Annotated in this window: 108 protein-coding genes (2 of these 108 only partly in view); 42 read left to right on the top strand and 66 right to left on the bottom strand. The window is 66.8% G+C overall.

Going from position 1 to position 112,541, the window contains the following annotated elements; translation table 11 throughout:
- The 3 genes in view from CDN99_RS15835 to CDN99_RS15830 are tightly spaced (at most 10 nt apart) and all read right to left on the bottom strand, a layout consistent with a single transcriptional unit that may run on beyond the window.
- On the bottom strand, positions 1-341 hold the 5' portion of the coding sequence (locus CDN99_RS15835; RefSeq protein ID WP_141100819.1) for a CFI-box extended C-terminal domain-containing protein. 91 nt of this gene lie to the left of the window's left edge; 341 of the gene's 432 nt are visible here — the first part of the coding sequence; the start codon lies at positions 339-341; the stop codon falls past the left edge of the window.
- Between the two features lie 10 nt (positions 342-351).
- Positions 352-684, bottom strand: a complete 333-nt coding sequence (locus CDN99_RS28265) for a hypothetical protein (RefSeq protein WP_141100818.1) — start codon at positions 682-684, stop codon at positions 352-354.
- Positions 681-1,739: a PRTRC system protein D gene (locus CDN99_RS15830; RefSeq protein WP_088385821.1), complete on the bottom strand. Its 1,059-nt coding sequence runs from the start codon at positions 1,737-1,739 to the stop codon at positions 681-683. The genes CDN99_RS28265 and CDN99_RS15830 overlap by 4 nt, the downstream gene beginning before the upstream one ends.
- Positions 1,740-2,749: 1,010 nt before the next feature.
- Between CDN99_RS15830 and CDN99_RS15825 the strand changes: the two genes are divergently transcribed.
- The 4 genes from CDN99_RS15825 to CDN99_RS15810 all read left to right on the top strand — a co-directional run bounded on the left by CDN99_RS15825 (position 2,750) and on the right by CDN99_RS15810 (position 5,184).
- On the top strand, positions 2,750-4,018 hold the full coding sequence (locus tag CDN99_RS15825) for a tyrosine-type recombinase/integrase (protein ID WP_158218857.1): 1,269 nt from the start codon (positions 2,750-2,752) through the stop codon (positions 4,016-4,018).
- A 12-nt stretch (positions 4,019-4,030) separates the two neighbouring features.
- Positions 4,031-4,291, top strand: coding sequence for a hypothetical protein (locus CDN99_RS15820; RefSeq protein WP_088385819.1), 261 nt, complete (start codon positions 4,031-4,033; stop codon positions 4,289-4,291).
- Positions 4,292-4,420: 129 nt separating this feature from the next.
- Positions 4,421-4,798 (top strand): hypothetical protein, encoded by a 378-nt coding sequence (locus tag CDN99_RS15815; protein WP_088385818.1) that lies wholly within the window; start codon positions 4,421-4,423, stop codon positions 4,796-4,798.
- Positions 4,799-4,845: 47 nt separating this feature from the next.
- The gene (locus tag CDN99_RS15810; protein ID WP_088385817.1) at positions 4,846-5,184 is read left to right on the top strand and encodes a cupin domain-containing protein; all 339 of its coding nucleotides are present in this window, start codon (positions 4,846-4,848) and stop codon (positions 5,182-5,184) included.
- On the opposite strand, the gene CDN99_RS15805 is transcribed toward CDN99_RS15810, so the two are convergent.
- The 4 genes from CDN99_RS15805 to CDN99_RS15790 form a co-directional block, all read right to left on the bottom strand.
- Positions 5,125-5,400, bottom strand: a complete 276-nt coding sequence (locus CDN99_RS15805) for a DUF3079 domain-containing protein (protein ID WP_088385816.1) — start codon at positions 5,398-5,400, stop codon at positions 5,125-5,127. The two genes, CDN99_RS15810 and CDN99_RS15805, sit on opposite strands and share 60 nt — an antisense overlap.
- A 19-nt stretch (positions 5,401-5,419) precedes the next feature.
- On the bottom strand, positions 5,420-6,067 hold the full coding sequence (locus CDN99_RS15800) for a hypothetical protein (protein ID WP_088385815.1): 648 nt from the start codon (positions 6,065-6,067) through the stop codon (positions 5,420-5,422).
- A gap of 4 nt (positions 6,068-6,071) precedes the next feature.
- Complete coding sequence (gene hemN, locus CDN99_RS15795) at positions 6,072-7,481, bottom strand: oxygen-independent coproporphyrinogen III oxidase (RefSeq protein ID WP_088385814.1); 1,410 nt, start codon at positions 7,479-7,481, stop codon at positions 6,072-6,074.
- Between the two features lie 167 nt (positions 7,482-7,648).
- Entirely contained in the window at positions 7,649-9,970 is a 2,322-nt protein-coding gene (locus CDN99_RS15790) for a hybrid sensor histidine kinase/response regulator (RefSeq protein ID WP_088385813.1), read from the bottom strand.
- Positions 9,971-10,269: 299 nt separating this feature from the next.
- Here CDN99_RS15790 and CDN99_RS15785 point away from each other — a divergent pair, with 299 nt between their 5' ends.
- Positions 10,270-10,710, top strand: a complete 441-nt coding sequence (locus CDN99_RS15785; protein WP_141100817.1) for a helix-turn-helix domain-containing protein — start codon at positions 10,270-10,272, stop codon at positions 10,708-10,710.
- Between the two features lie 83 nt (positions 10,711-10,793).
- Here the strand turns inward: CDN99_RS15785 and CDN99_RS15780 are convergent, their stop codons facing one another.
- Positions 10,794-13,358, bottom strand: a complete 2,565-nt coding sequence (locus CDN99_RS15780; protein ID WP_088385811.1) for a sensor domain-containing protein — start codon at positions 13,356-13,358, stop codon at positions 10,794-10,796.
- Positions 13,300-13,839, bottom strand: coding sequence for a CHASE3 domain-containing protein (locus CDN99_RS15775; RefSeq protein WP_088385810.1), 540 nt, complete (start codon positions 13,837-13,839; stop codon positions 13,300-13,302). Before CDN99_RS15775 ends, CDN99_RS15780 begins: the two co-directional genes overlap by 59 nt.
- Positions 13,840-14,166: 327 nt before the next feature.
- Here CDN99_RS15775 and CDN99_RS15770 point away from each other — a divergent pair, with 327 nt between their 5' ends.
- Positions 14,167-14,715, top strand: a complete 549-nt coding sequence (locus tag CDN99_RS15770; protein WP_088385809.1) for a hypothetical protein — start codon at positions 14,167-14,169, stop codon at positions 14,713-14,715.
- 26 nt (positions 14,716-14,741) lie between these two features.
- On the opposite strand, the gene CDN99_RS15765 is transcribed toward CDN99_RS15770, so the two are convergent.
- Positions 14,742-16,763 carry a methyl-accepting chemotaxis protein gene (locus CDN99_RS15765; RefSeq protein WP_238139546.1) on the bottom strand — a complete coding sequence of 674 codons (2,022 nt, stop codon included), beginning with the start codon at positions 16,761-16,763 and terminating at the stop codon, positions 14,742-14,744.
- Between the two features lie 496 nt (positions 16,764-17,259).
- Here CDN99_RS15765 and CDN99_RS15760 point away from each other — a divergent pair, with 496 nt between their 5' ends.
- Both CDN99_RS15760 and CDN99_RS15755 read left to right on the top strand, forming a co-directional pair.
- Positions 17,260-17,589, top strand: coding sequence for a hypothetical protein (locus CDN99_RS15760; RefSeq protein WP_141100815.1), 330 nt, complete (start codon positions 17,260-17,262; stop codon positions 17,587-17,589).
- Positions 17,590-17,682: 93 nt separating this feature from the next.
- On the top strand, positions 17,683-17,919 hold the full coding sequence (locus CDN99_RS15755) for a hypothetical protein (RefSeq protein ID WP_088385806.1): 237 nt from the start codon (positions 17,683-17,685) through the stop codon (positions 17,917-17,919).
- Between the two features lie 69 nt (positions 17,920-17,988).
- Here CDN99_RS15755 and CDN99_RS15750 read toward each other — a convergent pair whose 3' ends face one another.
- A complete protein-coding gene (locus CDN99_RS15750) occupies positions 17,989-18,561 on the bottom strand; it encodes an RES family NAD+ phosphorylase (protein ID WP_238139545.1) in 573 nt (190 codons plus the stop codon).
- A 148-nt stretch (positions 18,562-18,709) separates the two neighbouring features.
- The gene (locus CDN99_RS15745; protein ID WP_088385804.1) at positions 18,710-19,378 is read right to left on the bottom strand and encodes a hypothetical protein; all 669 of its coding nucleotides are present in this window, start codon (positions 19,376-19,378) and stop codon (positions 18,710-18,712) included.
- A gap of 96 nt (positions 19,379-19,474) precedes the next feature.
- On the opposite strand from CDN99_RS15745, the gene CDN99_RS15740 reads away from it, so the two are divergent.
- Positions 19,475-20,245, top strand: a complete 771-nt coding sequence (locus CDN99_RS15740; RefSeq protein ID WP_088385803.1) for a YoaK family protein — start codon at positions 19,475-19,477, stop codon at positions 20,243-20,245.
- Positions 20,246-20,421: 176 nt separating this feature from the next.
- Positions 20,422-20,625 carry a hypothetical protein gene (locus tag CDN99_RS15735; protein WP_141100814.1) on the top strand — a complete coding sequence of 68 codons (204 nt, stop codon included), beginning with the start codon at positions 20,422-20,424 and terminating at the stop codon, positions 20,623-20,625.
- A gap of 111 nt (positions 20,626-20,736) precedes the next feature.
- Here CDN99_RS15735 and CDN99_RS15730 read toward each other — a convergent pair whose 3' ends face one another.
- Positions 20,737-21,300, bottom strand: a complete 564-nt coding sequence (locus CDN99_RS15730; protein WP_141100813.1) for a hypothetical protein — start codon at positions 21,298-21,300, stop codon at positions 20,737-20,739.
- Positions 21,301-21,501: 201 nt separating this feature from the next.
- On the bottom strand, positions 21,502-22,479 hold the full coding sequence (locus tag CDN99_RS15725) for a deazapurine DNA modification protein DpdA family protein (protein WP_238139544.1): 978 nt from the start codon (positions 22,477-22,479) through the stop codon (positions 21,502-21,504).
- A gap of 203 nt (positions 22,480-22,682) precedes the next feature.
- On the opposite strand from CDN99_RS15725, the gene CDN99_RS15720 reads away from it, so the two are divergent.
- The gene (locus tag CDN99_RS15720; protein ID WP_088385800.1) at positions 22,683-23,945 is read left to right on the top strand and encodes a cation:proton antiporter; all 1,263 of its coding nucleotides are present in this window, start codon (positions 22,683-22,685) and stop codon (positions 23,943-23,945) included.
- Between the two features lie 102 nt (positions 23,946-24,047).
- On the opposite strand, the gene CDN99_RS15715 is transcribed toward CDN99_RS15720, so the two are convergent.
- The 12 genes from CDN99_RS15715 to CDN99_RS15660 all read right to left on the bottom strand — a co-directional run bounded on the left by CDN99_RS15715 (position 24,048) and on the right by CDN99_RS15660 (position 38,387).
- Positions 24,048-24,656: a spermine/spermidine synthase domain-containing protein gene (locus tag CDN99_RS15715; protein WP_375134446.1), complete on the bottom strand. Its 609-nt coding sequence runs from the start codon at positions 24,654-24,656 to the stop codon at positions 24,048-24,050.
- A 181-nt stretch (positions 24,657-24,837) separates the two neighbouring features.
- Entirely contained in the window at positions 24,838-25,182 is a 345-nt protein-coding gene (locus CDN99_RS15710; protein ID WP_088385799.1) for a zinc ribbon domain-containing protein YjdM, read from the bottom strand.
- A 145-nt stretch (positions 25,183-25,327) separates the two neighbouring features.
- Positions 25,328-25,759, bottom strand: coding sequence for a hypothetical protein (locus tag CDN99_RS15705; protein ID WP_088385798.1), 432 nt, complete (start codon positions 25,757-25,759; stop codon positions 25,328-25,330).
- A gap of 130 nt (positions 25,760-25,889) precedes the next feature.
- Positions 25,890-26,348 carry a tRNA lysidine(34) synthetase gene (locus tag CDN99_RS15700; protein ID WP_088385797.1) on the bottom strand — a complete coding sequence of 153 codons (459 nt, stop codon included), beginning with the start codon at positions 26,346-26,348 and terminating at the stop codon, positions 25,890-25,892.
- A 97-nt stretch (positions 26,349-26,445) separates the two neighbouring features.
- Entirely contained in the window at positions 26,446-26,712 is a 267-nt protein-coding gene (locus CDN99_RS15695) for a hypothetical protein (RefSeq protein WP_141100812.1), read from the bottom strand.
- Positions 26,713-26,814: 102 nt separating this feature from the next.
- Positions 26,815-27,615: a Mom family adenine methylcarbamoylation protein gene (locus CDN99_RS15690; protein WP_193531724.1), complete on the bottom strand. Its 801-nt coding sequence runs from the start codon at positions 27,613-27,615 to the stop codon at positions 26,815-26,817.
- Positions 27,612-28,040 carry a hypothetical protein gene (locus CDN99_RS29325; RefSeq protein WP_238139542.1) on the bottom strand — a complete coding sequence of 143 codons (429 nt, stop codon included), beginning with the start codon at positions 28,038-28,040 and terminating at the stop codon, positions 27,612-27,614. The genes CDN99_RS15690 and CDN99_RS29325 overlap by 4 nt, the downstream gene beginning before the upstream one ends.
- A gap of 801 nt (positions 28,041-28,841) precedes the next feature.
- A complete protein-coding gene (locus tag CDN99_RS15680; protein WP_088385795.1) occupies positions 28,842-29,069 on the bottom strand; it encodes a hypothetical protein in 228 nt (75 codons plus the stop codon).
- A gap of 383 nt (positions 29,070-29,452) precedes the next feature.
- The gene (locus CDN99_RS15675) at positions 29,453-29,815 is read right to left on the bottom strand and encodes a hypothetical protein (RefSeq protein ID WP_088385794.1); all 363 of its coding nucleotides are present in this window, start codon (positions 29,813-29,815) and stop codon (positions 29,453-29,455) included.
- A gap of 372 nt (positions 29,816-30,187) precedes the next feature.
- A complete protein-coding gene (locus tag CDN99_RS15670; protein WP_141100811.1) occupies positions 30,188-33,496 on the bottom strand; it encodes a hypothetical protein in 3,309 nt (1,102 codons plus the stop codon).
- A 46-nt stretch (positions 33,497-33,542) separates the two neighbouring features.
- A complete protein-coding gene (locus CDN99_RS15665; protein WP_088385792.1) occupies positions 33,543-34,730 on the bottom strand; it encodes an AAA family ATPase in 1,188 nt (395 codons plus the stop codon).
- 477 nt (positions 34,731-35,207) lie between these two features.
- Positions 35,208-38,387 (bottom strand): ATP-binding protein, encoded by a 3,180-nt coding sequence (locus tag CDN99_RS15660; RefSeq protein ID WP_158218856.1) that lies wholly within the window; start codon positions 38,385-38,387, stop codon positions 35,208-35,210.
- Positions 38,388-39,299: 912 nt separating this feature from the next.
- Here CDN99_RS15660 and CDN99_RS28690 point away from each other — a divergent pair.
- The 3 genes from CDN99_RS28690 to CDN99_RS15650 all read left to right on the top strand — a co-directional run bounded on the left by CDN99_RS28690 (position 39,300) and on the right by CDN99_RS15650 (position 40,432).
- On the top strand, positions 39,300-39,464 hold the full coding sequence (locus tag CDN99_RS28690; RefSeq protein WP_158218855.1) for a hypothetical protein: 165 nt from the start codon (positions 39,300-39,302) through the stop codon (positions 39,462-39,464).
- 5 nt (positions 39,465-39,469) lie between these two features.
- Positions 39,470-39,679: a hypothetical protein gene (locus CDN99_RS15655; RefSeq protein ID WP_088385790.1), complete on the top strand. Its 210-nt coding sequence runs from the start codon at positions 39,470-39,472 to the stop codon at positions 39,677-39,679.
- Positions 39,680-39,922: 243 nt separating this feature from the next.
- Positions 39,923-40,432, top strand: coding sequence for a hypothetical protein (locus CDN99_RS15650; protein WP_088385789.1), 510 nt, complete (start codon positions 39,923-39,925; stop codon positions 40,430-40,432).
- On the opposite strand, the gene CDN99_RS15645 is transcribed toward CDN99_RS15650, so the two are convergent.
- Positions 40,409-40,624 carry a hypothetical protein gene (locus CDN99_RS15645; RefSeq protein WP_088385788.1) on the bottom strand — a complete coding sequence of 72 codons (216 nt, stop codon included), beginning with the start codon at positions 40,622-40,624 and terminating at the stop codon, positions 40,409-40,411. The genes CDN99_RS15650 and CDN99_RS15645 overlap by 24 nt on opposite strands.
- Before the next feature lie 103 nt (positions 40,625-40,727).
- On the opposite strand from CDN99_RS15645, the gene CDN99_RS15640 reads away from it, so the two are divergent.
- From CDN99_RS15640 to CDN99_RS15625, 4 genes are all read left to right on the top strand, one after another.
- Positions 40,728-40,991 (top strand): hypothetical protein, encoded by a 264-nt coding sequence (locus tag CDN99_RS15640; RefSeq protein WP_141100810.1) that lies wholly within the window; start codon positions 40,728-40,730, stop codon positions 40,989-40,991.
- Between the two features lie 115 nt (positions 40,992-41,106).
- The gene (locus tag CDN99_RS15635; protein ID WP_088385786.1) at positions 41,107-41,430 is read left to right on the top strand and encodes a hypothetical protein; all 324 of its coding nucleotides are present in this window, start codon (positions 41,107-41,109) and stop codon (positions 41,428-41,430) included.
- Positions 41,381-41,599, top strand: a complete 219-nt coding sequence (locus tag CDN99_RS15630) for a hypothetical protein (RefSeq protein WP_141100809.1) — start codon at positions 41,381-41,383, stop codon at positions 41,597-41,599. Before CDN99_RS15635 ends, CDN99_RS15630 begins: the two co-directional genes overlap by 50 nt.
- A 62-nt stretch (positions 41,600-41,661) precedes the next feature.
- On the top strand, positions 41,662-42,018 hold the full coding sequence (locus CDN99_RS15625; RefSeq protein WP_088385784.1) for a hypothetical protein: 357 nt from the start codon (positions 41,662-41,664) through the stop codon (positions 42,016-42,018).
- Positions 42,019-42,135: 117 nt separating this feature from the next.
- On the opposite strand, the gene CDN99_RS15620 is transcribed toward CDN99_RS15625, so the two are convergent.
- From CDN99_RS15620 to CDN99_RS15565, 12 genes are all read right to left on the bottom strand, one after another.
- Positions 42,136-42,909, bottom strand: a complete 774-nt coding sequence (locus CDN99_RS15620; protein ID WP_088385783.1) for a hypothetical protein — start codon at positions 42,907-42,909, stop codon at positions 42,136-42,138.
- A gap of 22 nt (positions 42,910-42,931) precedes the next feature.
- Positions 42,932-43,528 carry a hypothetical protein gene (locus tag CDN99_RS15615; RefSeq protein ID WP_088385782.1) on the bottom strand — a complete coding sequence of 199 codons (597 nt, stop codon included), beginning with the start codon at positions 43,526-43,528 and terminating at the stop codon, positions 42,932-42,934.
- Positions 43,529-43,575: 47 nt separating this feature from the next.
- Positions 43,576-44,031 carry a hypothetical protein gene (locus tag CDN99_RS15610; protein WP_141100808.1) on the bottom strand — a complete coding sequence of 152 codons (456 nt, stop codon included), beginning with the start codon at positions 44,029-44,031 and terminating at the stop codon, positions 43,576-43,578.
- Positions 44,032-44,094: 63 nt separating this feature from the next.
- Complete coding sequence (locus CDN99_RS15605) at positions 44,095-45,543, bottom strand: UvrD-helicase domain-containing protein (RefSeq protein ID WP_088385780.1); 1,449 nt, start codon at positions 45,541-45,543, stop codon at positions 44,095-44,097.
- 252 nt (positions 45,544-45,795) lie between these two features.
- Entirely contained in the window at positions 45,796-46,635 is an 840-nt protein-coding gene (locus CDN99_RS15600) for a PRTRC system ThiF family protein (RefSeq protein ID WP_088385779.1), read from the bottom strand.
- On the bottom strand, positions 46,623-47,330 hold the full coding sequence (locus CDN99_RS15595) for a PRTRC system protein A (RefSeq protein WP_088385778.1): 708 nt from the start codon (positions 47,328-47,330) through the stop codon (positions 46,623-46,625). The genes CDN99_RS15600 and CDN99_RS15595 overlap by 13 nt, the downstream gene beginning before the upstream one ends.
- Complete coding sequence (locus CDN99_RS15590) at positions 47,327-48,049, bottom strand: PRTRC system protein B (protein ID WP_238139541.1); 723 nt, start codon at positions 48,047-48,049, stop codon at positions 47,327-47,329. Before CDN99_RS15590 ends, CDN99_RS15595 begins: the two co-directional genes overlap by 4 nt.
- An 8-nt stretch (positions 48,050-48,057) precedes the next feature.
- Positions 48,058-49,080 carry a PRTRC system protein F gene (locus CDN99_RS15585; RefSeq protein ID WP_088385776.1) on the bottom strand — a complete coding sequence of 341 codons (1,023 nt, stop codon included), beginning with the start codon at positions 49,078-49,080 and terminating at the stop codon, positions 48,058-48,060.
- Between the two features lie 232 nt (positions 49,081-49,312).
- The gene (locus CDN99_RS15580) at positions 49,313-49,519 is read right to left on the bottom strand and encodes a PRTRC system protein C (RefSeq protein WP_088385775.1); all 207 of its coding nucleotides are present in this window, start codon (positions 49,517-49,519) and stop codon (positions 49,313-49,315) included.
- A 12-nt stretch (positions 49,520-49,531) separates the two neighbouring features.
- A complete protein-coding gene (locus tag CDN99_RS15575; protein WP_088385774.1) occupies positions 49,532-50,035 on the bottom strand; it encodes a PRTRC system protein E in 504 nt (167 codons plus the stop codon).
- Between the two features lie 68 nt (positions 50,036-50,103).
- Positions 50,104-51,906, bottom strand: a complete 1,803-nt coding sequence (locus CDN99_RS15570; protein WP_088385773.1) for a PRTRC system ParB family protein — start codon at positions 51,904-51,906, stop codon at positions 50,104-50,106.
- A 101-nt stretch (positions 51,907-52,007) separates the two neighbouring features.
- Positions 52,008-53,150 (bottom strand): adenine nucleotide alpha hydrolase family protein, encoded by a 1,143-nt coding sequence (locus CDN99_RS15565; RefSeq protein WP_193531723.1) that lies wholly within the window; start codon positions 53,148-53,150, stop codon positions 52,008-52,010.
- A 375-nt stretch (positions 53,151-53,525) separates the two neighbouring features.
- Between CDN99_RS15565 and CDN99_RS15560 the strand changes: the two genes are divergently transcribed.
- The 5 genes from CDN99_RS15560 (at position 53,526) to CDN99_RS15540 (ending at position 56,723) form a co-directional block, all read left to right on the top strand.
- Complete coding sequence (locus CDN99_RS15560) at positions 53,526-53,984, top strand: antirestriction protein (protein WP_088385772.1); 459 nt, start codon at positions 53,526-53,528, stop codon at positions 53,982-53,984.
- An 8-nt stretch (positions 53,985-53,992) separates the two neighbouring features.
- The gene (locus tag CDN99_RS15555) at positions 53,993-54,211 is read left to right on the top strand and encodes a hypothetical protein (protein WP_141100807.1); all 219 of its coding nucleotides are present in this window, start codon (positions 53,993-53,995) and stop codon (positions 54,209-54,211) included.
- A gap of 90 nt (positions 54,212-54,301) precedes the next feature.
- Positions 54,302-54,886, top strand: a complete 585-nt coding sequence (locus CDN99_RS15550; protein WP_088385770.1) for a JAB domain-containing protein — start codon at positions 54,302-54,304, stop codon at positions 54,884-54,886.
- Positions 54,887-54,938: 52 nt separating this feature from the next.
- Complete coding sequence (locus tag CDN99_RS15545; protein WP_088385769.1) at positions 54,939-55,409, top strand: hypothetical protein; 471 nt, start codon at positions 54,939-54,941, stop codon at positions 55,407-55,409.
- A 240-nt stretch (positions 55,410-55,649) separates the two neighbouring features.
- Positions 55,650-56,723: an NAD(P)-dependent alcohol dehydrogenase gene (locus CDN99_RS15540; protein WP_088385768.1), complete on the top strand. Its 1,074-nt coding sequence runs from the start codon at positions 55,650-55,652 to the stop codon at positions 56,721-56,723.
- 426 nt (positions 56,724-57,149) lie between these two features.
- Here CDN99_RS15540 and CDN99_RS15535 read toward each other — a convergent pair whose 3' ends face one another.
- Together CDN99_RS15535 and CDN99_RS15530 are read right to left on the bottom strand one after the other, a co-directional pair.
- Entirely contained in the window at positions 57,150-58,715 is a 1,566-nt protein-coding gene (locus CDN99_RS15535) for a methyl-accepting chemotaxis protein (RefSeq protein WP_088385767.1), read from the bottom strand.
- A 469-nt stretch (positions 58,716-59,184) separates the two neighbouring features.
- Entirely contained in the window at positions 59,185-59,808 is a 624-nt protein-coding gene (locus CDN99_RS15530; RefSeq protein WP_088385766.1) for a TetR/AcrR family transcriptional regulator, read from the bottom strand.
- 245 nt (positions 59,809-60,053) lie between these two features.
- Between CDN99_RS15530 and CDN99_RS15525 the strand changes: the two genes are divergently transcribed.
- Together CDN99_RS15525 and CDN99_RS15520 are read left to right on the top strand one after the other, a co-directional pair.
- Positions 60,054-60,806, top strand: a complete 753-nt coding sequence (locus tag CDN99_RS15525) for an SDR family NAD(P)-dependent oxidoreductase (protein WP_088385765.1) — start codon at positions 60,054-60,056, stop codon at positions 60,804-60,806.
- A gap of 89 nt (positions 60,807-60,895) precedes the next feature.
- The gene (locus CDN99_RS15520) at positions 60,896-61,888 is read left to right on the top strand and encodes an MBL fold metallo-hydrolase (protein WP_202820283.1); all 993 of its coding nucleotides are present in this window, start codon (positions 60,896-60,898) and stop codon (positions 61,886-61,888) included.
- 351 nt (positions 61,889-62,239) lie between these two features.
- Here the strand turns inward: CDN99_RS15520 and CDN99_RS15515 are convergent, their stop codons facing one another.
- Positions 62,240-64,510: a coiled-coil domain-containing protein gene (locus CDN99_RS15515; protein WP_088385763.1), complete on the bottom strand. Its 2,271-nt coding sequence runs from the start codon at positions 64,508-64,510 to the stop codon at positions 62,240-62,242.
- Positions 64,511-64,734: 224 nt separating this feature from the next.
- On the opposite strand from CDN99_RS15515, the gene CDN99_RS15510 reads away from it, so the two are divergent.
- The 6 genes from CDN99_RS15510 (at position 64,735) to CDN99_RS15485 (ending at position 70,553) form a co-directional block, all read left to right on the top strand.
- A complete protein-coding gene (locus tag CDN99_RS15510) occupies positions 64,735-64,986 on the top strand; it encodes a hypothetical protein (protein WP_162296490.1) in 252 nt (83 codons plus the stop codon).
- A gap of 6 nt (positions 64,987-64,992) precedes the next feature.
- Positions 64,993-66,183 carry a tyrosine-type recombinase/integrase gene (locus CDN99_RS15505; RefSeq protein WP_088385761.1) on the top strand — a complete coding sequence of 397 codons (1,191 nt, stop codon included), beginning with the start codon at positions 64,993-64,995 and terminating at the stop codon, positions 66,181-66,183.
- Positions 66,180-67,913: a site-specific integrase gene (locus CDN99_RS15500; protein ID WP_141100806.1), complete on the top strand. Its 1,734-nt coding sequence runs from the start codon at positions 66,180-66,182 to the stop codon at positions 67,911-67,913. Before CDN99_RS15505 ends, CDN99_RS15500 begins: the two co-directional genes overlap by 4 nt.
- A 9-nt stretch (positions 67,914-67,922) precedes the next feature.
- Positions 67,923-69,818, top strand: coding sequence for a site-specific integrase (locus CDN99_RS15495; protein WP_088385759.1), 1,896 nt, complete (start codon positions 67,923-67,925; stop codon positions 69,816-69,818).
- A complete protein-coding gene (locus CDN99_RS15490; protein WP_088385758.1) occupies positions 69,811-70,233 on the top strand; it encodes a hypothetical protein in 423 nt (140 codons plus the stop codon). The genes CDN99_RS15495 and CDN99_RS15490 overlap by 8 nt, the downstream gene beginning before the upstream one ends.
- Positions 70,234-70,319: 86 nt before the next feature.
- Positions 70,320-70,553, top strand: a complete 234-nt coding sequence (locus tag CDN99_RS15485) for a hypothetical protein (RefSeq protein ID WP_088385757.1) — start codon at positions 70,320-70,322, stop codon at positions 70,551-70,553.
- Between the two features lie 38 nt (positions 70,554-70,591).
- Here the strand turns inward: CDN99_RS15485 and CDN99_RS15480 are convergent, their stop codons facing one another.
- The 5 genes from CDN99_RS15480 to merT all read right to left on the bottom strand — a co-directional run bounded on the left by CDN99_RS15480 (position 70,592) and on the right by merT (position 76,006).
- Entirely contained in the window at positions 70,592-73,072 is a 2,481-nt protein-coding gene (locus CDN99_RS15480) for an AAA family ATPase (protein WP_088385756.1), read from the bottom strand.
- A 138-nt stretch (positions 73,073-73,210) separates the two neighbouring features.
- Positions 73,211-74,893, bottom strand: coding sequence for a mercury(II) reductase (merA, locus tag CDN99_RS15475; protein ID WP_088385755.1), 1,683 nt, complete (start codon positions 74,891-74,893; stop codon positions 73,211-73,213).
- Between the two features lie 37 nt (positions 74,894-74,930).
- Positions 74,931-75,338 carry an organomercurial transporter MerC gene (merC, locus tag CDN99_RS15470; protein WP_088385754.1) on the bottom strand — a complete coding sequence of 136 codons (408 nt, stop codon included), beginning with the start codon at positions 75,336-75,338 and terminating at the stop codon, positions 74,931-74,933.
- 25 nt (positions 75,339-75,363) lie between these two features.
- Positions 75,364-75,642 carry a mercury resistance system periplasmic binding protein MerP gene (merP, locus tag CDN99_RS15465; RefSeq protein ID WP_088385753.1) on the bottom strand — a complete coding sequence of 93 codons (279 nt, stop codon included), beginning with the start codon at positions 75,640-75,642 and terminating at the stop codon, positions 75,364-75,366.
- 13 nt (positions 75,643-75,655) lie between these two features.
- On the bottom strand, positions 75,656-76,006 hold the full coding sequence (gene merT, locus CDN99_RS15460) for a mercuric ion transporter MerT (protein WP_088385752.1): 351 nt from the start codon (positions 76,004-76,006) through the stop codon (positions 75,656-75,658).
- 68 nt (positions 76,007-76,074) lie between these two features.
- On the opposite strand from merT, the gene merR reads away from it, so the two are divergent.
- Positions 76,075-76,482 (top strand): mercury resistance transcriptional regulator MerR, encoded by a 408-nt coding sequence (merR, locus tag CDN99_RS15455; RefSeq protein WP_054018393.1) that lies wholly within the window; start codon positions 76,075-76,077, stop codon positions 76,480-76,482.
- Between the two features lie 36 nt (positions 76,483-76,518).
- Here the strand turns inward: merR and CDN99_RS15450 are convergent, their stop codons facing one another.
- Complete coding sequence (locus CDN99_RS15450) at positions 76,519-76,746, bottom strand: hypothetical protein (protein ID WP_141100804.1); 228 nt, start codon at positions 76,744-76,746, stop codon at positions 76,519-76,521.
- A 690-nt stretch (positions 76,747-77,436) separates the two neighbouring features.
- Between CDN99_RS15450 and CDN99_RS29640 the strand changes: the two genes are divergently transcribed.
- Positions 77,437-79,026: a methyl-accepting chemotaxis protein gene (locus tag CDN99_RS29640; protein ID WP_088385750.1), complete on the top strand. Its 1,590-nt coding sequence runs from the start codon at positions 77,437-77,439 to the stop codon at positions 79,024-79,026.
- Positions 79,027-79,054: 28 nt separating this feature from the next.
- Here the strand turns inward: CDN99_RS29640 and CDN99_RS15440 are convergent, their stop codons facing one another.
- The 6 genes from CDN99_RS15440 to CDN99_RS15415 form a co-directional block, all read right to left on the bottom strand.
- Complete coding sequence (locus tag CDN99_RS15440) at positions 79,055-80,341, bottom strand: metallophosphoesterase family protein (RefSeq protein WP_238139540.1); 1,287 nt, start codon at positions 80,339-80,341, stop codon at positions 79,055-79,057.
- A gap of 77 nt (positions 80,342-80,418) precedes the next feature.
- Complete coding sequence (locus CDN99_RS15435; RefSeq protein ID WP_141100803.1) at positions 80,419-81,876, bottom strand: recombination directionality factor; 1,458 nt, start codon at positions 81,874-81,876, stop codon at positions 80,419-80,421.
- 50 nt (positions 81,877-81,926) lie between these two features.
- Positions 81,927-84,053: an ATP-dependent DNA helicase DinG gene (gene dinG, locus CDN99_RS15430; protein WP_088385748.1), complete on the bottom strand. Its 2,127-nt coding sequence runs from the start codon at positions 84,051-84,053 to the stop codon at positions 81,927-81,929.
- 62 nt (positions 84,054-84,115) lie between these two features.
- Complete coding sequence (locus CDN99_RS15425) at positions 84,116-85,561, bottom strand: AbiJ-related protein (RefSeq protein WP_088385747.1); 1,446 nt, start codon at positions 85,559-85,561, stop codon at positions 84,116-84,118.
- A gap of 13 nt (positions 85,562-85,574) precedes the next feature.
- A complete protein-coding gene (locus tag CDN99_RS15420; RefSeq protein WP_088385746.1) occupies positions 85,575-87,047 on the bottom strand; it encodes a caspase family protein in 1,473 nt (490 codons plus the stop codon).
- Positions 87,044-87,463 carry a MerR family transcriptional regulator gene (locus CDN99_RS15415; RefSeq protein ID WP_088385745.1) on the bottom strand — a complete coding sequence of 140 codons (420 nt, stop codon included), beginning with the start codon at positions 87,461-87,463 and terminating at the stop codon, positions 87,044-87,046. The genes CDN99_RS15420 and CDN99_RS15415 overlap by 4 nt, the downstream gene beginning before the upstream one ends.
- An 82-nt stretch (positions 87,464-87,545) precedes the next feature.
- Between CDN99_RS15415 and CDN99_RS15410 the strand changes: the two genes are divergently transcribed.
- The 3 genes from CDN99_RS15410 to CDN99_RS15400 are packed head-to-tail and all read left to right on the top strand — an operon-like array spanning position 87,546 to position 90,192.
- Positions 87,546-88,535, top strand: coding sequence for an acetoacetate decarboxylase (ADC) (locus CDN99_RS15410; RefSeq protein WP_202820282.1), 990 nt, complete (start codon positions 87,546-87,548; stop codon positions 88,533-88,535).
- 44 nt (positions 88,536-88,579) lie between these two features.
- Positions 88,580-89,512, top strand: coding sequence for an NAD-dependent epimerase/dehydratase family protein (locus tag CDN99_RS15405; protein ID WP_088385744.1), 933 nt, complete (start codon positions 88,580-88,582; stop codon positions 89,510-89,512).
- Positions 89,509-90,192 carry a type 1 glutamine amidotransferase domain-containing protein gene (locus tag CDN99_RS15400; protein WP_088385743.1) on the top strand — a complete coding sequence of 228 codons (684 nt, stop codon included), beginning with the start codon at positions 89,509-89,511 and terminating at the stop codon, positions 90,190-90,192. Before CDN99_RS15405 ends, CDN99_RS15400 begins: the two co-directional genes overlap by 4 nt.
- 52 nt (positions 90,193-90,244) lie before the next feature.
- On the opposite strand, the gene CDN99_RS15395 is transcribed toward CDN99_RS15400, so the two are convergent.
- The 5 genes from CDN99_RS15395 to CDN99_RS15375 form a co-directional block, all read right to left on the bottom strand.
- Complete coding sequence (locus CDN99_RS15395; RefSeq protein WP_158218854.1) at positions 90,245-92,353, bottom strand: DEAD/DEAH box helicase; 2,109 nt, start codon at positions 92,351-92,353, stop codon at positions 90,245-90,247.
- Between the two features lie 243 nt (positions 92,354-92,596).
- Positions 92,597-93,376 (bottom strand): hypothetical protein, encoded by a 780-nt coding sequence (locus CDN99_RS15390; RefSeq protein WP_088385741.1) that lies wholly within the window; start codon positions 93,374-93,376, stop codon positions 92,597-92,599.
- A gap of 547 nt (positions 93,377-93,923) precedes the next feature.
- On the bottom strand, positions 93,924-94,394 hold the full coding sequence (locus CDN99_RS15385) for a GntR family transcriptional regulator (RefSeq protein WP_088385740.1): 471 nt from the start codon (positions 94,392-94,394) through the stop codon (positions 93,924-93,926).
- The gene (locus CDN99_RS15380; RefSeq protein ID WP_088385739.1) at positions 94,391-95,641 is read right to left on the bottom strand and encodes a DUF1173 family protein; all 1,251 of its coding nucleotides are present in this window, start codon (positions 95,639-95,641) and stop codon (positions 94,391-94,393) included. The genes CDN99_RS15385 and CDN99_RS15380 overlap by 4 nt, the downstream gene beginning before the upstream one ends.
- A 20-nt stretch (positions 95,642-95,661) precedes the next feature.
- Positions 95,662-96,570 (bottom strand): tyrosine-type recombinase/integrase, encoded by a 909-nt coding sequence (locus CDN99_RS15375; RefSeq protein ID WP_088385738.1) that lies wholly within the window; start codon positions 96,568-96,570, stop codon positions 95,662-95,664.
- Between the two features lie 126 nt (positions 96,571-96,696).
- On the opposite strand from CDN99_RS15375, the gene CDN99_RS15370 reads away from it, so the two are divergent.
- Positions 96,697-97,047, top strand: coding sequence for a CZB domain-containing protein (locus CDN99_RS15370; protein WP_238139539.1), 351 nt, complete (start codon positions 96,697-96,699; stop codon positions 97,045-97,047).
- Positions 97,048-97,084: 37 nt separating this feature from the next.
- Here the strand turns inward: CDN99_RS15370 and CDN99_RS15365 are convergent, their stop codons facing one another.
- The 5 genes from CDN99_RS15365 to CDN99_RS15345 are packed head-to-tail and all read right to left on the bottom strand — an operon-like array spanning position 97,085 to position 103,256.
- Positions 97,085-98,530 carry a sensor histidine kinase gene (locus CDN99_RS15365; protein ID WP_238139552.1) on the bottom strand — a complete coding sequence of 482 codons (1,446 nt, stop codon included), beginning with the start codon at positions 98,528-98,530 and terminating at the stop codon, positions 97,085-97,087.
- Between the two features lie 46 nt (positions 98,531-98,576).
- Positions 98,577-99,512, bottom strand: a complete 936-nt coding sequence (locus CDN99_RS15360) for a type 1 periplasmic-binding domain-containing protein (protein ID WP_141100802.1) — start codon at positions 99,510-99,512, stop codon at positions 98,577-98,579.
- Positions 99,513-99,560: 48 nt separating this feature from the next.
- Positions 99,561-101,690: a TonB-dependent receptor plug domain-containing protein gene (locus CDN99_RS15355; protein ID WP_141100801.1), complete on the bottom strand. Its 2,130-nt coding sequence runs from the start codon at positions 101,688-101,690 to the stop codon at positions 99,561-99,563.
- A 2-nt stretch (positions 101,691-101,692) separates the two neighbouring features.
- The gene (locus tag CDN99_RS15350; RefSeq protein ID WP_088385733.1) at positions 101,693-102,580 is read right to left on the bottom strand and encodes a CPBP family intramembrane glutamic endopeptidase; all 888 of its coding nucleotides are present in this window, start codon (positions 102,578-102,580) and stop codon (positions 101,693-101,695) included.
- Positions 102,581-102,608: 28 nt separating this feature from the next.
- A complete protein-coding gene (locus tag CDN99_RS15345; protein WP_158218852.1) occupies positions 102,609-103,256 on the bottom strand; it encodes a response regulator in 648 nt (215 codons plus the stop codon).
- A 259-nt stretch (positions 103,257-103,515) separates the two neighbouring features.
- Between CDN99_RS15345 and CDN99_RS15340 the strand changes: the two genes are divergently transcribed.
- The 4 genes from CDN99_RS15340 to CDN99_RS15325 all read left to right on the top strand — a co-directional run bounded on the left by CDN99_RS15340 (position 103,516) and on the right by CDN99_RS15325 (position 106,605).
- Positions 103,516-104,055, top strand: coding sequence for a response regulator (locus CDN99_RS15340; protein WP_088385731.1), 540 nt, complete (start codon positions 103,516-103,518; stop codon positions 104,053-104,055).
- A 1-nt stretch (position 104,056) separates the two neighbouring features.
- Complete coding sequence (locus CDN99_RS15335) at positions 104,057-105,157, top strand: sensor histidine kinase (protein ID WP_158218851.1); 1,101 nt, start codon at positions 104,057-104,059, stop codon at positions 105,155-105,157.
- Positions 105,158-105,352: 195 nt separating this feature from the next.
- Positions 105,353-106,297, top strand: a complete 945-nt coding sequence (locus CDN99_RS15330) for a DnaJ C-terminal domain-containing protein (RefSeq protein ID WP_088385729.1) — start codon at positions 105,353-105,355, stop codon at positions 106,295-106,297.
- Positions 106,294-106,605 (top strand): chaperone modulator CbpM, encoded by a 312-nt coding sequence (locus CDN99_RS15325; RefSeq protein WP_088385728.1) that lies wholly within the window; start codon positions 106,294-106,296, stop codon positions 106,603-106,605. Before CDN99_RS15330 ends, CDN99_RS15325 begins: the two co-directional genes overlap by 4 nt.
- 35 nt (positions 106,606-106,640) lie before the next feature.
- Here CDN99_RS15325 and CDN99_RS29310 read toward each other — a convergent pair whose 3' ends face one another.
- The gene (locus CDN99_RS29310) at positions 106,641-106,949 is read right to left on the bottom strand and encodes a mechanosensitive ion channel domain-containing protein (protein ID WP_238139538.1); all 309 of its coding nucleotides are present in this window, start codon (positions 106,947-106,949) and stop codon (positions 106,641-106,643) included.
- A 239-nt stretch (positions 106,950-107,188) separates the two neighbouring features.
- Positions 107,189-107,818: an FABP family protein gene (locus CDN99_RS15315; protein ID WP_088385726.1), complete on the bottom strand. Its 630-nt coding sequence runs from the start codon at positions 107,816-107,818 to the stop codon at positions 107,189-107,191.
- Between the two features lie 794 nt (positions 107,819-108,612).
- Between CDN99_RS15315 and CDN99_RS15310 the strand changes: the two genes are divergently transcribed.
- Positions 108,613-112,541: the 5' portion of a helicase-like domain-containing protein gene (locus CDN99_RS15310; RefSeq protein ID WP_088385725.1), read on the top strand. 1,060 nt of this gene lie beyond the right edge of the window; the window shows 3,929 of its 4,989 coding nt (coding positions 1-3,929); it begins with the start codon at positions 108,613-108,615; its stop codon lies off the right edge, out of view.

The raw sequence follows: 112,541 nt of genomic DNA, 5'->3' as shown, positions 1-112,541 counted from the left end.
CGCGGCCTCAGGCGCATCCAATCGCACAGCGACGGGGACAGTCGGTAGTAGGCGTAGATGAAGCAGCGACCCGCCGCCGTGCGCCTCAGGTAGAGATCCCGAAAGGCACGCAGTGCGCGCGTCTCGTCGCATTCGCCGAGCGCTAGCGTCGCGACGAAGCAATATCCCTTGCGCGCGCTGTTCCGGGCGATGCGCTGGCTCTCGCGGTAGAACTCGTCGTGCGCCCGCGTTCCGCGCGCTTGGGCAGCGCGCCGCTCAGGCGTGGGCTGCTGTCCAAACGCAGCGTCGAACGCCACTTGACGTTCGCAGTAGGCCATCTGCGCCAACTCGCTGGCGCTCACGAAAGCATCGTCACGCCTTCCTCGCATCTGCGTCTCCTTCAGGTTGCTCCCAGGCTGCTACGAGACTGCCGCCTGTCACCCCCGGCGGCAGGTGCCGCGTCAGAGCGTCATCGTGTCCTGCAGCGTGCTCGGCTTGCGGGCCGCTGATCGGCGCAGGTGGCGCACTCGCCAGGGCCAGCGAGCCGGAGCGCTCGAGCAACAGACCTTTGGCGGCAAGGTCCTTCAGGCGTCCGGTCCGACGCTTCGCGTCCTTGACCGCCGACAGCGCATGAAAGAGATCCGGTGTTTCATCCGCCGCGAGGCTCAGCTTCATCTGCAGCTTGGCGCCGGCTGCGGCAGTCATGGCCGCGCCTCCGTCGCAGTTGTCGCAGCTGTCGCAGATCCTGCCAGTTCGTGGGCGAGGTCAGGCTTCTCGCGGGCGTAGAGCTCGCCGAGAAGCTGAAAGCCTCGCACGTTGGCATAGATCGGCTCGTTCACTTCGTGGATCTCGTGGCGCGGGAAATGCTTCTTGACCGCCTTGCGGAACAGCTGCGCCCCGCCACCAACGAGGACGATGTTTTCGATCTGGTCCTTGCCGTCGAGGCTCTGCACCATCGCGACCACCGCCTGGTCAGCCACCTTCTGCACGATGGTGTCGTAGCGCTTCAGGTCGTACTCGCGCTGATAGGCCCTCAACTTCTTGCCGCTGCGCAATGCCAGATCGATGGCTTCGAGGTTTCGGTAGTCCTCCTTCAGTTCGCGGCCGATCTCCCTCGCGATGGCCAGGAGCACGTCGGACACGCCGCGCGTGACTGAGTCGCTCATCTTCGTCACCACCTTCATGCCATGGGTCACCAGCCAGTCGAAGGTCCGCGATCCCACATCCACCACCAGGCTGCGACCCTGGGCTACGGAACTCGGCGCGCCCAGCTGCGTCGCGTACGCGAAGAGTGCGCCTTGCGGCTGCGCGACTGCGATCACACGTCCGAGACTGACCTTGCGCTTGCGCCCGACGTCCAACGTCAGGCCCGACAACTTCTCCAGCGCTGCCTTCTTGGCAACGTACTGCGCCACCGGCAGGCCCAGCACCAGCAAGTCAACCCTGTCGACCTTCATGAAGTGCAGCGCGCCGGCGAGCAATGCGCGGTACTCGGGCGTCTCAGAAAATCCGTCATGCAGATTTCGCCCACGAAATCGGTCCGAAGCAAGCTCCACGTCCGGTCCCACTTCGTAGTACAGCCCGTCGACATGCGGGGCGACCGTTTTTCGCTTCGTGCCCATCGCGTCCTGTGCTGCATCGCCGAACATGAAGTAGGCGATCGAGGGGAACTGGGCACAGTCGATCTTGCCAGGCGTCGAGGCCACGACGTACTTGGTGTTGCCGAAGCCGACGTCGATGGCACGGATGATGGGAGCCATGGATAGAGCCTTTCACTGGAGTCTTGGGCGCCGAGCATGTCCGGCGCGATCAACGCGCGCATATCGGAAATCCGGGCCTCCAGCCATCGAGAAGCGAGTCCCAGGGCCCTTGTCGGGTCCCGTGGCGGGCCTGCACGAGGACCGTCGCCACTTTCGCCACGTCGCCGAAGCCGCGGCGCGTCCCCGCTCGGGTCCCGCAAGAGCCCCATCGGCAGCGCGTCCAAGCCTGCGGCAGAGGCGCGCCGCAGGTTCCGGAAACCGGAAGCCAAACCAGAGGTCGGCCGGATTGCTTGTCAACCCGAGGAGAGCATCGCCCTCAAGCTGGGAGTTAGCATCTAGACGCCGTGTGTCAACACATTTGAATTCCTCGGCATCGCGCTTGACAGCAGCGGAGTGGGTGGTGTCAACTTGGCGTCGAGCTTTGTGTGCCTGCCACGAAATCGCAGGTCGGACGCTGTGTTCCGGTGGCCTTTCTCTCACGCCACGAAGAGGCAGTCGTTTGCGGTCGTGACCCGCCCTCGCATCTCGCTCCGCTGGAGCCCGCCGCGCCTGACGCGGTGACCCCCTTCCTCCTTGCGATCCGCCCTTGAGGCGATCCCCTGACCTGCCCGCGTGCCTATGAGCATGCTGGCCCCCGTCCGCGTAGCCGCAGAGCCGCGCAGAACCCCCGAGCCTTCGTCAACCGCCCCTGTGAGGGCGCCCGGCTGCCGTCGCCCCCATGAGGCGCGACCGCCGGTGCCATGACGCGGCCCCGATCTCGCCGTTGGTAGGGCGAGCGTCCGTCCGTCGGGAAGCACCGGGAACCACGATCACCTATGAGCCCAGGCCCTGAGCCTGGGATGGCGAGCGCCGTCCACAGAGACGTCGCCGCCCGCACCGCAAGGTGCACCGGAGTCCCCGCGCGGAAACGCGCGCGGTCTGCCATGCGTAGTTTTTTTTACGCCCCTACCAGTGGCCAGCCTGGCCGCAAACCCGGACGCATCGACGTGGCCTTGAGGTCGCCCACGCCGATGGCTTTGCTCGACCTCGAAACAACCGCGCACGTCGGGACGTCGACGCGCGGTTGCGCTGTGCCCTCCACGTCCCACCCCGTTCAACGGCCGCCCTGGCTCAAGCGGCCTCTGTTCTGGAGTTGCAACATGACTGTGAAGCAAGTGCCGCGAGCCGGCACCGTTCCCGGCCCCGACGGCGGAGGCCATGCCCGGCGCCACGCCGCCGGCTCGGCCCGCGATCCCGACGCCATCCTGGCCCGCCTGCCCATGGGCACGCGTGACTACGTGCGCGTGCTAGGCGCCATCCTGCTCAAGCACAACCATGAGCACAGCGCGAAGCACAAGGGCGTGTCGTTCAAGACCATGCGCGATCGCGAGCGCTTTCTCGTGAGTTTCTTTCGCGAACTGCGGCGCACGACGCAGTACCGCCGCGTGGACCCGCGACAACTTGCCAACCGTCACATCGAGGCAATGCTGGAGCGCTGGCTCGCACGCAAGCTGGCTACCGCGACCATCCACAACTACCTGAGCTTCCTGCGTACCTTCGCCGGCTGGATCGGCAAGCCGGGCATGGTGCGCGAGCCGCAGCATTACGTCGGCAGCGAGTCGCAGCATGCGCACCGCAGCCAAGTTGCGACTCGTGACCACAGCTGGAGCGCGCACGAAGTTGACATCGCGTCCAAGATCGCCGAGATCGCGGCGCTCGACAGCTGGGTCGGCCTGCAGGTCGAGCTCTGCGCCGCCTTCGGCATGCGTGGCAAGGAAGCACGCCACTTCCGGCTGCACGGCGCCGTGATCGCGCGCGAGGCAGCCAATCCCCGTGATGCGACGGCTTTCCCTGAGTGCAACGCCTTCTTGCGCATCGTGCACGGCACAAAGGGCGGCCGACCGCGCGACGTGCCGATACGCACAGACGCGCAACGCGAGTTGCTGGAGCGTGTGGCTGCGTCCGTGGCGCCCGGCATGTACGTCGGCCGGCCAGGGATGACCGCCCAGCAGTCCCAGTCCCGCTTCTACTACGTGATCCGCAAGTGCGGGATCTCCAAGAAGCAGCTCGGCGTCGTGGCCCACGGTTTGCGCCATCAACACGTCAACGACGCTTTCGAGGCCGACGCGGGCGCGCCCTCACCGGTGCGCGGCGCGACGTCACGAGCGGCCGGCGACGAAGCCGCGCGTCAGCGCGCCGCCCGTCTGCTCGGACACAACCGCCTGCAGGTGACCTCGTGCTACCTGGGCAGCCCGTCAACTACACGGTGCCCCGCCGAAGCCGCCAACGATCCAACCTGATGGAGAGCCAACATGCTGAACCTCGACCAACTCATCGCGATCGAAGACCAAGCGGCACGGGCTTGCGCGGGCTGGCTGCGCCGGCAGGCCGCAGAGATCCGCGCCGACCTGCCCTCGCTTGAGGGCGAACTCCTTGCCCATGCGCAGGCGCTGCTCGTCAAACTTGAGCATCTGGAGCGCAGCGACCGCCCGGCATCGATACCGAACGGGGAGCCAGACTACCTCTGCCCCGCACTGACGCTGCCGGGAATGCCGTTCTCCGCGGTGGCTTGACCGCCACCGACTCCGGACCGCGCGTCACGCCCGTGCCACGGTCCGGCCTGCACACTTCACGCGCGAGGTCGCCGTCAACGCTGCAGCGGTGCCCGGGGCCGATGGGACAATGGCGCCTCACTCCTACCCATGATGACCGATGCCCCCGCCGAAAGGCCTTCCGTCCTGCTCCCCGAGGACATCGCCGCCAAGCTGAACGACCTGGACGAAATGGTCGTGCTCCTTCGCAAGGCCGTGCCCGCCGACAAGACCTGGGGCCGGCAACTGACCGCGCAACTGCGGAACGCGGATGGTTGCGTGGAGGTGCTACGGCTGACCCTGCTGCTGCACAAGCCGGTGCCAGAAGTGGCAGCGGCGTCCAGCCAAGTCCGCATGGTGATTGCCGCGATCGACGCGTCCGCGGCGGGAGGTCGAGCCGACCTGACGACGCGGTTGGCGCTGGTGCACATGCACCGGCTGGCAAAGACAGTAGATCGCCACTTTCAGTCCTTGGCCGAACGCGGCTGAGCGGCGGCGCCCCCGTAGCACCAGGTAGTGCAGCACAGGAGATCATCATGGCACTTCAGCACGTCACCCCCGGCGAGCCGTGGGATATCAAACCCTTGGGGGCGTCACTGTCAGGCGCCAAGACCGCTGCGCTGTTCAAGGCTGAGCACCTGGAGGTCATCCGACTGGTGCTGGCCGCCGGCAGCGTGCTGCCGCCGCACCGGGTTCCCGGCGACATCACGCTGCAATGCCTGGAAGGGGAACTGCGCGTCGAAGCGCAAGGCAAGGATCGACGCCTCGCCGCGGGCCAGTTGCTGTTCCTGCCGGGCGATGCGCTGCACAAGGTTTCAGCGGTCCAGGATTCCAGCGCCCTGCTCACGATCGCCTTGCTCCGCTCCGGCGGGTAGGCGCGCAACCTGAGGCTGCGCGACCCTGTCGCCACTGCCCGTCGCTGGCTGTGCATCGAGCCCCCAGGCCATCCAGTCGTCGCCGAACAGCTCTGACGGATGCGGCGTGGCGATGCTGCCGTTGCCGCACTGCAGCGAGTCGGCCGGGCAGTATCGGTCGCAACCCCAGCAGATCCGCTCGGGGTTGGCGGGCTTGATGGGGAAGCGCTTGGCCATGCGGCCTTCCTGTTCGGAGTCAGGCGGCCTGCAGGTCGCCAGGCCTGTGCCCCGGGTGATCGACCGGGCAGACCATGAACACGGCACGGTCTCGCCCGAACTCCAATAGCAACGAGCGTACCCGGTCGCGCCAGATCGAGCCCAGCCGAAGCTCCTCCTCGGCCGTCGCTCGGCCGGCGGCGACTCGCTTCATCAAGCCGTCGATCTCGGGAACGTCGGGCATGACGGACAGATCCGCCCCGACGTCGACGGCCTCCCGCGTGTCCAAGCGGGTGAAACGAAGCGGCATCAGCAGCTCGGGTTTGCTGCGGATCAGGCCGGCCCGGCTGAACCGGCCGCCGAGGCCCTTGAAGCCCGAGCCCCCGGCAGCGCCGGTCAGCATTTGGACCACCGTCGCGATGACGCCGCTGCTGCCGGAGCGCGCATCGTCGCGGAACTCGACCTTGATGCCGCCACGCTGTGGCAGTGCGTCCGGGTAGAGGCGCTCCAGGGCGAGGAAAGTGAGCCAGTAGGCCGATGCCACTGTCGGGCATCCGTGCCCCGCAATGCGCACCGCGTCCGCAAAGCTGTACTCCAGCACGCCATCCTCGGCACAGCCGAAGACGCGCGCCAGCGGATCCTGGACCCGCAGGCGGGGAATCTCGTCGAAGAAGTCAGGCAGTTTCATCGGGCTAGACGATCTTGGAGAAGCGCCGGCGGTCTTGCGCCGCCTGCAGATGCCGGTCGAACACCATGGCCACCGCGCGCACGAGGAACCAGCCGACGACGGTCACCTGCACGGCCCGCGCTTCAAGTTCGACCAGGCCGGCATCTGCCATCGCGCGCAGCGCGGCCAGTTCCTTCGCGAAGTAGGCGTCGACCACCACGCTGAACTGGCGCTCCACCTCGTCGAACTCCAGGCGTCCCTGGCACATCAGCGCCATGATGACGCTGCGCCGCAATTCGTCGTCCGGGTTCAGCGCGTAGCCCCGGACTACGGGCAGTTGACCTCGCTGAATGCTCTCGTAGTACTCGGGCAGGGTCTTCGCGTTCTGGTAGTACGCCGAGCCGACCCGGCCGATGGCTGATACGCCCAGCGCGACCAGATCGCAGTCGTGCTGCGTGCTGTAACCCTGGAAGTTGCGATGCAGCCGCCCTTCCCGTTTGGCGATGGCCAGCGAGTCCTGCGGCAGCGCGAAGTGGTCCATGCCGATGTAGTCGTATCCGCGGGCAAGGAACCCTTCGACTGCGCCTCCCAGCATCGCGATGCGGTGTGCCGGCACGGGCAGGTCCGCCTCGTGGATGCGCCGCTGCGGCTTGAACCGTTCGGGCAGGTGCGCATAGGCGTACAGCGCGATGCGGTCGGGGCGCAGTTCGCTGATCTGCTCGATAGTCCGGGCGAAGCTCTCGGGCGTTTGCCTGGGCAGTCCGTAGATGAGGTCCGCGTTGATCGACTCGTAGCCCAGTTCCCGGGCGCTGAGCATGAGCCCGCGGACCATGTCGAAGGACTGCTCTCGATGGACGGCCTTCTGCACTTCCGGGTCAAAGTCCTGGACGCCGAAGCTCAGCCGGTTGAAGCCCAGGCTGCGGAAGTGCGCCAGCCGCTGCGGCGTGACGGTTCGCGGGTCGACCTCGATCGAGATCTCCGAGGTCGGTGTCAGCCGGAAGGCGGCCCCCAGCGCGGCCATCACGCGCGCGAGCTCGTCGTCGGAAAGAAAAGTCGGGGAACCGCCGCCAAAATGCAGTTGGGACACCGGCCGACCCACGCCGAGGGACCGGACCACCAGCGCCAGTTCGGCCTCGAGCATGTCGAGGTACTGAACCGCGCGCTCGTGGTGCTTCGTGATGATCTTGTTGCAGCCGCAGTAGTAGCAGAGCTGCTCGCAGAACGGAATATGGATGTAAAGAGACAGCGGCGCGCTGGGACTGCGAGCGCGTAGATCCGACAGCACCTGGAGGGTATCGCCGGGGCCGAAGGTTTCGCCGAAGCGATCCGCCGTCGGGTAGGACGTGTAGCGGGGGCCGGGGGTGTCGAACTTGCGCAGGAACTCCTCGGTCAGGAGCGCCCGTATGTCGGAAGCAGGGATGAGCGCGGTGGGCATGTCGTGGGCTGGCGGCACGTCGCGCCACGGGCCGCTCACTTGGGCAGCAGCACCCGCAACAAGAACATGCATTTGCAATGCACCTATTGTCGATACAGGCTGCCCGGAGGGCTTGATCCTGATCAACTCACGGGCGCATCTGCGCCGCAACTTGGGCCGCCCTGCCCTCAGGAACTGGCGCTGCGTCCAGGGCGAGGCGCATCGTCGAGGCTAGCGAAACCAGAGTCCGAACTAGCTCGGGCGGTATCCATGGCCGACGCCAGGCGGCGCGCGACGCGGTCGATCTCGTAGGGCTTGGGCACGAAGACGACGTCGGGCGCCTCCTCGATGCGGATGGGATGGCCGCTCGCCAGGATCACGGGCAGCGCCGGCCGTAAGACGGCGAGGGTGCGGGCCAGGTCGACGCCGCTGCGCGTGCCCGGCATCACGATGTCGGAGAGCAGCACGTCGACATCGACGCCCGTCTGCAGCAGCGCCAGGGCCTCGTCCGCCGTCGTGGCCGTGGTCACCGAGAAGCCGTGCTCGGCCAGTGCCTGGGCCGTCACCTCGCGCACCAGGTCATCGTCCTCGACCAGCAGCACGCTCCCACTGAACTGGATGCAGGGTGCGGTCCCGCCAGCGGGACTCGCCGGCGCCGCGTCCGCGCTGCTCGACGACTGCGGCAGCCAGATCGTCACCCGCGCGCCCTCCCCCGGTTCGCTCTGCAGCGTCACCGTCCCGCCGGACTGGGTAGCGAAGGCGTAGACCTGCGCCAGCCCCAGGCCCGTGCCCTTGCCGACCTCCTTGGTCGTGAAGAAGGGCTCGAACGCCCGCGACGCCTGCTCGGCGCTCATACCCTCGCCGTCGTCAACCACCGCCAGCCGGACGAAAGGCTGATCGACAAGGCCTTCGGGCAGCTCGCCCGGCCCGTGGACACTGGCCTCAATGGTGATGTGACCCTTGCCCGACATGGCGTCGCGCGCGTTGAGTACCAGGTTCAGCACGGCGAGCTCGAGGTGGACCGGGTCGGTCTTCACCGTGCCCAGCGGCTTGGCAATCTCGAAGGCGAGCTCGATGGAGCTGCCCGCGGCGCCGCGCAGCAGCGGCACCAGGTCGTCCACCTCGGTCTCCACATCCACCACCGCCTGGTGGCCGCCCTTGCGCCGCCCCAGAGACAACAGTTGCCGGGTCAGTTGCGCCGCGCGCTCCGTGGCGCGCTGGCAGGCCTCCAATGCCTTGCTGCCGCGCGGATCCTGGCTGAGCCGCCGCGCCAGCAGCAGACCGGTGGTCATGGTCTGCAGCAGGTTGTTGAAGTCGTGGGCGATGCCACCCGTGAGGCGCCCCAGCGCCTCCAGCTTCTGGCTCCTCACGGCCCCTTCCTGCACCGCCTTCGAGGCGCTTACGGCGGCCTCGACCTCGCTGCGCAGCCGCTGGTCGGCCTCCTGCCGCTCGCGGCTGGCGCGGGCCAGCGCGGACTGCACGGGATCGATTTCCGGGATGCCGGTGGAGCACTCCGGCACGCTGTGGCCCTCGCCCAGCAGCGTCGCCTGCTTCGACAGCTCCCGCAGCGGCGACAGGACGGAATGCGTGATGCGACGGGCCACGCTCAGCGTCAGGAACGCGAAGCCGAGTGACATAGCCAGCGTGACGCCGAAGGCGAGCCACGCCCCCTGGGCTAGGCGCGACCGGCTCAGCGACACGATCACGAGCCAGTCCGAGCCCGCCGCCTTGCTGAACACGCCGAACACGGGTTCACCGTCGAGGTTGTTGGTCTTCACGACGCCTTGGCGTGCCGTGGCCACCGCGGTCCGGGTGTACTCGCTGATGCGCTGGCCGATGCGTCGCTGCGCGTCGACCGTGCGGGCCACGACATAGCCCCGGCTGTCCATGACCGTCCCGAGCCAGCCGTCCGGCAGCGGCTGCTCCTTGAAGAGGCTCTGCAGCTGAGAGACGTTGCTGTAGAGCCCTAGGTACATCGGCTGTCCGTTGACCTCCACCGGCACCCTCACCCCGAACGCCGCGCCCTGGCGCTCGGCGGCCGGCAGCAGGTCCGAGACGTTCTTGTTGGCGCCGCCGGCAGCGGCAAAGCGGGTCGGGCCCAGTTGCTGTTCGTTCGGCGGTGAGGCGGTACTGAGCCGGTCCTTGCCGTCCGCATCCGTGAGCACGATGACGTCGACCGGATCACGCTCGACCAGCTTGGCCTCGTCCCAGAACACCGAGAGCTCGCCGCGGCGCAGCGATGGTGAGGCGGCCAGCCCGGTCAGCAGTGCGGACCGCACGGCCAACTCCCGCTCCACGACGGATGCCAGGGCCTGCGCCGTCTGGCCCGCCGCATGCACCGTCGACTCCTTCTCGGCCTTGAAGACCGCGTAGCCGGCAAAGCCGCTCAGCAACAGCGAGGACAAGGCCATCAGCGCCACGAGCCCGCGCAGTTTCGCGCTGATACTGGCGAAGAATTTGCGGCGTGGCGGGCTGACCGCCGAAGTCGATGCGAAAGCGTGATCGGCCATCGAATCATTCTAGGTTTGCCCCCCGCGCACTCCCCGGGACACTCCCGATGCGCTCGCCGCACGGCGAAGCACCTTCGGGGGACGCTCTGCTCGGCAGTCGGCCAGGCGGCGTGGGCCACGGGTTGTATGCGCGCCGCCGCACCGCGAGGGCTTCGGTGCAGCGACGGCGCGGGCGTCCACGCGTGTAGGTAAATTGCCTACGCTGGTTGCAGCGAATTCACCACCAACACCGGCGCGGTCCGCCCGCAGACCCATGGTAGTGCGCTTCGGAGAATGTCTCCCCGAAGACCCGATCCGCCATGAAAATCTTGCTTGCCGATGCCTCCGACGCCTTTAGAGAGGAATTGCAGGAGCGCTTGAGCGACGTGCCCAGCGCCATCGTCGTGGGCACGACCGTCAGCGAAGAACAGACCGTCCTGGTCACTGCGCTGAGCCGGCCCGACGTGCTGCTCATCGCTCCTCAACTGGCCGACGGCACGGGCTGCTCGGCGCTGGAGCGCCTGCGCAGTGCCGGGTTCCAGGGCACCGCCTACGCGATGGTCGCGGGCGGCAACGGCGCCTGCGGTGCCGACTGCGCCGGCTCGGGCGTCGACGCCTTCTACGACAAGGGGCAGGACCTGGACCGGCTGGTCGACACGATCAGCCTGCTGGCGCAGGATCCCTACTCTGTGATAGCCGGCACCATCGAGCTGCCGCGCACGCGCCAAGCCCGCTGCAGTTGCCCGCAACGCTGCGAGTAGTCCCGGCACCGAAGGCCGTCGGGAACCAACTGCCGTCGACCGTTACGAACACCTCGCCGGCTAGCCCCGGCCGGGCGTCGCGGTCAGGCGCGCCGGTCGCGGCCTGCCCCCTTGGCACGATAGGCCGCCGCATCCGCGTCGTCCACCAGGCCCTGCCAGCCTTTGCCGGGATCGAGGCCGTGCGCCACGCCCACACTGGCGCTCACCTTGACTTGCACGTCGCCGATCGTGAACGGCAGCCGTGCGATCTCGACGATCTTGTCGGCTACGGCATCTGCATGAGTCTGCGTGCGCACGTCGTTGAGCACCACGGCGAACTCGTCGCCGCCCATGCGCGCCACGGCATCACCGGGCCGCACGATGCTTCGCACCCGCTCCGCGAACTGGCGCAGCAGCTCGTCCCCGACCGCGTGGCCGTAGGTGTCGTTAACGGGCTTGAAGTGGTCCAAGTCGATGAACAGCAGCGCGGTCGTCGCGCCTGAAGCGCCGTCGCCCCGCGCAGCCAGATGGTGGTTGAAGCCGACCCGGTTGAGCACGCCGGTCAGCGAGTCGCGCTCGGCCAGCATCAGCAGCCGCTTCTCCTCGTTGCGTTGCAGCGTGATGTCCTGGGCCACCGCCACCATGCCGGCCACGCTGCCGTCCTCCATGCGCAGCGGCGCGTAGTTGACGCTGAGGTGCTGGTTCAGCACCGCCTCGGGATAGTCTTTCTCGTAGCTCACGGTTTCGCCGGCCAGCGCGCGCTGCGCCCACGGCAGGCTGCGCTCGTACTCGTGCTGCCCGAACAGCTCGGCGATGCCGCGCCCAATCACCTCGTCGCGGCGCCTGCCGCGCCAGCGCTCGAAGGCCCGGTTGACCACCATGTAGCGGAGGTCCACGTCAAAAACGGCGACCATGGCGGGCACCGATTCGACGATGGCGCCCAGCGTGGCGGTCTGCTGCCGAAGCGCCTTGCGCGCCGCGACCCGCTCCGAGATGTCGCGCATGACTGAGGAGTAGCGAGTGATCTGACCCTCGCCGCCGCCGCGGTGGGCAATCACCATGTGATTCACGGGCGTGATCTGGCCGCCGGGCAGCAGCACCGTCGTCTCGCCGATCCAGACGCCCTGCTCTCGCACCGCCGGCGTGATCTCCTGGCTGTAGCGCTCGCGGACGTCGTCCGTGATGAACTCCAGGTACGAGCGGCCATGGGCGAGATCGTCGGTCGCCAGCCCCAGGGCGCGGCAGGCCGCCGGGTTGAGGTAGTTGATGCGCCCCTCCCAATCCGTCTGGATGACCAGATCGGTGCTCTGCTCCAGGATCTCATTGAGCTCGCGCAGCCGACGCTCGGCCGCTTGCTGCGCGGTGACGTCGATGCTGATCGCGTAGACGCCGATCACGTTGCCGTCCGGCGCGACGTCGGGGATCCATTGGCTCTGCGTCGTCTTGATCTCGTCACCGATGTGCTCCTCGTAGGTCTGGTGCTCCGCGCGGCCCGCGAAGGCCGCCTCGTACCAGCCCATGACCACCTCTTCCTGCGGTCCGCGGATGAGGTCGGCGCGCTTGCGGCCGAGGATCTCCTCCAGCGCGAGCCCGATGCGCCGCTGCTGCGCCGCGTTGGCGAAGCGGAAGCGCCGCTCGCGGTCCAGATAGGCCAGGCGCACCGGCAGGCTGTCGGTGATCTGGCGCAGGAAGCGTTCGCTCTCGGCAAGCTGCTCTTCAAGCAGCTTGCGTTCGGTGATGTCCTGCAGCGCACCGACAATCCTCACCGGCGCGCCATTCGCGTCGCGCTCGACCTCGCCCGCGCTGCGCACCCAGATGCGATTGCCACGCGCGGTGATCATGGGGAGTTCAAGGTCGAAGGGCACGCCCTCTTCCAGCCCGGCCCGCGAGGCCTCGGCAATGCGGGTGCGCGCGGCCCCTTCATAGAAGCTCACCGCGTTCTCCCTCGTCGGGATGAAATCGTCCGCGGCCTCGTGGATGCGGCGGACCTGCTCCGACCAGTGCACGCGGTTGGTCCGCAGGTCAACCTCCCAGCCGCCGATGCCCGCCACCCGTCCGGTGCGGTCGAGAAACTCCTTGCTGGCGCGCAGCTCGTCCTCGGCCTTGCGGCGATCAGTGATGTCGCGGCCGACCGAATGGATGACCGCCTCCCCGTTGGCGCTGCGTTGCAGTGCGTTGGACCAGGCGATCCAGCGATCCCGGCCGTCCGTTGCCCTGATGCGGTTCTCGCCGAGCCCCGGCTGGCCAGTCCTGACCACGCCCTCGATCAGCTGCCGCACTGCGGGGACGTCGGTCTGCTCTACGAAGTCGAAGAGGTTGCGCCCCACCAGGGCTTGCTGCTCGGCACTGAACGCCCTGGCGAAGGCAGGATTGACGTAGATCAGATGGCCATCCGGTTGCGCCAGCAGCACGAGTTCCTGTTGGTCCTCCACGATCGCCCTGTGCCGCGCCTCGCTCTGGGCCAGTTCTCTTGCCCAGCGGCGTTGAGATGCGAAGAGCAGCGAGGTCTGCAGGCCGGTCAGCAGCGTGCACACGACCAGGGCGACCACCGCCCAGCTGGTAAACCGGCGCGTGAACAGCATGCCCGACACCATGTTGGCCACGACCGCATCACGGTCCGCACGGAGGGTGTCCAGGGCGCGGTCCAGTTCGCTGCGGGCCTGCGACATGTAGTTCAAGCCGGCGTGTGTTCAAGAGGTCCAGGGCCGCCGTGAGTTGACCCGTCTCGCGCAGCCTGATCGCCTCGGCCATCTCGGCGAGCTTCAGATCGGCGAGCTTGCGGATGCCACCGACGCGGCCGGCGATGTCCGGCGTGTCCACGGGGTGGGGCCGAAGCGCCTCAAGCAGCCGGGGCAGTTCGTCGCGGGCCTTCAGGTAAGGCTGCAGGTAGACCGGTTTGCCGGTCAGCAGGTATCCGCGCTGGGCGGTCTCGGCGTCCGCCAAGGCGCTGAGCACCATCTGCAATTGCCGGATGCGAGCGTTCAACTCGAGCTGCCGGTTCATTTCGCGGCTGGCTTGGTCCCCCTGCGCCGAGTAGTGCAGCGTGCCGGCCACGAGCACGAGCAGCGCAAAACTCATCGCGGTCACCGTAGCCCACAGCCAGATGCGCAGCCGGCGTCTTTCTTGCCCGTTTCCCCAACCCAACTCCATCTCCTTGACCTATTTCTTATTTCTTGGCCGGCTGTAACAGTTTAGGGAGCGAACTTCTTGTTGTTAATAGCGGCAAGCTCGCAAGCTGTGGCTGGAAAACGTCCCTAATCTGCATGATTTGCGCAAAATCAATGGCCAGATCACTGGTATTGGGCGCTTTTCGCACAATGGGGTCCAGCCCCTCGTAGGGGCGGCCGGCAGGGGCGCCTCGACGGCCAGCTTGCGCCCACCGCGACTTCGAGCAACCCCCATCATCAGATTTCAGGTGGACACCGGCCTGACAGCCGCAGGACGATTCGCCCTCCGGTGACTTGTGAGGGGCATGCCGTGGGCAGACTTCTGGATCGCATCAAGCAGCAGTTGCACAACCTGGCGCGCCGCGCGCACGCGCAGGAGCCCGAGCCAGCCGCCGCCGCCCCCGGCAAGACCGAGGGCGCCCGGGCGCCCGGCCTCCGTTCTGAGCTGGATCCCGCCGGCCCCTCGGAACTGGAGCGCCAGTTGCTGCTGCGCCAGCAACGCACCGCGCCGCCTGGGCCGGAGCGGCAGCGCAGGGCTCAGCTGTCCAAGCCCAAGCGCGCCGGGCTTGTGCCAGGCCACTCGGTGCTGTGGGGTGGGCCCGCGGCGACCGCTGCCGGAACGCTCGGCCAGGATGAGTGGCCCAACACGACGCCCTCGGCGCTTCTCCAAGGCGCCCGACTGGCCGGCGGGGACGCCTCAGGCGACCCGGGGCGGCCGATGCCGATCCCGTCCAGGCCCTGGCTCGAAGGTGCGTCGCTCCTGTCGGGTCAGGCACCTGAACTCCCCGAAGGCACTTCCTTGTTCGGTCCCGCCCCGAACTTCGGCGACCCGGCGGACCCGCCGCCGCGCCTGTTCTAGGGCCCTCGCCTGCCGCTGCGCAAGGCTCAGCCAGGCAACTTGAACTTCGCGACCCGCCCGGCGAGTCCGACGGCTTGCTCTCGCAGGGCCGTGGCGGCGGCGGCGGTCTGTTCCACCAGGGCGGCGTTTTGCTGCGTCTGCTGGTCAAGGTTCTGCAGCGATTCGCTGACCAGCTTGATGCCCGCCGTCTGCTCCGAGGTGCCGTTCAGCACCTCGTCCATCAAGCCCTTCATGCGCTCGGCGGTACGCAGCAGCTGGCCCATCTGATCGCCGGCCTGGCCGACGACGCGGCCGCCCGCGTCCACGCGCTCGCCGCTGTCGGTGATGAGCTGCTTGATCTCCTTGGCCGCCTGCGCGCTGCGCTGCGCCAGCGTCCGGACCTCGCCGGCCACGACCGCGAAGCCGCGGCCCTGCTCGCCAGCACGGGCGGCCTCCACGGCAGCGTTGAGCGCCAGGATGTTGGTCTGGAAGGCGATGCCGTCGATGACGCCAATGATGTCGGCGATCCTGTAGGACGAGGCCTGCACGCCCTGCATCATCTCCACGACCTGCGTGATGGTGCGACCGCCGGCTTCGGCCGACGTCGAGTTGTCGCCTGCCAGCTGGGCGGCGGCGGTGGTCGACTCGGCAGTGTTGCGCACGGTGGTGGCGATCTGCTCCATCGCGGCCGCCGACTCCTCCAGATTCGCGGCCGCCTGTTCACTGCGTTGACTCAGGTCGGCAGAAGCCGTGGCGATCTCGCCGCCCGCGTTCACCAGGCCGTCCGAGGCGCTACGCACCTCGGACACGATGCCGCGCAACGCCTGCTGCATCTCGGCCAGCGTGAGCATCAGCCGGGCCGCTTCATCACGACCCCATGGGCGCGGCGAGGTCGTGAGGTCGCCATCGGTCATCTGCTTGAGATGGCGCTCGACCTCGCTGAGGCCGCCGCTCATCACGCGGTAGAAGCTGTAGAAGAGGTACAGCACGAGCGTCAGCGACAGCGCGACCACCAGCAGCGTCAGGTTGCGCACGCGCGTGGTGCCGTCGATGCGCTGCTTCAGCAACTCGTCGAGCACGCGCATGCCGTCGGCCGAGAATTTGCGGAGCACGTCCACGGCACGCTGACCGCTGTCCTGCAACCCCTGCACCTGCGCGTCGAAGCTGCCCTCGAACCAGGCCTTCTCGCTGGCCGTGTAGAAGGCGCCGGTGGCGTCGACCGCCTCGGTGGCGGACAAGCGCCCCTTGAGGCTGGGCTCCGCCTGGGCAGCCCGCTCGAGCTGGTCGGCGATGCCGTGGAGCTTGCCGTAGCCATCCGCCCACACGGCGTAGAGCTCCTGCAGGCTGCGCACCGAGGCGCCCTCTCGCGCGGCGTAGCCCGACAGGCCCCGCGTGCGCGACACCGACTCGATCACGTCGGACGCGACGGTCGTCGACACCGCCATGACGTAGTAGGTCGCCTGCTCGGGATCCAGCGACAGGTTGGACACGTCCAGCACCGTCTGGCGCATCGACTGCAGTGCGGCCACGTAGGCCTGGATCGGTGCGGCTGCGCGCCGGGCGTCATTGCCTTGCGCGAGGGCCGCGACCAGAGCTTCGTGCGCCTTGAGGGCGGTGGCCAGCGCCGGGCCCGCATCCAGGCCGGCATGATGCTGCGCCACGAGTTCCTTCACGGGCTTGGCCGCCGCGTCGATCGCTGCGACGTCCACGCTCGGCGCAACGCCGGACAGCACCAGCCGGCGCTGCTTCTGCACCTCGATGAGCCAGGGGTCGGCCACCTGCAGCAACTCGATGCCCGCGCGCTCCTCCTCCGCGAACACCAGCGTGTGGTGCACGTTCTTGAGGTACGCCGCGAGAAGCACCAGCAGCGGCACCAGGAACACGGCCGAAACGATGCTGGCCTTCGAAGCGAAGTTGATGCGGCGGAACAGCCGCACGCCGGGCGCCCAGACGCCATGGAAGCGGAAGAAGTCGGCGCCGCCGCCATCCATGGCAGTGGGCGGGTTGAGCGGTCTTGAGTCGTAGGGTGCGGCAGAAAGGGTTGGCGCGGTGGCAGAGGTCATCAACATTCCAGTTCTTGTTCGGGGTCAGAGGGCGCGACGGGCGGGGCAACTTGCCCCTCACCCGCTACCGCGCATGGCCTCACGAGCCGCACAAGCAGGACGGTGATGGCGGGCCAACCGACAGACTGGTCGTTTGGGCCGGGGTCCGATTTGATGTAGATCAAGGCAACCGAGCCGGCGCCCGCGCCGCTTCGCTCTTGCGTGACGCAGTTCCCACGTGCGCGCCGCCGATTTCGCCTGATAACGACAGGGATCGGTGGACCGGTACGAGCGGCGGACGCTGTGGACGAGGGCGCGGATCAACTCGGATTTGCCTTGGTTCGGCCTGGCGACGGAAGTGCCAGAGACCGACGGCAGATTCGGTCGGGTCGCCCGGGAACTGAAGCCCTGATGGCGTCGCGGTCTTTCGTTCGGGTGGCAGGCGAGAACTCTTCACGGTTTGAGGTCGCGTGCAATTGCTCCACGCCTAAAGGAGTGGGCAAGGGAGCGGTGCAGCCACAGCATGGCCCCTCAGGAGGCACTTCATCCCGGCAATCAGGCCTCGGATACTGCGCGGGTCAAGACAACAAACCAGGGGACGACGATGCCAACGCTGGCCGAATACCGCGAGTACTGGACGACGCTGCACGATCATTACGTCGAAGCGAACGAAATGGCACGGGAAGCACGTGGCCTGGTATCTGCGGCCTACGTCGCAGCGCTGGCGGGCAACGGCCAGGGGCCAACTGCAGAGGCGATAGAGCACGCGGAGAAACTCGAGCGTCTGGCCGACAAGTTTGCGCGGGAGACCCGCAGCATTGCTGAAAAGGCATTGAGTCAGGCAGCAGACTGAACGCGCGCCGGCGACTCGCCTGATCAAGCCCTGCAACTGATACAACGGACCGTCCCTGGATACTCTGGTTGCGAGGAAACCAAGAGGGAGAACATGCCGACACTGGACGAGTACCGGGAGAACTGGATGTCACTGCACGACTCGTGTGTCGAAGCCAGCGAGCTGGCGCGGCAGGCCCATGGGGTCGTCGTCGCCGCCTACATCGCAGCGCAAACGGGCAGCGGACGGGGACCGTCCATAGAGGCGATTCAGCACGCGGAGAACCTGGAGCGCCTGGCCGACAACCTGGCGCGAGAAGCGCGCGACGTCGCCGAAAAAGCACTGCATTGAGCAGCGCACCCAGCTGAACTCGCCGCAGCGGCCCGGCGCGCGTTCGACCGGTCAGCGCCTGCCTGGTTCCTACGAGCCCTTGCCCTGCACGACGTGCACGCCGATCACCTCGGCCAGCGCCAGCAGGTCCGCGTAGGTCTGTTCGTCGCCGACCAGGCTGAGCGAGTCGCCAGCATGCTGCAGGGCACCGTCAGGCACCCGGTCGCCGAACAGCATCACGGCCTGGGCGGAGTCGTCCTGGCGCGAGGTCCAGGCCAGCCCCTGCACATCAGGACGCTGGGCGTGGATCGCCTCCGCCCACCGCCGCGTGCGCGGGTACTCATCCTTCTCGGTGTCGATGAGATCCCGTCGCGGGATGCCGAGCTTGCGCAGCGCCTTGCTGCTCAGATCCGCCAGCACCAAGTCCTGCGTCACCTGCACTTTCGAATGCACCTGTCCCTGCAGCTTGCGCTTGTCGTACTGCTTGAACCCGGGCGCGTGCGGGACGTCGTGGAAAACCGATTCCATCGCGGCAGCCTCGAAGGTCGTGGCCGCATAGATCGTCGGCACCGGCGCGCCGCTGGCATCCTTGATCGGACTGAAGCGCGCGTTGCCCTTCAGCCCGGGATTGAACTGGTCGGCCGCGTAGGAGTCGGAATGCACACGGTGCAGCCGCGTGCCGGCCTTCAGCGTTCGCGACGTGACGTGCAGTTCCGCGGGCGGCTCGATGCCCGCGGAAGCGGTTGGCAGGGCAGCGGCGACTGCCGGAGCGGCTGCGGGCGCCGTTCCGGTTGCCGGGGTCGCCTTGCGCCTAGGCATGTTCGACGGCGCTCATCTCGTCCTGCGCGGCGGCCACCACGGCAGACGGATCGGTAAGCAGCACATCCTGGGGCCGGCGCCCGCCCAGGAAGCTGTTGGCCCCCAGGAACCAGTAGGCCAGCCCCCAGCCGTCCTTGTCGTCCCCGAACACCTTCAGCACCTGCGTCAGCGACTTGCGTGGCCGATAGCCCGTCTCAGGATCCAGGCCGTAGCCGGGAAAGTAGTCCACGCCGTTGAGGTCGATGGCGAAGATCTGCTTGAGCCGCTTCCACTTGTTCGGCTGCGTGCTGGGGTTGCTCGCGCTCAGGCCCGCTACCTCGGCCAGTTGCGCCGCCGTCAGCCAGTCCGCCCCCTGCAGCACGGCCTTGCGGGCATTCGCCGTCATCGCCGCTTCCTTGATCAGGTTGGGCGACGGCGGGGCCTTGGGGACCACGGCATTGACCACCGTGCGCAGCAACTGCTCGTCGTGGGCCTCCCACGCCGCGCCGATCAGCGCGATCACGCTGCTCAGCGTCTGGGCCATCTGGCCAGCGCGTCCTGCGTCCTCGTCGGCCACGGGAAGGACGATCACCCGCCGCGCCTTGGACCTGCCAAGACGCGTGCGGACTTCCTCGGGCGACCCGACGAGAGGAAGCAGCGGCGATTCAGCAACAGCAGGCATGCTCGGCCTCCGGAAGATTATGAAGAATATCTGAATCTACTATATTCTAGATCATCCATCTTGTCACCCGCCGGCTCCGCGCCGGGACCGTTTCCCATGCCGCTGCACTATGCCCGCCGACTCACCGGCCGCCACCGCTCTGGCCAGGCGAACCGCCACATCGGCGTGGTGCTGACGTTCGTGGCCGGCGCTACCAATGCCGGCGCCTTCCTGGCTGTGCACCAGTACACCTCCCACATGACGGGCATGGTGTCATCGATGGCCGATCACCTGGTGTTGGGCGCCTGGGACATCGTGGCCGCCGGTGCCGGCGCCCTGCTCGCCTTCGTCGCCGGCGCGGCCTGCTCAGCCATGCTGGTGAACTTCGGCCGACGTCGCCAGCTGCACAGCGAGTACGCCGGTCCACTGCTGCTGGAGGCCGCCCTGCTGCTGGTGTTCGGCCTGCTGGGCAGCCGCCTGGCCGAGCTGCACGCCTACTACGTCCCGATCACGGTGATGCTGCTGTGCTTCACGATGGGCCTGCAGAACGCGCTGATCACGAAGCTGTCCCAGGCCGAGATCCGCACGACCCACGTCACGGGCATCGTGACCGACATCGGCATCGAGCTCGGCAAGCTCGCCTACTGGAATCGCACCGGCGGAGAGCCGTCGCTCAGGGTGGTCGCTGACCGCGGCCGGCTCGCGCTGTTGGCCACCCTGCTGCTGGGATTCTTCTGCGGCGGTCTGGCCGGCGCCTGGGGCTTCAACCGCGTGGGCTATGTGGCGACGGTGCCGCTGGCCGTCCTGCTGGCCATCGTGGCCTTCCTGCCGGCCTGGGACGACGTCAACCATTGGTGGCAACAACGCCGGTTCGGTTCCCGTGCTTGAGAGCGTCGAGAGCCAAGCTCACACAGGCGCGGCAGAGTTGGCGGGAACGACCGACTCGTGCAAGCTCGCCGGCTCTGTCTGAGACTTGGCCACCCTATCATGTGATCGGGTCTGACTCGGACGAAGCCCTCGTGCCGAGGGACAGGCCGCCTCGCCTCCCTCGCCCGGTGAAGTCCATGTTCCTCAAGTGTCGACTGATGTCCAGCGCGCAGTGGCGGCTGTACTTCGCGCTTGAGCTGCTGGACCACGTGCAGATGATGCCGTCCTGGGAAGCCGTGGCCTGGGCCAACTTCGTCGCTCGCACGGCCGCCAGCGAGGAGCAGCCGGAAATCGCAGCGCGCCTGTGCGCCGCGCTCTACGTTGGACCACTGACCACCTGAAGCACCGGATCAGTTGTCCTGCAGCGCGGCAAGCCGCGCCACCATCGATCAGCAGCGACTTAGCCGGCGACCGCGCCACGCGCACCGCAAAGGCCCCATCGAGGCTCAAGATCAGAAGATGTTGATCCGTGCCCGACCGGCCTGATACGCGAGGATCAGGAAGAGGACGAGGAACGCGAGCAGGCCGCACGCGTCGGCCATCAGCTGGGATTCGAGAACGCCGAAATAGGTCTTGGAGCACGCACCGAACTGCTGGATCGTCGAAGCGGGAATGCAGTGATCGGCCAGGTATTGCCCGTAGTTGGACTTCTTCCCCAGCGTCAGTTGCATGGCCTCGTGTCCGAACTCGCCGATGCAGTAACCGAGCATTCCGACAGACGCGCAGAAGAATATGACGAGCCAGTCAGCCAGCGGCTGATTCGCACGGCGCCGCTTTGGAGGTCGGCTCGCCGCATGGAAACCGGCAGCAGCCGCAAGGGAAGGCACGCCCAGCGCCGCAGCGAAATGCTCCAGCCAGACGGACCATTCCTGCTCTGCCAAGTACTCGATGAAGACCGGGAAGTGCAGATCGGGGTCGCGGGCAAACCGGGTTGCCCAGCAGAGCAGGCACACGCCGAATACCACTGAGAGTGCCACTGCCTTCGAACGGTATGCGCGGTTGAGATCCTCTGACATTGGCACCTGAGTTGAGTGGAGAGAACGGAGCCCGAGCTGGGGAAGGTTGTGCCGGCGGGGCCGAGGCCCAACGCAGTGTCGACGGCCCCGACGCGCGGGACCTGGATGCACCGCGCAACTCGCAAGCCCGCGTGAGAAACGTCGCATCGCGTCGCGCATCGGTGGGGGAGCGCGCATCTCACAAGCGCCCTGGGCGCCCCGTCAGGCGAAGCGCAGCAGGAACTGGTCACCCTTTGCAGGCAGGAGTCGGTCGGACGCGGAACGCACCCAGCGGCTCATTGCGCGGCTGCGGTGGTCCACCGTGTTGGAGTGCCCCTGAGCCCAAGCCTGGCGCCGGGCACCGTCGTCGTAGGCCATCGAGTCCGCCGAGGCGATCCACTCGCGCATCTTCAGATGCTCGAGGCTGGCGCCCTTGACGCCGAAGAGGTGCAGTCGAGAGCCGGAGGGCAGTGCGCCTTCGAGCCGGCCCAGCACGGCGAGCAGCCCGTGATTGGGATGGTGCAGGTGGCGCCGGCACACCGAGCCCACACCGATCAATGCGGGGGCCGCGAGCCACGGCTTCCAGCGATGCCAGACCTGCAGCAACAGGTCGAGGCTGCGCAGGTAGTGGTCGGCCGTCCACCCTTGGATCACCGGCACCGGCGGAGGCGCGAGGTTGGCGACGACGCCTGGAGTGCTGGTCTTCGCGAGTTCGTTCTGCCACGCGTAGACGATCCGAAGCACGCCTTCGAGCAGCGTGGCCGTTGCGCGGATGCGGTAGTCGACTTCGTCTTCGCTGCCCGCGATCTCGGGCTCGCAGCAAAGGTCCGGCTGCGCCCACCAGCTCGCGCCTACCGAGCACGCGAGCTCCACGTACTGCGCGTAGGTCCACGGGAACACGCCGGCCATCCCGGGCTGCTTTCCCTTGGACTTCCACAGCCGCATCGCCGTGAACCCGGCGCTGTCCAGCGCGAAATCCACCTCGTATAGGTTTGTTGCGCGGGGGATGCAGAACGCCCCGGACCTGGCGGACCAGAAGGCGCTCGCACTGACCATCGCGGGGTACTCCTCGTTGAAGGCATGAAAGGCAAGGCTGCCCCCTCGATGAGGAATGCCCACCCGCATGACGAAGCGATCGGTGGGCTCGAAAGGGGCGTTGATCAGGCCCAGCGGCATACCGGGTTTGCGCTGCTTCAGCATGGATGCTTTCCTTTGCTGAAGCCAGGCTACGAACGGTTTGGGCAGCATCAAGAGAGTGCACCGCGCGCCGTCGCCGTGGCGGCGGGGCCCTAAGCTGCCCGCCCAAAGGTTGGAACCGGCTTTCAGGCGGCTCGCGTGCGAGGTGCGAGCAGTCGAGCCACGGGCGACACGGTCACCGAATGGGCCTCGCTTAGGATGCCCAGATGCCTACCGTCTTCCAAGGAACAGGCGTCCTGCTCGCCATCGTGGCCGTGTTCGGCGTCATCAATCTCAAGTACCTCAAGAAGCTCAACCTCCCCGACACGCTGGGCATCACCCTGACCGGGCTGATCATCTGCCTCGTGGTCTCTCTGGTGGGCATGGCTCATCCCGAGATGGGCGCCTATGCGCGCCAGCTGATCACGCATATCAACTTCAGTGAGGTCGTGTTTCACGGCCTGCTGAGCTTCCTGTTGTTCGCCAGCGCGCTGCACATCGACTTCTCGCGCCTGCGCGAGCACAAAGTCGCCGTTGTCTCGCTGGCCACGCTGGGCGTGCTGATCTCCACCGCAATCGTCGGCGCAGGCATGTACACCGTCACGCTGGCGTTGGGCCACCCGGTGCCATTGCCGTGGTGTCTGGTGTTCGGCGCGCTGATCTCGCCCACCGATCCGATCGCCGTGCTGGCGGTGCTCAAGCGCGTCGGCGCGCCGCCGTCGCTTGAGGCCAAAATCTCCAGCGAGGCGCTCCTCAACGATGGCACGGCCATGGTGGCCTTCCTGACCCTGGTCGGCCTGGCCACCGGCGCATCAGAATTCTCCATAACCAGCATCACCACGCTGCTGCTGCGCGAGGTCGCGGGCGCCCTGGTCTTCGGAGTTCTGGTAGGACGCGCCGCCTCTTGGTTGCTGAGCGGCATCGACAGCAGCCCCGTGGAGATTCTCATCACACTGGCGTTGGCCACCGGCGGCTACAGCCTGGCCGAGTCCCTGCATGTGTCCGCCCCGCTGGCGATAGTCACCATTGGGCTGGTGGTAGGCAACCACGGCGCCACCCGCCACATGTCCGCCAGGACCCGCGAACACCTGTTTGGTTTCTGGGGTGTGCTGGACGAGCTGCTCAACCTCGTCCTGTTCGGGCTCATCGGCGTCGAGGTCATCGCGCTGTCGTTCAAGTTCTCCGACATCTGGATCGGCGTCGCGGCCTTTGCGGTGGTGCTGATCGCGCGGGCCGTGAGCGTGGCGATCCCGATGGCTGCCCTGCGCCGCTTCCGGCGCGTCAGCCCGCACGCGGTCAAAATCATGACCTGGGGCGGCCTGCGCGGCGGCATCTCGATCGCCCTGGCGTTGACCCTCCCCGAATTCCAGGGCCGTGACATGGTCGTCGGCGTGACCTACCTGATCGTGGTGTTCAGCTTGCTGGTCCAGGCCACAACGCTGGGACGCGTCGTGCGCCGCTATTCCCCGCCCAGCGGCGATGGCGCCTGACGAGGGTCGGGCGGTGTGGCAGAGCACGCCTCCGGCCCCGTGCCATGCAATGGTTGCGCACGAGGGTGAACCAACGCGCCGCGACAAGCGTCCGGCGGGCGTTCAACGGGCCTCTACATGCTGCTTCCACGCCGTGGCGACTCTTTCGAACGTCGGCATCAAATCGGCCCAGGCCCGCGCATCGAAGCGCGCGGGTGCGCGCAACGACGCATGCTTGAAGTGACGCAGGAGCGGTCCCTTGCAGGCGAACACGATCGTGTTGCTGCAATCGTGGTCGCCAACAACAAGGACATCCTCGCCGAAGCTGCGTCGGATGCGCGCGAGGAACGTGGCGTAGTCAGGATGGCCGGCATGGAGGTTGACGACCATCAGGCCGTTGGCCTGCAGCGCGTCAAGACAGTCGTCGTAGAAGCGCTGTGAGCACAGGGCGGCCGGCTGCCCGCCGCTGTCGAAGCCATCCACCATCAACACGTCCACCGGGTACGGCGGAAGGCGAACGAAATCCGCGCCGTCGCCGTGCCGGATCTTGAAGCGCCCATCGTCGGGCGGCACGCGAAACTCGTCACGCAGCGAAATCACATGCGGATTGATCTCCACGACCTTGATGCGGGTGTCGGAGAGGTACCGATAGCAAAACTTCGCGAGGGAGCCGCCGCCGAGGCCAATCATCGCCAGGGTCTTGGGACGGCTGTTGAACAGCAGCACGGCCATCATCGTGCGCGTGTATTAGAGGTCCAACGCATCCGGTTGCTGCAATTGCATGCGGCTCTGGATCTCTGCGATCGAGAAATGCAGTGCCTTGGTGGTCGGGGTCTCGTAGACGAAAGGTTTGATGTGGTCGGACATGGTGCTGCTGGCGTTGAGCGGTCGAGATCTGGGATGAGGGGCCGGGTCACGCCTTCTTCACGAACTCCGACTTCAAGCCCATCGCGCCGATGCCGTCGATCTTGCAGTCGATGTCGTGGTCACCGTCGGCCAGGCGGATGTTCTTGACCTTGGTTCCGACTTTCACCACGAGGGAGGAGCCCTTGATCTTCAGGTCCTTGATCACTGTCACCGTGTCGCCGTCCTGCAAGACATTGCCCACCGCGTCGCGAACAACCCTCTCTTCCTCCGCGCCTGCGGGCTCCGCTGCCTGGGCCGACCATTCGTGCCCGCACTCGGGACAGGTCAGTTGGGAGCCATCGTTGTACGCGTAGCCGGACTGGCACTTGGGACAGGGAGGAAGGACGCTCATGTCGAGAACTGGTCTTTCAAGTCGAAGCACTCGGGAAACAACGCGAGCAGATGGCGGCAGCCGCGCATGAGGTGCGGCGCCTGGTGACCTGCTTCGCTCGCCAGGAGCGCGGGAAACAGACGCCCCGAGCGCGCCTGCGCATCGTCTAGCTGTTCGAGGGCCGCCACGTCGAGCCAGGCGCATCGCCATAGAAACCATGCGCTGACGCAACGCAGACGCCGGGCAGCCTACTCATTATCGAGCCAAGGACGGGTGCCCTCGCCGCGGATCGGGTCGGGCCATCGAGCAGGTCGGATGCAACATCTCCGAGCCAGCGGTTGCTCTGGAATGGGAACGTCGATCGGATCTCCAGCTCCACGAGCTCGCGGTAGATCGCGGCGTTGTCCGCGCAGCTTGCCGCCGCCTGCAGGTCGGCCTGCGAGGACAGCACGCAGAAGGCGCAGGACACGCGACTGCTGCCGAAGATGCGGTAAGCGGCGTGCAGGACGTCTCCGCGCGAACGCACATAGTCGAGCACGTCGGCGCGCGTCCAGTGGATCAACGGGTTCCAGGTCAGCCCGATGCCGCGCGCACGCATCAGTCGTTCGTCCCGCTTCGCGGCCGGGCCTTTGCGCGCGCTGTGCTTTCCTCACGCCGGATGCCAACGGCCGAGATCACCATGCCGGTCGGATGCCTTGCGCGGATCGCGCGCGCGATGACGGCCGACTTCAACTCGTGCAGAAGCGTTGCGCCGCCGAACTCCACGGCATGATCAGCCGAACGCAGGACAGCGCCGCATAGCGTTCGACATTGGCATCCCAACGGGACAGCCAGCGATCCATCATGTCGCCGGCGGCCCGTCGCACGACGATCAGCTCCCAGCCCAGTCGCTGCGCGAGTCGCTCGCATACGGTGATCGAATCACGCCATTCGATCCGGCCGAGGTCGCTGTGGATGAGGGCCCGAGGGCCGATGTGTCCGTTGGCGTCGAGATGCGCCTGCAGGCGATACGCTAGGGCCTGGCTGTCCTTGCCGCCGCTGACCCCGGCGAACACGGGCGCTTGCCCCGACAAGGCCACGTCGACCTGCGAATCGAGAGCCACGTCGAAGCGCTCGGCCATGCCGCCGACGGTGGGCACCAGGGGCACCGTGGCGGGCGCGACCCAAGGCAGTTCGATCTGTTGCATCGGGAACCTCATACCAGTCAGGGTACGGAGGCATCCTCGAAATCAAGGGCCGCGGAGCAGGCGGCGGCCGCGCCCTCGTGGTCGATGTAGTGCGTCGTCAGTCCTGCGTGGCGAATGCGGGATTGAGCAAGTCGATCCCGGCACCCTTGCACTTGATCCAGGGGCCGCTCGGGTGGTCAACGCCGTCCCAAGTCGACAGAGCCGAAGCAGCGTCGGTCTCGTGCTCGTAGCAGTACCTTCGCTCGTAGCCTTCGAAACTCAGGCCCACCACGAGGCCCATCGTGAAGTTGAAGCCGCGCAGCCCGCAGACGGTGCGGCCGACCAGGCGCAGTTCCCTGTAGCCCTGGTCAGCGAGAAAGGTCATCAGCACCTTGGCGGCGCGAGGTGTCATGGGCTTGGAGAGTCGAGTGGGTGGCAACGAGCGGCGGCGATCTTCAGGTGCCATCATGCCGGCTCGGATCGGACGTCATCGGCCATCCAGCCGCCAGGTGAAGGTCAGGTTGCCGGGGTGGCGGACCTTGCGGAACCCGCCCTCGTTGAGGGCGCGGGCGACGTAGGCCCTGCCCTCCTCACCTGCGCGCCGCGCAGGCGCACCGAGCGCCTTCAGTTGCCGCATGGCGTAGCCGCAACCCTGTTCATCGCGCCGGATCTTGGACAACGTCCGCTCGTTGACGCACTGGCCGCCGGGCCCGAGCACGATGGTGCGCGACGCCGAGCGGCCCATGTAGCGCCCGTTGAAGGCGCGGTACACGGTGCCGATGTGGCCCCGCTTGACGATGGCGCCGACCGCATTGCGGCGTTCCACCGGGTCGCAGTAGGACAGCACGCCCCTCACTTCGGGCAGGAGCTGGCGCAAGAGCCGGAACGCGCGGCCCAGGAACCACGACTCGCCGTTGCCCGGAACCTGATCGAGAAGCACCAGCCGACCGATCTCGATGCCCAGGCGCGGCGGCAGCTCAAGCCAGGCGGGCACGGCCTGTTCCTGCACCGGGACCGAGAACACCAGCACGCCGGCCAAGTTGTCGCGCTGGAAGGCAGACGCCTTGTGCATCAGCCCCACCTGCAGGCGCGCGGCGGGCATGCTGCCGCTGTAGTGGGTCTGCTCGACGAACTGGCGAGCTGCCTTGAACTCGATCGGCTCGACCGCGTAGCGCTGGGCCACGAACGGCTCGCCGGCCGGGCGGTAGCTGTCGCGGCCAGCCCGCCACCGCTGGCAGCCACCGAAGAGCGGCAACTGGGCATCCGCCGGCGGCCCCGAGCGGCTCACGCCGGCACCTCGGCTGCAGACGGGCACTCGACGCTGGCGAGCCGCAGCTGTTGTGCCCAGCCCTCGGGCGTCGACACCTGCGGACGCGCTTGCAATGGCAACACGCTGGATGCGGCCTCGACCAGGAGCGCCACCTGGCGGCGCGCGACGGCTAGGTCCCGGGTCAGGCGCTGAACCTCCGCGTCGACGCCAGGCACGGTCCCCGGCTGCCGGAGCACATGCGCCAGATGCCTGGCATAGGTCGCCACGGCGCGCCAATAGCAGGCCATCGGTCCCTTGCGTCGGGACCAGGCCCGCTCTGCTTCGTCGTTGGCCTGGCTGCGCAACTCCAGCAACAGCGTGCGCAGCGCCATGCGCTCCTTCGCGCCCAGCGCCAGCAACGCGCGGGCGGCCGGGAGGCGTAGCAACGGATTGAGGTAGCCCATGGCCACTTACCCCCGAACGATCGACGCCGCTGCGGTGACACCCGTCCAGCGGTGGCAATCCGGCATCAGTTCGGCATCAGATTCGCAGCCACGCGCGTGCGCAGGCAGGGCCGCCCATCGAGGCGACTCCGCCACCTCCGCGTCGCGCCGGAGGCCGTCCGATCCAGGAGAAACAGGCGTTTTCATGCGGGCAGTCTCGACCGCTGCCGACCTGCATCAAGGGGACCGCCGCACTCCGATCAAGAACGCCCCTCGGGAAAGCCCGTGACCGGGCAGCCACACTCCCTGTCGACGTGCAGGTACGTCGCGTTACAATACACTCTGGGCGGCCTCCCTGCCCCCTGCTTTTCCTCCCTGAGCAGGAGTCTTGCCGTGATGACAGCGACAAGACTTTTGCGCCCCAGCGCCATAGCGGCCTGGGGCGATTTTTCTTGGGCGCGCAGGTGCTCGGTCGCGGCGACCTCCTCCCGTCCCACGCTCACCAAGGCTGCGGCGAGCGCGCCGACCGACCGCGCCGGTCAGCGGGCGTGGTTGGCTGGTTTCGGGCGCCAGTCACGCGCGAAGCAAGGCGACGAAGAGCGCTTCAAGCGACGCATGGTCTCGCGGGCCGCAAGGTATGCCTGCATCTGGGACGCAAGCAGAGGCTCTGCCCGGCTTGAGGCGTGGGTTGAACGTTCGCTGCTGCTCAGGGGTTCGGAGTGCGCCATGACACTGATCCTCATTCCACGATGTTGTTCAAAAGGCGGCGCGCTCGCCGCGGGCTTCGTGCGAGCGCGCCTGAACGGATAGCGCCGACGGCGGCTAGTCCAGGACCAGCCGGAAGCCCATGGGCGCCCAGTTGGCGTCGCCAGCGATGCGGGCCTTGACGGCGCGGCAGTGCAGCGCCGGCTCACCGAGCAGTTGCCCCCGGTCGAGGGCACGCTCCAATAGGTGCCGAGCCTCGCCGGGCCTCAGCGCGGTCGTGCCGGCCAGCCAGCGCTGCAACGTGCAGAGGTCCTCGGCAGGGAGCGGGGCCGCCTGCAACAGCACGGGAACCTTCGCGTGACGAAGAGACCCGTAAGCTCTCGCGGGGCGACCCCAACGGCCCGCCGCCAGCGCGGACCGATCGGGACGCGTGGTTGTGGGCCGGTCCATGTCAAAACTCCGTTTCGGCAGAGACGGGCGTCTGACGCAACGGGTCGATGCGCTTGACAATGATCCGGTCGTGGAGGGGACGGATTGGCATCTTGGGTCTCCTTTCAGATAGCAGATGATTGACAAAGAGGTTGGTCGAATTGGGGCGCGGAAAGCGGTGCCACCGCGTCCAAATCCGACCGATCAGCGAGCTAGAGTCGGTGCAATAGTTTTCAAGACCCTCGGCGCGCAAGTTGTTCGCTCGCGAAGACCAAGACGGTCAGAGCAGCACGATGCGGTTAGGCCTGATGACAGGCCATGGCCTCGCTGTCGGAGACGCCGACGGTCTCGCAGCCGCGATGCTCTTCCCGCACCAGATTCCAGGCGCCCAACTGCCAGGCGGCGTCAAGCATCTGCTGGTCGAGTTGCTCCAGGCGCGTCCACGCCTGGTTGAACTGCAGCCCCGAAGTGGGGACGGCCACGCGCCGCGGCCGGTCGGCGGTATCGGCTGGCGGAGCGCGCTGTCGCTCGTCGACCGCGAAGCCGTGCCAATGGAGCAACAGCAGCATTGGAGAGGATCTGCGCGGGAGCGTGCTGAGCACGACGGCGGCCAAAGGCCTGCGCAAGATCTCCACCTGCTGCCGGATGATGTAGAGGATCATGATCGGCAGATGGAAACTCGTACAGACGGGTGAAATTTTTAAGCAGGTTAGAGGCGGAAATCAAGAGGGCGGCTGTGCGAACGACTTGCAGCCGGAGCGTAGGTAGCCGCAACGTCATCAACAAAGCGTTGAGAGGGAACAGTACCGCCTACTCGGGCGACAGCTTGGCGCGGCCGCGCCACCGCCAACAAGAAGCCTCGCCGGCCAGGCCGGCGAGGCGAACGGCGTTCCGCTGTCATCACGGAACGCCGCCTGCTTAGGGAGGAAAGCAGGGCTGGCCGAAGCCAGCAACGCAATACTACTCAGGGCTGAGCCGCGACAACCCTGCGAAAACCGCAGGATCGATCGCTGCGTTCGCTGCCCGCAACGCGTTCATGCCCAGGCGTTCGCTTGGGCCTCCGACGCGGAAGCCGCGGGCGGGATCTCGGGAATGGTCTCGCTGGGGCGCCAGATCACGTACAGGGCGTCCACGCCCTCGCTGCCCTGCTCATACGCATAGAACTTCGCGGCGACGCGCTCGGGTGCGTGGCGAAGGGCATTGCGCCCCACACCCTCCGCACGCGGCTGAACCGGCGCGCGCGCGACGTAGCGCTTCTTCAAGTCCTTCTCGACGGCGTCGCGGTTGGACATGATGTGCGCGCCCGATGGGGCCGGAAACGCCACGCAGGCGAGATTGTTGTCCTGGGCGACCAGGACGGCCGCGTCGAAAAAGCTCTCAACAATCGAACGCGTGTCGTGCGAAGCCAGCATCTCTTCGGTCGGATTGATGCCGCGGATCACCAGGCTGAGTCGGTGGCTATCCAGCTCGGGGATCTGCTGGACGTAGAGCATCGCCATCCCCACCATGCGCTGCATCTGCGGATCGAAGACCACCAGGTGGCAATGGCGCTCCTCCTCCCACATCCGCAGATTGCCGGCCGTGCACAGCCCGGCTGCCTGCTTGGCGAAGTAGGCAGCCGGGTGCTTGGACACGACGCCGGACATGAGCTGAGCGCGACGGCTGGCGTCCTCCTCCTGCTCGTACAGCTTGAACTGGCGCCGGGCCCATGCGAGATGAAGAGGCAAGAGCTTGGCGCGCGTGCGCGACACCACGGCGCGCAGCAGCGCCCTGCCCTCCAGCTCCGGCACGGACGGTCCGAGCCGGGATGCCCAGTGCGCCGCGTCGTTCTCAGGCAGCCGTTCGATGAAGGCGTCGGCATGTGCGTCCAGCGCATCAGGCAGCACCACGGCGAACAGGTCGACCAGTTCCCCGACACGCTGGAATGCGCCCAGGCTGCCCTGCTCCATGGCGGTGAGCTCGTCAAAGCCCTCGCGGATCCAGCGGGACACGGTGCCGTCCTCTCGCGCCAGCGCCAGCAGGCTGCCGAGGTGCAGCGCCAGCGTGTCCAGGCTGGCGCCCAGCGCGTTCTGCCGCAGCTGCTTCGGGCTCAAGCGCTGGCAGGCCGTGAACATGTTGGGATAGTCCCTGAAGTTCTCGCTGAACTGCGCGGCCCTGCGCAGCGCATGGAAGCCGACGCTGTCCAGGTCGCGCCGCAGTCGCCGGCGGGCGTGACGCCAGGCCATTTCGTAGCTCTGCCGCAGCACGAGACCTTGCAGATGGCTCTCGTGGCCCCGCACTTCGTGCCACTTCGTTCGGATGAACTCCTGGGGCGAGCGGTACACGACGGCGATGGCATCAAGCTGCATGGCGGTCAGCGTGGTGCCGCTCGGACCGCCTCCGGCCACGAGTTCCGCGAGCAATGGCGTCAGGCAGGTGAGCTTGCGCTCGAGGTCCAGCGGCTGGTCACCTTCGTCCTCGAACAAGCTCTCCAAGATCACGCCGCCTGTGCTCTTCAGGATCTTTGCCAGCGCCGGAAGCAGTTCCGTCCGCATCTGCGCGCCGAGCAAGCGGCTGGCCTCGCGGTAGGCCTCCTTTTCCACCTCCTCGGCCTGCCACGGCCACGTGCCCAGTGAACGCTGGATTCGGGTATGGACGATCCCGTGCACGGCGCGTTGGTTGGAAGCGAGAAGGCCGAAGTGATTGCGGTCGAACGCGTCGTCGAACAGCAGCTTGTCGGCGGCGTCGTAGCTGCTGTCGCCCCTGTAGCCCACGATGCCAACGGCATCGCGGTACCAATCGCGGACGGCCTTCAAGCTGTCGAGGCGCCGGTCTTCGATCAGGCAACGCAGGAAGGCGATGCCCAGGGACCCGAGTGGCAGGATCTGCTGCAGCGGCATCAGCCCCTGCAGCCGAAAGGTCTCGATCAGGTAGTCGTAGACGTGGAAGTAGCCGCTCTTGCCGGCCTGCAGCACCCAGTCGACACGCTGGGGCAGCGGTTCCTCGACGGCTACGGCCTCCAGTGTTTTCAGCGCCCGGTCCAACCCGGCCGCGGTGAGTTGGCGGAAGCAGCGCTGGAACTCAGTGACGGATGCGGCGTCGCCCAGCCCGTGGTCCTGCAGGACCTGCAGGAATGGCGGCAGGGAGTCGCCTCCTTTGAGATAGGCCTCCGAGCGCGCCAACTGGTTCGCATTCAACGAATGCGGCGCGCGGGTCAGGCGCCGCACATGGGCGACGAAGCTTGCCGCGTCGTCCCGCTGCGGATCCAGCCCGGCTAGAAGTCGCTGGCAACCGGCAAGTTCATCGAGCCCGGCGCAGTGCAGCTTCAGCTCCTGAGCCAGATCGACCGACAGGTCGTGGTGGCAATCGAGCAGAGCACGGAACTTCGCGAGATCTTGCGGGGTTCGAGCGTCCAGCACGTCGACGATGAATCGCCAGGTCGGCGTCGGCGTCCGCCACAGCCGGTCACCCACCTGCGCCAGCACGGCGGCCACCTCGAACGTGCCAGCAGCTTCGAGCACGCCGATGTTGGCCTCCAGCGCATCGGGCGCCATGGACGACAGCGGGAAGCGCAGGATTGCGGCGACCTGCTCGCGGGCAACGCCGTGGGCAAGCAGACAGCGCACGATGCCTCGCAGGCGCTGAATCTCGTCGGCGTCGACGGGCGCATACGAATAGCCCAGCGTGTCGCGCTCCTTCCCCGCCCAGGCCAGTTCCGCCACATTGCGGACCACGCCCTCGGCGACCAGCAGTTGCACGAGCTCGCGCCGCTGCAGCGGCGCCCCTCGGCTGAAGAATGCCTCGCGAACCTGGGCGAAGTTGCGAAGGCCCAACGCGTGTGCCGTCCGCATGACCTCCATGCCGGTGTGCTCAACCTGTTCGTAGACGCGCCATGTCTCTACTGGTTCGAACCACCGCAGCGCGAAGTCGACGGCTTCGTCGTAGCGCAGCTCGAACAGTGCGAGGGTGCGCTGCACATAGCGGTCAAAGATCAGGGCCCGGCCCTCGAACGTGCCCGCCAGGCGGAGCAGCCGGCTCGCACGACGCGTGGCCAGGCCAAATGGCAGGAACACGAAGAGCCATTTTTCCGCAGTCGCCAGGGTCCCGGGCTCAAGCGCCAGCGTCGGAGGAAGGCGCAGTGCACGTCTCACCCAGGCGTCGTGCGCGGTCGACATGGCGGCCCAATGCGTCGCTCGCCCGGCGACTTCGGCACGGAACGCGCTGATTGCCGAACGTCCTGCGGCGAACGGCGAGTCGGTGCCTCGGGAACCTCGCAGACGTCCGCGGTCTTGCGCCAACTGGCCGTCGCCGAGATGCTCAAGAACCTGTCGGCGGAAGGTCCTGTAGCTGCCGTGGTCGGCCATCTTGTTCTCCGTCCCCTGAGCGCCGGCCGCCGCTGGCCGGCCATGATCACTTCGCGGCTGCCGCCTGCCCTCCCTGGCCGGCCACCGGCGGCACCATCGCGAGCATGCCATCCGCAGCCATCAGTTCGCTCAGCGAGCCCTCTTCCAGCGCGTACACACCGCGCGCGGCTCGCCACACCAGAGACTTCTCCTGTAGCGCCAGCAGGGCCTGCTGCACGCCCGGCACGTCGGCCTTCGCGTCGGCGGGTTGTCCCGTCGCCTGCAGCACCGCCTGATAGGCGGCGATAGTCCCGGCTTCGAACGGCGCATAGTCGTTGCCGCGCGCGGCCAGCACCCGCAGCACGGCGGACTGCAGCGGCGTCAGGCTGTGCACGACACGCAGCAGTTCACTGTTGCTGGCCTCGATCTGTGCCTCGACGGCCTGGGCGAACTCGGTCTGCACGTCGTCGGCCTTCAGTTCGAAGGCGAAGCGCAGCGCGTCGGCCGCCGCGCCCAGCAGTTCGGGTCGGAAGAAGGCGCGTCGGAACAACTCCTGCACCTGAGCAGGATCGAGTTTGCCGGGCAGGTCGGCGCGTTCGCAGAACCACTGCACATAGTCGGCCCCCAGCGGCGGGAAGTTCACCAGCGGCGCACCGAAGAAGGCCTGGTCGCGGCTGTTGCGCAACATCGCCAACTTGTCGCGGTTGGACCCCGTCGCCACGATGCGCAGGCCGTGGCGGCGGCTGCTGTTGAGCTCGTCTCGGGCCGCCTTGAGAGCGTAGAGGGCATCGTTGCCCTTCTCGCTCGTGATCGCGTGCTGCGCTTCGTCGATGATCAGCACGATGGGCCGCTTGCATTCGTCCGACAGTGCCGCGAGCGCGGCCGACAGCGAGACGCCGTCCCCCAGCCCCACCCGGTCGAGCGAGAAGGACATGCCGCCCACGGCCACCTTCTCCATGCCGGCGGCCTTGGCCAGGCGCTTCACGACGCCCTCGTGCTGGGCCAGCTCGGAGCGGACGGCATGCACGATCACGTCGCCCGGATCTGCCTTGCGGTCCTCCCACAGGTCGGCGTAGACGACCAGCCCGCCCTTCTCTTCGAGCTGCGGGCGGAGATCCTCGCGCAGGAAGGTGGACTTGCCGGTGCGCCGGGGCGCCGCAAGGAACAGGCCGGAACTCGATGCCGACGTGGGCGACACGAACAGGATCTTCCCCGCCATGTCGGCGGCGAGCGCGGTGCGATGGAAGATTTCCATGGGAGAGCTCCTTGGTTTATGCTCAATTATAGAACTCTATAGAAATCTAGAAAATTCTATTGTCAATGAGCGCCAGGTACCACTGCCCCCTTGCCGCCAGCGCGCGGCTGGTGCCACCATCGTCCCAAGCCGGCACAAGAGGCACCCAATGAACCATGAATTTGAACGCGGAATATGAAGATGCCATGGAGCACGCGCGACGGTGGATGCAGGCTTGGGGCGCCGCGTGTGCGAAGGCCATGCAGCATCGCGATTCCCAGGACCGGGCAGCGTTGGCTCGCGCCATGCGCGCGGTGACGCGGATGGGCATCGCGTCCGACCGGCGCAACGCGCTGTGGCTTGCTCAGCGAAATGCCGGTCTAGGGCCGTGGGCCTGCCTGGCGCGACCAGGCGCCTCTTCGGGCGCTGAGCCTTCCGGGCCTTTGCAGCGTCGATAGAAGTGAGACGGTTCAAGGCCGCAGCGAGATGACCCGAGCCTCACTTCGGACTGCGCTCCACCTCCGCAGAAGATGCCGCGGCCCGACCGAAGCCGATCGCTGCCAGGGTGTCGAGCAGCACGCTCATCATCACCGGCTTGGTGAGGAAGGCGTCGAAAGCGAGCGGCCCCACGTCCTCCACCTGGGCGTCGCCCGAGCAGACCACGATCCGCGGGCGAGCCACGCCGGGCTGCTGCAGGTCCGCAATGGCCTGCACCAGTTCACTGCCGTCCATGCCCGCCATGCGCAGGTCCGTCACCAACAGGCCGATGCCACCCCGGCGCAGGCGTTCCAGCGCCTCATGGCCATCCCGCGCCTCCTCGACGTCGAAGCCGTGCGCGGCCAGCATCTGGCTCATCAGCAGCCGCGACACGTCGTCGTCGTCGCACACCAGCACGCCCTTGGCCAGCGGCTCTTCCGCGCCAGCCGCCACCAGACGCAAGGGCAGTTCGAATTCGGCGGCCGTGCCCTGGCCGAGCTCGCTGCGCAGTGACACTTCTCCCTGCATCAGCGCGGCCAGGTGGCGGCAGATGCTGAGGCCCAGGCCCGAACTTCCCTCCGGCACGACGCCCTGGGGATCTGCGCCGGCGAACGGCGTGAACACCTTTTCGAGCTGTTCGGGCGCGATGCCCCGCCCTGAATCGACGATGGTCAGCACCAGCGCGCGTTCGCCCGTCCTGCCCGCACGTGTCGAAGCTTCCAGCCGGATCGAGCCGCGATCCGTGTACTTCACCGCATTGCTCAGCAGGTTCATCGCCACCTGCCGCATCCGCAGCGGATCCATCATCACGAGGTGTGGAAGGCCGGGTTCAACGACCAGCTCGAAGCCCAGGCGCTTGCGCTCGGCCCACTGCCGCGCGGCGTCGGCCAGCTGCTGCAGCCAGGGCTGCAGCGCAAAGACCTGAGGCTTGATCCTCAGCTCCCCGTGGTGCATCTGCGCCGCGTCCAGCACGTCGCCCAACAGCTGGGTCAGCGTGTGCATCGCGTCCTGCGCCACGGCCAGCGCGCGCGAGCGTGCCTCCGGCGTACGCTCGGTCTGCAGGGACTGCAACGCCAGCGATGCGGTGTGGGCAGGCGCCCGCAGCTCGTGGCTGGCAGAGGCGAGCATGAGGTTGCGCCTCTGGGCTTCTTCCGTCAGCCGGACCTGCAGATTGCGCTCCGCAGTGACATCGACCACGTAGCCCGTCCAGTGCGCACGGCCGCCCGCAATGGCAGTCCGGACCGCTTGGCAGCACAACCATCGCGCCTCGCGTCCGGGCACCTGGTACGCGGCGGCGAAGCTGAAGGGTTGGCCGCTACGCACCGCGTGGCGCCCGGCTGCCGCCGCGGCCTTGGCATCCTCAGCGCTCATGTAGGGCGCAAGGTTCTGCAGGACCGTCTTCCCCTCCTCCAGCGACACGCCGAGGAACGCCTGCGATCCCGCCGAGAAATAGGTGCTCAGCAACTTGCCGTGTTCGTCGATGACGTACTGGAAGGCCACGCAGGGGATGTTGCTGCCGATGGCCTGCAGTTGCGCTTCCGAAGCACGGCGCTGATCGACCTCGCGCGACAGGCGGCGCATCCACCACAGCGTGAGCGCCAAGACGCTGAGCAGCGCGACCACCGCGACGGAGATCACCGGGAGATGGCGCCGCCAAGGGAACGGCGGGTCGAGGTCCACGGCGATCCACCGCCGGAGCATGCGCTCGTGATCCGTCGGCGGTATCTCGGCGAGCACCCGGTCGATGATCGGAATCATCGCCTCGGATCGCGGCGAGGCGGCGAAGTGGAACTGTGCCGGCAACGCGTTCACCGCGGCGACAGCGCGCAGTCGGTTGCCGCTGTCCGAGTTGATGCGCAGGTTTGCGAACAGCTTCACTTCGACCGCAGCATCGGCCTCACCCCGCGCCACCGCATCCATCGCGGCCGCACCGTCCGGCATGTCGACGATGCGGATGTCCGGATAGCTGCGCGCCAGCACCTCCCGCAGCGGGTGCTGCTCCGCCAGCGCCAGCCGGTGCCCACGCAGGCTGTTCAGGTCCCAGTAGTACGGCCCATCGGTTGCGGACACCAGCAGGTAGGGCATCTCGACATAGGGCCTGGAGAAAGCGAACTCCTTCTCCCGGGCAGGCGTGCGCGTGAGAAACGGCACCAGATCGATTTCGCCCCGGCGCAGCCCGTCGAGCATCGACGCGACGCTGTCGTAGGGGATCACCTGCAGGCCCACGCCGAGACGTCGGGCGACCTGCTCCGCATACTCCGCCGCAATGCCGGTGTGGATGCCCCGGGCGTTGATGTCGTTCAGCAGCGAGAGCCCGCGCACGGCCCCCATGCGCCAGGTCGGGTGCCCGACCAGCAGCGCCTGCTCGCTGGCGGAGAGCTGCAGCGGCGGCGCCAGTGCGACCTTCGCCGGCAAGGCCGGCGCCGAGGCCTGCCACTGAGGCAGCGGTGCCTCGCGCAGGGCCGAGATGCCTTTGTTCAGGATCAGCGCCAGTCGCGCCCAATCCTTGCGCACGCCGAAGTGGTAGTAGCCCGTGCCGTAGTTCAGCATCTGCCGCACTTCGACACCCTGTACGCCCGGACGGGACCACCAGTCCATGGCCTCGAAGAGCGCGCCCAGGTAGTAGTCCGCACGGCCCGCAGCCACTGCGGCCAAGGCCTCGCCCGTGTTCTCCACGGTCTGGATCGACGCTTCGGGATATTGCCGCCGGACGAAGTCGATGGCCATGTAGTCGCGCTCGATCGCGAAGCGCGCATGCTCCAGTGGCAAGGGTGCTGCCGCCGTTCGCGCGAACAGCGCCCCCGGCCAGGGCGTCACGCCCAGCGTGAACTCCAGGTAGGACATGCGCTCGTTGGTCACGCCGACCGTCATGATCAGATCCGCGTCCCGTCGGCGCACGGCATTCAGCGCATCGCCCCAGTTGGGCACTACGACGGGCCGCACCTTCAGCCCGAACGCGCGCGTCAGGTACATCAGCATTTCGCTGTGGATGCCGCCGATTTCGCCATCGGAAGACACCGTCTGGTAGGGGCTGGGCGGTGGCACGCCAACGGCCACGCGGATCTCGGGCAAGGCGGCGAGGTAGGCCTGCTCATCGGCACTGAGCACCTGGGGCCCCAGCGCGATCGGCGCCCCCGATGAGGGCTGACGGAAGTGGTAGGACGCGGGTTGGACCTGAGCGGATGCCGCCCCCGCCAGCATCGACAGGACCAGGCAGCCCAGGCTCACGACGGCTGTCCATCCATTCAGAGGCGCCGTGCGCCACGCCGGGCGTGGCCAGATACCGAAGGCCTTCTTGTGGTTGTCGTTCATGGAGCCTGGAAATGCAACAGATGGTGACGGACCCGTTTACATTCTGCGCCCGCTGGGCGCGATCTCTTTCTCGGGTAATTCGCCACTCCGCGCCTTGACGGACATCAAGACACGCAGCGGCACAGATGTGTATCGGACGCTTGGGCCGCGGCCTATCGCACGGCGGCCGGCGGTGGCAGACTGTCGGAGCTTCTTGCCGGCGTTCGTGCTGGTACAGCCTTCATGGCGAGCCGTCTTCGGCTTTGACGTGGAGTCCACGGCACTTCGGTGCCTTGGCGTTTGCGGTCGTGACCCGCCCTAGGATCGGCCACTCGCTGGCCTTGTCGCGCAAGCGACGAATCTCGCAAGAGACGGATGGTGCTCTTGGGCGCTGTCTGGAACCTCGACCGCAGCATGCTGCGGATCGAAGGGTCTGGGCAGCGGTGACGCAAGTCGCTCCGCCGCCTGGACCTCGCCCGTGAACGCGCTTGCGGGCGCCAGTCGCTTCGGCGTCCCTGGCCCTGAAGCATGTCGGCTCGGACATGGACCCGTGAGGGTCTCCGCAGCCCGTCGCATCTCTTCGGCACCACGTCGCTGTCCTTCCGGGACATGACGCCCGCCGTCGGATCAGGCCGTTCCCGACGGCCTGTGCATCCCTGGGAAGGCCACACCTTCCTGATCGTGCGAAAGACCCAAGCCCTCGGCCTGGGTCTTCTCGCCTTCCTTGGGCCCGCGACCGCGGCGCCTGCAACCCGGACTGGGGAACATCGTTTCTCCAACCCGGAGGCTGTGTTCCCCCTTGCTCACGCAAAGGAGAACGACATGTCGACCAACACGCCTCAAACCGTGTGCCGCCTGCTTGGCGGTTCCGGCCGCGCCCCGCTCGTCGTGGTGCCGACCGTGAAGATTCCCGCCCTGCTCGCGCCGACCCGTCCCAAGGTCGCCGAGGAGTTCCCCGAGCGTGTCGAGCTGCCCCTGGCCGCCTGACCGCGATGGACAAGGACGAATGGAAGCAGTTTCTTCGCTGGCTCGACGAAGCCAATGAGGAAGAACTGGCTCAGGTGAAACAGCGACTGCGCGCAACGCAGTCCGCTGTCACCGAGCCGGGCGTTCGCTCCGACCTGCGTCGGATGCTGCGCCTGATCGACGAGGAGGTTCTGATCCGTCAGAACCTGGCAACACGCTCGAAAGAGCATCGTTAGCCGCAGGCGTCAGCTGCCTCAGGAGGGATGTGTAGCCGGGCCGGTTCAAAGCCGCCGCCCACAGCAACTCCCTCTCGAGCGCAGCGCGTCCGCCCTCGATCATCTGAAGAGAAGTGCCGGAACGAGACATCGTGAAGGCTTTCGTGTGGGGTCCGCGTGAGCGGCATTCCATGCTACCCCAGCGGGGACCGGCTGTCCCCTGCTAGGGCGAGTCCGTCTCCCTGCTCATCACAGGAGAGACCCATGTCCGAAGCCCACAGCATGGAGCAGCAACTGCCTGCGCAGCGGTCCAACCCGCCTGGTCACCAACGACGCTACGTCGAAGAAGACCGGGCCTGGGCTCAGCTGTACACGGCGATTGGCCAACCCTCCACTGCCGAAGAAGTGGTCAAGCATCTCGATGCCGACCCCCAGTCCAAGCGCACGCACCTGGCGCTGTACATCCGGGCGAAGACGACGCTGCGCGAGCAGAAGGCCGTTGACGCTCGGAACCAGCGCATCGGCTCGTTCGTGCGCACGGCCCTGGCCCTCGTGGTCCTGGGCCCGTTCCGCTGGCTGCGCTCCTTCCGGTCCTTTGCCGCTGGAGTCGCCGTCGAAACCCTGCCGCCCGTGCGCAGGGAGCCTGCACGCAGTCGCGCCAACAGCCTGCGCGGTGATCCCGATTTCGCTCCGGCGAAGGACAGGTTCACCGCCGCTGGTGAAGGCGCGGCGGCAGGCGAAGTCGGGGATTCACGCGGCGCCAAGGCAGCGTGAACGTTCCTCGTCCAGAAGGAAGTGCAGGAAGCGCGTGTCCTCGGACACACCCCAGAAATGGGCCTTGCACTCCCGGATGTACTCGTCGAGATCGGCGAGCGTCTTCACGCCCACCGGCGCCATGCCGGTGATCTTCGTGAAGCGCTCGACCTCTCGACGGGTGAGCCGGATGCTGTTTCCAAGGCGAATCATCTCGATGTCCTGTGGCACTCAGGGTTGCGGCAGCAATGCTGCGCGTTCCCGTCAAGAGTGTCTCGCGTCGAGATCCGATGAATCTCCCATGAGGATCGAAGTCATGTCCCTGACGACGGAAGCCCTGACGATGATCGAGCTCGACGCCGCGATCGCGCCGACACCCATGCTGCGCCACTACATCGAAGTGGTGCGCCAAGGCGTGTCGGATGCACCCGCGGAGGCCGCCGAGCACGCTCACGCACTCTTGCTCAAGCTCGAACACCTGCTGCACCAGCAGCAGGCCGAGCCGGCAACCGCCGAGGCCAGCCAGGACTACCTGGCCCCTTGGCTCACGCTCGCAGAACCGGCGCGAGCTGCGGCCTGAACACGGCCGCGAATCACGCAGACGCTCACCCGTCTGCATACCCAGAACCCGAGCGGGGCACCCATCCCCGGTCGGGTGGAGGCGTCCCTCTCGACAAACCGAAAGGACGACTCAAATGGCAACTCGCAAAGAACGCGCCCGGCCCAAGGTCGAGCAGCGCCGCCGTCTCACCCTCTTCTTCAACAAAGAGGCCCGCATCAGCGCGGCCGACGCGCTGAAGAAGGCGTCGTGGGCTCTGGCGGCAGCGAACGCATACCTTGGCTTCGCCAAGGGTTCGCTGGCCTACATGGCCATCGTGGTGGTCGGCTGGTTGGTCGCACAGACCCTGGCCGTCGTTCTCCTCAGCATCGAGGAGAAGAAGGGCTCGCAAGAGCCTGAGGAGCAGCAACATGCAAGCACTTCTGGACTCCGTGGAAAGCGCACTCAACTCGGATCCTGATCTGGCAGGCCTGGCCATCGCCTGGCTTGCCTTGACGATCTGGGGAGCGTTCACCGTGGTCCTGGCGTATTGCAGTCGACTGCGCGAGCGCGCCGACATGGCGAACCCGCCGCAGCACCCGCTCTTCCTCGACCTCAAGGGCCGACACGAAGCCCAATCCAAGAACTGACCCCGGCTTGCCGGGGTTTTTTTTCGTGCTGACGGCGCTGCCGTCAGCCGGAAAGGAATCACATGGAATCCACCGCGCAATGCCTGATGGGCGATCGCCGTCTCCTGGCGGAGTACGAGAGCGACCGGCATGTGCCATACCCGCTGCCGCGGCCGCTACGGCCTGACGAGCTGGCGCCCTTCATCGAACGAGACATCCTCGTGACCTTCACCGCCAAGGTCCCCTTGGCCCTGGTCGCGCGGGCGGAAAACGGAGACCTGTCCGCATTCATCGAGCGCACCTGGCTCGGCGACGACACGATCATGATCAGCCCCGAATACCGCGCCGTCGGCGCGACCTTCGACGACTTCGCTCAGCAGTTCGCAGGACAGGTGCACCTGCAGGTCACCTGCCAGCTGTCGAAACCAGAGCGCCCCTGAACCTCTGCCTCACGAGCCCTGGTCAACGACCAGGGCTTCCTCCTGTGCACGATAGCCAGGCCGCGCCCACGTCAGGTAAGCGAACACGCTGCTCGATGCTCCCGAAGAAGTGCAGGCTCATGGCGATGTCTTGGCGCCGTCCGACCCGAGCGGCGCCGCTTCGCCACCCAGTTGCCGAAGCACCTCGCCCCAATTGGCAGCCACCAACTCGTCGATCCTGAACGGCGGCTCATCGCCCTGGGCCCAGTGCCTGACGGAGAAAGTGGCTACGACGGCCCCGTTCTTGAGCACCCTGAGCTTGGTGTTCACTTCCTGTTCACCGCGCTGGTAACGCTCGCGTCCCGCGACCAGCAGGCGTGTCGGCGCCGCCCCAGAGCCGAAGAGCGCGGGAGCCGCGCCGCCAGCGATCATGTAGCTGCCGAACGACGGGGAGATCCAGCCTCGGACGATGCCGAGCGCGCCCGCGGCAATGCGCAGCGCGTCCACCGGCTGAGACTGCGCGGCCGCTACGTTGTCGGCGGGCCCTGCCATCTGCGCTTCGGTGTACTCGGCCAGTCGCACCAGCCGCGCGTTGAAGCGGTTCGTGTAGACGTAGAAGGTCGAGTCCACCTCCACCGCGAAGGCCGGCGCCCCCTCGGCGGCAACCGCCAGCCCTCGGGACCGGCCCAAGTCGGCCAGCGCGGCGTCCAGCCGGCGATAGGCGGCCTCGGAAGCCCCCTTCCCCGCATAGCGTCTGACCGACAGGCCGATCGGTTGCGATCGGAGTTCCGCCAGCGCTTGCGAGGCCTCGGCCGTGAGCGTGAGCTGCTGTTCGATGGGCGCGACGGCCTCGCCAGCGCAAGCCCATCCGATGCACGCCGACACCAACAGGGCGATCCAGAACTTGTTCATGGCATTCTGCTCCCTTCGGGCGTTAGTGGTTCACCGATCCTGACACGACAGGCCCGTGGAGCGCTCCATGCCCTTGCGGATCGCCTGCCGCGGCCTGGACCTCCTGAGCACAGTCCTGCAGAGCCCGGGCCACCCTGCAGGCCTCGGGTGCGTCCAGATGCCGCAGCGCTCCACTGATCCGCGCCAACGCGCCCGCGACCTCGTAGTCGAAGGCCTCCTGATCGGCCGAGTCGCGTCCTTCGTACTGGTCCCGCTCCAGGCAGCCACGCATGCATTGGCCGGCGACGTCGAGGAAGAAGCGCCGGTTCGGCGCGGCGACTCGGTAGAGCAGCTGCGTGGCGACGTACACGCAGGCATCCCCCGCTGGCCCGGTGATCACCACCGTCTCGGCGTCGATGCGCTCGTCAACTTCGCCGAGCTGCCAGCCCAGGTCCCCGGCGCGCCAAACCTGGGTGAACATCACCACCGAGCAGTCCCCGACGCGGGGACGGATCGTGATCGGCCCGGCCTCCACGCGCAGCAGATCGTTGACGATGGGAGAGTCGACGCCGGCCAAGTCCTGCTCCACGGCCCGCGTCAGCGCCCAGCTCAGGCTCCAGACGGGATGTCTCATGTCCATGATGGTCTCCTTGCTTGGCCTTCAGGATCCCTCCGCCGCACGCCCAATCAACCCTCCACGCCCGGCCAGGCGCCGTCGCGCATGGCATCGACCGTCTTGAGCATCGAGTGGCCCGTTTCTCCAGCCCAACGCAGGAAAGCCTCGCGCGAGCGCGGGGCGCAGCCGCCAGGACCATGCGTCAACGGCTGATGGCGCTGGCCGCCTGAGTCCTTGAGGTCGCTGACCAGATCGAAGTGGCCACTGCCGTCGAGTTCGACGACATGCGTCTCCCCGAGCGGCACGCCGAAACCGCCGATCAGCAGGCGATGCGCTGCCGGCACCAGCATCTGCAACGCGTTGGTCACGCTCGCACCGTCATTGCGTCCCCAGGCGCCCATGTCCGCCAGCAGCAGCCGGGCCAGGCCGGCTCGCTCGTTCACCGCCGCCACGGCGAGCACGCCATCACGGTAGACCTCCGGCCTGGCGTCGGGCGTGCGGCAATGCAGGCGAAGAAATCGAATCACGGACTTCACAATGGGCTTCCTCCAATGGGCTGCATCGTCGCTTGAGCGGCCGGCCCTTCAAGGTCAGGTCGGCATCAGCTGCCGATGGAGCAGCCATTCCTCGAAGCTCGCACACAGCCGGATGGCTGCTCGGGCGCGGGTGAATGCAACGTAGAGGATGTTGATTTCCTCCTGCTCGACCTCGTCCGGCTCGAGCTCGCGGCCGTCCTCGAAGAAGCGCATGTAATCGTCGGCCAGCCAGACCTGCTCGAACTCCAGTCCCTTTGCCTTGTGCGCCGTGCACAGAAAGATGCCGTCGAACTGCGGCCACGACGCCTTGTCCAGCTCGCCATGGCGCGACTTGATTTCCTCCACCAGACCTGGCACGCGAAGCCCATAGTCCTGCACGACGCGCACGAGGTGCTTCAGCTCGGGGTCGTCCGAGTCCTCCGCCAGTTCGCAGAGGTCGTCGAAGCTGCCGAAGGAACGCAGGTACGGTTCCCGCACCTGGCTCCGCTCGCCGACCCACAGCAGATAGGCGTCGAGGATCTTCTCCAGCTTGTAGCCCTCGGTGCCGCCGACGAAGTGATAGCGCCGGTTCAGCGGCAGGAAGGCGACCGCTTCCTCGAACACGGCCGCATTGGTTCGCGCGATCACCGCGAAGGTCCGGCGCGTATCGATGGACAGCCGCGTCTCCTGCGGCTCTCCTGCACCGACCAGGGGCGCGCTGAAGTCGTCCTTGAAGTTGGACAGCAGCGCATTGGCCAGGCTGGCGATGCCGCGGCCGAACCGGAAGCTGCGCGTCAAGGGCAGCCGCTCCTGTGCATCGAACAGCGCCAGCGCGTTGGTGGCACCGCGGAACGAGTAGATGGCCTGAGCCGAGTCGCCCACCATGACGATGGGCATTGACTGGCCGCGCACGATATCGAAGGTGCAAGGGTTCAGGTCCTGGGCCTCGTCCACGGCGATCAGGTCGTGCCCACGCAGCACCGGCCGCTCCATCTGGAACAGTTTGAGGTACCCGTCGTGGGGCAGCCGGATATCGCGTTCCCTGGCATCGGTCATCCGTTGCCAGACCTCGCGTGCGACGCGCACCACGACACTGGGGTCGGCCAGCCGCATCGCAACGTCAGGGGGCACATGCTGCATGTCGATCCGCTCGTCGAGCGAGCCGCACCAGCGCTGAATGACCTGCAACGCGGCGGAGGCCACCAGCGCCCCGCAGCCCAAGGCCCTCGCGACTGTGGACGGATAGGTCGCGCCGACGCGCTCGGCGGCGCGCTCGCCGAAGAGCCGGCATGCCTGCCGCCAGGCCAGCGAGTGCGTCGTGCGGCAGGTCACGTTGGCCGGCATGCGGCTGGCCGCCTCCAGCTGGATGGCCTTGTTGAAGGCCAGGTACAGCACGCGCACGCCGTGCCGCGCTTCGGCATACGCACCGACGGTGGTCGTCTTGGCCGCTCCGGCGCCAGCCTGCACCGCCAGCCGCCGCGCGCGTGAGCGCACCACGCGAACTTGCTCCTCCGTCAGTCGCATGACGGCACGCCACGCGGCGTCGCGACACGCGCGAGCTGCGACCGTCCAAGATTGCCAACGTGAAGCATGCAGGGCCTCCTGTCCTTCGTGAACATGCCGATGCTGTGGCGCGTGCCAGGGGTGGGCCAAGCGGAAATCCAGGCGTCTGCAGGCCGTATGGAGCCGTGCCTGCCCCCGCCTCTTATGCGCGGGCGCCGGGCGCCGCTCGCCGTCCTGGCGGCGACACGTCCCGTGCCGCCGGGCGGCAACTGCTCAGGCCGTCGCCTGAGCGCGGCTGGCGTTCGTGCGACTGCGCTTGCCCTTTGCTGGGACCGCTACCGCTCCACCGAAGCCGTAGCGCGACCACACCTCGGGGTTGACATCGATCGGGCCGGTGCGCTTGCTGATGAGGTTGATCACTACGCCATGCTGGGCGAGACGGCCCCGCGAGAAAAGCTCGTAGAGCAACTGCGCGGCGAAGCGGACTACCGTGTCGTTGACGAAGAGGCCTTGCGATGCCAAAGAAGTCCGTACCGAGCACGAGGGCGCGTTGTCCTCCCCCACCTGTTCGTCCAGCAACTCGGGGAACAGGTCGGTGACGCAAGGCAGACGCAGTGCATCCTGAGCGCGCTGGCGGCCGCCCGGCTCGCCCAGCACCGCCTGCGCCGTGGCTTCCGTGTTGCCCAGGTCCAGCCAGTACAGCGCGCCGCAGCCGGGTTGATCGAGCGTGCGATGCAGCAGACGGCGGGCCGCACGACTGTCCACGCAGGACACGAGGATGTCCGGACCGGGCTCGTTGCGCTCGCGCTGCTCGTAGCGCCAGGGCCGCGCCAGCCAGTCCAGCCCGTAGAACAGATTCAGGCGGTTGACGGTCAGCAGCGCCTTGTTCTGCCCCACGTCGGAGGGGCTGTACAGCTGCCGGCCGACGTTGGCGGGGCTCACGTCGTCGCCGTCGAAGGCGGTGACGTGCAGGCCGGCCGGATGGCCCAGCGCGCGCATCGCGATGTCCAGGCGCGCCAGGCAGGCGGCCATCTGCGCGCCGTTGCCGCCGACACCTACCAGATGGACGCGCACCCGGCGCGACAGCAGTTCGGGTCTAATCAGGTGTTCCATGGTCGTTCGATCTCCTCGAATCCGATGGAAGCCAGTGTGGGACAGCGGGTCGCCAGCTCAAGCGCGTCAGCCTCCTCCTCGGGCGCCTCGTCCTGCCACGGATGCGCCAGCGGCCGGAACGCGCCATTGATGGCCAGCCGGAAAGCCGCCGAGGGGCGCGGTCGATGCAGCGACCCGAAGACGCCGCACACCTTGACGCCCTGGTCGTCGGCGTTGTCCGTGCTGGACCAGAACGCCGGCAGCCGGCCGTGCGTGTGCAGATCGACCGCCAGGCTCTCGTCGGCGGCCAGCTCCGGCATGCGGTAGCGCACGCCGCCCGGCCCGGCCTCGACCGCCTCGTGGACCTGCAGGCGCAGGCGCTGCGTCGATGCGTCGTAGATCAGTGCGCCCGCCACCTCGTTCGGCAGGCCGGCACGCCCCTGGTCCACGAACGCCTCCAGTAACGCCACCGGGATCACGCCGAAGGCGAACTCGATGCGCTCGCGCAGCACGCCATAGGGCAGCGGCGGCGTCGGCGGCAGGTCGGCCAGCCGGGTCACACAGCGCAGCCAGGACCGCCGCACGTCCAGGAACAGGCCGTTGCGGGCGACCAGCACGCGCTGGCCGAGGTCCAGGTCCGGCAGCGCGCCGAAGCGCGGCACCGGCACGCACGGGCAGGTGGCTTGCAGGGCAAGGTCGCGCGGATCGGGCGTCATGCCGAGCTCTCCCGGTGGGCCAGCACGTCGGCGAGCGTCCGGCCGGTCGAGACCAGCACGCGCTCGGGGAACTCGGCATGGCGGCCGTCCAGCATGTCGCGCCAGAACTTCATGGCCCCGCCCCGATAGGTGACGAGCTTCCCCTGCACGTTGGGATGGGTGAAGAACGATCCGAAGAAGGCCTGGTTCCAGGCCTCGATGCGCTCGGCGGTCGTACCGTCCGGCAAGCTCACGTTGCCCGTGCAGATCCCGCCGTCGCCGTAGACGTTGAAGTACGGCGCCTGCAGCAGCGGCGACGCCTCGCTGGGTCGCGCCGCGCCGGCCACGGCCCAAACATGCCAGCGGCGCCGACCATCGACCTTGAACACGAGCCCCGGGTGGGGAACCACCTCGCCGCGCTCCGGGGCGCCCAGTTCGGTTGTGCGGAAAGCGATGTGGCGGCGCGCGGGCGGCACCCACCAGGCCATTGTGTCGCCGTCCAGGTACAGCAGGCACTCGGGCACGAAGCCGCCCCGCTTGGCGTTCTTCGCCAGGTCCAGCGCCAGTTGCACCGCCGCGCCCGGCGTCAGCGCCTTGCCTTCGAGGATCAGGGGCGCCTTGCCCCGCAGGCCGATCTCGTGGACCGTGGCGAAGGCGGCATCGCCGCCGCCCCGGTACAACAGGATGGCCTTGCTCAGCCGCAGCGGCGCTTCGCGCCCTGCCACGATGTCGAATGTCACTGCCGGTTTCATCGCATTCCTTTCGGGACTCGATGCCAGTCTCCGCTGGACAGTTCGTGGATCAAGCCGTCGAGCAGCCGCATGCCGGCGAAGCGCACTTCCATCGCGCCCAGCTTGCGCCGCAGGGCGTCGGGCTCTTCGATGCTGAAGTCGAACTCGCCCATCCAGTCGACATAGTCGCCCTGCACCGCATCGTTGGCGAAGTCGTCGAAGATGCGCACCGCGATGTCGTCGGGCTTCCAGGTCAGCACGGCGCCGTAGCCGACGAACCAGCCATCGCCGTCGGGCAGGAACTCGTCGCTGAGGTCCAGCGCCTCCAGCGCCAGCAGGTCGCTCACCAGCGCGCGCACGCGGCGGCTGCGCGCTCGGCCGGCGATGGCCTGCAAGGCCCGGCGCGACAGGCGCTTGCGCTGGCCCGGCCACTGTGTGGCCCAGGGCGGGAACGCGGCATCGATCTTCTCCCGCGTGACCATCTGCTCGCGCATGGCTTCGCGCTCGTTGGGGTCGTCCCCGCACTGCTCCTCCAGCGCCACCGACTCGTCCTGCTCGCCGTACCAGTAGTAGTCCTGGGCCGTGCCCATAGCATCCCAGGGCGTGAAGGTCGGGATCAGCTTGGCGCTGGTGCGGTCGATGACGCTCAGCACGGTGGCGCCGAGCTTGGGATGGATCGCTTCCAGCCGCTCCAGCGCCTCGCCCACGACGAAGGCGCTGCAGTCGGTGTGCCACACGACACAGACATGGCCGGGCTCGCGCTGGCGCAGGCTGGTCGCCGACGACGCCCCTTCCAGCATGAGCCGGAAGCTCGGAAACAGGCAGTGCAGTCCCTGCAGGCGCTCGCGTACCCATTGCTCCAGGAAGGCCCGGCTGGTGCGGAGCGGATCGCGCGCGCGGCGCGCATCCACCGCGCCCTGGATCACGCCCGCGTCGAGCAGGCAGCGGGCCAGGGCGATGGCCTGATCCTGGCCGGCGTCAGGCTTGAACTCGCAGGGAATCCCGGCGCTCAGCGCCGGCAATTGAAAGGCAGCGTTCATGATGGTGTGGCGGATTCACGGCAAGGGAGGCAAGGCCTCGGCAGGCGCCGTCAGGCGGTCGGGTCGATGGCCGTCCCGACCGACGCGGGCGGCGGCGTCGGCGGCGCGCAGCAGGGCCCCTGCCGAGCGCTGCGCGGGTGCGGAGGCCAGTGCGGCCACCAGGGCCTCGTGGAGCCCGCCCTTGCCGCGCTGCGCGGCGCGAGCCAGCGCCTGGCGGAAGCGCGTCGTGGGGTCAGCCCTTGACGCCGACTGCGCGCTTGAAGGTGATTTCCTGGACGCCATTGCGGACCTCCCCTGCCTCGATGTCGGCGCTCAGCAGTTCGGGGAACTGCGCGCTGTAGATGTCGCGGACTTCCCTGGCCTCGTGCCCCGGGATGTCGGGCAAGGTCACGCCGTTGTAGAGGAAGCGCCGCGTGATGGCCTGAACCTGGATGGACATGGCAGGCCTCCTTCAGCCGAACAGCTGCGGTTGAAAATCGTCTTCCGGCGCAGGCGCCGCAGCAGCGGCACGGGCCGGTGAGGTGCCGCCCGCGCTGGCTGCTTCGTCGTCGAGGTCATCGCCGCCCTCCCCGCTGCCCTCGTCGGACGCCTGCATGCTGGCCTTGGCTGCCGGCTTCGCCACTTCGGGCTTGGCCTGGGCCTTGGCGACCGCGCCGGTGGCCTTCTTCGCCGACGCCGCCTTCGCGGCGTCCAGCAGCTCCTGGGTCACCTGGGCCTGCTCGGCCAGGCTGGTGTGGGCGGCGCGGTAGCCGCTCAGCACGGTCACGAAGTCGGCATCGAACTCCTCGGGCGTGGCGGTGAGCACCAGGGGCGTGGACAGGGCCGGCTCGCCCGCGTCCTGGCGCGGCTTGGGAATCACGTTGACCGTCATGCGGCCCGTCTTGTCGTCGACGCTGAGGGTCAGCGTCAGCGTCGCGCCCAGAGCCAGCCGGTACAACTCGCTGAACATGGTCATGGTGGGAATCTCCTTGCTGTGAGAGGGGGCCTCTCTGAAATCCATCGTAGGGACGCCCCCCTCCTTGTCTAGGTCGCGGTCAGCGCGGCTTCTTCGGCGTGGTGCGCATCGGCAGCCGACACGGATGCGGCCGGCCCGCCGTCCTCCATCGCCGCGATCCGCAAGCGTCGGCGTTGGTAGCGAATCGCCTTGGGAACGGCGCCCGCGTACTGGAAGCCCGGCACGTTCAGGAGCGCCTCGATGAACTTCGCCTTCGTGCCGGCGCGTGCTTTCTTAAAGCCCGCGTCACCCATGGCCTTGCGCAGCTTCAACTCGTCGGCGAGGCTTTCCAGCTCGCTCACCGTCAGCAGCTCCAGGTACTCGGCGTTGAGCCGGAAGTGGCGGGCTTCGTCCACATCGAGGTAGTTCAGCAGCAGTTCCAGGTTGTCGTGGGACACCCCGTACGCCGCGCAGGCCGCAACAGCCTGCACGACGGCCGGCATCTTCGCCGCATCGATCGCATCCGACAGTTCCAACGCGCCCTTGAAGCCGTTGATGCCGAACTTCGCCGGCTTGGCCAGCTTGCCCACCGCCTCCACGAACTTCAGCGGCGTGAAGGACTGCAGGCTGCTCGACGCGATCAGCGCCGCCAGCACCCGGTGGCTGCGCGCGGGTTCGGCCATCAGCCCGTTCGCGACCCAGGCCCGCCACCGCTCGGTCCGGTACTGAGCCACGCGCGGCGGCGTCTGGTTGGCGGCGCGCTTGGGCAAGGCCGATGCACCGGGCTTCGCTGCGGTCCGGGAACCTTCACCCTTCTTGCCCTTGCCGTCAGCATCACCGGCGCCATCCGTCGTGGCTGCACGCGCAGCCGCGCGCTCGGCGCGGCGCCGGTCCGCGACCTTGGTGGAGTGGCACTGCGCATCGAAGCACAGCGACTCCTCCACTTGGCCATAGGACCCGGGCATCGCCGACAGCGAGCAGCCGAAGTTCGCGCAGGACTTGCAGTCCCCGTACTGCTCGGCACCGACGCCGAGTTCACCGTCCGGCCCCACCAGCAAGGGCGTGAAGGCATCGACCACCCGCACGATGCGCACGACCTGGTACTGCTCGCGCAGCGGCACCGCACGCAGCTCCAGCGCCGCCAGCGTCAGCTCGTCGAAGTGAGTGGGGTGCTGGCAGAAGCCGTCGCCGATGGCTTCGTCGAACAGCGCAGCCTGCTGGGCAGAGTTGTGGGAACAAGACACGCACTGTGCGGTGTCGAAGATCGCGTCGGCGAGCCGCTTGGCGAACTGGCCCAGCTGCTTCTTCAGCACCTCGACCGGCACGCGGTGCTCCAGCACGCCGGCCAGCACCTTGACCTGCCGCTCGTGTTGAAGGCCGGCCAGCAATTCCGCGTGACCTAGCTTGATGCGCCGCTCCACCAACGCCTGCTGCACTTCGGCAGCGCAGTTCAGCAGCAGCAGCCGGCGCTCCAGCGTCTCCACGCCCCAGCCGAGCTGGCGCGCGGTCTGCTCCTTGTCGTCCCGGTTGTATTGCAGCAAGTCGGCGGCGCCGCGCGCCTGCTCGATGTCGCTGGGGTTGTCGCGGTAGTGGTTCTCGATGATGCCGAGCGCGCGGACCTCGGCATCGGTGGCGTCGCTGATGACGACGGGCATGTCGTAGTCCTCGCCGAACAGCTTGCGCGCCGCGCGCCAGCGCCGTTCCCCGGCGATGATTTCCCAGACGCCAGCCCGCGTGGGATGCGGGCGGACCTGGATGGGCTGCGTCACCTTGCCGGCCGCCAGCAGCCCCGCTTCGAGTTCCGCCATCTTCTTCGGGTCGTAGTAGGTCCGGTGATTCGGACCCGACACGATCTGGCGGACCTTCAGCGTCGGTTGCACTTGATCTTGCATTGAGCCTCCTGTGGATTGCGCCTGTCGGGGCACGAATGCATGCTCCCGCCTCCTCTCCCGCGTTCAAGCCCGGCGCCCGGAGGTCGGGTGTGCCGGTAGGATCAATCCGCAAACAGGTCCACCGCACGCACATCGCAAGCCACAGGCTCGCGACCGAGCGAGGCCCCCGTGTCCGGTGCAGCAGAAGCGCAGCGGACGTCTAGCGCGTTGTCGCCGCCATCGCGCATGGCCTCCGCGACGGCCAGGAAACGCGCGCGGCTGGCCGCGTCGCGCCGGACCTGGAAGAGTTCGTCGGTGACGCCATTGACCCGGGCCCATTGGTTCCACGCGAAGCTGCGCCCCAGGCCGACCGTGGTCGTCGTGCTCGGGAAGCGATCCGCGGTCCTGACCAGCGCCTCCCAACTCGCCCCGAACTCCACCTCGTCGAACCGGCTGTGGCGCCCGGTCAGGGCGCGGTACTCAAGCCGCAGCGCCTGTTCCAGCAAGTCGGGATGGTGCGCGGCCAACCACCAGAGTTCCCAGGCCTTGCTGGCCGGGCAGAAGAAGCAGGCCGACTTGACCGGCACCATGTGGGCACCCAGCGCCAGCGCGATGGCGCGCACGCAATCGGCACGGTCCCAGCCGATCAATTGCAGTGGATAGAGGTAGTCGAAGTCGGCGTCGGCACCACGAGTCGTCTGCGAGCGGCGCATGTCGGCCTTGCCACAGTCGTAGCCGATGAGCTTCACGATGCGCTCGCCACCCGCTTGCGCGCGCAGCCACAGGGCATGCGGTGGCCGTGCCGCCGGCCCGCGCGCCACGCCTTTCAGGAACTGGTCCTGGCAGGCCGTCTTCCACTTGATCGAGCAGGATTTGAGTCCGAACGCGAGCGAGGGCAAGGTCTCGTTGGCCCAGCAGTTGCCGTAGAGGTCCGCATAGGGCGTCGAAGGCAGCGTGAGTTTGCGGCAGGTGTGGATCAGCGGCCAGCGCCAGCGCGCGAGCAACTCATTGATGCGCTGCACATGGTTCAGCGTCTCCGGCTTCTCTCCGCCGGTGTCCGCGAACGTGATGACGTCGGGTCGCAACCCAGCCGCCCGCAGCGCCACCAGCAACGCCGTCGAATCGACGCCGGCCCCGAAGCACAGCGCGACCAGCCGTCCGAGCAGCACGGCACGCAGGTGGCGCGTTTGATCTGCCGGGAGGATGGTGCGCCATGCATCGTCCTGCGCAGCCGGGGAGTCCTCGGCAGAGGTGGCCTCAAACATGATGGCCTGATCCTCAACGCCACGGGCGGCACATCAACCCGGTTCGGATTCATCGCGAGCACCCGCACAGATGATCGTGCGACACCGGCCCGGCAGGCTTGTGCCTCACGAGGGTGCCGCGCCATACTGGTTCCGTTCCTTGGCCCCCACAGGGCCGGCCTCGCAACCCGAGGTCACCGCAGCCCACAGCTGCGGCGTTAGCGGTCGAGACCCGCACCTGATCCGGCTCTCCCCGAGCCTCACGAGCCCGTTTCCACGGCCATCAGGCCGCGCATTCGGCTGACATCCCACGCAGGCGCCGCCTGCTTCCACCTCCCCGAGCTCGGGTCTCCCGAGCCGGGAGAGCCGTGCTCATGCGCTTGAAAGGAAAGCGACATGACCCACGATCAAAGCAGCCTCACTCTGGACGCTCCCGACCGCGCCGAAGACACCGCGCCGGTGATCACCGCCAGCGTCGTGCCTGACGCCAAACGCATGCAGTTCCTGCCCTCACAGTTCGGCCTCGTCGGCATGCTGCGCGTCGAGATGAGCATCTACGCGTGGATGCAGAACCTGTGCCCCGCCTACAACGGCGGCCACTGGAACTTCATCGAGCTGTCCAACGGCGGCGGCTACATGGTCCCGACCTGTGCGGAGTCCTTCGACCTCAGCGTCGACGGCAACGGCTTCGAAGGCCGCGTGTCGGCCGACGCCGCCGGCCTCATCGCCACCACGTTCGCGCTCAACGCGCTGATCTGGCAGGGCCTGGACCGATTGACCGACAAGTACAAGCAACTGATCGAGTTCATCTCCCACCATCCCGAGCAGGCGGCGATCCGCCACGCGATCGACTAGGTGTGGTCATGGCCACCGATCGGCTGACTCGCTTGCTGAGGCTGCTGGCCGGCCTGCGCCGTCGCTCGACGGAAGAGCTTCTTCCCATCCTGCGTGAACGTCGACATCCGCCGCTGCTGCGTGTCGCGGCGCTGCGTTGGCTGGTGCACCTCGCCCCGCTGGACGTCACGCAAGGCCGCTCCTACGCGGCTCGACGCCGTCTCGTGCGCCGCCACTACGGCGTCTAGGCAGCACATCTGCTGGCGAGGCTCGCCTCGCCGTCCTTCTCCCACAGAGCCACCGCCCCGCGGGCGGTGCACCTTTCCACGGAGTTCACCATGAACCTCACCCTGCTCGACCGCGCCCAGTTGGAGGCGATGGTCCTGGAACCATCGATCGTCGAGACCGAACCGCTGCGCTGCTCGGAGAGCCTCGCGACCGACATCCTTCCGCCCGCGGCCGACGGCCGCTCGGTGCGCCTGCGCCATGTGCTGGCTGCGGCGCACGAACTGCTCGTCCGCGTGGCCTCTCAGGCCATCCAGGGACGCTGCCTGCTGGGCTCGCCCAATCTAGTCAAAGACTTCCTGAAGGTCCATTTCGCCGGCGCGGAGCGCGAGACCTTCGTGGTCCTTTTCCTCGATGCGCACCTGCGCGTGATTGCCGTCGAGGAGATGTTCACGGGCACGCTGACACAGACCTCGGTGTACCCGAGGGAAGTCCTCAAGCGCGCCCTGGCCCACAACGCCGCGCATGTGATCTGTGCGCATTCGCACCCCTCCGGCGACGCGCAGCCATCGCGCGCGGATGAGCACCTGACCCAGTCGCTGAAGAGCGCCCTGGCCTGCATCGACGTGCGCCTGATGGATCACCTGGTGGTGGCCGGATCGGCGTGCGTGTCCTTTGCGGAAACGGGGCTGCTCTGAGCCCCTTGATGACTGTCGGGGTGGCACCGCCGCCCCGACTCTGGAGACCCGTATGAACTACATCGAACTGGGGCCCGTGCCCGCAGAGGAAAGCTGCGCGCAAGTCGGCGCGCCCGACTACGAGCGCAACGCACGGCGCGAGTGTGGCGTCTTCCGACGCATGCTGGAGCGGTTGTTCCCCGTCCCCGAGGATGTCGACGCTCGCTTCACCGTGCGCCAGTATCCGCACGACTTCGGCAGCTACTTCGAGGTCTGCGTCGCCTACGGTGCCCCGCGCGGGGGATTCATCAACACGGCGCCGTCGGACTTCGCGTTCCGCGTCGAATCGGAGACCCCCTCGCACTGGGATGCGATCGCGCAGTACGAGCTCGCCTGGTATGAACGTCGCGATGCCTACATCGCAGCCGTGAGCGATCAACGCATGACGCCGGGTGAGGTACCGGCCCACTACGCGGCCGGCACCCCGCCGCGCTTGCCTGTGCAGGCGAAGTTCCACGAACTGCTTGCCGCATATCCGCTGTGAGCGACTGGCACAGGCCGACACTCCGGGCTGTGCCAGCCCTTTCTCCACGCCCCGTTCGCGGGGCCACCCGACAGCTTCCCCCGAACCGCCTCGATGGCGGGGGTTGTCGCGTGGCTCAGGAGCCTCATTGCCCGCGCTGGACATGATCTCGATCAAGTCTGGTGTCCGCCGTTCTACGAAGATGCCTCCCAGGCCGACCCCTCATGGTCCGCGCCGTATCGTGGACCAAAGGAGGACGCCATGCCAACGATGAAGGCCGCCGTATTCGTGGAGCCCGGCAGGATCGAACTGCGCGAGAAGCCCATCCCCGACGTCGGCCCGCTGGATGCGCTGGTGCGCGTGACCACCACGACCATCTGCGGCACCGATGTGCACATCCTCAAGGGCGAATACCCGGTCGCACGCGGCCTGACCATCGGGCACGAGCCCGTCGGCGTGATCGAGCGGCTCGGTTCGGCCGTGCAGGGTTACAGCGAAGGGCAGCGCGTGATCGCCGGCGCCATCACGCCGAGTGGCTGGAGCAACGCCTGCCTGTGCGGAGCCTGCTCTCAGGATGGGGCGGGCACCCTCCACGGCTGGAAGCCGATGGGAGGCTGGCGCTTCGGCAACACTATCGACGGCTGTCAGGCCGAGTACGTGCTGGTGCCGGACGCGATGGCCAATCTGGCGCCCGTCCCGGATGCGCTCACCGACGAACAGGTGCTCATGTGCCCGGACATCATGTCCACCGGGTTCAGCGGCGCGGAGCGTGCCGGCATTCGGATCGGCGACGTCGTGGCGGTGTTCGCGCAGGGGCCGATCGGGTTGTGTGCTACCGCCGGCGCGAAGCTGAGCGGCGCGAGCGTCGTGATCGGCGTCGACCGCCTGGCCGGAAGGCTGCAGATCGCCGGAAAGCTGGGCGCCGACCATGTGGTCGACATCAGCCGCGTCGATCCTGTGGAAGAGATCCTGCGCCTGACGGACGGCCGCGGCGTCGACGTCGCCATCGAGGCCCTGGGCACCCAGCAGACGTTCGAGGCCGCGCTGCGCGTGCTGCGGCCAGGCGGCACGCTCTCCAGCCTCGGCGTGTACTCCACGGACCTGAAGATTCCGCTGGGGGCCTTCGCTGCGGGCCTCGGCGACCACAAGATCATCACGACGCTCTGTCCAGGCGGCAAGGAGCGGATGCGGCGGCTGATGTCGGTGATAGAGACCGGCCGCGTCGACCTCGGTGCGATGGTGACCCATCGCTTCAAGCTGGACGACATCGGCGCTGCCTACGACCTGTTCGCGAACCAGCGCGATGGCGTGCTGAAGGTCGCGATCTCGCCATAAGGGCCGGCAGGTTCGCCCGCGAACTAGAAGAAGTTGACGGCTCCGGCACTGCGCTGCTTGATGACGCCCTTGTTCATAAGGTCCTCCCATGGGCAGACTCGATTACGTCCTGTCCGGCAGTACCGAAGGATCCGCGCCGCTGAAGCCACCGCTGATGGGCAGGCGGAGGCGGCAAACTAACCGCCTTCTCCTCCTTCACGGCGACGTTAGGCACAGCTTCCTAAGCAAAGAAGAGGTAAGCAGATAGCCCTAAAAAGCTGTCGTCCACGATGAGAAAGGTTGCGACATGGGTGAGGCGCCAGCGCGGCCTGCAATTTCCCATAAATCAACCATATGCGGCTTTTTCCATCCCGTCTTCCAGCCTCGCCAAGGTACAAACATTGCACAGTCGAGCCCGCTGCGGCACTCCGCGCGAAAAGCAGTTGATCAATCGAGTTTGAACACGGCTACGGCTTCAACCAACTGACCCGCCTGCACCTTCAGACTCTCCGCCGCTGCAGCGCTTTCTTCGACGAGTGCGGCATTTTGCTGGGTCACCTGATCCATTTGGTTCACGGCTTGTCCCACTTGCGCGATGCCGCTGCTTTGCTCGGCGCTTGCCGAGGCAATCTCAGCGACAACGCCGTTCACGCGGCGTATCGCTTCGACAATCTCGGTCATCGTACTGCCGGCCCGGTCCACCAGGGCCGTGCCCTGTTCGACCTGCGTGACGCTGCGCGTGATCAGTTGCTTGATCTCCTTGGCCGCCTCTGCGCTGCGCTGGGCGAGAGTGCGTACCTCTCCGGCAACTACCGCGAAGCCCCGCCCCTGTTCACCCGCCCGTGCCGCCTCAACCGCCGCGTTGAGCGCAAGGATGTTGGTCTGGAACGCGATGCCGTCGATCACGCCGATGATGTCCGAGATGCGCTTACTGCTGTCGTTGATCTCACGCATGGTCTCCACCACCTGCGAGACCACTTCACCACCCTGGAGCGCCACGTTGCTCGCACCGGCGGCCAGTTGATTGGCTTCGGCGGCGTTGTCGGCGTTGTTGCGGACTGTCGAGGTCAGTTCGTCCATCGTCGCTGCCGTTTGCTGCAGCGCGCTGGCCTGCTCCTCGGTTCGCTGACTCAGGTCGGCATTGCCGGTGGCAATCTGCTGCGATCCGGTGGCGATGGAGTCCGATGAGCCGCGAACCTTGGCGACGATATCTGACAGGCTGCCTTGCATCTCGCTTAGCGATGCCAGAACGCTGCCCGCGGGCGCTTGCGCAGCGCCATGCACCGGGCCAAGGTGGCCACTGGCAACGCGCTGTGCCGCCGCACCCAACTCGGCCGGCTCGGCTCCGAGTGCGCGCAGCAAGCTTCGGGTGATCACGACACCGGCGCACACCGCCGCGATGACAGAGGCGAAGCAAATGCCCAGCAGGAGGTTGCGCTGCCTGTGGTAGTCGGCTTCCGACTCACTCACCAATTCGGCAGAGTGAGCACGCGTGTATTCAGCATAGTCGTCAGAGGCCTTGACAAGCTTCGCCAACAGCGGCCGGCACTCGCTGTTGATCTTTGCGATGCTCTCTTCTCGCTTGCCTTCCAGGGCCAGGTCCACGATCGACTTGGCGACCGGGCCGTACTCCGTTTCCACCCGACTGATGGCTTCGACCCGATCACGCGCGCCCTTCGAGACACCTGGCGCCTTGATCATTTCGTTGAGACGCGTCAGGCGCGATCGCACACCTTCGGCCGCGTCCAAGGCCGCCGTCTTCGCCGCTTCGCGTTCTTGATCAGTACCGGACAGTGCAAGATCGCGCGCAGAGATCGCCCGCTTGTCGACGGCTGTCCGCACTTCGTTGGCGAGAAGCAGCCGGGCATTGATACCCTCGACAAAATCCCGGAAGCGGTCGTCAGCTTGCCCGATCGACCGAAGTGACAGCACTGCCACACATGCGGTGATGAGAGCCAGCACGGAGAACGTGCCACCAAGCTTTGCGCGCACGGACAGCTTCTCGAAACTCATGGGATCTCCAAACGGCTGCAGGTCAAGCGTCGCGCCGGCAATGTCTCGTAGGGTTCGACTTGGCCTACGCGGGCATGGACGCACCTCATGACGCCTCTGCCCTTTCCCACGCATATCGACCAGCGGACCGGCGTCCTTGAGTCGTGGACACGCGCGATCACACCCGAGAAATGCCAACAATGTCCGCGAACTGTAACAACTATGGTCGACGCCAGAGGCAGCCCCATGCAAAGGACCGTCCTCCTCGAAGGCAACTTGGCTGAAGCTGCGGCCGACACACACTATGCCCCGGGCGCGAGGGCGAGCCCACCGTCTGTAGGTCTTGGGGGACAAGCGCAGAGCGGATACTCGTAGGCAATAAAAACACGAACCGCGAGAGCGCAAGCATGCCCAGCCACGATGCGGTAGAGCAGATCGTCACCAAATCACATCGCTCATGCCCGTGGAGATGCCTTTGCGGGCACCAGCGTCACTTCGTCTTTGATCGTGCAGCCCGCGGCACGACGCCATAGCGCAAGCCGTCGAGAAACAGCGCCACTAGCCTCCTGGCCTCGGGTGGGTGCGGACAGTCGAGTGGCGCGCACAGAGCACCAACGGCGCACAGCAGTTCGTCGGGTTTGATCCCTTTGCGAATTTCACCCGCTGCGGTCGCTCCGTCGAGCAGGCTCTGAACGGCAGGACGGAGGCGGTCCAGGAAATACGCCGGCAACCCCTCCAGGGCAGGATCGGTCGAAGTCAGGGCGCCGGCCAGGCCGCGCCGCGTCGTCACGAACGCAACATAGCGTTCGACCCATTCGACCAGCGCCTCACCGCCGCCAAGCTTGGCGGCGAGTTCCGCCGCACCGTTCGCACAGGCGTCCACCTCACTGCGCAACGCGGCAACGATGAGATCCGCCCTTCGTGGAAAGTGGCGATAGATCGTGCCGACTCCCACCCCGGCCCTCTCGGCAATCTCACGTACCGGAGCATCGACCCCGGACGAGTCGAAAACCGCAAGCGCGGTCTGCAGCAGCGTGTCGATGTTGCGTTGCGCGTCGGCGCGCAACGCGCGCGGTGCACTCTCGCTCGTGGACTTGCCTGTGTTGCTGGTCAATTCATTTCCCTCTGTCCGATTCCAGACGCCCCGTCCTCGGCCCTCGCAGCTAACAACCTGTGTCGCCCGCTCGGCTAGCCGACAGGTTCTTCAACCGCTTGTTCGACACGGTGCGCAGCACCACGCCGCAAATCAAGCCTTGTCAAACGGAACAATGCTCCGTATAGTGCAAAAAACGGATCGACGTTCCGGTTCTATTCTAGTCCGCCCGCCTCGGTTCTGACCACCACTTCTTAGGAACAACCATGGACAGCACTCCCGTCGCACTCATCACAGGCGCAACCCAGGGCATCGGTCACCAGATCGCCAGGGAACTGGCGTCGCAAGGCTTCAAGGTCCTCGTCGGCGCGAGAAACCTGGACGCGGGCGTGGCCGCGGCTTGGGCGATCGGGGGTGCAGCCCAGGCCATCCAACTCGATGTGACCGACCAGGCCTCCATCCTCGCGGCATCCCAGCAGATCCAAGAGACGCTGGGACGCCTCGATGTCCTCGTCAACAACGCCGGGATTGGGCATCCGGCCCCCCCGGGGACGCCGCTGGAAGAAATGCGGGAGTCCGGCAAGATGATCCGAATCTCCATCGACGACATGCGCGTCGTGTTCGACACCAATGTCTTTGGCGTAGTTGCCGTCACGCGCGCGATGCTCCCGCTGCTGAGCAAGTCCCCGGCGGGACGCATCGTCAACGTTTCGAGTTCAGGCGGCTCCCTCACGTTGAAGGACAACCCGGCGAGCTACTCGCGAAGCTACGTCGGTGTCTATCAGGTCTCGAAAACCGCACTCAATGCGATTACGCAAGCCTTCGCCATCGAGTTGGAAGGAACCAACATCAAGGTCAATGCAGTCTGTCCGGGATTCACGGCGACTGCCTCGACGAGATTTGCGGAGGGGGCGGCATCGGTCGAGAAAGCAGCGCGGGAGCCGGTGCGGCTGGCTCTTCTGGATGCCGACGGCCCCACGGGCACGTTCTCGAATGCGGCGGGTCCCCTGCCCTGGTGAGAGAACTAGCGCATCACCACAGAACAGCACTGTACGCGTGTTCAGCCGCCGCAGGCGCTTCGCGACGGTTCACGCGCGACAGCGTCACGTTGACAACGACCGGCCATGGTCGGATCGTCATCTCCAACAGCAATCAACAAGGCTTCATCATGCTCAGAAAAGCGATCCTCACACTGTTCATCGGCACGCTTGCTGCGTGTTCGCAAACAACCCACGAAACGGCACCCGCCCGGCTTGGAAAGGCGGTCAGTTCCTCGACGATGGAAGCGCTGATCGATCAGCCCGGACCGATCGAGGTTCAGACGGTCGCCAGCGCGGACTACGTCGCCGATCTCTCCGGGTTGATCAACCTGAAAGATCCAAAGGCCGAACAGGCCGGGCTCAAAGATCACGAAGAGCCCATCCTGATCTACACGCACCTCGTGCGGCATCCCTCGCAGGGTCTGTTCATGATAGACACCGGCGTTTCCAAGCAGTTCCTCGCGGATCCCAAGAGCCTGGGTGTCGGATTTGTCGTTCGGCATTTCGCGAAGCTTGACAAGATGGTGGTCCGGACGGACGCCTTGTCGGCGCTCCAGTCAGGGGGGACGCCCCTGAACGGGGTCTTTCTGACCCATCTCCATCTCGACCACATTTCCGGGATGCCGGACATCCCGAAGAATGTTCCGTTTTTCACCGGGCCCGGCGAAGCCGCGGAGTCGAAGGCAGAGAACTACTTCGTCCAGGGCATGGAGGATCGCTTCTTTGAGGGGAGACCGGCCATTCAGGAGTTCCAGTTCACCAAAGACGCGGACGGGAAGTTTGACGGCGTGATCGATGTCTTCGGCGACGGCTCATTGTTTGCAATTTTGACCCCGGGGCATACCGCGGGCCACGTCTCCTACCTCGCGCGCACGCCGACAGGCCCGGTGCTCCTTACTGGCGATGCTTGCCACACGCGCTGGGGCTGGGAACATGGTGTCGAACCGGGAAGCTTTACCTTCGACCGCGAGTCGGAGAAGCGGAGCCTGCTCGCGTTGAAGGCCTTGAGCGAGCGCCACCCGAAGATGCTCGTCAGGCTGGGCCATCAGTCGTTGAACTGACGAGAGGCGATCAATCGAACATTCTGAGTGCACCTTGCTCGTCATGCCGGAGGCAAGGCTATCGACTCTCACCCGCGCGTCCGCGCCCGTGGACCGGTGCGGGCAGCGGGTAGCGCGCTCGATCACGTCGCGGATGGGCTCGCTCAAGCGGCCCTGACAGCTGCGTAGGGCCTGCGACTTCTGGTAGGTGTCGCACCAACGGTCTGGTGGACTTAACAGCGGCCCCGTCGCCTCACGCTGCGCCTGTTCAATCTGATCCGAGGTCTGCCGCAAGATTGCCTGGGAGGCTTGCTGACAACACGCAGTATTGGAACCACGCTCGGCCCGGCCCGCCGCGCACCGGCCGGCGACTCATGCCTCCGCTGCGACCTCCCGAGCCAGTGCATCGAGGTCGATCACGCAATCGGCCATCGCGGTGAGTTCCGGCGTCTGCGACACGTAGAACTCGCGCGCGTACTGGCCCAGACGCAGGACCTCGCGCTTCATGTCCATGAACATTCGCTTGTGGTCCGGATCGAGCGGACCGTCGGCCTCGTCGCAGAACAGCGTGCCGAATTGCCGTCCGGTGTTGCTGGACAGGTACAGCGCGATGGCGCGGGTCAGGCACTCGTTGATCCAGACCCGCTCGCCGCCGCTGACCAGCTTGAGGCTCTTGGATTCGCCGCGCATGCCGTCATGCACGACGATGTCGAAGTCCTCGCGCAATTCGCCCTTGGCTGTCGCTGTCTGCGTGATGACCTCCAGCGTGAAGCGCGGGCCGTAGCAGGCCAGCAGCAGGTCATTGGCCAGGGCCGAGAACGTCGGACCGGCGTCGTCGATGTCCAGGGCCACGACGCCGTCGTTGCTCAGGCACTTGGCCAGCAGCGTCCACACCGAGAGTTCGCGCTCCACCGTCGCCGAACGCCGATCCATGCAATCCTGCTGCTCGCGCAACGCGTCGGTCTGCCGGCCTAGCGCCAGCCACTGCTCGTGCTGGCGCACCGCCGAGAGTTCGGCTCCCTCGGCGTCGCGCAACCGCTCGGCCGCCACCGTGCTTGCCTGGCGAGCCTGCGCGAGCCGGCCCTGGTCGAATGGGGCTGGCAAGGCCTGCTCCTGCAAGGCCAGCGCGGACAGCGACTGGTCAAGGGCCACCTGCAGGCGTTCCCGCTCCTCGGTCATCCGCCGCTGCGAAGCGTCCTGCTCTGCCCGTTCGGCCGCCTCCTCTTCGGTCTCGGCCGCGGCATCCATCGGCAGCCCGTTCAGTTCCTCTTCAACGGCGACCAGGGCCGATTGCGCCTGCTGTACCTCCGCCGCTGCTGCGACCAGCGCTGCCAGAGCACGCTGGCGTGCCTGGGCCGCCTCCAGCGCGACTTCGCAGCGGTTGCGCCGTTCACAGGCGGCCCCGAAGGTGTCCAGCTCGGCGCCCAGCGCAGCCAGTTCCTGCTGCGCCTGTTGTTTTCGCTGCCCGATCGCGGCAAGTTGCGCCTCGACGGACGGCACCAGGGCCTGCGCCTCGCGCGCATCCCCGAGCAGTTGGCAGCGCCCCTGCAGGTCGGTGCCGCTGCAGGGCACGCGGTCGACAAGGCCGAAGCGCCGTGACAGGTCGGCCTGCCGAACGGCCAGTTGCCCGGCTTCGCGGTCCATGGCCTCCACGCCTTGCCGCAGCAGGACTTGTCGGGCCCGCTGCGCCTCCAGCCGCACGACTTCGGCCTGCGCGGCGGCCACGCGTTCAGCACGCGCCTCTGCCACCTCTTCTGCGACTGGCAGGCGGTGGACGGCCCACTGCACGCGCGCCCATCGGGCGGCCACCTGACGAAGCAGCTTCACCTGGCCCTCCAGGCGCTGCAGTCGCGCTGCGTGCTCGCGGCCACGGCCGGCAACGCGCTGCCGCAGCACCGCCCGGCGCTGCTCCAAGCGCGATGCTTCCGCGTCGAGTCGCCCAGCGGCGGCAGCGTGTTCCCGCGTCAACTGCGTGCGGCTGGTCTGCAGTTCGACACGTCGGGCTTCGGTGGCCGATGCGGCCTGCGCCTCGCCGGCCAGCAAGGCGACTGAGGACTTCGCCGCAGTATCCGCCTCCGCTGCCCGTTGCTTGGCGAGTCTCGCGGCTTCGACCTGCGCAGGCAGCCCGCGCCCAGCATCGACCTGCCGAGCGAGCGTCGCCAGCGCTTCGACGGCCTGGGCTTGCTCCTGCCGGATCACCCCGAGCCCGCTCTTCAGCAGCTTCGCCACTTCGGCTGCACGACCGCCCTGAGCACGGACCTCGTCCAACCCGAGCAAGTCGGCCAGCAGGGTCTTGATCTCTCCGTTCTTGTACGCCGACAGAGGACGCTTCCCCTGAGCGGAGAAGACGGACGCGAAGAAGGTCTCAGCCGGTCCCAGGATCTCGGTCACAGCACGCTCGTAGGTGTCGACCTTGCCGTCCACCGGCGTGCCGTCTGCCAGCGCCACGGGCTTCCATGCCCCCGCCACGGATACGAACAGGAACGCTTCGGTCTTGCGCTTGCCGTTGACTCGGAAGACGAGTTGCGTCTTGTAGCGCACGCCGCGATGCGACCAGACCAGTTCCTTCTGGCTCTCCGGCAGGTAAACGTGGTCGTAGTAGCTGAAGGCACCGAGCCCATCGGCACCGGCACGCGAAGGCATCACGAGGTAGGGATGTTAGGTTGCATTCGCGCGTGTCAACGCGATTGCCTCCTGAGCCATCACTGCCTAAAGTGACCACAGCCCGAGCAGCCCCAGCCTCTTTCAGAGGCGAGTAGCCCGGCGCGTCCCGCGTTTTCAGCAACTCCCATGAAGGGGTTCGCGGCATGGTTGCGCGCCGATCACGCAGATCGTTCAGTGCCTCAACGTTGACACGGCTTCGTCAGATGCCGGCCAGCGACGCGCTCGCGCTGCTGGCCGATCACGTCAAGCCCGACCCGACGTATCAGCCGCTCAAGGCCCAGCACAGCCTCCGCTGGCATGCCAGTACCGCGCGCGGTGAGTTCGAGATCCTGACCACCGGCGTCAAGTGGTACGACACGCGCGCTCGCGCCGGCGGTGGCGGCGCCATCGACTTGGCGATGCACCTGCTCGACATGTCGTTCGTGGAGGCGGTCAAGCATCTGACCGCGAGGTAGAGCGCGATGGTGACGATCCTTCGCAAGGCCTCATTGCCGAATCCCGCCGACGTTGCCACGCGCTTTGCGCCGACGGCGGCGAAGGCGTTGACGATTTCGCTTCGCGAGCCGCGTCCCACCGGGTTCCCGCTTCTCTTCACCAAGCATTGGCAACTGATCGAACCGGCAGTCGCCTACCTGCACGAGCACTCGATCCAGCGCGCGCACACCCCGGACACGCTCCGAACCTACGCCGAGATTCTCTACGACTGGTTCGAGACGCTCGAGCAAAACGATATCGCGTGGAACAGCGCGGACGCCGTCGACCTGGTCGCCTATCGCAATCGCATGATGACGCAGCCGAGCTCGCATACCGGCCGCCCCTACTGCACCACGACGATCAACCACCGAGTCCGCGGCGTCCTCAGGTTCTATGCCTGGGCTGTCCGGACGCACTGGCTGAGCGAGTCGTCACTGGTCGACAAGGCTGGTGACTTCGGCGTCGCGAGACGTCACCGTTCGACTCGCACGCGGTATGCACCGGACGGGGCCCGCAACCTGTTCGTACTGCGGCAGCACGAACCGCTGCCTCGGCCGCTCATCTCCGAGCAGGCCCGCGAGTTGCTCGCGACCCTCTCCCCACCGTACGACCTGATGGCGCGCTGGCAGCTGTACACCGGCCTGCGAGTCAGCGAACTGCTGCGCCTCAGCGTCACCGACATCGGCGAGCAACCTCCCCCGGCCGCCGCTCACCACACCATCGAGATTCTGCGCAAGGGCCGCAAGCCCGGCTACGTCATTGCACCTGCGAGCCTGATCGACGAGACCAACGGATACCGTTCCGGGCTCCGTCGGGCCTGGCTTCGCCGAGCACGCCGCAACGGACGAACGATCGACAGCTCACCACTGTTCATCAACGCCCGCGGCGCTCCGGCGGGCAAGAACGCCTACCAGCGCACCGTCAGTTCGGCCGGACAGGCTTGCGGTTTCAAGGCGACCACGCATCTGCTGCGCGCGACCTTCGCATGCATGCTGCTGGCACGGCTCGAACATCTGGCCAACGAGGGCGCCAACGTCAACCCGCTGGTCGTCGTCAAGATGCTGCTCGGCCACGAGCACGTCGAGACCACGGACCGGTACCTGCGCGCCATCGCCGTCGACGCCTGCGTGCTCAAGGGCGTCCTGGACACGCTGCTGTCGGGGGCGCAAGAACCATGACCTCCCGGCACGAAGTGGCTGTGCGGCGGTTCACCTCCGAGTTGGCTGCCGCTCCGGCCGAAGTCCAGCGGCCGGTGTGCCACGATGCCCCTCGCCTGATTCGCAAGACGCTCGTCGACTTCTCTTCGTTGAATCTGCCCGAGGACGCGCGCGCTGCAATCGCCCAAGCGTTTTGGGCCCACGTTGGAGCCCGCTCGAGCCGCGGCATCGTCTCCTACTGGAATTCGATGCTGGTCTTCGAGCGGTTCGCCGCCGAGTCCGGCGCCGTCAGGTCGGTTGCGGACCTGAATCGAACGACGGTCGTGCGCTACATCGAGTGGCTCAACATGCAGAGACGCCCCGACGGCGAACCATGGGCGATCTCCACGCGAGCGTCGATCTACTCGTGCTTGCGCCAACTGCTGCGCTGGCTCGAGCGGTGTCGCCCCGACCTCGTCGGCAGCATCGACTACCCCTTCATCCCGTTTCCCGGCAAGGGCCGCGACAGGCCGCCGCGCGCAACGCTGTCGCCGCAGCAACTGCGCGCCATCCTGCGTGCCTGCGAAGAGGACATCGCCGCGATGCGCGCAGCTCGCGAGTCGGCCGCCAGGCTGCGCGCGTCCGAAGGCGACAAGCCCGGCACGCTCGGCTGGGCACTCACGCAGATCGAGGAACGCTTCGGCGGCATCATTCCCGATCGCTACACCATCGAGCGCAAGGGCAACTTCTGGCTTCAGCAAGCCGTGCGTCGATACGGCGGCGCCAAGCAGCTGGGTCTCTACCTGTACCCCCGAGCGGAGACGCTGCTGCCCTACTACCTGGCCATCCTGATTCATACCGCCGGCAACCCGGAGGCTATCGCCGATCTCACGCGCGATTGCCTTCAGCCGCTGCCCCTGCTCGACGACCGCGAACTGCTCGTTTGGTTCAAGGCGCGCGCATCGCGCATCCAGCGCCGGACTTTCGACAGCACACAGGCCTTCGAGCCGCCGGCACTCGTCAGAGACCTCCTGGCCTGGAACGAGCGGCTGGTGCCTCTGGCGCCGGCCGCGCAGCGCAATCGACTCTTCGTCTTCAAAGGCCACGTCACGGTCAACGCCCTGTCGATCATCACGGTCCATCACCGGCTCGGACCGTTCTGCAGGCGCCACGGATTGCCGCCATTCGCGCCAGCGCTCATTCGTCCGAGCGTGCTGGCCTGCTTCTATCGCTTCAGTGGCGACCTGTTGCGCACCAAGGCCGTCGCCAACCACGTGAACGTCGCCACGACCGTCCACTACGTACAGACTCCCTTGGTGCAGGCCCGCAATCGCTCGCGCATCGCGGATCTTCAGGGCGCATTCCTGCGGCATGTCGAGACGCCATTGCCTCCAACCCCGCCGGCGACATCGTCCAAGCCGCCATCCCCGCGCGGGCCGGCGGTCACGATGTTCGGCTTCGACTGCAAGGATCCGCTCTCAGGCACCGCGCCCGGATCGAGGAGCGGCGCGCTCTGCACGCACTTCATGGGCTGTTTCACCTGCCCCAACGCGATCATCCCCTGCGACCCCGCCACCATTGCCCGACTGCTGCAGGCACGCGATCACCTGCGCGCGGCCGCTGTGGTGCTGCACCCGGCGCGGTGGGAGGCCGTCTACGCTCCGCCGCTGCGCATTCTCGAGGAAGACATCCTCCCTCGCTTCGGTGCGAACGACCTCGCGGCCGGTGAAGCGCAGCGGCCACTCCTGCCGCCATTGCCGGAGCTGCGTTGAGGCTCGACCATGCAGACATCGCGACTCCAGGTTCCGCGTCCCGCCATCGATCCGGCATCTGACGATCGCGCTTGGTTCCTGAAGGACTCGCGCTGGGAGGATCCGGTCTGGCGCTTCGCGCCGACGAACGCGCTCGAGGAGGAACTGCCCGTCAGTCTGGCCTGGGACTTCGCGCTGCAGGAGGGGCGCCACTTCACCGACGCGCGCTACGCGACGCTGCGACAGACCTGCAAGCAACTGGTCGCCCTGATCCGCTGCCGATCGTTGTGCACGGGCCTGCCGCTGCGACCGCGCTCGGTCCTGAACTACTTCTTCTCGCTGCGATTCCTCGTGCGCTGGATGGACCGGGAGGGCCTCAGCCGATTTGCCGAGCTCGACGCGGCAGCCTTGCTGCAGTTTCAGCATTGGCTCGCCGAGCTGCCAACGGCGCGCGGACCGTCGCGGTCTGCGTCCACGGTGCAGCGCCATCTGTACCTGTTCACCTACCTTCATCGCTTCCGCATGGAGCTGGACGACGGCCTGGGATTCGATCCGTTCCCCGGCAGCAACCACCGGCAGGCCGCCGGTGATCGCGAGGGTCTGCGCCGCCCGTGGCCGTCCACCCCTGACGGCGTCGCCGTGCCGCTGGTCCAGGCCGCCGTCGACATCGTCATGCGCGACGCCGGACGGGTTCTGCAGGCGATGGAGACCTACCGCCAGGCGATGGCTGCGACCGCTGGACGCTCTCAAGGCGGCTACGCTCACACCGGCCGGGCCACGCGCAGGTTGAAGCGGGCCAACAGTGCTCTGCCCGAAGTCGAACGGCCGTTGGCGTCGGTGGCGGAGCTTGTCTTGCGGATCGACATGCTCTACGCGGCCTGTTTCGTCGTCCTGTCCTATCTGGTCGGGCCACGGGTCAGCGAGATCCTCCACTTGAAGGCCGGCTGCGTGCAGGAGCGACACGATAGTGGTGCCTGCGTCGATTCCCCGGTCACCGTGATCGTCGGCAGCATCTTCAAGCGTCAGCCGGGATACGACGGCCGGCCTCACGAATGGGTCGCACCGCCCGTGGCCGTTCAGGCGATTACGGTGCTCGAGGCGCTGTCCGCGGAGCATCGCATGGTTTCGGGCCGCCATGAGTTGTGGCTGCGCCGGCGCAGGGGCAACGGTGCGACGGAGTGGTTTCACGCCCGCGCGGATCAGTTGGAGATCGCATCGCCGTCGCGCGTCGCCACGCAGTTGCAGCGCTTCGGCGCGAGACTCGGGCTGACCCATCAGGATCGGCCCTGGAGGCTGACGACCCACCAGGGGCGCAAGACCTTCGCCAGGTTTGCGGCGCTGCGCGACCGCACCTGCCTCTTCGCGCTGAGCCAGCACCTGGGTCATCGCGAGCGTGCGGAGACCGACCACGGTTACGTCGGCTCAGACTATCGCCTCAATCAGGAGATCGACGCCGAGATCCTGCAGCAGTCCATGGCGGCTTGGGAGCACATGCTGTCCGCCCCGGGCCTCGGCGGCCGCGCAGGCATCGAGATCGTGGCCAAGCGCCCTCGTTTCAGGGGCAGCCGCTTGAAGCAGGACCTCAAGAGCTACGCGCGCCTACTGGTCGACGCGGGCCTGGTGCTCGGCGTGTGCGACTGGGGTTTCTGCGTCTACCGCGAAGAACACAGCGCCTGCCTCGGCAACGCCGCCGGGCCGAACCCGGCGCGACGCGAACCTTCGACCTGCGCGCGCTGCAGGAACTTCGTGGTCTCGCCGCAGCATCGGACCTACTGGCTCGAGCAGGCGCGACGTTGCGAGTCGCTGCTGAACGAACCCGCTCTGCCGCGGCAAACGCTGCGCATCGTCCGCGAGCGCCTGAACGAGGCCCATACCCTGCTTCGGACGCTCGACGCGGGAAGCGCCGAGGAGAACAGCCATGCGTGAGGTCAAGGTCGACGCCGACAGCCGGTCCACGGCGCAGCGGCTTCAGGACGCGTTGGCCACCTTGGTTCGCACGCCAAGCACCGGCGTCGCGGTGCAGCCGCTCACCGCGACGACCCTGTGTCAGATCGCCGGGATCTCCCGCAATGCGCTGTACCGGTACCACCCCGAGGCCTTGAAGGCGCTGCACGAGGCGCAGCGGAACGCACGCGACCCGTCAGGCGCCCCTGCACGTCAGGCGAAGCTGCTTCGCCGGGAGAACCGCGAGTTGCGCGAGCAGTTGGACAAGTTGGCCGCGCTCGTCGATCACTACTTCGCGGCTTGGCAGGACGCTCACCTCATGCTCGAACGGCGAGAGCGAGAACTGGCCGAGCTGCGCCGCGCCGCCGGCCCGCACGTGGTTTCGATGCGCCGCTGAGCCGCGGGCCAAGTCTTGACCTTGACACAGGAGCAAGGTCTAAGCTGCGAAGGACAGGGGCACAGGTGCCCCGCTGGAGGTCTGCGATGACATGCGCCCTCATGTCGGACCTCGCTCTCGCGCGAGCGCTGTTGCGGCTCTACAAGCTGGCCATGATCGCCGGACGCCCCGGTGTCACCGATCACCTGCTGCGCGCCCTGGAGGAACTCGCCCGAAGCGAGCCGGCATGCGAGCCGATACTCGACCAAGCGTACCTGTGGGGCCTTGGTGCGCGGGTCGGTGTCGCACAGCCGCGCATGCCAGGGTCCGGCACGCAGTGACCAGCGCTGTCGGCGCCGGGCTCGCGCCACGACCGCGACTACGCCATTGACACGCCGCGATCGACATCGCACGCATCCGCCTTCAGCGCGTCGACGTCGATCACGGCATCCGCCATCGCCGTCAGCTCGGGCGTCTGCGAGATGAAGTACTCACGCTCATAGCCACCCAGGCGCAGGACTTCCCTCTTCATCGCCATGAACATGCGCTTGCGCTGCGGATCCAGCGCGCCGTCCGCCTCGTCGGTGAACAGGGTCGTGTATCGGCGTCCCGTGTTTCGGGCCAGGTACAGCGCGATCGCCCGGGTCAGGCAAAGCTCCACCAACGTCCGCTCGCCCCCGCTCATCATGCCGACGCTCTTGCTGTCGCCGGTATCGCCGTCGTGGACGACGATGTCGAAGCCCTCCTTCTGCTCGCCCTTGGCCGTCTCCAGCAAGGTTCGGATGGACACCGTGAAGCGCGGCCCGTAGCAGGCCAGCAGCAGGTCATTTGCCAGCGCCGACAGCGCAGGTCCCGCATCGTCGATCGCCAGAGCGATCAGCCCGTCATTGCTCATGCAACGGGCGAAGAGGTTCCAGTTGCCCAGCTCATCCTCGACTCGAGCGCAGCGCGCGCGCAGGCTTTCGCCGCGTTCGCCCAGCCGGGCCGACTGCTTGGAGACCTCCTCGAGCTGCTGCGACTCACGCACCGCCGTGAGCATTGCCCGCTCCGCCGCAGCGAGGGCCTCCCGCGCGGTAGCCAGCGCACGGGCTGCGCGCGCGGCCTGCTGCTCGTCGAAGGCGGGCGGCAGCGTTGCGAGCGCCTGATCCAGGCGCGCCAGCGCCGCTTCGGTCTGCCCGGCCTGCTGATCCCTTTGCCCCTCGATCGCCTTTCGTGCCGCCGCGATCTGTTGGCGCTCCGCACGTTCGTCGATGGTCTCGGCAGCGGCGCCCTCACTAGCCTGCAGCCCCAGCGCCTGAAGTTCCTGCTCGATCTCGACCAGGGTCGCCTGCGCCTGCGCGCACGCCTGGGCCTTCGAACGCACGACCGACAAGCGGTTCGCCCGCTCGCGTGCGACGGCCTCGCGGACCTCGGCCCGCGCCAGGGCGTGCGGCGCGCCGGCCAGTGCCCCGCAACGCCGGCGGGCATCGATAAGTTCCCGCTGGACCTCGGACTTCTCGCTCACCAGACGGGCGACCTGGGCCTGGGCGTTGGGGATCAGCACCTGCGCCTCGCGCGCGTCAGCGAGCAACTTGCAACGCCCCTGCAGGTCCGTGCCGGCGCAGGGCACCTCGCCGGTCAGTCCGAACCGGCGCGCGAGTTCCTCAGCCTTCAGCACGGCTCGACCCGCATCCCGTTCGATGGCGGCGGCGCGCTGCTCCGCGAGGCGCACCGCCCCTTGGCAATGCGTCAGCTGATGGACCTGCTCGCGGCAGGCGAGCGTGCGTGCGCCGCGCAGCGCCTGCACACGTTGCGCCAGCGGCAGGCGCCTTTCGGCGCGACGCACCGCGCCGGCCTCGGCGAGCGCCGCAAGGCATCGCTGCCGGGATTGGGTCAAGGCCTGGCGCCGCGAACGTTCCTGCTGCAGCCGATTGGCGACCCGCTGATCGAGGCGCTCCAGCCGCTGGTGCTCGGCCCGTTCCTGAACATCGAGCGCGCTCAGCGCTTGTGCCGCGCCTGCCAGGTTGGATTGCCGTTCGGCCATGAGCTGTGCCCGCCGGGCATCGGTGGCTCGCGACTGCTCGCGTTCGACCACCACGCGGGCATGCCCCGTCTGGGCGGCCTCCAGGGCAGACTGCGTTGACCTCTTCGCGCGATCGGCCGCCGACACGCGATCGCCGGCGCCGTCGAGTTTTCGGCGCGCCGCCTCGAGGTGTTGATCCTCCGCGTCGACCCCGGCGAGTTCCTGACGCAGTGTTGCCAGCCCAGCTTTCAGCAGGCGGGCGGTCTCCGCCGCCTTCTGGCCCAGCGCCCGGATCTCCTCCTGCCCCAGCAGGTCGGCCAGCAGCGTCTTGATCTCGGCGTTGCGATAGGTGCTGAGCTGGCGCTTGCCCTGGGCTGCGAACACAGAGGTGAAGAAGGTTTCTGCACTGCCGCAGATGCTCTCCACACAGCGCGTGTACGTCTCGACCCGGCCATCCGAGATGGTCCCATCCTCGAGCGTCACGGGGGACCAGCGTCCGCCATCATCGAGCGTGAGCAGGAATGCCTCAGTGCGTCGCCGGCCACTGACTCGAATGACGATCTGCGAGCGATAGCACCGCCCTTCGTGCGCCCAGGTCAGGTCCTTCAGGCTCTCCGGCAGATAGACGTGCTCGTAGTACGAGAAGCCGCCGGGTGCCGACATCGAGGCACGACTTTGGAGGCCGAGATAGGGCACGAGATTGTCCATGATCGTGCTCTTGCCGCTGCCGTTCGGGCCCGCGATGGCGATCAGTTCTGCACCGTCGGCAAGGCGCTCCAGGTCAAGCGTGATCTCGTCGAGACCCAGGCCGTCGCGGATGCCGCGGAAGCCCTTGAGGGTGAGTCGGAGTGGCTGCATGGCATGCCTCGGAGTTGGTCTCCGATCAGGCTCGCATGGCCGGCGACGCTTTCAACGGTCGTCAGTCGCGACCCTTCACGCGCTTGGCCGCAAGGCGGCGATGCGCCGCGCAGTTCCTTGTTCAAGTCCAGCTGAAGCTCAGCCGGCGCAGCACGACAGTTGCTTCACATCCTTCGTGAAGGTCTGCGCCGCAAGCTTCAGGGCTTCGACCATCGTCAGGTACGGGAACAACTGGTCGGCCAGATCGTGCACGGTCATGCCGGCACGGATGGCGATGGCGGCGGTCTGGATGAGTTCCCCCGCTTCGGCGGCGACCGCCTGCACGCCCAGCAGCCGGCCGGTACCGGCTTCGGCCACCAGCTTGATGAAGCCGCGCGTGTCGAAGTTGACCAGCGCACGCGGCACGTTGTCGAGCGTCAACGTGCGGCTGTCGGTTTCGATCCCCGCTTGGCGCGCTTCAGCTTCGCTGAGACCGACCGTCGCGACCTGCGGATCGGTGAACACGACGGCCGGCATCGCGCTCAGGTCCAGCGCCGCGTCGCCGCCGGCCATGTTGATCGCCGCCCGCGTGCCCGCGGCGGCCGCGACGTACACGAACTGGGGCTGGGTGGTGCAGTCGCCTGCGGCATAGATGTTCGGCGCACTGGTGCGCATGTGATCGTCGACCACGATGGCGCCTTGCTCGTCCACCTTCACGCCGGCGGCTTCGAGGTTGAGCCCGCGCGTGTTCGGCGTGCGGCCCGTGGCCACCAGCAGCCGCTCGGCATGCAGCTCGCCATGATTCGTCGTCAGCACGAATTCGCCACCGGCATGCGCAACGCGGCTGGCTTGCGTCTGCTCGAGCACTTCGACGCCTTCGTCGCGGAACGCGGCGGTGAGCGCCTCGCCGATGGCCACGTCCTCGCGGAAGAACAGCTTGTTGCGCGCGAGGATCGTGACCTGGCTGCCGAGACGCGCAAATGCCTGTGCGAGTTCCACCGCGACGACGGACGAACCGATCACCGCCAGCCGCGGCGGAATCTCGCTGCTGGCCAGCGCTTCGGTCGAAGTCCAGAACGGCGTATCGGCAAGGCCTGGAATCCGCGGCACCGCCGCACTGGCGCCAGTGGCCAACAGGCAGCGGTCGAACGCCACGACCTGCTCGCCCCTGTCGCGCAGCACCACCGTCAACGACCGAGCGTCTGTGAAGCGCGCCGTGCCGTGCACCACTGTGATGGCCGGGCTGCCCTGCAGGATGCTCTCGTACTTGCCGTGGCGCAGTTCGTCCACCCGCGCCTGCTGCTGGGCGAGCAGGCGGTCGCGCAGGATGGTCGGCTCGGCAGCGGACACCCCGGCGTCGAACGGGCTGCGCCGCCGCAGGTGCGCGACGTGCGCAGCACGGATCATGATCTTGGACGGCACGCAGCCGACATTGACGCAGGTGCCGCCGGTCGTGCCGCGTTCGATGAGCGTGACCCGCGCGCCGCGCTCGGCCGATTCGAGCGCGGCGGCCATCGCGGCACCGCCGCTGCCGATGACGGCGACGTGCAGCACCTCGCCGCCGCGTGCCTTCTGACCACTGCCGAGCCAACTGCGCGCCCTTTCGAAGAAGCCGTCGCGCGACGGACCGGACGCAGCCTCGGGGACGCGCGCGCGATAGCCGGCTGCGGCCACGGCCGACACGAGTGCCGCCACGGGTGTGTCAGGGGCGAGCGTGAGGCGTGCGGTTCCCTTGGGGTAGGACACCTGCGCCGAACGCACACCAGGCACCTTCTCCAGGGCCTGGCGAACGTGCGTGGCGCACGACTCGCACGTCATGCCGCTGATCGCGAGTTCGGTCATCGGGTTACCTTCCGCCGGCAGCCGCAGCGTGATAGCTTCAGGCGTGCTTGGGCGGGACTTCGCAGCCGTCCGGCCCGCAGCGCCGGTTCGCCGGCGAGACGAAGTCCCACACCGACACCGCGACCATCGTCGCGAGGCCCACGTAGAGCAGCTTTTCGGCCACGGTGAAGCTGGCGACCAGCACGATGGCCGGACCGATCATGCCGAGCACGCTGCGTTGCCACTGGCGGTGGCTGAACCAGCCGAGTGCGTTGGCGAGCAGCGCCAGCGCCGCGAACAGCGGCAGCAGCACGGTGACGAACACGGCCTCAAACTGGCTCAGGAAGCCGAGCCCGAGTGCTGCGCCGAGGCTGGCCAGGGCCGGGAAGCAAGCCCCGCAACCCATCGCCGACACGATGCTGCCCAGCGCTCCGGCCTTGTCCGCGACGCGCGTCATGACGCTCATGATGGCCTCCTCGATCGCTGCGGCGTCAGCGCTTGACGGTGGACGGATAGCCCGCGTTCTCGGTCGCCTGGGTCAGCTTCTGCACGCTGGCCTTGGCGTCATCGAAGGTCACGACGGCCTGGCGCTTCTCGTAGCTCACGTCGACTTTGCTCACGCCATCGACCTTCGAGATCGCCTTCTTCACGGTAATCGGGCACGCCGCGCAGGTCATGCCCGGCACGTCCAGCGTCACGGTCTGCGGCGCCGCCTGGATGGCGGCCGCGCCGGACATGGCGAGGGCGGCGATGATGATCAGCTTCTTCATGGAGCACTCCTGGTCAATAGAACAGCGGCAACACGTAGGGGAAGGCGAGCGCGATCAGCACCAGCGCGGCCACGATCCAGAACACGGCCTTGTAGGTGGACCGAACCTGCGGAATCGCGCACGCCTGACCCGGTTTGCATTGCTGAGCAGGCCGATAGATGCGGCGCCACGCGAAGCCCATGGCGACGAGCGCCACGCCGATGAACAACGGCCGATAGGGCTCCAGCGCCGTGAGGTTGCCGATCCACGCGCCGCTGAAGCCCAGGGTCACCAGCACCAACGGGCCCAGGCAGCACGCGGAAGCCAGGATCGCGGCGAGTCCGCCGCCGACGAGCGCGCCGCGCCCGGTCTGCGATTCCGTCATGCACTTTCCTCGGTCGGAGAGACGATGGCGTAAGCTTATTTCCGTACTCATGTACGGAGTCAAGCGGCATGGACAGCGATCAGCAGGGACTGACGATTGGGGCCGTCGCCAAGGCGGCCGGGGTCAACGTGGAGACGGTGCGCTTCTACCAGCGCCGCGCGCTGCTGCCCGAACCCGACAAGCCCTACGGCCGCATTCGGCGCTATGAGGCGAAGGACGTCGCACGGGTGCGGTTCGTGAAGGCCGCACAGCGCCTGGGCTTCAGCCTCGACGAGGTTGCGGGCTTGCTGAGACTGGACGACGGCACGCACTGTGACGAGGCGAGAAAGCTCGCTGAAGCAAAGCTCGCTGACGTGCGCCAGAAGCTGAAGGATCTGCGGCGGATCGAGTCGGCGCTGGCTGGCCTCGTTCGCGACTGCTGCACGAGGCGGGGCAAGCTTTCATGCCCATTGATTGCCACCCTGCAGCGGCAGTGAGACGCCGCGTCTTGGCCCACTGTTGACACAGTGAATTCAACATAAGGGGTGCAGGTTGTCCATCAGCGTCGTCTTGCCGCGCCCGTTGGTGCCACCGATCGCGACCAGCGCTGCGTCGCCGGTGATGGCATCCAGATCGAGGTCCAGGGTCTCGCGGCCCAGGCCGCTCCGGATGCCCTTGAACCCGGTCAACACGATGGAGTGCGGCACATAACCTTGGCCGCGCATGGGGGCGACCGGACATTCGGAAGCGGCGTCTTGCATTTTTCTCTCCACAGGCCGCGACGTGGCCCAGCGAAAGCATGGTCGCGCGCGGGAGCGCGTGATCAAGGTTCGGCATCTGGTGGCACATACGCCCGGCGGATGCCTTCCGGCCCGCGCGAACGAACGCCAGCCGCGCGACCTCGAATCCTTCACGACAAAGGGCGTTCCGCGTGGCCTCATCCGAAGACCAGCGTACCGAAGCTGCTTCTGCTTTATCGCCTTGATGCACGCCCCATTCCGCGCGGATCCGGCGGAGTCCATATAACAGCGCGGTTGTCGGGAAAGAGTTTTCGACGCGTATTACTGCGGACGACCAGATCGGAAAAGGCCGAACCAGTCCGGAGCCCATCGAGCCGAGAAAAGGGTGTTGAGCGGCGCCGGCAGGTGCACGGCGACGTTGCATTTCGGCCAGCGCCGCCTGCAGCCGTTGCGCCGCCGCGACGCACTCCAACGCGGCAGTCTGGCCCGTGCCGTGGCGTCCACGGATGCAGCCGACAGGCACGAGACAGGCCTGTAGGCAGTTTCCCGTGGCGGTTCCCCTCGAATTCTGCACACCGACTCGCGGACCCAGTCTCTTCAGCTTGGGCAACAGCCACCGAAAATGATTGTGACTGGCCCCGACCGCTCTGCGGGCCATCGCGTGGGGACAAGCAGAGCGCCCGTCAACAACAACACTCAACGCAGGAAGCCATGTCTACTCGTACCCCCTGGAAAGTTCGCACCAAACTCACGCTTGCGTTTGGTGGACTGGCGCTGCTGGTGTTCATGGTCGCAGCGCTGTCGCTGCTGTCGCTTCGCCAAGCCGCGGAAGGCTTCGCTACCTACATCAGCGGCATCAACACACGCGCGACCGTTGTCGGCCACGTGCTGGCGGCCGTCGACGCGCGCGCGATCTCCGCACGCAATCTCGTGCTGGTCACCAAGCCGGAAGACCGGGAGGCAGAGAACCGCAGCGTGGCCTCAGCACACGAGGCGGTCCAGCGCGAGCTGTCGCGGTTGGAGTCGATGTCCCACGGCGCTGATGTCTCGCCCGAAGCCCAGGCACTGATCGCCGAGCTCGTCCGCATCGAGAAGCAGTACGGGCAGGTGGCGCTATCGATCGTCGACCTCGCCACCAAGGGCCAGCACGAAGCCGCAGTGACCAAGATGAACGACGAGTGCCGGCCCTTGCTGGCATCCCTGGTCAAGGTCGGCGAGAACTATCGCAAGCTCACTGAAGCGCGCGCAGCCGCGATGGTCGAAGCGTCGGCGGAGCACATGAAGCAGCAGCGCACGATCCTGATGATCGCGTGCGGTGTCGCCGTAGTGCTGGCCATCGCAGCCGGTGTGCTCATCACGCGCAGCCTCGGGCGCGCGCTTGGTGCGGAACCTGATGCGCTGAGCCTTGCGGCCGAGAAGGTCGCTGCTGGCGACCTGAGCCCCGTGGCCGGCGTTGCAACGGCCCCGAAAGGCAGCGTGCTGGCTTCCCTGGGCTCCATGCAGGCCAGCTTGGCCGACATCGCCACCCAGGTACGCGACTCTTCCGACGCCATCGCGACCGGCACGCAACAGATCTCGTCAGGCAACACCGACCTCAGTCAGCGAACGGAAGAACAAGCCAGCGCGCTGCAGCAGACCGCGGCCACGATGGACGAGTTGGGCGCCACCGTCCGCAACAACGCCGACAGCGCACGCCGGGCCAATCAGCTGGCCGGCGAGGCCTGCGAAATCGCGACCCGAGGCGGCGGCGTCGTGGACGATGTCGTCTCGATGATGAAGGGCATCAGCACGAGCTCCGCTCGGATTGCCGACATCATCGGCGTGATCGACGGCATCGCCTTCCAGACCAACATCCTCGCCTTGAACGCCGCCGTCGAAGCCGCTCGAGCCGGCGAGGAAGGCCGTGGCTTCGCGGTCGTAGCCGGTGAAGTTCGAACACTCGCGCAACGCAGCGCGCACGCCGCGAAGGAGATCAAGCAGTTGATCACCTCCAGCGTCGAACAGGTCGAACAGGGCACCACGCTTGTCGACCGTGCGGGCAGCACGATGGACGAAGTGGTGTCATCGGTGCGCCAGGTCAGCACACTCGTCTCCGAGATCAGCGCCGCCAGCTCCGAACAGAGCACCGGCGTCGGCCAGGTTGGTGATGCGGTGTCGCAGATCGATCAGGTCACGCAGCAGAATGCGGCCCTGGTCGAGGAGTGTGCCGCCGCCGCAGACAGCCTGAAACGCCAGGCGCAGGGCCTCGTGCAGGCGGTTGCCGTGTTTCGCATCGGTGGCCGGACGCTGGCGACGACATGAAGCTCGCCGACCGGACGATGTATTCGACTCACGTTCCGAATAGGTCGAACTCCGGCTGCTGAGTCTCGCGCAGCGGTGCTGCAGGCCGGTCCTCAGCCGCCTTGGGGACCGCCAGCAAATCTGCGGCGATAGCCGCAGGCTCACCACCGCCCAAGGCGGCCAGGCGCTCCAGAACCGGCAGCGGTTCAACGTTGCTGACTTCGCACCACGCCGTGACCTTGGCCTCCAGACTGGCGCAGCGGGAGATACCGGCTGCACGGCTGCGCACGACAGGGATCATGCGGCCCTCCAGTTGGACATCGGCCGCGCCTTCGAGTAATCGGCAGATGGCGTCGCGGTCCACGTCATGACGGTCCTCGTCGGCGACCACCCAACGCACCCGGATGTGGGCGCCCTGCAGGCCCTGCTCTGCCACCGCCGCCTGAATGCGGCCGAGGTCGGGCTTGCCTTCGAAGAACAGGTCCACCGTTCGACGCGATGGCGTCGGGACCAGTTCGAGTGTCGCGCTCGCCGCCCCCACCTGCCATGCCACGAAGCCCTTTTCGCCCAGTTCGCCGTGGTGGAACCTGCCGATCGATCCGGCATAGCCCACAAGGCGGCCATCTTTCTCCCAGTGCTGGTGCCGGTGGATATGGCCCAGCATGAAGGCCTGCGCCTGCGCGGAGAGGAGCGACGCGACAGTGAACTCGTGATCGAACCCCGCCATCGGGACGCCATGCTCGGTCACGCAACCCGACACGGTGCCATGTGAGACGCCAATGGTGGGCACGCCGGCCGCACGCGCCTGCTGGTTGACCTGGCCATAGCCGGCCAGCAGCGCAGCAAGTTCACGCCCCTGCGCCTCGGCCGCCTCACTGGCCCCCGCGACCGCTGCCACCGCAGCCTTGTTGACGGTGGGCACACAGGTGAACAGCGCCAGCGAGCCCGGCGCCGCACCGTCGAATCGCCAGCCATCGGAGGCGGTCCATCGCCCGCTGGCGCTCAGCGACACCTGGGAAATGCGGTCGGCGACGTGGATGGGATGGCGTCCGCCGAGCAGCGGGAAGATCGCCAGCGTCCCCGGTGGCTCATGGGAGAACGTGCCTTGCAGCATCAGGACTGGACAGTGGTTAGCCAGTTGCAGCACTCGGCGCGCCAACGCCACCACGGCCGGGCTGTGTACGTCTAGTGCGTGATCGGTGGCGTCGCCCGAGATCACCGCGACATCGATCCCCCGCTGGATGGCTGCTTCCACCGCGAATCCGAAGCAGCGGTCCGCCTCTTCCAGGTTTTTCTCGCAGTAATGCAGGTCCGAGAAATGGCCTACCTTGATCATGCCGTGCTCCTTGGCTGAGGGCCGCTAGGCCCGGTATGCATGCATCGTCTCGCCGCGGGCCCGGCTGTCAACGCGCTTCACGAGAACACTTCCAGCTCGCCCCGGACCTTCTCCTGGAAACCGTTCGGATCATCCGCGAAGGCCGACACGTCATCCAGCGCCCGCTTGCGGCCGCCCGCGGCGAGCTTCCACCCCCTGCCCCAGCGTTTCTCGGCGTACGCCTCGAAGCGTTGTGGATCGACGCCCAGCGCGGCTGCCGCGTCGATGATCCATTGCAGATCTCGGGCATGGTCCACAACGACTGCCGCAGCCTCGTCTCGCGCTCGCGCGGCGCTTGCACTGCCCTTTCGATCAGCGCGCACTGCCGGGCTGGCGGCAGGTGGTGCAGCAGGCTCGACGCGCACCGCTGACGGCACCGAGTCGCTGCGGGGCTGGCTTGCAGGAACCTCCTCCAGGTCGATGACCTGCGCACCGCGCTCCCGATGGGCAACGGGGCCGTCGGCGTCCTCAGTGGGCCCACCCGACTCGCCAGCGAGCAGGTTGGCCGCCTCGGCGGCGCGCATCTCCAGGGCCTCCAGCCCATCGTCGGGGCGAAGGAGCGACGTCACGTCGATGGGCGCCTCCAGTTCGATCAACCATTGCGCGACGCGAGTTGGCCGGCCCTCCTCGTCGATACGGGACACTTCTACCAGGCGCTTGCTGATGAAGAACGGCGTGCGCTGGCCGTCCAGAAAGCCGGAGATGCGCCCGCCGCGCATGAAGGCGATCGTCGTGAACTTCTCGATCGCAGCCTGCATGGCGTAGAAGCTGTTCGTCGGCAGGTCGATGGCGCTGAGCGACTTGATGCCGGGGATGAAGAAGATGAATCGCCCCGTCAGGTTGCACTTGCGCTGCTGGTACTCCGGGCAGCTCTCGGGGTCGCACAGCCCGCCGTTCTCTGCGCGAAGCACGGTCTTGCGTCCGCCGAAGATGCGGATCGTGCGGCGGCCGCTGGCGTCCACGGGCACCGCTTCGTGCGTCTTGCAGTAGCGCGTCTGCCCATCTTCGGCGTACTCGGACCAGAAGCGCCGTTCGCTCGCCGTCCAGGTCACCAGTTCGTGGGGCATCACGCTTTGCCAGGCATCGGCCGGAAACACCACCGGGAACCGGTAAAGCCGGCGCACGCCGTCGCCGCGATCCTCGGCATAAAGCGACATGATCTGACGTGCCACCTCGGGATTGGGGAAGTCCTCGCCACGCACGGTGAAATACGGGACGTTCTTGGGCGTGAGCGGATTCTTGAGCGTCGAGCAACGCTGGACGATCTCGCGTTCGATCGCCTCGAAGCCCTGGCCCTGGGACACACCGGCGTCGTAGATGGCACGCGCCTCCGGCACTTCCGCAGCCTTGCGGGTCAACACCTTGATGCCGGCCCGGATGCGCCCGCCCACCGGGATGCGCATCGCCGACTGGCCAAGCAGGGTCGGCACCGCCAGCGCTGCGCCCGCGCGAGCCGTCAACTGCGTGCCGACCGCGGCTCCATTCATTGCTGCCATGGCGTTCTCCTTGATTACTGATGAAGATGTCCTGCATCCATGCTCCAGCGTCAGCGCTGTTCATCAAGGTCTTCAGGCAGGGGTTCGATGACCACTTCGAAGTCCTGCAGCCCACGCATCAATAGGCTGCCCCAACGCTTGGTGACCAGCCTGCGATCCAGGACCGTCGCCGTGCCGTAGTCTTCGGTCGTTCGCAGCAAGCGCCCCAGGCCCTGCTTGAAGCGCACGGCGGTCTCCGGGAGGGTAAGTTCCATGAACGAAGAGCGCCCCTGCGATTCGACCCATTCCCGGCGCGCTTCCTCGAGCGGGCTGTCGGGCACCGAGAACGGCAGCTTGGCCCAGACGACGTGGGTGCAGTAGGCGCGCGGCAGATCGACGCCCTCGGCCATGCTTTGCAGGCCGAACAGCACAGAGCGGCCGCCACGGTCGACGGCTGCGCGGTGGCGGGCCAGCATTTCCATCTTCGGCATCGTTCCCTGCAGCAGCGTGATGCGCCGCAGCGCTTCCGGCATCGCACCGTAGACCGCGCGCATCTGGCGGCCCGACGCGAAGAGGACCAGCGTGCCCTGCGTGCGCAGCAACCCGGGCATGCGCTCCACGACTTCGCTCGTGTGTACTTCAGCATCGCCGGGATCCGCGCGCATCGCCGGGATCACCAGCCGCGCGTTGCGCCGGTAGTCGAACGGCGAGTCCACGCGCAGCAGCTTCAGCGCCTTGAACACGGCCAGTCCGGACTGGCGCAGGAACAGATCAAACGTCCCGCATGAAGTGAGCGTCGCCGACATCAACACGGCGGCGCTGGCGCGGCTCCAGAGCAGCTTCTGCAGGCGATCGCTGCCACTGACGGGCGCCGCGCACACGAGATAGTCCTGTGCCCCGGCGGCGTCCTCGTGCAGTTCAATCCATCGCGCCACCGGCGATGCGCCCTCGGCGTCCCGCGCCAGCATGAGTTCCCAGGTCGCGACCAGGTTCTCGAGCCTGCCGACGTAGAAGCCCATGGACGACAGCAGGCGGGTGACCAGCGCGCCATCCGTGGGCGCGCGCTCCAGCAGGCCCTCGCGCAGTTGCACGAAGGTCTTCGCCAGCGACAGGGCAGCGTCTTGCACGGTGCCGCCGCCGGCCTGCATCCAGTCGGGCAGGCGCCCTCCCTTAAAACGGCGCGCCTTCTTCTCGCCGAAGGCCTGCATCGCGTGCAAGCGCTGCCACAGGCCCTCCAGTGAAGCCACCGCCGGCTCGATACAGGTCCGTGCATCGTGCAGCAGCGTGTCCGGCAGGCGCATCGCCAACACGATGTCCCGGACCACCTCGACCGCATCGGTGAGCCACTCCTGCGCTCCGCGCAACCCGTGGCGCACGGACAGATGCTCGACGGCCTTCGCAGCCAGGCTGTGGGCCTCGTCGATGACATACATGGCCTCGTCGGGCGCCGGCAGGACGCTGCCGACCTCCATCCCGAGGGCAGACAGCACCAGGTCATGGTTCGCGATCACAAGATCCGCGTCCTTGACGCGCTGCCGGGCGGCGTAGAACGGGCACCGGGCGAACTCCGCGCAGCGGCTGCCCAGGCAGCCCTGCCGGTCGGTCGTCAAGTCGCTCCAGACCTCGTCGGCGACCGGCACTGCCAACTCGTCCCTGTCCCCATTCCAGCGTTGGGTCTCGAAGTCCCGTGCCAGCGCCAGCATGATGGTCCGGCGTCGGCGCTCCGGCGCCGTTTCGTCCACGACCGTTCCGTCGGCCAGGTCCTGCTCCTGCAATTTGGCCTCGGCCGCCGCCTCGACCAGCTTGGCCACGCAGGCATAGCGCCGGCGCCCCTTGGCCACCGCGTAGCGGAAATCGAAGGGCAGCAGGTCCTGGAGCGCAGGCGCATCTTTCTCGGCGTACTGGTGCTGCAGCGCTACGGTGGAGCTGGACACCACAAGGCGCCGGCCGCGGGCGCGCGCGAGCACCAGCGCCGGCACCAACGCTCCGAAGGATTTGCCGGTGCCCGTGCCTGCTTCGATCACGGCGATGTGCCGACCGTCACCTGCGGGCTGGTCGGCATCGCGGCAGGCTGCCAGCGCGGCTGCAGCCGTGGCGATCATCTCCAGCTGAGGCCGACGCGACCGGAAGCCCTCGATGCCATCACGCAGCGCATCCACGCACGCGCGGATGAGGGATTTCTCGTCGTCGGTGACCATGACCCCAGGCTAGGGCTCATGGGCCTCGGCTCAACTGCCCGGTCCCGTAGCGGCCTGAACGGTCAGCGAACGTCGTGACGTGCCATCAGCCTGTCGAAGAAGTCGGCAACCGTCTGCTGAGACTGCGACCCGACCTTGCGCTGCTCAAGATCAACGTCCATGAACTCGTGCGCCCCGAAGCGGTAGACCTCGTACCCCGCGAGCCGCAGGCGGCGATCCTCTGCCGCCATTTCCGCGTAGCGCTGCGCGCTCGCGAAGTAGCGCTCCGGCGACCCGCCATCGGCGACACCATAGTGATGCCGCCCGTCGATCTCGATCACGACGCGCACACCCTGCTCCAGCAGCATCAGGAAGTCCATGCGCTGACGCGCAAGGAACTGCTCGTCGCCCCGTTGGCGCCGGGTGTAGGGGTCGTAGTGCAAGTAGACCTGGGGGACCAACGCCGGCAGCCGGTCGCCGAGCTTGGCGCCATAGCGTTCGTAATAGCCTTGGAACACCGCCAGTTCCCCAGGCGACCGAGCCGCGAGAACCGCCTGCCGCAGCCGCCGGTACAACTGCTCCTTGGCGCTCTCGGCCGCATCGATGCCATGGAGTTCGCCGTACCAGTCTCGCAAGTCCTTCCACAGCAGTTGGCCGGAACTCGGCAATGACCGGTCGAAGATCAAGACCTTGTCAGCGTTCTTGACGATCTCGACGTCATTGTTGATCGCGTCTCGGAACAGCAGTTCAGGCTTCTCACCTATCGACGCGAAGATCAGGTTCTTCATCGTGCCCGCCACGCCCGCTTGCGCCCGCACGACGCCGTAGACCGCGTAGCCCGACTCGACATCGGTGGGCCGGACTATGAAGCCGTCGCGGCGCAACGCCGTGCTGATGGCCGCAGCGACATCACCCTGCTCTGCGTCACGGCGCGCGACGGGATGCAGCAACTTCGCCAGCAACGCAAAGAAGCGGGTCTGACTGCAGCTGAGCGCACCGCACTCGATCAGAAGTTGCTCATGCGACCAATCCGTCTCGTTGTGAACGTAGTGCTGCAGGATCTGCCCATGCAGGCTGCGCCGCCCGAGCAGCCCGCCCGGATCGTCCTGAATGCGCGAGGTGCCGAAAACCTCGCTGAGCGTCTCGATCAGCGGCAACTCGCCGAACAGCGACGGCAACCGGTCGAGGACCTTGAGCACGTCGCGCCTGACCAACTCGCTCACACGATGCTCCGCATGCAAGCTCATCTCGCTGACCGTGTCGGCCAGTTCCTCGGAGGCGTACTCGCGCAGCACGCGCGTGGCCAGCGAGAGCAGGTCCGCCTCGCTCCATGTCAGGATGCGCTTGCGGACGTACAGGCGCTTGCCGCGAAAGGCCTCCTGCTCATCCCCGGCTTCCACGGCGGGCTGGATGCCCAGGCTCACGCAGGCGGCCGACACTTCGTGTGCCTTGGCTTCGGCAACTGCCGACGCGATCTGCTCCCGCAAGGTGTCCAGAGGGATGGCGGGAGTGGACTTGGCTCCGGGCATCGGCCTTGGCGCCTCAACGCTTGCGCGCGGTCCAACCACGCGGGAACGCAATCGTCTCTCGGCCGTTGGGCTTGAACGATGCGTAGTTGATCTTCAGCAGATGCGGTGGCACCAGCATCTGCTCGGACAGTTGCTGCTCGAACTCGTCCAGGTCCAGCGTCTCCATCCTGGGCTTCTCGCCCGGCTCGGGCGCATAGTCCTCGTCCTCGAGCCAAAGGACGCTCGCGCCGTCGCAATGCACCGTCTCCAGGACATGGTGGTGCCCCGTCTTGGCCGAGGGACGCGTCGCGACGTCGATGGCCACCTCGTGGCGCTTGCCCGGGATCGAGTAGAAGCGTGCAGCCTCGGGCAGCAGGCACTCGGCGATGAAATCGAAGCTGGGCGCCAGTTCCTTGTGGCGCTGCAGCGCGAACAGCGGTTCGAACTGGCGCAGCTTGAATTCCTTGCGCAATTTGCCGTTGGCATCGAAAAAGGCTTCAAACAGCATCCCGTCAAGCAAGGCCTTGCGCTTGGGCTCCTTGATTCCGCTGCTGCGGCTTGCGAAGTCGCGCAGGTAGCCCAGCGCCGAGTGCGAACCGCCGCAAGCTGCTTGGTAGAGGTTGCGCCCGACCACGAACAGCGCGTCGAGGGAAGCCCTGTTCGCCACCTCGGCGGTGAACCCGTCGACCGCGGGGTTCTGGCGCGGCCAGGTCAGGCTTTTGAGTTCGCGGATCAGGCGGTGCGAGGCCTTGGCCTCGTCCAGCACGAACAGGCCGTCGCTTAGTGAGGTCTCGGCATACAGGTCGATGCGCAGCCCGAGGCTGAGGTTGAAGAAGAACTCGCCGGCCAGCGACGTGTGTTCCCACGAGATCTGTTTGCCTTTGGTGGCGGCGCTGAGCGTGTTGCGCACGCGCTTGAACATGGTTTCGATCGAACAGTCCGGCGTGGCCAGGTGCGTCAGCAGCGCGGCCGTGTAGGCGCCGTTGCGGCCGCGCCCGTCGCTGGCGGTCTGTCCGGGAGAGGTCGCGTAGGCAATGAGCGTGCCGCGCGGCGCATACACGGGCGCGAGGCCGCGCGACTCGATCGCGCGCGTCCAGGCGCGCTCGAAGGGGTTGTTGCGGCACGCGTCCAGAACCACGATGCTCGTGGAACAGCCAGACTTCTCCATCACCTCGATAACGCGGTTCAGGGGCAGCGACGAGTGCTTGGCGGTGATTTCGTCGGTCGCGTCGGTATCGACGGCGGCCAGGTAGTTCTCGCCGTCGATCTGCATGCCGTGGCCAGCGAAGAAGAACAGGCCGACGTCGCTGTCCTTGAGCACGCGCTGGAACTTCTTCAAAGTGCGGTCCATGCCGGCGTGGTCGCTATCCAGGCAGCGGATCACGGTGAAGCCGCACGACTCGAGCTTCGCACCCACGTCCCCGGCGTCGTTGACAGGGTTCTTCAACGCGTCGACGGCCTCGTACGCGGCGTTCCCGATCACCAGGGCATTCAGGCGGCGGCTCATCGTTCAGTGCCAGCGCCTTCGCGCAATTGCTGCAAGACCCACAGCGGGCGCTCCTCGCAAGGCATCTCGTCGGGGCGGTTCGTCACGCTCTCGATGGCTTTGAGAAGCTGAGCACGGCTATGCGTCAAGCGCTGCTGCAGCCGGTCGATCTCCGCGACCTTCTGCTGGAGGCTCTCCAGCAGAGCGTCGTGTTGCCAGGCTGCGTGCGGGTCAGGCAGCAGGCTCCGGATTTCGTCCAGGGAGAACCCGACGCGCTGGGCACTCGCAATGATCTCCAGCATCCACAGCGCCTCCGGCCCGTAGTGCCGGTAGCCGTTGCCCTCCCGCTCGACGGCGCGGAGCAAACCGCTCTTTTCATAGAAGCGGATGCTGGAGGCCGTCAGGCCTGTGCGCTTGGCCAACTCGCCGATCTTCATGCGCCTTTCCACCCCCCTTGACATCAAACATAACTTTAACCTTAGAGTTCTCACAGCGTCAATTCGCCTCAAGGTGCCGTTCATGATTTCCAAAGTTGTTGCAGTCGCGGCCAGCGCCGCCATCGGCTTGTTCGGGAGCGCGTCCCACGCCGGCGACGTGGCCACTGCCAAGGCGCAACCCGAGCTCACCACCATCCGCATCGCCGGCCAGGACGTTCCCGTCGTCAACGGCGGGCTCTACGACCGTTTCCGCTCCAACCCGCCGCTGTCGGTGATCGCGGCGGAGACGCCGGAGGTCGACCTCAGCTGGTTCCGGCAACTGAAGAAGGAGCGCGTGGACATCGGCTTCGAGTCCTACTCACCGAACTTCTATTACAAGAACAGCAGGGTCACGGCCATCTTCACGGCCGACCTCGACAAGCTCAGAGAACTGATGCCGGCCAAGGTCCTGGAGCAGGTGCAGCCGCTGCAGGTCTGGCCCGGCCGCGGGCTCGTCGCGCTGACCGCTTACAGCTACCGCTATTGCGACAACGACAGCTACGAAGAGATTGGCCTGTCGGTCGTCACCAACAAGCCGGGCTCTGCCAGCTTCGGCCCTTTCACGCTGCTGCGGCAGTCGATGTCGGACGACTTCTGGGGCTATGTGCTCAAGCTGCCCGTAAACACGGAACTGGCCCGCGTGCGCGGTGTGGTGGGCTACAACCTGCCGAAGTGGCTGACGGACATCCACTTCAGGGAGACCGACAGCGCGGTCGTCGTCGAGATCTTCGACAGCGCGACCCGGCAGCTCGACGTCACGCTGGAGACCCGCAAGCTCGGCGACCTCTCCAGCGAGGAATCGATGGTCAGGAACAGCTTCACCAACGTCGACCGGCAGGGTCAGCTCACGACGGGCTATTCGGTCTCGCGCCAGCTCAGCCATGCCAGCAGCTCCAGCGCCGACTCGGTGAAGCTCACGCTGACCGACGGCAGCTTGTCGGCGTACATCAAGGCACTGAAACTCGGGAAGCTGGTGAAGTACGAGTACGTGCCGTTGTTCCAGGGCGCGCTCTACGCGCCCAAGCCGCTGTGATGAGCGCGGCGGCTCCGCACTCGCCAACAAATCGAGGATCAGGGATGCAGACCATTCTGGGCGCCACCGGGCAGATCGCGGTTGAGCTTGCACGCGAGCTGCGGCGCACATACACCGGCGACCTGCGGCTCGTGAGCCGCAATCCGCGCAAGGTCAACGACACCGACACGCTCGTACCTGCGGACCTGCTCGACGCCCGGCAGGCCGCGGCGGCTGTCGCAGGCAGCAGCATCGTCTACTTCACCGCTGGCCTGCCGCCCGACACGGCGCTGTGGGAGGCCCAGTTCCCCGTGATGCTGCGGAATGCCCTTGAGGCCACGCGCGCGGCGGGTGCCAAGTTCGTCTACTTCGACAACACCTACATGTACCCGCAGGACGATCGCGTGCTGACCGAGGACGCGCCGTTCGAGCCGGTCGGCCGCAAAGGCAGGGTGCGCGCGGCCATGGCCTCGACCGTGCTGCAGGAGATGGCGCGCGGCGACATCCCTGTGCTCATCGGCCGGGCCCCCGAGTTCTTTGGACCGGGCAAGACGCAGAGCATCACGAACACCCTCGTCATCGACGCGCTCAAGGCTGGCAAGACGGCACGCGTGCCGGTGCGAGACGACACGCGGCGCACGTTGATCTGGACGCCCGATGCCAGCCGCTCGCTGGCCGCCCTGGGCAATACGCCCGACGCCTTCGGCCAGAGCTGGCACCTGCCCTGCGACGACGACCGCTTGACGTACGAGCAGTTCGTTGTGCTGGCCTCCGAGGTTTTCGGCGTGCCACCGTCCTACAAAGTGCTCGGCAAATGGACGATGACGGCAGCCGGCCTCGTCTCGAAGCAGGTGCGGGAGTTGCGCGAACTGCTGCCCAGGTACGAGAAGGACAACCTCTTCGATTCCTCCAAGTTCAAGCGCCGCTTTCCGGAATTCCAGGTGACGTCCTATCGCCGCGGGCTCGAACTGATCCGGCAGGAAGGGATGACACCATGACCCGCCGGATACTGCTCGTAGTCACCAACGTCTCCCATTTCGACGACGCCGCGGAGCCCACAGGCCTGTGGCTGTCGGAGCTCACCCATGCCTACGACCTGTTCGCCGCGAAGGGCTACGACCAGCGGCTGGTGAGCCCCAAGGGAGGAAGGTCGCCGCTGGAGCCCCGTTCACTCAAATGGCCCAACGCCGATGCCTCGGCCAAGCGCTGGCTGGCAGACCCGGCCTGCATGGCGCTGCTCGCCAACACCGCCCGGCCCGCCGACATCGACGCGAAGGACTTCGACGCGATCTACTTCACCGGCGGCCATGCGGTGATGTACGACTTCCTCGCCGACGAGGGCCTCCAGCGCCTCACCCGCGACATCTACGAGCGCGGCGGCGTGGTCGCATCCGTGTGCCATGGGTACTGCGGTCTCCTGAATACCCGGCTATCCGACGGCTCGCTGTTGATCGCAGGACGTCGGCTCACGGGCTTTACCTGGACCGAGGAGATCCTGGCCGGCGTCGCGAAGCTGGTGCCGTACAACGCCCAAGAGGAGGCCAGTCGCCGGGGAGCTTGCTTCGAAAAGGCCTGGCTGCCGTTTCTCCCGAAGGCAGTGGTGGATGGTCGCCTGGTGACCGGCCAGAACCCGCAATCGGCCAAGGCCACGGCCCAGCGGGTTTGCGAGCTGCTGTAAGGGGCGATGAGCGCCGCACATGACTTGCGGCGCCTTCGCCGTTCGGTGCAGCTCATGCTGCAGCGCTGACGCCCTCCTTCATCCATCCAAGCATGGAAAGAAACCGGTTCTCCTGCGCCGACACGCGCGCCTGAAGGATGGGGCTCAATAGGCCCTTGCCCTCGGGTCTGTAGGGCGGCGCTTCCTCTTCGATGACCTCGAACCCCTTCTTGCGGATGGCGTCGACGCGACCAGCGAAGCGCTCGAACCGCTCCTCGCGCGTCATCAAGATGCAGTGATAGAGCGCGCGCTCGGAATGCATCAACCGGCCCAGGCGCTGCAGGCTCTGGATACGCGAGCCGAACAGCCCCGAGTGATCCACCGTCACCTGGCAGTGCGGCACGCTGATGCCGGCATCGCCGACGCGTGAGAGCACCATGCTCTTGGCGGCGCGCACCATGCGAAGCTTGTTCTTGGTCTGGCTGTGGATGAATGGGATGCCGTAACGAAGCTCCAGCTCGCGGCCGTCCTCGATGGCTTCGCAGAGCACGACGACCGAGTCGTGCCGGCGCAGCAGTTCCCCGACGACCTGGTGCTTGTGCTCGCGGTTCTCCACCAGCAGGACCTTGACGGGAATGCGCTTGACCACCCCCCTGTCCATCTGTTCGCCCCAATCGTCACCGACCAGCGCGCCCGTCATCCTCGAGACGAAGACACCGCGACCGTCACATCGCAGGTCCGGCGTTGCCGACAAGCCGATGCGGTATTGGGTTCTGGCGAAGGCATGACGGTGTGCGAGCGCAGCCGGCAGCCGGTGCACCTCGTCGAAGCAGCCGACCACCCAGCTCCCGTCCAGCTTGGCCCGCGTCTGGTAGCTGTAGATCTCGATCACGCAGCGCTCGCGCCCTTCCCGGTCGAACACGGTGACCAGGTCCTTGGACGGCTTGTAGCGGTGCGCGACCTCGACGCGCGGCGCCAGGGCCGACAGCTTCTCAATCCACTGCTCGCGCAGTAGCTGCGTATCGACCATGAGCAGATGACGGCCCGCGATGCGGGTCATCGCCGTCATGCCCAGCGTGCTCTTGCCGAAGCTCATTGCGTGTGCGGCGGTCATGGAGCCGGTGCGCACGAAGCTCGCGAGCGCGCGCTCCTGATCGGGCCTCAACTCCAGGTCAAGGATGTTGTCCAGAAGAACATGGGGGGCGACGGGCCGGGGCTGGACCAGGCTGAGGCCCGCATCCAGCAGCTTCTCGAAGGCCTGGATCGACCTGGCCGCGCGCCGGCCTGCGCTGAAGAGTGCCGCCAGGATGTCACGGTCGCTCACGACGCCTCCCGCCGCGTCGTGCAGCTTTCCGTCACGCCAACGCAGTCCCAGTTTGCGGGCCTGGATGTCGATGACCTCGTCGCTGCCAGGATCGAGATCCGTGAAGATGCCGTCATCGGCATAACGCGACACTTGGCAGCCGCAGCGAGGGCAGCATGGCGACGCGTACAAAGGCGCCCAGAACGAGGTGCCGCCCTCATCCGCGCATGAGCGTTGACGGAATGAGTGCACGCGCATCGCCATCGCGGCAGGTCCGTGGGTCACGGTGCGCCCCAAGGGCGTGGGCTTCACCTGCTCACGCCATGATGCAGAACGGCACACGACCCGCTTCCACAACGGCGGCTCCGCCAGTCGATGAAGCTCGAGCGCGGCGACCGTCGCCTGTGGCGCGCGCCGGTAGTCGTAGATCTCGGGATGGTCGCCAAGCAGCGCGCGCACGGCGTTGAGGGTGACGTACGTGATGGGCACGGCGCCGTTGCGCCGCCCGCGCTGCCGAGCCTTGAGCCAGCCGCGCGCGATGAACTCCTGCCACTGCCGGTGATCGATTTGCGTGAGCCCCTCCAGGTCCCGGATCGTCAGCTCGTCGCCGTCGTAGCGTGAAATGCCGATGCGCTTGCGGCGCAGGTTGACGGAGGTGAAGCTGCGCCCCAGGGCTGAGGCCACCGCGTCGCCGGACATCTTGTGCCAATTGGCTTCCAGGAACCTATCCTCCTCGGGGGTCCAGGCCCGGCGGTCCTTGGTGGTCGTGTAGCCGCCGCGCTTCGCGGCATTGATGATCGTGTGGCGCTTGACGCCCGGCCGGAGGGCCGACCAGTGCGCCAGCAACGCGTCGATGCAGGCCGTCGTGCCGTCGAACACGGCGGCGATCTGCCGGCATTCGTCGAGGGACAGCAGCGGCTGTCGCCCCAGCGAAGAACTGTTCTCGGTGCATTCAGTGCGCTTGGACATGCGACCTCCAGGGAGTTGGAGGTCATCCTCAAATGCACTCTTGCGTGTTCAACCCGCCGTCCTGACTGCGGGCGCTCTGGCACGTTCACCACAGCACCACCGACGGTGCAGCGCCGGGGACGCTTCGGCGTCAAGGAGCGCGCATCGACGCGATCAGAAGTCCTTGGATATCTGCGCGCCACGAAGCGCCTGCTCCATCAGGTCAAGGAACGCGTCGCGCATCGCTGCATTGGGGACCAGGCACCGGATCAGGGAACGGACGTCCGGCGTGCCATGCCGCCCCAGGTCCCAGTTCCGCGAAGGAATGGACCTGATACGTTTGCCATAGGCCAGCAGTTCCTGGAAATAGACGACGTCCTGCCCGAACACAGCAAGCTCCAAGGGCTTCGCGCCCATCGCCATCGCCGTGAGCATACGGAACTCACACATCAACGCCTTGTGCGGCAACACTTTCGAGATGAAGCCGAACACCGACAGCGGTCGTCGTGTCTGCACCCAGTGGCGACTCGGCACGGCTTTGATCGACGCATCGCAACGCAGCAGCTCGCGATAGAGGTCGATGTGCCCATGGGCGATGGCCGCCTCCAATGGCAGCATTTCCACGCAGCCGTCCTCCGCCCAGTCCAACAACGGGCGTTTCGACACCGGGATCCTCAGCGGCGCATTCGGCAAGATCAGCCGGGCCCGCTTGTACCGACGCCATACGCTCGGCGTGCGACAGTCCCAATTGGCCACGAGGAATGCCCGCACGAGGTCTTGTGGGTCTTCTCCGCAGGGCACGCCGGCCTTGATGCACGCCCTCATGTACCGGCTTGCCGCCACGAAGGCCAATGACCGGTCGCGATCAAAGCCGGCTTGAGGCGACGCCCCAAAAAAGGCCAGGACCTTCTTGAGCGCATCCAGATGTTCAGATGCGGTGTACGTTGGCTCCATGGTGCACCTCAGGTCCTGGCGATTTCCAAGAGGCTGGGGCTTCCATCGCGCGGCAGCAATAGCGTTGGCTCAACGACCTCAAGCGTTCGGTCTGCAGATCGCGGTCCGTACGAGGGGCAGATTCGCTTGTGCAAATTAGCCACAACGTTGCATTCGTTCGGCTGTCTGGCGACCTCTCGCCCGCTCAGGGGCCGCGCAACGCAAGACGGCGTGCCCGCAGACCTGCAAAGCACCTACGCAATTCATTGTCAGCCGCGCATAGCCGCCCGTACAGCATTCGATGTCGATAAGCCCGCGGGCGGGAATCGACCCGACGCGCCAAGCGCAGCGGCGTTCGGGCGTCTGGCGCGAATGGGCGTGAGCATCCAAGCGCGGTGTCTTCTCGAGCAGCGCGAGTGCTGGTGTCTGATGGCACCGGTCAGGCGCCGGAACAGCTGGTGCCCTTGTTCAACAAGCACCGCGGAACCGGCGGCTGATGTCGCCGGGTCTCATGGCCTAGTCAGCACATGCCGTCCTTGCGAGGTAGTCGAGCGCATCCGTAGGCCCCTCAAGCGGCTGGCATTGCGGCTGGCATTTTGCTCTTGACGGTCCTGCGGGTATCTGCGGCCGAGAGCACGTTGCCGAACAACTGCAGGGCCTGCTCTGGCGTCAGCCCCAGTTCCGAAGCCTCTTGCGCAGCGCGCTCAAGCGTGGGACGAAGCAACTCCACCGCAGGTCCTGCGCGACGCGGAACACCGTCCGAGACGACCAATGGCCTGCCGCGTCGGCGCACAAGGCAGCCCTGCGATTCGAGCAGTTGAAATGCCTTGGAGATGGTCATCTTGCTGACGCCCAAGTCGTTGGCCAGGCGCCGAACCGAAGGCAGTTCGTCGCCAGGCGCGAGCATCCCGCTCGCCACATGCCGTTTGACCTGGCTGGCGAGTTGCATATAGATCGGCTCGAGACTTGCCTCGGCAACCGTGAACCGCGGTCCTGCTTCGGCGTCGCGCGCCCCAGCCTCGATGCGCTCGTCACTCATGCTTGCTCGAACTGCGGGCGCACGCGCTGCACGGGTTGAGCCGAGATTGGAGGCAAGTCAGGCAATGCTGCGTCGGTGCGCCACACCCAGGCCCCCTGCCCCAGTCCGCTCACAGCCTTCTCCTTGAGCGCCCGTTCCTTGGCTGCCAGGAATGGGCTGTCGACATGAAGCGGTAGCGGCGCAGGCCCAACGTCCAGCAGCAGCACGTTCGGAAACGGTGCCGCGCTCTTCGCATCGAACTTGAGCGGCTTCAGGAACGATCGGCCCTCGCGCTGCAAAGCCTCGATCAACGGCAACTCGTGCAGGCCGTCCAGCGGAATCCATTGATCCGTCACCAGCATCAGCGACAGCGAGTCCACTTGGTAGATATGCTCGCGCTTGGCGTAGATCAATGCCGCCATCAGCACTCGCGGCTTGTGCTCGACGTCGGCGTCTACGGCTTGCAGGATCGCCCCGTACGCACGCTCCACGCGTTCCCACGCCTTGTTGTCGACGTACAGCGGCGCATCGGGCATATGCTTGACAGTCAGCCGCCGTCCGTAGGCGGTCGACTCGACACCGTTGAGCTGGCCGATCAGGATGGCCATCTTGAACTGCACGTCGGCCTCTGGTGACAGCAGCAGCGCCAGGCGTCGCCGGCGACGCTCGCCGATCTCCTCGGCTTCCGCGGCACGGAACTGCTCGGGCACGAACAGTCGCTCTTCCAGCGTGCCTCCCTTGAGGGTGACACCCTGGGCGGCAGACATCAGGAACCGACGTATCACTGCCTGGCTGCGCCGTCCGGCCATCGCTGGATACCAGCGGTTGAATCCCGCTCGGTCGTAGAGGAAGTGCAGCACCGCCCTGAGACTCATGCGCTTGCGCGGCGCCGTGACCGATGCAGGGTCTTCGGCGGCTTCCTGGTGCGGGATCGCACGGCCCGACACGCGCGCAAGGGGAAAGGCGGTGCGGATCTCGACCTGTTCGGGCGCGTGCTCGACGATGGCCTCCCCCAGCAGCTCACCCAGTCCTGACGTTCCGGGCTCGGGCTCGAATGAGGGGCACGTCGCATGGTGCAGGCGGCCGGTGTCGGGCATGCGCTTGATCACATACTCGGCGTGGCGGGCAACGTACATCTCCACGCCTCCCGGAACGCACATGCAGCGCGGCCGCTCGGACGAGTCATAGACCCGCGCCAATGCGTCCTGCAGGCCAGGATTGCTGGCCATGAAGGTCCGCCCCCGGATGAAGTAGCGCGCGATATCCATGCTGATCTCCTGTTCCCGGGCTAGGCGGTGTCGCCGAGCAGTTCCTCGGTCGTGGGCACGCGTCCGCGCAGCAGCCGTCCGACCGAGCGGGTGTTCGAGATGCCCAGCAGTTCGCCGACCCTCTGCTTGGACGCGCCCCGCGTGATGAGGCGTTGCGCCAGCTGGCGCCGCAAGGCATGCGTCGTGGTTCCCTGCAGGCCGGCACGGGCGAGAATGCGTCGGCAGATAGCCACGACGACGGGGCAGATTGGTCGCGGATCGTTCGGTCCACGAGCCTTCACCGCGAAGGGGCGACCGTCCTGGGTCAGGAAGAGGCTGCTGTCCGGCGCGAGCCCGCGAAAACAGGAGTGGCCCGAGACTCCCAGCCCACGTCGCACGCGCTCAACGAGGTAGCTGTCCATCGCGTCTTGCAGCCGCTGGCTCGCAAACGGGATCTGGCGCTTTCCCCCCTTCGATGCTTCTGCCTGCTGCCCGTCAGGGTCGCGCGGCCGGCCTTCGCTGTCGATGTAGTCGCAAACCTTCAGGCGCGCGATCTCCAGCGGCTTCGCACCGGTGGCGATCAGCAGCAGCAACAGGGCCGCGTCACGGTTGGCGTTCTCGCTCTGCGACCGAACGCTTCGGATCGCCGCCGGCAGGTCCTCCTCCTTGATCAGGCGCACCCTCGTCGAGACGCAAGAAGGATCGAAAGCCTTCACGGCCTTCAGCACCTCCTCACGCGCGTTGCGCAGTAGTGCCAAGCTGCTGATGTCGGTGTCCTGCACACCCTTGATACCGCACTCTCTCGCGACGAGGCGCACCAAGACCTTGGCCTGTCGCTCGGCAGTGGACTTGCCCACGCCTTGGCGAGCACCCGCAGCGCGATAGCTCATCCCCCGCAACAACACGTCGGTCAGGATCTCGGTGGCCTGCTGGATCGTCTTGAGCTGCATCGCTGCACCATGTCACTGGGACAGAGGTAGTTTTCGTGCGGCGGGCTCGAAGCTCCAGCGAAAATCCGGGAGTCGGAGACCTCGGTTGGCCTCCGCTGCAGGCTGTTAGGCCAGGAAGAATGGGCGGTGAGCGCACAAATGTCGCCCGGGTCGAGGCGCCGCCAGTGGAAGGTGAGTCTGCGCGGTGCCATCGAACGTCACGAGCATCTGGATGCCGATGCGATCTCGTGCGATAACCGCTGTCAGCTCGGACAGTGGCTGCACGGCGCTGGCGGCCGGCGCAATGGCACGCAACCCAAATTCATGGCGCTGCCGGAAGAGCATCGGAAGTTCCACGAAGCGGCCGGTGAAGTCGCACGTCGCATCAACGCCGGGCAGATGGACGATGCCACGCGCATGCTGGACTCCGGCTCGGCCTTTGCCAGGTCGTCCGGTGACGTGGCCGTCGCACTGAACCGCGTTCGTCGCGGGTTCTGACGACGGCGAGCGCCGGCGCATCGCCAGGACGCTGGGATCAGGCGGTCGGGTCCTCCCCCTCAACCACCGGCAGCCGGAACGTCACCCGCGTGCCCTGCCCCCGGCGCGAGTGGATGCGCATGCGCCCGCCAGCTCCAGCGACGCGCTCGCGCATTCCCGCCAGGCCCAGGCTGCCACTGCCTGTCCTGGCCGGGTCAAAGCCCACGCCGTCGTCCCGTACGGCGATCAGCATCTCGGAGCCGCCACCCTCGGCCGTCAGCGAGACTTCGGCTCGACTGGCGCTCGAATGCTTGACGACGTTCGACAGCGCCTCCTGAACCAATCGGTAGGCGACGATCGCGACTTGCCCCCGCAACGGGGGAAAGTCCGGCGACACGTGGAGAACGAAGCGAACGAGCGGGACCAACTGGTTGTACTCACGCGTCATCTCTTGCAGCGCGCCGGCGAGCCCCAGCACGTCGATCACCTCGGGCCGCAGCTGCTTGATGAGATCGCGTGCGCTTTGGTAGAGCGCCGCGATCGTCTTCGTGATCTCCGTGGCCGTTGCATGAACCTCCTTCGCTTGTGCGCCCTGCATCGTGGCCGAGACATCGGCGATGTGCTGGACCTTTGACCGCAGACCGATCAGCGTGGCGTTGAGATGGTCATGGATTTCCACCGCGATGCGCTTTCGCTCGTCTTCGAGCTGGCGGTTGCTGCGCGCAAGCAGCTTGCCGCGCTCCGCGTCGGCGGCCTGGGCCTTGGCTATGGCCTCCTGCAGGTCGGCTGTGCGACGTTCCACCAGCGCCCTCGTGGTCTCATCGCGCGTCGACTGCTCGCGCGCCACTTCGTTGATGGTCGCCTGCAGCTCGCCCAGGTCGCCAGTCGCTTCGACGCGCAGGTTCACGTCGTAGCGGCCCTGGCGAATCTCTCGCAACGCCGCCATCGCCAGGTGCAGCGGTTCCCGCAGCCGCTGGGCCATGGCGAGTCCCGTCGCCACGCTGAGGCAGGCGACCAGCAGCACGGCGAGTCCACCGACCAAGACTCTCTTCAACTGCGCCCGCTCGATGGGCTGGCTGCTCAATCGCACAGTGACCTTGCCGATCACGCGCCCGTCCCGCGTCGCAGCCTCGATCGGCTGCTCACGCGCAGAAAAGCTGTTGTCCAGCAGGTCAATGCCGAACACGTCCGCGCGCACGTCCCGCTCGACGGTCAGGTTGCCGGGCCGGTCGGTGGCCACGGCGCGCGCCACCGCATGACCATTCGCGTCGGTCAGTTCGATGGACGCTATCGAGTCGTCGGACTCGACCATGCGACGGATGCTGCGCTCAAGCGACGCGCTGTTGCCCGACATCAGGCCGTACTGTCCCGTCTGCGCCAGCGACGATGCAATCACTGCCCCCCGCTCCTCCACGGATTTGACGGCTTCGTCCCGGCCGCTGAGCCAGATCGCCACCGTGATCACAACGAACATGAGCAGCGCCGGCACGCATGCGATCAGCACCAAGCGCGTGGTGATGCTCGGTTGCAGCGTCCGGGGCGACAGCACCCTATCGCGTCGGACTGGCGTAGCTTCTGGCTTCATGGTCGATCGGAATGTTCAGGGACCGCGCCACCCGGTCGTTCACCGCGACTCGCCAGTACGCGGGGAACTGCATGACTGGCAGCTGTCCGCTGAGGAGCTGCTCGACGAGAAGGGTCGCCTGGGCCACGACCTCGTCAACGGTCGAGTACACGGATGCCAGGGCACCGGCTCGGACCAGTGCCGCCGAAAAGCCAACGACGGCCATGCCCCGGCGATAGGTGGCCTCGAGAAATGCTTGCACGTTCTCGGCGGAAATGACCGCGCGGTCCGGCACGGCCAGCAGCACGGTTGCGGACGCGAGGCGCCCGAGCGCCCGGATGGGGTTCTCGCCCGACTCCAGCCGACAGAACTCCAGATCGAGTTCGGCACTCCGTGCGGCCGCCTTGATGGCGTCGGCCAGGTGCGCGGTGTTCTCGGTGAGCAACACGCCCGCTGTCACGCGCCTACGATAGATCAGACGCACCAGGGCCAGCTGCTGCCCAGGGGAGGCCTCCGCGAACAGCGCCGTGGCTGAGCCACGTCGGCGTTCGGGGCGGGATAGGAGGCAGGCGCGATAGGCCTCGCTGGAGGCCAGCAGCGACAGGACCGGGCTGTCCATGTCGACATCAAGCAGCGCCTGCAGAGCCTCGACGCCGAGCGCGGCGTACACCGCCCCGCCGGCGCGGCTCGTCAGCCGTTGCACATCCGAATCGTGGACTGCAGCGGGAAACCGGGCCGTCACGCCGGCCAGCGTTTCGCGAGCCGCTGGCGTGGGTTGGTCGCCGATGAGAACGCGCAGTTCCAGCTGTGCGGCGCGCAGCGCAGGCGCGGCGAGGCACATGCCCAGGGCGATCGTGCCCAGGCATCTGCGCCGGATGTTGGCCGGTGTGAGGAACTCACCTGGTATGTCCGTTCGTTTCACCCTTGGTGACGTCCGTCCAAACGATGCAAGTCTTTGCGCCCGCTCTCGCTAGAAGTTCACCCTGATTTGCCCGAGCAGCTGCAATCGACTCGAATAGGTCGCCTTCAAGGTCCCATTCGCCCCAAAGTCGCGAAAGTAGGTTTGCTCGGGGTTGTCCAGCCTGCGCGCCGTCAGCGATGCCTCGACATGCTGTTGCCCGACGGTTCGGAGCGACTTGCCCAGCGTGATGTCGGTGCGACCGTAGGCCGTCTGTCCAAGACCGTTTCCGGACGCACCGAAGTACGCGGCGGAGATCGACCATCCTGCGCCAAACGATGTCCACACGCCCACCGACCCGCTGTGCCTCGAATACTGTGTCGTCTCGAGGGCGTTGGTGGCATCGTGGTTCTGCAGATAGGCGTAGTTGGCAAAGACCGACCAGTTGGAGGCGAGCGCGGCGCTGGCCTGCACCTCCACGCCGGTCAGCCGGACCGCGCCACTGTTCGTGGGCGCAAAGCTCGACAGCTGCAGCTTTTCCGAGATCAGGTTGGTCAGCCGGTCGTCGAAGGCCTTGGCGTCCAGCAGCAGTCCATACGATGGCACGTTGAGCAGATAGCCGAACTCGACGGAACGAATACGCTCTGCAGTCAGGCCGCCTGGAGACTGAGCGCTTTGGTAGAGGCGGATGGTCGATGAGCCGCGCAGCGCGGGATTGGCGTCGTACAGCGTGTAGCTCCAGTCGGCGCGCTGCTCTTGGACATCGGGCGTTCGGTTGCCGCGGGTCCACGCAAAGCGCACCGTTTGCTGGTCCGTGAGCCGGTAGTTGGCGGCGAGCCTCGGTGAAAACGTCGAACCGCTCAGTTCGTCGCGCTCGCCATAACCGCCGAGATTCAATGCCAGGTCCGGAATTGGGCGGTACTCCAGATTGCCGAAGGCTCGCCAGATCGTGTTGCGAGCCGCAGTACCCAGGTAGGTCGCACTTGATCCGCTGTGCTGGCGAACCCCTGCACCGACGACGAACCTGAACTGTTCCGACAGGACCTGTGTGTCCTGGATCTCGACGTCCCAACGGCGCTGCACGAGGCTCTGGTCGGCCGTCCCACATGTCGGCGTCCGCGCGGCGGTCCCCAGCGCACGCAACGCGGCGATCGCTGTCGCCGCGAGCGCATCATCCTGCACGCTCCCGCCCGTCGGCGCGCGACCGGCGAGGACTTCGTTCGCATAGCGCGGATTCGCCCGGTACAGGTTGAACAACTCCGGCAGAAAGAAGGCGGTCGGGTAGCAGGTGCTCCAGCTCTGCTGGATGCGATCCACCCACGAATAGGCCCGCACCTGCAGCTGGTGCGTGGCGGCCACGTTGTGGGTGAGCGTGAGAGACGCATAGGTGTCCTGCGGCAACGCGTCCGGGTAGGTCACGCCGCCGCTGTCGACCCCTGGCACTTCGCGGACGCCTTCCACATGCCCGATGTTGATGTCGGCCGTCGACGCGGGACCGAGCGGCAGCGCCACGCGAAGGTTGGCGCGCGTCAGGCGCTGGCTGTCATGGTCAGCGCCGGCGCGCTGCTGGCTGTCATAGCCGCCGTCGACCTCCCGGCTAATTGTCAGTCGTAGGTCCGCGTCTCCGATGGCTGCGCCCAGCCTGACGGTCGCTGCCGCCACCCCGTTGGAGCCCTTCTCGATCGCGGCGAAGGCCCGGCCGACGTCGCGTGGGTGGCGGCTGATGATGTTGACGATCGCGAGCATCGAGTTCGGGCCGTAGGCTGCCGAGTTCGACCCGCGCGTGATCTCGATTCGCTCGACATCGTCGATCGCGATGGGCAGGCTGCTCCAGTCCACTCGCGCGAAGAGCGGCTGATAGGCAGAGACGCCGTCGATGAGCACATTCATCCGCCGCGGCACCAGCACGCTACCGCCGTGGTAGTTGATGCGGTAGTCGGGTCCGCTGGCACGCGTTATCTCCATGCCCGGCACGAGGCGAAGCGCCTCCGGAATGGTGCGGATACCAAACCTCTTCAGCATGTCCGCCGTGATGATGGTCACCGCGGCAGGCACATCCTGCAGCGACTGCCTCAGTCGCGTCGGCGTGAGGACCACGGGATACGGATCTGCATCGGCTGGAAGGTCAGACGGCTGCGCTACGGCCCCGGTGGCCGACGCCAGAGCCAGGCCGATGAGGGGAGCGGCGTGGCGCAGCAGCACGGCTAGCTCCGCAGCGCGGGATAGCTGAAGAGGAGGAAGTGGACCGCATTGACGCCGAAGTGCATCACGATGGGCACTTCGATGCGGCGGCGCCAGGCGTATGCGGCCGCGTAGCCCAGGCCAGCGACGCCGGCGACCACAACCATGCGAGCCCCGCCGCCGGCGTGCGCTACGGCGAACAGCATTGCTGTGCCCACGATCGACAGCAGCGCTCGGCCATCACGCGGGCCGGACGCTTTGGCATCTGAGTCAGCACGAGAGCCAACCAGCGCGTCTTGGATCATCACTCTGAAGAAAGTCTCCTCGGCCACGCAGGTGAAGAACAGGTTCACGACAAGGAACAGCACCGCCTGCGGAGGCCACTTTGGATCCACCCGTACCATCCCGGCGACGAGGGCGACGCCGAGGACGATGATCGCGATGCCCATCGACAGCGCCGCTGCCCGCGCCAGGGTGGACCCGATCGGGTCCCCTTGTCGCAGCCGTGGCGCCAACAGGGCCAGCAGCACGAGCCCAGCAGAGCCTTTGTCGAAGTTCAAGTACTGCGTGAATGCGATCGCGTCCCCCGAGAACTGAACCGCGTTGATCGCGATAGGGTTGCGGAAGCCCGGCACCTTGTGAAGCGCAAGTGCCAGCGTCAGCAGCAGGACCAGCGCGAAGGCGGGCCAGTAGACACAGGGCCTAGCCCCACGTCGGATCACCTCCGTCGATGCGATCAGCACCAGCAAGGCGACACAAGCCACGGGCATCACATACCCCTGGGCAACGGCCGCGACGAGCGACGCCGCATACACCGGAATCCAAAACGGGATGGGCCAACGGCGCTGACTTCGCGAAGGCAGCCAGACCGCGGCGATCGCAGCGACAAGCAGGACGAACGAAACAGGCATCGTGCACCCCTCCTCGGCGCAACAGGTTCTAGGTCTCGATCAGATGGTGGCGAATGGCCAGCCGAGTGATCTCCGCTGAGCGCTGCACGCCCAGCTTGTCCTTCACCGCCTGGACGACCAGTGAGATGGTCTTGCGGGACAAGCTCAGCGCACAGGCAATCTCCTCCGTCGTCTGTCCCCGCGCTAAGCGCGTGAAGACGTCAAGCTCGCGCGAGTCCAGCTTGGCGCGAGGCGAGTCGTCGCCCCGCACCCCCATCAGCGCCAAGCGCTCGGCGATGTCCGGCAGGAAGTGAATCTTGCCGAGCTGCACCTGCTCGATCACGTCGGCCAGCACATCGGCGGGCTGTACCTTAGGTACAAAGCCGCGGCCTCCGAGGCGGTAGGCCTCACGCACGATCTCGTCCTGGTCGTACTGCGTGTAGAAGACGATCCGGGCCTCGGGATCAAGGGCGATGACTTCGCGAGCAGCATCAAGCCCCGTTGGCCCGGAACCGAACCCGACGTCCATCACGACGACATCAGGCCTGCACTGGCGGAACCTGTCGATGACGTCTGCCGTCGCAGCAGCATGCCCGGCTAGCTCGATGCCGCGCTTGCTGAGCGACAAGGCCAGTCCCTCGATGATCAGCGGGTGGTCATCGGCAATGAGTATCCGGATGGGGCGGCCGGCTTGCATGCGACGCGACGTTCGGTGATTGCCTGCTGTCAGGTGTACAACAACATAGGGCGTTATAGCGCCCAACCCTGTAACTGTCTGAGACACATTCAGGTGCCGCAATGTTACGTTGCGAGGTGGCAGCGTGTAACCTATCTCACTACCATCGTAGTCCAGTCCAGCCGGGTCAGCGTGCCTGGCGACGGCAGCCAGCGATGGCACGCGCCGAGGCGTGCGCCTGTTGCGCAGAGATCTTTCCCGCCGCTTAGGAGGAGGACTCATGGTGATGGCCAGTCGCTACGACAGGCCGTCTTTGACGGCCAGTTCGCGATCCGTACAGATCGCGATGGCTCAAGAGCGCCCCAATGGCATCCGTGAGTCGGTTTCCGGCGTCCAGGACGCGCCATCCAGCGCCCACGCGCTGCTGCAACCACGGATTGCGGCTCTGGACGACGATCCGGCGGCTGTGGCGTCGATGACTGCGATCCTGAAGCAGAGCGGCTTTTCGGTTGTGTCCTACACCGATGCCGACCAACTGGAGTCGGCCGCCCGCTCCTCGCCGTTCTCAGCCTACGTCCTCGATTGGTATCTCGGTAACACGACGGCTGCCGCCCTCATAGAGTTCCTTCGGCACCACCCCACCTCGGCCGGCGCGCCTATCTTCCTCTTGTCCGGCAACCTGGCCATCGGCGGCATACCCACCGACGATGCATTGGCCCGGATCATCAGCCGCCATAACGTCCAGTACCGTGCCAAGCCATACTCAGGTCTCAGGCTCGCAGCTGACTTGCGAATGGCGCTGGGCGAGAACGAGGACTGAAATGCACATGCCATTCTTCGCGTCTGACCTGCCTGCGCGTGCCTCGCCTATGGCCAACCACATCCATCCCCTGAAGCCTTCGCCCGAGCCCAGCAGCATCTCCGTTTCGGAGCAGCACCGGCGCGCCTGGTGGGTCGGCAGGCCGGCCATCCTCTGCGCCGTAGGTCTGGCAGCAGTCCTGGCGGGAACGGGGCTGTGGATTGCGCTCAACGAACCCGATGGCCGCAGCACCGCGATGACGGCCCTCTTCGCATCGGGCATCGTTCTGGCCATCGGTCTGGTCATCGGCCTTCGTCTGCAGTACATGGCGGAGGCTGCACGGTTGGAGGCGGCTCGTCTGCAAGCCGAGGCTAGGGCCGAGGCACAGCGTAGCGCCCAGGCCCGGACGGCCTTGCTGGGCATGGTCTCGCACGAGCTGCGCACACCGCTGCAGACGATGCTGGCCAATGTCGAACTGCTGGCGATGAAGCCTCAGGATGCCGTCACCGCTCAACTGGTGGGAGGCCTCGAGCAGTGCATCGTCCAGATCAAGGGGCGCCTGGACAACATCGCCCACTACACCCGGCTGACGCACGGACAGGTGGAACTTCGCCGTGAGTCATTTCGCCTCAACGCGCTTCTGGATCGGGTAGTCGCGGAACACGCCGAGCAGGCCAAGCAAAACTCGCAAACCATCGTGCTCGACAACACGGACATCGGGGAGCTGCAGGTTCATGGTGACGAGATCCGCCTGCACCAAGTCTTGAACAACTATCTGTCGAATGCGGTGAAGTATTCCGGCCCCGGTCGCATCGTGGTTCACGCACGGGTTCTCAAGCACGCCTTCGGCAAGATGAGCCTTGCTGATGCCGTCGAGATCAGCGTGATGGATCGCGGGCCCGGCATTCCCGCAGGCGAGCAGCACGCCATGTGGGAACCGTTCGTGCGCGGCGCGGCGCGGCCGAACCGCCCGAAAGGCAGCGGACTGGGACTGGCCGTCGTGAAGCTGCTGGCAACGTCGGCCGGCTGGGACGTCGGCCTCCAGTGCGACGACGGTGCCACGATCTTCTTCGTCCGCGTGCCGTTGGGAGGCCCTGTGGTCGAGGCCGCCGAACCGCTCTAGAAGCCACCGGCACGCAGGGGCAGGCACCGGGTCCATCGCTCTCAGATGGAGCCCCTTCGGGCACCTGTGCGACCATTGCCGCAGCCTCCGACTTGGCTTGCCCCGCAGTGGTTTGGACGCAGGTCGGAGTCTGCAGCTTGCTTCGGGCCCAATTGGGCATGAGCGGGCCTTTCTACCCGGGTGTGAGGCAGGGCCATGAAGTTCAAGGACTACTACGAAACGCTCGGCGTCGAGCGCGATGCGTCGGCCGACGACATCAAGCTCGCCTACCGGAAACTGGCGCGCAAGTTCCATCCCGATGTCAGCAAAGAACCTGATGCGGAGGCTCGCTTCAAGGAAATCGGCGAGGCCTACGAGGTCCTGAAGGCCCCCGAGAAGCGCTCTGCCTACGACGCCATCGGCGAGCGCAGCGGCGGCGAGGAATTCAAGCCGCCGCCGGACTGGGACACGGCCTACGAGTTCCATGGGAGCGGCGACGGCAACGGGGGCTTCGGGGCACATGACCGGAGCGACTTCTTCGAGTCCTTGTTCGGTCGCGCAGCGCGCGGCGCCCGCCGCAGCACTAACGTGAACCTGCGCGGAGAAGACCATCACGCCCGCGTCCTGATCGACATCGAGGACGCCTTCACCGGCGCGCGTCGCAGCCTCACACTGCGCATGCCGGCCTTCGACGAACAGGGCCACGGCGTTCTCCAGGAACGCACGCTCGATGTCGCGATTCCAAAGGGTATTCGCCAAGGCCAGCAACTGCGGCTCGCCGGGCAAGGCGGCCCTGGACTGGGAAGCGGACCGGCGGGTGATCTCTTCTTCGAGATCGAATTCAAGCCGCATTCACGCTATCGCGTGGACGGCCGTGACGTCTACGTCGACCTGCCGCTTGCGCCCTGGGAAGCAGCACTGGGGGCGCCGGTCACCATCATCACACCGGCGGGCTCCATCGAACTGACGGTACCAGCAGGGTCCGCGTCAGGCCGCAAGCTTCGTCTCAAGGGCAAGGGCATCCCCGGTGATCCTGCCGGAGATCTGTATGCGCTGCTGAGCATCGCCTTGCCACCTGCAGACAGCGAAGCCAGCCGTCAGGCCTATAAGACTCTGCGCAGTGCCGCCGGGTCAAGCTTCAATCGGAGGAGAAGCGCATGAGTGACCACACGACGTCGACGCAGGTGCTCGACGAAACCGTCGAGCTCACGCTCATCGAGTTCTGCCGGGCAAGCCAGACTGTCGAGGAACAGGTACGAGTCTGGGTCGTCGAGGGCGTCCTGAAGCCGCGCGGCGACCAGCCCGGGGAATGGCGGTTCGCCGCCGCGGCGCTGCGGCGTGCCCGTGTCGCGCGCACGCTGGCGCAGGAGCTTGAAGTGAACACGCCCGGGATCGCCCTGGCGCTGGACCTGATGGATGAGATCGAGTCCCTGAAGTCCAGCCTCCGTCGAGCTGGCCTTCATGCCTAGGCCCGGCCGGGCCGCCGCCCGCGTCACGGCAAACGTCAGTCGGAACTACGCGCGACGCGCAGGATCGTGCTGTTCATCAGCACGCTGTTCGGCACGATCACTTCCTGTTGCTGCTCGTCGCGCAGCACCGTGAATCCCAGGGAAATCAGTTCCACGCGCGCGGTCACCATGCCTTTGGGCGAGTCCAGGGAGACCGTGTCGCCGACCCTCACCTGGCGGTACAGCACCAACGAGAAGCCCGCGATCAGGTTGCCCAGCGTGTTTTGGGCGGCAAGGCCCACGACAACGGAAACGACGCTCACACCCGCCAACAACGCCGTGCCGAGCGCGCGCAGCTCGGGCACCAGATGGGCGTAGAGGACAAAGGCGACCAGGTAGGCCAGTACTTGCGCCAGCGCGCTGACGAACTGCTCACGTCCGACAAGTGACGCTCGACGCGGCGCGTTCCCCCACGAATGAGGAGCACGACCGCTGACGCCAACGCGAAGAACAACGCGCCAAGCAGCGCGGCGCCGAACAGGGATCCCGGGTCGATGAAGCTGGAGGCAGAGCTGTTCATGGAGTTCATCCGAAGGGCGGGCGCTCAGCGCGCCAGCGGATTCGGCGTCGGCTCTGCGACCTTGCTCAGCAGATTCCGGTCGGTGTGATGAAACGGCTCGGCCTGGCTATGGATCGCGAGCACGGTGTCTTCCTCGTAGCTCCACGTCCCATCGTTGTTGAAGGTCACTTTGATGCGGAATTCGGTCGTCTTGAAGCTGAAAAGCAGGAACGGGGTCGAGTTGATCCCCCAGTCGTCCAGGCCTTGCGTGGCCACGAGTTCGAACGCATTCGCCTCGGGATGGGCCTGCCCTGATGCCATGGCGGTCATGCCGCGCGGAATGGTCAGCGTGTGGATGACGCAGCGCGTCGCCGGCTCCCAGAGCCAGTACCCCACCTGCTCGTGGTAGGTCTTCACCAGGCCGGGTTTCGTGATGTGCGTGAAGTAGCGCAGGCCATAGAGCAGCTGAGGGCCGTTGGTGACGGGATCGATCGGCTGCAGCTCGACGCGCTCGACGTAGGCCTGCTTCCTTGGACCGTCGGCCTTCGGCTTGACGTCGAGGCCTCGCTGTCCCTCCCAGATGCCCGCCATGCGCCGCAGCGGCCCAAGGTTGGCGAGCGTGTTGACGTCGATGTTCGACGGCTCGGTGTAGACGTCGTCGGAAAAATTCTCCATGGTCTCCCTCATAGCTGACTCTGCTGCCGCTTCCAAGCTTCTCACCCCGAGCATCCGAGTTGCCTCAAGCAATGCCGCGACGTCTCGTCTGCGGGGCCCAGCCTCGCCATCATGCCCGCTCGCCAAGGCACCTTGCAGCGCAGAAGCCCGCTCCGCAGGCGTGCACAGTCGGGATCTGCGCCACGGGCCGGCGCACGGACGTTGCTTGGCACGGAAGCGGGGCCGGCTCAGCCGTTGAGCCGCCTTGGTGGCGCGACAAGTTCTCGCGCTCAATCCGAGCAACCATGCACCTCCCGGATCCGGGCATTCCTGCGCAGTGATTGCGCGATGCGCTGCGCATGACCGCCTGAAGTAGCCCGCGCCCTATGCCGCTCGTGCCGCGCCCCCCGCGCATCGGTATCGAAGCGAACCCATGTGCATGCGACGGCGGCACCGCTTGGATTGCTGCGGTCATGCATGACCCAGATACTGCAGGAACTGCAGGAGCCTGGCTCCGCGGCGATCCCTCGTGGATCACTCCGACACGGTCGGCGTTAGCGGTCGTGACCCGCCTCCTCCATCCGCGCTGCATACGCGCGGACTTCTGAACCGGCACCGCATCTCGCGGCCGCCCTGCCCCTTCTCATCAGCTCAACGCGAGCACAGGAACCGTAGCCCTCCGGGCTTTGGATGTCCCGTGCCGCGCGTTGGCGCATCCGCCTGCCGCGACGCCTCGCGTGTCGCAGCGAATCCCCAACGGGGAGCTCACGCTCCCCCAGGGGTTGTGGGCTCTCCATTCGCATGGAGAACCACCAATGGCTACCAACGCCAACCAGGCGAACAGCCTCTGGCTTCCGGGCTTTGGACCCGACGACGAGGCGATCTTTCCCGACCTGTTCGACGAAGCTGTCGTCGAACCTACGATCGAGGCGCCGGTCGCCCAGCCGGATATCCCCGCAGCCAAGCGGTGGCGTCCATCGCTGGTGCAAGCGACGCCGCGGCGCGAACGCGCCACGGCATGGCCAAACTGGGACGACGCCGTCCTGGCGGCGCTGAGCGGTCCGGTCTCGAAGTTCGAAGCGAACCTGCAGGCCATCCATGCGCTGCGGGACATCGAATCGTCCGGCGCGGCCCCGTCGCAGGAACAACGCGAAGCGCTGCTGCGATTCACGGGCTGGGGCGGCATTCCAGCCAGCTTCAACCTCGAGCAGCACGACGCGGCCTGGAAGCGGCGTACGCTGCAGCTGTCCGCTCTGCTGGATGCCGGAGAGCTGGAGGCCGCGAAGGCCTCCGTGAACACCAGCCACTACACAGATCCGGCGCTGATCCGCTGGATTTGGCGAGCCCTGCAGACCATCGGATTCCGCGGAGGGCGCATCCTCGAACCGAGCGCTGGCGTCGGCCACTTCATTGGCTGCATGCCGGCTCAGTTGGCCAAGGCCAGCCGCTGGACCGCGATCGAGATGGATCGCGTCGCAGGCAGCATCCTTCGCGCACTCTATGCCCCCCTGGGCGTCGACGTGCGGGTCCAGGCCACGGAGACCGCGGCGCTGGCGGACGATGCCTTCGATCTGGTGGTGACCAACGTGCCGTTCGGGAACTTCCAGCTGCACGACGGCCGCAACCGCCCGTACAGCCACTTCAGCATCCACAACTGGTTCGTCGGCAAGGCCCTCGACCTGGTCGTTCCCGGCGGGCTGGTATGCGTCATCACGTCGACCTACCTACTGGACGATCAAGACGGCACTGCCCGCGCCTATATGGCTTCTCGCGCGGAACTCCTGGCGGCCTTCAGGCTTCCTCAGGCAGCGTTCGAGCGGCTCGGCGGGACCTCGGTGCAGACCGACCTGCTGTTCCTGCGCCGGCACGCGGACGCGGTCGTCAACGGCGAGCCGGCATGGCTCGACCTGGCCTTCGTGCCGGACGAGCTGCGCCATCCCCGCTGCCACGACCGCTACATGCGGATCAACGGCTGGTACTGCCTTCATCCCGCACACGTTCTCGGGCGCATCGACAAGGTCAGCAATGGCTACTCGCCGGTACCGACCGCGGTACTGGACGGCGACCTCGCGGCTGCGCTCGAAGGAGCCGCACATCAGGTGCCACCCGGTGCCTATGTAGGGCGCCAGCCTTTGGACGCAGAAACTCCGGCGGCGACGAATGCGGCGCCCGTTCCAGATGGCGCCCGCCCTGGCAGCTTCGTGTTGTCCGACGGACGTGTCCACTGCGTGGAGCAGGGCCAACTCGTCGACGTGCAGGACCGTCTGAACGCGACGGCACGGCAGCGCATCTCCGGCATGTGCGAGATCCGGGACCGCGCGCGGGTGCTCCTCGCCGCGCAGCTGAGCAGCAACTCCGATGGCGATCTGACGGCGAAGCGGCTTGCCCTCAACCTGGCCTACGACAGGTTCGTGGCCAAGCGCGGCTATCTCAGTTCGAGAGCCAACGCCTTGGCGTTCCGCCGTGACCCGGACTACCCGCTGCTGCTGTCCCTGGAACGCTACGACGACGAAGAGGAGAAGGCCACGAAGGCCGACATCTTCCACCGCCGCACAGTGTCGCGCATCGAAGAGCCGACGCAGGCTGAATCGCCCGACGAGGCCCTGGCGCTGTGCATGCAGTGGAAGGGCCGGGTCGACGCGCAGTACATGGGAGCCCTGCTCCAGGTTGATGCGGAATCGGTCGTATCAGACTTGATGCAGAGGGGCTTGGTATTCCTGGACCCTGACGACGACCGCTACGAGACCGCCGATGCCTACCTCTCTGGAGACGTCAAGCGCAAGCTCAAGGCGGCAGCAGCAGGAGGCGAGGCGTTCGCCGCCAACGTGATGGCCTTGGAGAAAGTCATCCCCGAGGACCTGCCGCCGGCGTCCATCGAACCCCGGCTGGGCGCCGTTTGGATACCGGCCGACGTGATCGAAGCCTTCATGGTGGACGTGCTGGGGCTGGAGACGGCCACGGTGCGCTACCTGGCGATCGCCGGCACCTGGTCGGTGAAGGTCGACCAATGGGCGGTGAGCCGCAACCTCGTCTGCACGCAGGAGTTCGGCATCGCGCGCATGGACGCCGTCGAGTTGATTCAGCACGCGCTGAACGTCCAGACGCCCACGGTGCGCGATCCGCACCCGGAAAAGGACGGCGCCTACGTCGTCAACAAGGAACAGACGCTGGCCGCCCGGGAAAAGCTCGGCGCGCTCAAGGAGCGCTTCGCCACCTGGGCCTACGAGAGCGTTCAGCGCAGGGAGCGGTTGTGCAGGATCTACAACGACACCTTCAACTGCCTGCGCCAGCGCGCCTTCGACGGTTCGCACCTGAAGCTACCCGGCTTTTCCCATTGCTTCGAACTGCATCCCTCGCAACTCAACGCGATCTGGCGCATCGTGCAGTCCGGCAGCACCGGACTGTTCCACGCGGTCGGAGCCGGCAAGACCGCCATCATGGTCGCCTCCAGCATGGAGCTGAGGCGACTCGGGCTGGCAAAGAAGCCAGCACATGTGGTCCCGAACCACATGCTCGAGCAGTACACGGCGGAGTTCGTGCGCGTCTATCCCTTCGCGTCGGTGCTGATGGCGACGAAGGAGGATCTCGCTGGCGACCGCCGACGCGAGTTCGTGTCGCGGATCGCGACGGGCGATTGGGATGCAGTGATCCTGACCCACTCGACCTTTGAACTGCTGCCCATGTCGCGCGAGTTCACGGCGGAGCACATCCGCTCCATCATCCGCGAGCTCGAATTGGCAGTGCGTGCGACCAAGGCCGACGACAGGTCCAACCGGATCGTCAAGCAACTGGAGCGCATGAAGAAGGTGTGGAAGGTCCGGCTTGAGCGACTGGAGAACCAGGAGCGCAAGGACGACTTCCTGTGCTGGGAAACACTCGGCATCGACTACCTGTTCACGGACGAAGCGCATCTCCACAAGAACCTCTGGCGTCATACCAAGATGGCCCGGATCGCGGGGCTGCCGCTGTCCAACTCGCAGCGCGCCTTCGACCTGTACCTGAAGACGCGGCACACCATGAGCTTGCACCGCGGCCTATCGCGCGGGGTGGTGCTTGCGACGGCGACACCCGTCGCCAACAGCATGGCCGAGATCCACACCTTCCAGCGCTACCTGCAGCCCCACACACTGCGTGCGCTGGGGCTGGAGCAGTTCGACGCGTGGGCGGCAACCTTTGGGGAGACCGTGACCGCGTTGGAGATTGCCCCGGATGGAAGTGGCTACCGGCTGAACACGCGTTTCGCACGCTTCATCAATGTCCCCGACCTGATGGGCGTGTTCTGCGACGTGTCGGACATCCGGACCAAGGAGATGCTGAACCTGCCCGTGCCGGCCCTCAAGGGCGGCAAGCCGAGGACGGTGACCTGCAAGCCGAGCGACGCGTTGAAGGCGTTCGTCAAGACGCTGGTGAAGCGTGCCGAGTTGTTGAAGACGCAGCGCATCGACCCTCGGGTCGACAACATGCTGAAGATCACTAGCGAAGGCCGTAAGGCGGCGCTCGATATGCGGCTGGTGTTTGAAGGCGAGCCCCGTGATCCGGGCGGAAAGGTGGCGCAGTGCGCAACGGAGGTGCATCGCATCTGGCTGCAGACCATGAGCCTCAAGAGGGCACAGTTGGTGTTCTGCGACCTGTCGACGCCGCGCGCCGATGCGGGCTTTAGCGTCTACGACGAGCTGAAGGCATTGCTGCTCGAACTGGGCGTTCCCGAGGACCAGATCGCGTTCGTGCACGACGCGGAGACCGA

The sequence above is a fragment of the Roseateles aquatilis genome (genome assembly GCF_002205645.1).
Classification (GTDB): domain Bacteria; phylum Pseudomonadota; class Gammaproteobacteria; order Burkholderiales; family Burkholderiaceae_C; genus Roseateles; species Roseateles aquatilis.
The sequence above is the reverse complement of the archived record's forward strand: the minus strand, read 5'-3'. Positions and strand labels throughout refer to the sequence as shown.

Bases quoted from the DNA above. Each gene is read 5' to 3' on its own strand.
- CDN99_RS28265 (WP_141100818.1), bottom strand. From the start codon at position 684: ATGACTGCCGCAGCCGGCGCCAAGCTGCAGATGAAGCTGAGCCTCGCG.
- CDN99_RS15830 (WP_088385821.1), bottom strand. From the start codon at position 1,739: ATGGCTCCCATCATCCGTGCCATCGACGTCGGCTTCGGCAACACCAAG.
- CDN99_RS15825 (WP_158218857.1), top strand. From the start codon at position 2,750: ATGGCTTTGCTCGACCTCGAAACAACCGCGCACGTCGGGACGTCGACG.
- CDN99_RS15820 (WP_088385819.1), top strand. From the start codon at position 4,031: ATGCTGAACCTCGACCAACTCATCGCGATCGAAGACCAAGCGGCACGG.
- CDN99_RS15815 (WP_088385818.1), top strand. From the start codon at position 4,421: ATGATGACCGATGCCCCCGCCGAAAGGCCTTCCGTCCTGCTCCCCGAG.
- CDN99_RS15810 (WP_088385817.1), top strand. From the start codon at position 4,846: ATGGCACTTCAGCACGTCACCCCCGGCGAGCCGTGGGATATCAAACCC.
- CDN99_RS15805 (WP_088385816.1), bottom strand. From the start codon at position 5,400: ATGGCCAAGCGCTTCCCCATCAAGCCCGCCAACCCCGAGCGGATCTGC.
- CDN99_RS15800 (WP_088385815.1), bottom strand. From the start codon at position 6,067: ATGAAACTGCCTGACTTCTTCGACGAGATTCCCCGCCTGCGGGTCCAG.
- hemN (WP_088385814.1), bottom strand. From the start codon at position 7,481: ATGCCCACCGCGCTCATCCCTGCTTCCGACATACGGGCGCTCCTGACC.
- CDN99_RS15790 (WP_088385813.1), bottom strand. From the start codon at position 9,970: ATGGCCGATCACGCTTTCGCATCGACTTCGGCGGTCAGCCCGCCACGC.
- CDN99_RS15785 (WP_141100817.1), top strand. From the start codon at position 10,270: ATGAAAATCTTGCTTGCCGATGCCTCCGACGCCTTTAGAGAGGAATTG.
- CDN99_RS15780 (WP_088385811.1), bottom strand. From the start codon at position 13,358: ATGTCGCAGGCCCGCAGCGAACTGGACCGCGCCCTGGACACCCTCCGT.
- CDN99_RS15775 (WP_088385810.1), bottom strand. From the start codon at position 13,839: ATGGAGTTGGGTTGGGGAAACGGGCAAGAAAGACGCCGGCTGCGCATC.
- CDN99_RS15765 (WP_238139546.1), bottom strand. From the start codon at position 16,763: ATGTTGATGACCTCTGCCACCGCGCCAACCCTTTCTGCCGCACCCTAC.
- CDN99_RS15760 (WP_141100815.1), top strand. From the start codon at position 17,260: ATGGCCCCTCAGGAGGCACTTCATCCCGGCAATCAGGCCTCGGATACT.
- CDN99_RS15755 (WP_088385806.1), top strand. From the start codon at position 17,683: ATGCCGACACTGGACGAGTACCGGGAGAACTGGATGTCACTGCACGAC.
- CDN99_RS15745 (WP_088385804.1), bottom strand. From the start codon at position 19,378: ATGCCTGCTGTTGCTGAATCGCCGCTGCTTCCTCTCGTCGGGTCGCCC.
- CDN99_RS15740 (WP_088385803.1), top strand. From the start codon at position 19,475: ATGCCGCTGCACTATGCCCGCCGACTCACCGGCCGCCACCGCTCTGGC.
- CDN99_RS15735 (WP_141100814.1), top strand. From the start codon at position 20,422: ATGTTCCTCAAGTGTCGACTGATGTCCAGCGCGCAGTGGCGGCTGTAC.
- CDN99_RS15730 (WP_141100813.1), bottom strand. From the start codon at position 21,300: ATGTCAGAGGATCTCAACCGCGCATACCGTTCGAAGGCAGTGGCACTC.
- CDN99_RS15725 (WP_238139544.1), bottom strand. From the start codon at position 22,479: ATGCTGAAGCAGCGCAAACCCGGTATGCCGCTGGGCCTGATCAACGCC.
- CDN99_RS15720 (WP_088385800.1), top strand. From the start codon at position 22,683: ATGCCTACCGTCTTCCAAGGAACAGGCGTCCTGCTCGCCATCGTGGCC.
- CDN99_RS15715 (WP_375134446.1), bottom strand. From the start codon at position 24,656: ATGGCCGTGCTGCTGTTCAACAGCCGTCCCAAGACCCTGGCGATGATT.
- CDN99_RS15710 (WP_088385799.1), bottom strand. From the start codon at position 25,182: ATGAGCGTCCTTCCTCCCTGTCCCAAGTGCCAGTCCGGCTACGCGTAC.
- CDN99_RS15705 (WP_088385798.1), bottom strand. From the start codon at position 25,759: ATGCGTGCGCGCGGCATCGGGCTGACCTGGAACCCGTTGATCCACTGG.
- CDN99_RS15700 (WP_088385797.1), bottom strand. From the start codon at position 26,348: ATGCAACAGATCGAACTGCCTTGGGTCGCGCCCGCCACGGTGCCCCTG.
- CDN99_RS15695 (WP_141100812.1), bottom strand. From the start codon at position 26,712: ATGACCTTTCTCGCTGACCAGGGCTACAGGGAACTGCGCCTGGTCGGC.
- CDN99_RS29325 (WP_238139542.1), bottom strand. From the start codon at position 28,040: ATGGGCTACCTCAATCCGTTGCTACGCCTCCCGGCCGCCCGCGCGTTG.
- CDN99_RS15675 (WP_088385794.1), bottom strand. From the start codon at position 29,815: ATGATCCTCTACATCATCCGGCAGCAGGTGGAGATCTTGCGCAGGCCT.
- CDN99_RS15670 (WP_141100811.1), bottom strand. From the start codon at position 33,496: ATGGCCGACCACGGCAGCTACAGGACCTTCCGCCGACAGGTTCTTGAG.
- CDN99_RS15665 (WP_088385792.1), bottom strand. From the start codon at position 34,730: ATGGAAATCTTCCATCGCACCGCGCTCGCCGCCGACATGGCGGGGAAG.
- CDN99_RS15660 (WP_158218856.1), bottom strand. From the start codon at position 38,387: ATGCTGGCGGGGGCGGCATCCGCTCAGGTCCAACCCGCGTCCTACCAC.
- CDN99_RS28690 (WP_158218855.1), top strand. From the start codon at position 39,300: ATGTCGACCAACACGCCTCAAACCGTGTGCCGCCTGCTTGGCGGTTCC.
- CDN99_RS15655 (WP_088385790.1), top strand. From the start codon at position 39,470: ATGGACAAGGACGAATGGAAGCAGTTTCTTCGCTGGCTCGACGAAGCC.
- CDN99_RS15650 (WP_088385789.1), top strand. From the start codon at position 39,923: ATGTCCGAAGCCCACAGCATGGAGCAGCAACTGCCTGCGCAGCGGTCC.
- CDN99_RS15645 (WP_088385788.1), bottom strand. From the start codon at position 40,624: ATGATTCGCCTTGGAAACAGCATCCGGCTCACCCGTCGAGAGGTCGAG.
- CDN99_RS15640 (WP_141100810.1), top strand. From the start codon at position 40,728: ATGTCCCTGACGACGGAAGCCCTGACGATGATCGAGCTCGACGCCGCG.
- CDN99_RS15635 (WP_088385786.1), top strand. From the start codon at position 41,107: ATGGCAACTCGCAAAGAACGCGCCCGGCCCAAGGTCGAGCAGCGCCGC.
- CDN99_RS15630 (WP_141100809.1), top strand. From the start codon at position 41,381: ATGCAAGCACTTCTGGACTCCGTGGAAAGCGCACTCAACTCGGATCCT.
- CDN99_RS15625 (WP_088385784.1), top strand. From the start codon at position 41,662: ATGGAATCCACCGCGCAATGCCTGATGGGCGATCGCCGTCTCCTGGCG.
- CDN99_RS15620 (WP_088385783.1), bottom strand. From the start codon at position 42,909: ATGAACAAGTTCTGGATCGCCCTGTTGGTGTCGGCGTGCATCGGATGG.
- CDN99_RS15615 (WP_088385782.1), bottom strand. From the start codon at position 43,528: ATGGACATGAGACATCCCGTCTGGAGCCTGAGCTGGGCGCTGACGCGG.
- CDN99_RS15605 (WP_088385780.1), bottom strand. From the start codon at position 45,543: ATGCGACTGACGGAGGAGCAAGTTCGCGTGGTGCGCTCACGCGCGCGG.
- CDN99_RS15600 (WP_088385779.1), bottom strand. From the start codon at position 46,635: ATGGAACACCTGATTAGACCCGAACTGCTGTCGCGCCGGGTGCGCGTC.
- CDN99_RS15595 (WP_088385778.1), bottom strand. From the start codon at position 47,330: ATGACGCCCGATCCGCGCGACCTTGCCCTGCAAGCCACCTGCCCGTGC.
- CDN99_RS15585 (WP_088385776.1), bottom strand. From the start codon at position 49,080: ATGAACGCTGCCTTTCAATTGCCGGCGCTGAGCGCCGGGATTCCCTGC.
- CDN99_RS15580 (WP_088385775.1), bottom strand. From the start codon at position 49,519: ATGTCCATCCAGGTTCAGGCCATCACGCGGCGCTTCCTCTACAACGGC.
- CDN99_RS15575 (WP_088385774.1), bottom strand. From the start codon at position 50,035: ATGACCATGTTCAGCGAGTTGTACCGGCTGGCTCTGGGCGCGACGCTG.
- CDN99_RS15570 (WP_088385773.1), bottom strand. From the start codon at position 51,906: ATGCAAGATCAAGTGCAACCGACGCTGAAGGTCCGCCAGATCGTGTCG.
- CDN99_RS15565 (WP_193531723.1), bottom strand. From the start codon at position 53,150: ATGTTTGAGGCCACCTCTGCCGAGGACTCCCCGGCTGCGCAGGACGAT.
- CDN99_RS15560 (WP_088385772.1), top strand. From the start codon at position 53,526: ATGACCCACGATCAAAGCAGCCTCACTCTGGACGCTCCCGACCGCGCC.
- CDN99_RS15555 (WP_141100807.1), top strand. From the start codon at position 53,993: ATGGCCACCGATCGGCTGACTCGCTTGCTGAGGCTGCTGGCCGGCCTG.
- CDN99_RS15550 (WP_088385770.1), top strand. From the start codon at position 54,302: ATGAACCTCACCCTGCTCGACCGCGCCCAGTTGGAGGCGATGGTCCTG.
- CDN99_RS15545 (WP_088385769.1), top strand. From the start codon at position 54,939: ATGAACTACATCGAACTGGGGCCCGTGCCCGCAGAGGAAAGCTGCGCG.
- CDN99_RS15540 (WP_088385768.1), top strand. From the start codon at position 55,650: ATGCCAACGATGAAGGCCGCCGTATTCGTGGAGCCCGGCAGGATCGAA.
- CDN99_RS15535 (WP_088385767.1), bottom strand. From the start codon at position 58,715: ATGAGTTTCGAGAAGCTGTCCGTGCGCGCAAAGCTTGGTGGCACGTTC.
- CDN99_RS15525 (WP_088385765.1), top strand. From the start codon at position 60,054: ATGGACAGCACTCCCGTCGCACTCATCACAGGCGCAACCCAGGGCATC.
- CDN99_RS15515 (WP_088385763.1), bottom strand. From the start codon at position 64,510: ATGCCTTCGCGTGCCGGTGCCGATGGGCTCGGTGCCTTCAGCTACTAC.
- CDN99_RS15510 (WP_162296490.1), top strand. From the start codon at position 64,735: ATGCCGGCCAGCGACGCGCTCGCGCTGCTGGCCGATCACGTCAAGCCC.
- CDN99_RS15505 (WP_088385761.1), top strand. From the start codon at position 64,993: ATGGTGACGATCCTTCGCAAGGCCTCATTGCCGAATCCCGCCGACGTT.
- CDN99_RS15500 (WP_141100806.1), top strand. From the start codon at position 66,180: ATGACCTCCCGGCACGAAGTGGCTGTGCGGCGGTTCACCTCCGAGTTG.
- CDN99_RS15495 (WP_088385759.1), top strand. From the start codon at position 67,923: ATGCAGACATCGCGACTCCAGGTTCCGCGTCCCGCCATCGATCCGGCA.
- CDN99_RS15490 (WP_088385758.1), top strand. From the start codon at position 69,811: ATGCGTGAGGTCAAGGTCGACGCCGACAGCCGGTCCACGGCGCAGCGG.
- CDN99_RS15485 (WP_088385757.1), top strand. From the start codon at position 70,320: ATGACATGCGCCCTCATGTCGGACCTCGCTCTCGCGCGAGCGCTGTTG.
- CDN99_RS15480 (WP_088385756.1), bottom strand. From the start codon at position 73,072: ATGCAGCCACTCCGACTCACCCTCAAGGGCTTCCGCGGCATCCGCGAC.
- merA (WP_088385755.1), bottom strand. From the start codon at position 74,893: ATGACCGAACTCGCGATCAGCGGCATGACGTGCGAGTCGTGCGCCACG.
- merC (WP_088385754.1), bottom strand. From the start codon at position 75,338: ATGAGCGTCATGACGCGCGTCGCGGACAAGGCCGGAGCGCTGGGCAGC.
- merP (WP_088385753.1), bottom strand. From the start codon at position 75,642: ATGAAGAAGCTGATCATCATCGCCGCCCTCGCCATGTCCGGCGCGGCC.
- merT (WP_088385752.1), bottom strand. From the start codon at position 76,006: ATGACGGAATCGCAGACCGGGCGCGGCGCGCTCGTCGGCGGCGGACTC.
- merR (WP_054018393.1), top strand. From the start codon at position 76,075: ATGGACAGCGATCAGCAGGGACTGACGATTGGGGCCGTCGCCAAGGCG.
- CDN99_RS15450 (WP_141100804.1), bottom strand. From the start codon at position 76,746: ATGCAAGACGCCGCTTCCGAATGTCCGGTCGCCCCCATGCGCGGCCAA.
- CDN99_RS29640 (WP_088385750.1), top strand. From the start codon at position 77,437: ATGTCTACTCGTACCCCCTGGAAAGTTCGCACCAAACTCACGCTTGCG.
- CDN99_RS15440 (WP_238139540.1), bottom strand. From the start codon at position 80,341: ATGATCAAGGTAGGCCATTTCTCGGACCTGCATTACTGCGAGAAAAAC.
- CDN99_RS15435 (WP_141100803.1), bottom strand. From the start codon at position 81,876: ATGGCAGCAATGAATGGAGCCGCGGTCGGCACGCAGTTGACGGCTCGC.
- dinG (WP_088385748.1), bottom strand. From the start codon at position 84,053: ATGGTCACCGACGACGAGAAATCCCTCATCCGCGCGTGCGTGGATGCG.
- CDN99_RS15425 (WP_088385747.1), bottom strand. From the start codon at position 85,561: ATGCCCGGAGCCAAGTCCACTCCCGCCATCCCTCTGGACACCTTGCGG.
- CDN99_RS15420 (WP_088385746.1), bottom strand. From the start codon at position 87,047: ATGAGCCGCCGCCTGAATGCCCTGGTGATCGGGAACGCCGCGTACGAG.
- CDN99_RS15415 (WP_088385745.1), bottom strand. From the start codon at position 87,463: ATGAAGATCGGCGAGTTGGCCAAGCGCACAGGCCTGACGGCCTCCAGC.
- CDN99_RS15410 (WP_202820282.1), top strand. From the start codon at position 87,546: ATGATTTCCAAAGTTGTTGCAGTCGCGGCCAGCGCCGCCATCGGCTTG.
- CDN99_RS15405 (WP_088385744.1), top strand. From the start codon at position 88,580: ATGCAGACCATTCTGGGCGCCACCGGGCAGATCGCGGTTGAGCTTGCA.
- CDN99_RS15400 (WP_088385743.1), top strand. From the start codon at position 89,509: ATGACCCGCCGGATACTGCTCGTAGTCACCAACGTCTCCCATTTCGAC.
- CDN99_RS15390 (WP_088385741.1), bottom strand. From the start codon at position 93,376: ATGGAGCCAACGTACACCGCATCTGAACATCTGGATGCGCTCAAGAAG.
- CDN99_RS15385 (WP_088385740.1), bottom strand. From the start codon at position 94,394: ATGAGTGACGAGCGCATCGAGGCTGGGGCGCGCGACGCCGAAGCAGGA.
- CDN99_RS15380 (WP_088385739.1), bottom strand. From the start codon at position 95,641: ATGGATATCGCGCGCTACTTCATCCGGGGGCGGACCTTCATGGCCAGC.
- CDN99_RS15375 (WP_088385738.1), bottom strand. From the start codon at position 96,570: ATGCAGCTCAAGACGATCCAGCAGGCCACCGAGATCCTGACCGACGTG.
- CDN99_RS15350 (WP_088385733.1), bottom strand. From the start codon at position 102,580: ATGCCTGTTTCGTTCGTCCTGCTTGTCGCTGCGATCGCCGCGGTCTGG.
- CDN99_RS15345 (WP_158218852.1), bottom strand. From the start codon at position 103,256: ATGCAAGCCGGCCGCCCCATCCGGATACTCATTGCCGATGACCACCCG.
- CDN99_RS15340 (WP_088385731.1), top strand. From the start codon at position 103,516: ATGGTGATGGCCAGTCGCTACGACAGGCCGTCTTTGACGGCCAGTTCG.
- CDN99_RS15335 (WP_158218851.1), top strand. From the start codon at position 104,057: ATGCACATGCCATTCTTCGCGTCTGACCTGCCTGCGCGTGCCTCGCCT.
- CDN99_RS15330 (WP_088385729.1), top strand. From the start codon at position 105,353: ATGAAGTTCAAGGACTACTACGAAACGCTCGGCGTCGAGCGCGATGCG.
- CDN99_RS15325 (WP_088385728.1), top strand. From the start codon at position 106,294: ATGAGTGACCACACGACGTCGACGCAGGTGCTCGACGAAACCGTCGAG.
- CDN99_RS15315 (WP_088385726.1), bottom strand. From the start codon at position 107,818: ATGGAGAATTTTTCCGACGACGTCTACACCGAGCCGTCGAACATCGAC.